Genomic DNA, 99,005 nt, shown 5'->3' with positions numbered 1-99,005 from the left:
TAGCCACGGAAGGGTTACTCCTCCCAAGCGCGAAAGCGTCGCCTCGGCAGTAGCGGCTCAGGAAAGGCGCACCTGAGCCGCTACCCCTTCTCTCAACACTGCAAGGCACCGCAATGACAATCGACCTGACTCCATACGATCTCTCTAAGAGAGAGCAACAAAAGCTTATAAAGCGCGAGAAAATCAATCGAGCACGTGAGGACTGGGGGATATGGCAGATCAAAGAGTTTTCCGAGGGGACCGTTGGGCACGGATGGGCGGCAGAGTTCACCAGAGCGCATAAGAATGATGTGTTTAGCGTTCTGGACCGCACACTATCCAACGGCATCCACCACCTTGCAATCACGTGCCTCTCTGAAGTCCGCCCATCATGGCCCGAAATGCAACGCATTAAAGATGAGCTTGCTGGACCAACCGCCACCGCCGTCGAAGTTTACCCTCCACAGGCAGAAATCGTTGACGGTGCCAACATGTATCACCTCTGGGTCGTGACTACCTCTCTCCCTTTTTCTCTCTTCGATAACCGTAGGAGTGAGTGATGCAGCTGGAGCCCGGCATGACCCCCATTCACATCGGCATCAAGCTAACGACCAAGCCTGAGGCCTTGGCAGAGATCCTGACTGCTGTTGCTGTAAATGCTCCTCCAGAGCTTGTAGAGCAGGTCAAAGAACACATGCCAGAAGCCCTCCATGACCACACATCCAACTTTCTTGAAAAACTACTGATCGCAATAACCATCTAAACCCACCAACCGCATGTTTATACTCAGGTCGCTAGCGACTGATTTGAAGGATGATAGAAATGCCGAATAGTCAGAGAGTTAACACTGCTTCTTCTACGTCAACACCAAAGAGGACTATTGAGATGGAAGGTAGGACGATGCTAACCCCTAAAGAGGTCGCCAAGCGCTGGGGCTTGTCAGATCAAGCCATTCGTAACATGATCAACCGAGGAGAACTTCACGGCACGCGATTTGGCACAGCGTACCGCATCCCGGTTTCGGAGGTAGAGCAATGGGAGCAGAGTATAAGCTCACTAGCCACAGAGGAAAGTGGGTCGTCGAGTTCAAAGACCCAAACACAGGCAAGCGCAGAAGAATTTCGACGGGCGCGACTGAGTACCATCTAGCTGAGCGCATACTCCCCAACATCATAAAAGCCGCAGAGGGTTACACAAAACACTCTGTGGCTGATTTGTATAAACTCTGCCAACAAGACAAGAAAGCTCAAGGGAAGCGGGCCCACGAAACAATGGGCCACTATTGGAAAGCTCTCGCTCCACATTTTGGGAACAAAGTCCCAGAAGACATCACGGTACAGCATTGCAGGGATTATGCGGTATTTCGAGCGAAGCAAGGAAGAAAGCAGTCCACGTTTGTTAGTGAACTAAAATATCTACGCCTCGCGCTCAGATGGGCGGTTAAACACAAGTACCTTGATGAGGCACCATTTATCGAAGTCCCCAGTGACCCGCCTCCACGGGACAGGCATCTCACAAAAGCTGAGTTCTCAAAGCTCGTAGCCGCCGCCAACAGCCCACATATCCGTCTCGCGATAATACTACTCCTCACCACAGCTGCTCGCGTAGAGGCAATATTACAATTGACCTGGGATCGAGTTGATTTCGACAGACGAAAAATCATCTTGAAAGACCCTCTGGCAAGTATGATGCAAAAGGGCCGTGCCGTTGTGCCTATCAACGATCTATTGTACGCCGAACTCAAATCAGCTCAGATCAATAGATCCTGCGATCACGTTATAGAGTGGCGCGGCGAGTCCCTCACGAGCATCAAACGAGGGTTCAAGCGTGCAGTGGAACGGGCGAACCTGAACGATGTTTCCCCCCATGTTTTACGGCATACTGCAGCAGTTTGGATGATCGAGGCAGGTGTACCAATGGACGAAGTAAGTCAGTTTTTGGGGCACGAGAGTATCAACATTACTCGCAAGGTCTACGCTCGCTTTAGTCCAGAGTATTTGGCCAGCGCTGCAGCCGCGCTGGACGTTGGTACACTCGTACCAAGCCCAGACTGGCCCTGTTAGATTCATTGGCTTTATTGAATTAGTAAAGTGGTGCCAATTGTTAAACATCAATGAGTTGAGGTAGATGCCCGTGACTGGGGGTGAAGGGGTCGTCGGTTCAAATCCGGCCTACCCGACCATTTTTCTCACAAAACCAATATTTTTGCGGGTTGGGTCAACCTAACCTGCCGCACCGGATAATGTGCAGTTGCTTGCACAAAAAAAGGGGACTGACCAAGCCAGTCCCCTCGTAAATGTAATTCTCAATAAGACCTATTGAACAACTTCACCTTTATCGATGACTGTTTTGCGGACAACCTCAGCAAATTCCTGCGCTTCCTTTCGGATTTGATCTTCATCCACGGTCAGCACGTCACGCTTGTCCATCAGGATACGGCCATCAACAATCGAGGTGCTGACATTGGTGGCGTAAGCAGAATAGACCAGCGCAGAGTATGGGTTAAAGATTGGCACCATGTTGGGCGCTTTGGTGTCGATGATGATCACATCAGCCAGTTTCCCAACTTCCAATGATCCGATCTTATCCTCCATATGCAGCGCACGAGCAGCACCAATGGTTGCCATTTCAACCACTTTGACCGGAGGCATCGCAGCCCGGTCTTTGTTGGCCAGTTTGTGAACCTTCGCCACCTGCCCCAACTCATCAATGATGGAAAGCGTGTTGCCAGACATCGGGCCATCTGTTCCAAGTCCGATACGAAGCCCCTGATCGAACATCTTCAAGGCAGGTGCAACACCCTTCGCTGATTTGATGTTGGCACTCATATTGTGAGAGACACCAACATCATGATCCTTCAAGATCTGGATATCATCATCATTTGCTGTGATGGCATGCGCTGCCACCCAATGTTTTGACAATGCTCCGATTTCCGCCATGTAACCGATTGGCGTTTTGCCGGGCATCCGCTTTTCAATCTTCTCACTTTCACGAGAAGATTCAGACAGATGGATCAGGACCGGAACATCCTTCTCTTGCGCCAGTTCATTTACCTTCACGAGCACTTCAGTTGTGTTTGTATACGGCGCATGAGGTGCAAATGCTGGTGTGATCCGCGGATGGTCTTTATATTCCTCAATGAAGTTCAAAGCATAGTTGATGCCCTCTTCTGCATTTTTAGCATCCGCCACCGGAAACTTGATCACAGTCTCACCAAGCACAGCGCGCATACCGATCTGGTCGACCGTCTTCGCAACTTCATCCTCAAAGTAATACATATCAGCATAGGTGGTGACGCCACCCTTCAGCATCTCCACATTACCAAGGTTTGCACCAATACGAACCATATCACGCGAGACGAGCGCCCCTTCCAACGGGAAGATATACCGATGCAGGCGATCAGGAACATCATCAGCCAGTGAGCGGAACACAGTCATAGAAACGTGGGTGTGCGCATTGATCATGCCGGGCATAACAATATCGCCATCCGCATCGATGGTTTTGTCGGCACTATAGTCAGCACTGTCAGACCCATCAGACACCGCAACAATCTTGTTGCCCTTGATTGCCACAAGCCCACGGTCATAAACGGTTTTTTGTGCATCCATGGTCAGAACGTGCGCGTTGGTGATCAGCAGATCAACCACCTCACCCGCATGCGCATGCGCATGTGTAAGAGCCGTAAAACCAAGAAGAAGAGAAATGAAGCTAAGTTTTTTCATGGAACCTGCAATGCCTTTCCAGCAGTTCAGAATTTGGATGCCCGGTTGTAATGGGAGAACCTGCAAGCACACTAAAACGTCCTTAGCAGAACGTCATTGGTAGTTCCCATTACAGATTGCCCGATGCTCCAAAATCGCTGGGGAGCTTTACGGCACCGCTGCGTAAGCTCCCTTCCAGTCGCAGTGCCGCTCAAATCTATGCCATTCGCTCTTTCTGGATCATCAGATAGCCACCAATGCCTGCTGCAACAACAAGCGCAAAAGCAAACGCCCACTGCAACGGCCCGGAACCAGCAAGCATGCCGGATATGCCGGAAATCAGAACCCCGGCCTTACTCACGCCCTCTGGCGTCAACCAGGTGCTCATTGCAGAGGTTTCTTCGCCCCGCGCTTTGGCAGCCCCATCCGGCACAACGCCATCACGGACACGCAATGTTTGAACCGCTGACGCTGGCGATTTGATCAACTCAAGTGACCGTTGCTGAACATCCCTCACCCGGCGCATCCATCCATTTTTGTTGTAGGGCCAGTTCTTAAGCCGCTTCATGAAACGCAAGCGCTCAGCAGAAAGTGTACCCACCAGATCACGGAGATTGTGCGTCTTGAGTGCCCCAAGCGTTTCAACACCAGCCAGACCATCAGCAGCAACGCCCAGAATACTCTGAAGCGTCTTGACCGCCCGCGCAGGTCCTGAGTTCACGGCGAAATCAAAAAGCGCATAGTCCAAGCCCGAAGGCATTTTGTCTCCCTTCACAGCATCCCAATACTGTGCCCGAAAGATATCGACAGCCTCAGCCTGCTCCATAGACCGCACCTCCTGAACGCTGACAGTTTCCCCCCGCCATGCACTCAAGGTCTTCTGTGTGATGCCAAAGTTTGTAGGACCACCCGGATCAGCCTTCCGGCTTCGATGGGTAAACCCTCCTTCACTCTCAAGCAAGTCCGAAACGATCAGTTGAAAGGTATCTTGCATCTCTCACTCTCCTAATAAAAAACGGGAGCCAAAGCCCCCGTGCAAACACAAAAAAGACCGCAGATGCGGCCTATGAAATTCAAAGATATCGCTCAGGTCTGCGGCACCACTGGCAGGAAGAAATGTAAGGACAATCGAACCTTGCCTCCGGTAAAGCTGCCAGTATTCGCAGTAATCCGGACTGGCGTGTCCGCATAATACGCAGTTGGTCCAATCACGCCTGCATTATTAGAACCAACGGCAATCCCCAAAGAGCCTCCAAACTTGCCAGCCTCACCAGCAGTTCCGCAATCGTAGGAGCTTGCACCCGTGACAGCCTCAACCACGCGGGTGGACACACAAAACACGATTGCACGGGAGGGAATAACCAAAGAGCTTTCAGTAAAACCGCCAGAAACGGTGATCAGCTCATCTGCGGTCACAAACTGGCTCTGCGCACCATGAGCGCTCTCGCTCAGCACAGTCTTTTCCTGCTGAAAGGCCGCACCGCCGGTAACGTCATCAACGCCCAGTCCAGCGACAGAAGAATACCCAATCCATTTACCATCTGAGTAAACCTGCATCGCGCCAAGGCTTTGCACCCAGGCCGCCCAACCTTCAACTGGAGCTAAAAATCGCCAGATATCACCATCAAAGGCCGCGATCTTACTCTCCTGTCCTGCAAAAGCACCTGTCGCAGCTGCAGGAACGATATAACGCTCCCCTTCTGCGGGGCCTGCAGGTGGTGCACTCACACTGTTGGAAACAACGCAAAGCTGCACAACCAGATCAACAAGTGCCAAAGCCTCGTTGTGCGTGACATGCTTTTGCGCTTGAGCAGCTGCCAGAAATGGCAGTTTAAGATGCGATGTCGTCTCACTCATCATGATCCCCATAGATCGCCTAGCCTACGCAAAAGCGTACCATCCAGCGCAACAAGGGGGATAAGTTGAGATCAGAGCCGCAGGCAGATCAGCCCGCAGCAGCAATCAAAAGCTTAGGCAACGTGGCGACCAGTACCATCACCAGCCAGAGACCAGATACGCGTGCGGTTGCGAGCCATTTTCTCGTCAACGGCAAATGAAAGCTCAGCACCATGCAAACCAACAAGACGATGCAGCAGGATCGCAATCTCCGCGGCATCAGCAGCGACATCACGTGAACTCTCGCCGCTTTCGACAGCCAGTTGCAGAGCGGCAAGCTCTTCTTTTGCCCGCGCAATCAACGCATTCAGGTCAGCCACTTGCCCAAAGGTTCGCTCACCCCAGGCCGTAATGCTTGCACTGCTTTCAATGGTTACCATGTTCGCCCACCTTCAAACTCTGGGGCCTGTTCTTTAAAGGATGGCAAGCCAACCTGTTCTAAAACAAACCCAAAACAACAAGCCGGAGCGCTCAGGACGTTGCGATCAAGAGCGACGCCTCCGGATTTTGAACATGAATTGAACTCACCCTTACCTTCATCCCGTTAGCCCTCAGGACAAAGAAAAAGCGGAGACAACTTCCTGTCCCCGCCTATTCTTCAGGTAAAAAAGGCCAGACTTTGGCCCTTTTTTGATAGTTTACATGGTTTCCAGAGCTGAAACAGACTCATTCATGGCCTGATCAAGGACATCCAGCAGGTAATCCGCATTTTCCTTAGAAAAAATCATCGGTGGCCGCATCTTCAACACATTGTCATAAGGCCCCTCGGTTCCCATCAGAATACCAAGGTCTTTTGCGCGGTTGGCAATACGTTTCGCCATATCTGTTGCAGGCTCTTTGGTACGCCGGTCTTTCACCAGCTCGATACCAAGGAATAGTCCCATCCCGCGCACATCGCCAACAAACTCATACTTTTCCATCATCTTTCGGAAGCCCGAAAGGATGTAATCACCAACAACACGCGCATTCTCACGCAATCCATCCCGCTCAATCACGTTCAGCACAGAAAGCCCGACAGCACAGGAGACCGGATTACCGCCAAAGGTGTTGAAGTATTCCATGCCATTGTTAAAGCTGGCAGCAACCTCGCGAGTGGTCACAAGCGCGGCCATAGGATGACCACTGCCAATCGGCTTGCCCATAGTAACCACATCCGGCGTCACACCTTGTGTTTCAAAAGCCCACCAATGCGATCCGACACGGCCAAACCCAACCTGCACTTCATCAGCAACGCACAGGCCACCCTCCGCACGGATCAGCTTGTAGACCTCCTCCAGATAGCCATCTGGCATGAACACCTGACCAGCCACACTTGGAATTGATTCAGCAATGAAGAATGCTGGGGCACGGCCTTGTTTTTTCATCAAGTCCAGCTGCTCAGCAACATTTTGCACATAACGTGCAGCGATCTCCTCAGGTGCCCAGTCAGCCGGAGCACGATAGGCGTCCGGAATAGCTGCCTCAAACACATGATCAGGCCGTCCTTTACCACCGTTGCGCTTGTATTTGTAAGGGCTCAGCGCAATCAGCTCAGGTGTCGTGCCATGATAAGCCCAATCCAGAACAACTGCATCACGACGCCCGGTATGCGCCTCTGCCATGCGAAGCATCAGGCTGTTCGCCTCACTGCCCGTACACACAAACGAAGCAACCGCCAGATCATCCGGCAGTGTCGCTGTCAGACGCTCAGAGTACTCAACGATGTTGTCGTGCAAATACCGTGTATTGGTGTTGAGCAAACCCGCCTGATGAGACAAGGCCTCAACCACATCTGGATGTGCATGACCCAGATGGCAGACATTGTTAAAACAGTCCAGATAAGCCCGCCCGCGATGGTCGATAAGGTAAGCCCCCTCGCCACGCACAAACTTGATCGGTTCGCTGTATGAGATGGAAAGGTTCGGCAGCAGATTTTGACGGCGCGATGAAACGATATCGCAGACTGATCGTCCAGCACTGCCCAGTGTTTCTTGCGGGAGCCCGGCAAAATCGATAGCGGACGGGAACAAATCTGCCCACACATCAAGATACTTCTCTTCACCAACACCAAGGATTTCTTCGGCACTCAAAGAAACATCTGCACATAGCTGTAGGTGAAGATGGGGAGCCCAGCCACCATTTTCATCTTCTGCACCCAGATACCCAACTGTCTCACCGGCCTTGATCACATCACCCACGCTCAATCGGCTCGCCGCCTCATGCGCCATGTGCCCCCAAAGGCTCACAAACGGCTGACCGCAATCCGTTTCATGATCCAGCGCAATCATGCAGCCATAACCAAGCGGATCCGTCTCAATCACCACAGACCGCACTTTTCCATCCATAGGCGCACAAACACGGGTTCCTGACGGCAGGAACAAATCAAACCCCAGATGGTTCCGGCGACGCTCTCCCTCAATGAAACGACTCTCAAAGAAGTCGGAGGAATAAACACTACGGCTTTCACCCCATGGCCCAATGCCAAGTTCAACGCCATGCGCCTCGCAGTACTCTTCCCACCATTCCTGTGCAGCTTCTGGCTGTCGATCACGAGACGTCACAGTCATCTCATTCTCAGGATCAGCATAAGGCACCAGCGCCTTGGACATGAGCTTGGGATGGCGCGCAAACAACGGGGCAAATGAGTTCCGGTTTTTTGCACAAAACGCCGCCACCTTCCGAGCACCCGGCACCGCATCAAAGCCACAGGCCTTGCGCAGGATTGCAGTCGCAAATGATGGTTTCATGCCATAAAGTTTGTAAAGCAGGTTCCAGGCTGGTGTTTCACTGACAGCAAGGTATGGATTGTCGTCGGTCTCCTCTTTCCGCAGAGCAGACAAACTCACGCTCGTCACCAACCGCATCGCAATCAGATCAAAGAGAAGATCAACCTCCCCTTCTTCCAACGGATACTCAGCATGGTAGGCAGCAGCCAAATCAGCAGCAGCTCCAATCGGATCAGGCACCTCCATAATCGTATAGGCCGCCGCAATTGCAACTTCCGCAATCACAGGCGTATGCAGGCTGTCACCAAAATCAATCAGACCACAGACGCGGGAATGATCTTCTGGATCAACCAGCACATTCCAGTCATTTGCATCATTGTGAATGACAGCAGCTCTCAAGTCGGCAAGCTGCGGAGCAACAATCCCGTCAAACCGATCAATAAAGTACTCAACCACGCGCCGCTGATCAGGATCACCAATGGCACTCAGGCGCGCACGCGCATCACCAGCCGCACGTAAATCCCACTCAAAACTACGTAAAGCACCTGGATGCACAAAACCACGCAGCGCCTTATCCATCTTGCCAAGCAGCGTCCCCAAACTGGCAACAACACCATCTTCACGCTGAGTTTCAGCCAACGGCACCCCTGGAACCCAGGAAACCACACGCATGGCATGAGATGCTCCATCCGGTCCGGCGACACTCTGCGTGGCTCCACCATCCTTTGTCAGGCGCAGGCGCGGCATAGGCAAATCCGGAGAGGACACAGCAAGATGCTGCAGCATGGCTGTCTGGAAGCCAGTCTCAGCGTCGGGCTCACTGGCATTAACAAGCTTAACCGTCCAGCGGGTGCCATCCTCTGCATCAAGGCGATGGTTCTGGTCGCGCTCGCTTTCCAATGGAGACAAGTCACCTTTCAGGTTCCAATGCTCCAGCAGAAGGGCTGCAATGGTATCGCGGTCAAAATTAGGGGCGGGATGGCTAATATCAGTCATAAGTCTCTCCGGTTGCCCGGAATATAACGCACACTGATATTTCAGAACACCGACTTTATGTCAGTTGCACCGCCACTATGTCGCGATTAATAAGTATTTTAACGGCACTCTTCCTGATAGCCCACGCAGAGGAATCTCAATGCTCGACACCACCGATCGCGAGATTATCGCGATCCTTTCCAAAGAAGCCCGTATCCCGATCAAAACACTGGCAGCCCGTATCAACCTGTCTCGCAGTGCCACCAGTGAACGCATCACACGGCTGGAGAACAACGGCACAATTCGAGGCTACAGGGCAGACATTGGTGGTCTCGATCCCACACACATCTCCGCCTTCCTGTTCATCCGCCTATCACGCACACCCATGCGCGAAATCCTGGACATATTGGCAGCGTTTCCAGAAATTAAACGCGTGAGTTCGGTAAGTGGAGAGCTCGACCTTGTGGTCGAAGTCGTTGCCTCCTCAATGGAGATGCTCAACAACGTCAGAGACGCCATCGCATCCACTGACGGTGTTAAGGACCTGACAACCACAGTCATTTTGCGGGATGAATTTCAGCGCACCTGAAACAGCAAAGGGCGCCGACTGCAATAAAGCAGTACCTGACGCCCTTAAACCAACGCTCAGGTCAGCGTTCCACCAACCCAAGACCCTATCATTTTTTGCAGATTATCGCGCCTGATCCAGCATACGCTTACACTCTAACAGCTCAAAAAGCGTGGATTGCAACCGGTCAACATTGTCCTTGGAAAGTCCAGCAGACCCAGCTGTCTCTTCCTTTTCAGAACCCATCAAGCGATCCATGAAGCCAAACGCCCCATGCCCGCCTTTGCCATGCTGATCCGGCTCGTCATCCGGCAACAGACCGGACGGCAATGGCATCTGCGGCTCAGGTTCGCTCTCAAGCGGAAGCACCGCCTGCTCTTCAACAGACCGCTCAGCAACCCAGTCTTCCTGCGGCTCATACATCTCTTCAGGAGACGACATGATAGCCTGTGCAACTGCAGCTTCCGCCGCACTGCGCACTGAACCCTCAGAAACTTGGGATGGATCAGGTGCTACGCCCACAGGCGTATTGGCGCTGGACGAGGTTGGGATGACAACGCCACCACCCTCTTTCCAAACGTCCATAACGACGCGCACGCCTTGCTCTCGCAAAATACGTTGCACGCCTTTAATCGTATAGCCTTCCCCATAGAGCAAATGGCGAATACCGCGCAAAAGCTCAAGGTCGTCAGGTCTGTAGTAGCGCCGTCCACCGCCTCTTTTCAGAGGCCTGATCTGGGTAAATCGTGTTTCCCAGAACCGCAGAACGTGCTGCGGTAGATCCAGTTCACTCGCTACTTCACTAATTGTTCGGAACGCGTCGGCGCTCTTCTCCACGATGCAGACCCTCTAAACCTTACTATTATCGGGGCAGCAAATTAGCTGGCGCCCTCAACCAGAGCATCATTAATGCGCTGCTTAAGAACATTGCTTGGCTTGAATACCATAACCCGGCGTGGAGAGATCGGAACTTCCTCACCTGTTTTTGGGTTACGGCCAATGCGTTCACCTTTTGAGCGAACAACAAAAGAGCCAAAGCTAGACAATTTGACAGACTCGCCGCCTTCCAGGCTGGCAGAAATTTCTGCAAGTACCTGCTCAACGAGTTCGGCAGATTCAGTCCGAGATAGGCCGACTTTCTGGTAAACCGCTTCACATAAATCAGCGCGGGTTACAGTGTGACTACCCATTCCACCCTCCTCCGGTAAAGCCATGATCCGTAAGAATAAAGCTTGCTTTCAACAAGTTACGGTATGGCCAACCGGCGTCAGGGTCAACAGCTCATTTGCTAAGAAATGCAACCCTCTGGGGTTTTTTGCCGCTTTTTACCACTTAAGGAGTACGGAACCCCAGGTAAAGCCGCCGCCCATTGCTTCCAGCATGATCAGATCTCCCTTTTTGACCTTGCCAGCTTTAACAATGCTGTCCAGCGCCAAAGGAATCGATGCGGCTGAAGTGTTGCCGTGCTCGGAAACTGTTTTCACTACCTTTTCAGGAGCGATGCCAAGTTTCTTAGCAGAAGCATCAATGATGCGCTGGTTCGCCTGGTGCGGCACAAACCAGTCCAGATCTTCCGCAGTTGTGCCAGTGGCATCAAAGGCAGCTTCAATCACATCAGTGACCATGCCAACCGCGTGTTTGAACACTTCACGGCCCTGCATGCGCAAATGACCAGCTGTCTGCGTGGTGGAAGGACCACCATCCACAAAGAGCTTTTCTTTGTGACGGCCATCAGAACGCAAATGACAGGTCAACACACCGCTGGTCTCAGCAGAAGCCTCACCTTCCTGCGCTTCCATGACAACAGCGCCAGCGCCATCACCAAACAGAACGCAAGTCGTACGGTCTTCCCAATCCAGAATGCGGGAGAATGTTTCAGCGCCAATTACAAGTGCGCGCTTAGCCAGACCACCGCGCAGGTATGCGTCGGCAGTGGTAACCGCATAAACAAAACCAGAGCAAACAGCCTGAACGTCAAACGCAAAACCGTGGTTGATACCAAGTTCGGCCTGCACAGCAACAGCCGTTGCTGGGAACGTATTGTCAGGTGTTGAAGTTGCCAGAATGATCAGATCAATGTCCTGCGCATCAACACCGGCATTTTCCAGCGCAGCCTTGGCAGCATTCACTGCAAGGTGAGACGTAAACTCACCTTCTGCCGCTATATGACGGTTCTTGATCCCGGTACGCTGAACGATCCACTCATCAGAAGTGTCAACAATCTCGGTAAGCTGCTGGTTAGTAAGTGCTTTTTCAGGCAGATAGCTGCCACAGCCCAAAAATACAGAGCGAAGTGCCTTCACTTTAAACCCTTCAGTTTTCTACAGCCTCTGAGAAACGACCACGATGGTAGTTTGCCAGATCCTCGGAGATCTTTTTAATCAATTCATTCTTGGCCATATCATAGGCAAGTTCAATGGCAGCACCAAAACCTTCAGCGTCTGTTCCGCCATGGCTTTTGATAACAATCCCATTGAGCCCAAGAAAGACCCCGCCATTGACTTTCCGCGGATCCATTTTCGCCCGAAGACGCTCGAAAGCACCTCGTGCAAAAAAGTAACCGATTTTCGCCATAAGCGTACGTTTCATAGCAGCCCGTAGGTAGCCAGCAAACTGTTTTGCGGTTCCCTCAGCTGTTTTGAGTGCAATATTGCCGGCAAACCCTTCGGTCACAACAACATCAACGGTGCCTTTACCAATGTCATCACCCTCGACAAAGCCGGAGTAAACAAGGTTTGGAGGAGACAGTTCGCGCAGCATTTTGCCTGCTGTACGCACTTCCTCAACACCCTTCACCTCTTCAACACCAATATTAAGGAGACCAACAGTCGGCTGTTTCACACCATGAACGGAACGACACATAGCGCCGCCCAAAATAGCAAAGTCGATCAGCTGCTGCGCATCCGCGCCAATTGTAGCACCCACATCAAGCACAATGGATTCACCGCGAAGTGTCGGCCACATTGCCGCAATCGCAGGACGCTCAATACCAGACATGGTGCGCAGGCAAAACTTGGACATCGCCATCAGCGCGCCCGTATTGCCTGCGGAAACAGCAACATCTGCTTCAGAATTTTTGACCGCAGCGATCGCATTCCACATGGAAGATTTACCGCGGCCCTTGCGCAAAGCCTGACTCGGTTTTTCGTCCATGCCAATCGACACATCGGTATGATGAACAACGGATGCCTGCTTCAGACGAGGGTATTCCTCGAGCATTGGCTCGATGACTTTACTGTCACCGAAAAGTAGGAATTCGATATTCGGGCAGCGTTGCAGCACCTGATCAGCACCAGGCAGCACCACCTCAACACCGTAATCCCCCCCCATAGCATCAAGAGAAATACGTATTTTTTCAGACATTTCCAATTTCTTGCCTTGTCCCAACAAAGTCTGCCCTTGTATCGGCAGACCTCGGAATAGTTAAGAGCATTTTCCCTAAGTTCAGTGGAAATGCGCGTCGCGAAGATACTCGATTATAAACGTCTCGCAACACCCACCTCTAAAAAACCTTTGCAGCAATCTAAGATTATTTTTTGCCTTTAAGGGCTTCTAGTGCAGCAAACGGAGAAGGCTTCTGCTCTTCATCCTGTTTCAGTTCTTCCTCCGGGTCCGGAGCATATTTGTCATCCATTTCAACCCCTTTAGCCCGAGGAAATGGATCCAGACCCAACGCAAAGTGTTCACAAACAACAGCTCCGAAGTCCACCTGCGGGCCTTCGAAATAATCCGGCGGATCACTCTCATCAATATCCAGATCTACTTCCAAGGTATCATCATCACTTCGACGACGCCCCCGGGAATCTTGATCCGGCAAAAATGTACGATCGAACTCTTCGTCCACCAGGCACTCAACTGGCTCAAGCGTAACAACACATTGTTGAATAGCTTTGGCGCGGATGTGACCGCGCACCGCCAGTCCATCACGGCGCCACGGACGCACTTCAAGGTTGGCTTCGAACTCAGGCAGCTCTATCAAATCATAGGCCTTGGCGATCTGCGTCCGCTCATTCTCATTGAGGACAAGCTTTAGCTGTTTGGTTTTCTTACCAAGACGCACCGCATCGAATAAATAGGCCCACGGGTATTCAGTTTCAGCCATCGCTGGCGCTTTCCCTTATAAGTTCGATCTTTGGAGCCACAAATTTGACGTCGCCCGCAAGAATTTCATGGGTTGGAAGAGCAGCAAGGCCTTCCACCGCTTCATGCATGTAATGAACCAGCGCTCTTATCGCAACAGCTTCACCGCTCTCGCCATAAATGTTTCTTACAAAGGCCTCAAATAGAGCGGAATTGTCCTTGTTTTCCAGAGCCTGCATATAGCTGGCTGTGCGTCCGTAAAACGATTCGACCATAATTCGAACCCGTTTACGCACACCTTCGTCGCCAATACCGATCTCTCGCATGCTCTGGTCCATATCCTGAAAAAAATAATCGAATACAGCCTGTGCAAATTTCCGGGACGCCTTATCTTCGCCTCCTAACCGGTGAAAGACACAAAAAGCGTGCAAAACAATCATCTCGAAGCGACCTTCGCTCGTATCAGGTATACCATAGTGCTGATAAAACACTGGTAGTCGTGCCTGCGCGACGATCCGCTCGTAAGTTGTTCTGACGGATGTGTCTTTACGTCGACGGAAAAAACCGAAGATCATGGCACCTCTCTTGCGCTTGTCGAGTTACTTGTGTGACTGCCACGAGGATGGCATAAGCACAAGTCTGAATCTAAACCGCTTGCTTGCTGCATTTTGCTGCAATTTGCAAGCCAACAGGATGTTTGGAATGATTGCATTCGCACGCCGTACTGTGTTCCTCGCTTTTTTGAGCCTGCCACTTGCCGGCTGCTTCACCCAGACACTGACACATGGCCAGGTTGTTTCACCTGATTCAATTCAAGATGTTCAAGTCGGTTCCAGCCGTGAGCAGGTAGAACTTCTCCTTGGTAGCCCGTCCACCACATCTAATCTGGACGGTGAAGCTTACTATTATATCTCGCAAAAGAGCGAAACAGTGGCATTCTGGTCTCCGTCAATCGTCGACCAACGTGTTGTCGCTGTTTACTTTGATAAAGATGGTTATGTGAAGTCCGTTGCTGATTACGGCATTGAAGACGGAAAAGTCTTTGATTACCTCGGCAGAAAAACACGCACCGGCGGTGCTGATTATGGTCTCCTGACGCAGATCCTGCGTGGAGCTGCAAATCCATCAATCGGTCTCTAAGACCCGCCCATCACGAGTTTAAAAAACGGCGCCTGTTTTTCAGGCGCCGTTTTTTTTTTGCGTTCAAAGCCAACAGGCCAGGCTGCTCTATCCCATTCATATCGCGAATGCTGCCAAATCCTAAGCTTCATGCTTAAAATCACGCCGGTGTTATTGGAGGTTTGCTACATGTGATCCTGTATTGAGGAGTTATACGCATTCTGGCCGTCTTCTTCCGTGGTTTCTTCAAGGCATTAGAGCGCGTTCCTTTTGATTGGAAACAATCAAACGACAAGAATTCGCTCCACCAAGGATGTTAGATCGCGATGCGTGAATGCAAATAAACGCGACGTGCTCTAACGACAAACGCGAAGTAAAATCATGACGCACTCCTCTACTGCCCTCAAAAAAATTACAGATCTGCGCCCCTCAGATCACGCTCTTTTTATCTATCTCACACTCGTCACAGCAACCTACCTGATCTGGGTTGGCCTGCTAAAGCTGACAGGTCCGGAACATCAGCAAATCGAGTTCTGGCTCGGCAACAGCCCCATATTCAGTGGAGTGGTTCAAGCACTCGGCGTGCCTCTCACCGGCGTTCTGATGGCTCTTTTTGAAGTCCCGGCAGGCATTCTGGTTCTGCTTGGCCTGAAAGATCGCCGCCTTGGCATTCTTGGCTGCCTGATGGCCATGCTGATCTTCGCCCTGAACTTCCTTTACCTGTTCACAAACCCTGTGTGGATGGATGCTCTCGGAGGTTTCCCGATTATAGGCTCCGGCCAAAACCTCCTGAAGTACCTCTCCATGTTTGCAATCCCGGCGTACATCCTCGGGCATCACATGCACACAGCTGGCAAGGAGCAGACCGCAGGCTCTCTCAAAAAGCTGGCCGTGTTCGCAAGCTTCGCTGGTATCGCACTGGTCATGGGCTGGATCGGCGCCATGAAGTTTTATGAGTTTGAGGCACAAGGCATTGTCCGCCTGATGCAGTCCAACATCCTCTTCAGCTGGACCTATCAGATCTGGGATGTTCAGGGCGCTTCCAACTTCATCGGTATCGTTGAGTGGGTCTTCCTGCTGCTGCTGCTCTGCCTGCCATTCAATCGCTTCCTCGGCGGTCTAGGTGTCCTCGGCATCGCTGCTACAGCACTCGGCACCCTCACCTTCATGTTCTCCGTACCGGGCTGGGATGCGGATTCATTCTTCCCTCTCCTCAACCGTACAGGCATCTTCGTGCTGAAAGACCAGTTCCTGCTCGCAGCAGCCATCATCCTTTGGCGCAATTACTAAGCAGCGCATAGACAGCAATGATAGGAAAGCCGGTGTTCCATAAGGAGCACCGGCTTTTTCACGTTCACCTGAAGGTATCCGACAGTCGTAATGACCTGCAGCACTCTTCCCAATAGGCTGGTCAGGATTGCGATTGTATTGGAAACAAAGATGTTTGAGACATATCGCGGGATTGTTTACCCGCAGCAGGAAGATCACATGGGCCATATGAATGTGGCCTGGTACACCTCCAAATTTGATGAAGCGACATGGCACATGCTCGCCCACATTGGCATCACCCCAGCCTATATCCGCGAGAGCAACAAAGGCATGGCTGCACTGGAGATCACATATAAGTATCTGGCGGAGGTCTCCGCAGGCGACCTACTTGTCGTACGCTCTGAAATTAAAGAAATGCGCGACAAGACCATCCTCTTCAAACACACCATGTTTGACTCAATCACCAACACACCCGTTGCCACCATGCAGGCCGTCGGTGTCCATATGGATCGCGAAGCCCGAAAGTCCTTCCCTTTCCCCGCGCATGCAAGAGAACGCTATGAGGCCCTGCTGCCAGAGCCAGCAGCCTGATCAGGTACCTCAAAATTACTTAGCAGGTTTCAGATAGGAGCCGCCGCAAGAACAACAGACTATAGTAATCCTGTAAGTGAATCTGAGTAGGACATGCAGCATTGCTGCATACCAGATTGATGCGGGCAAATTCTTGATTGAGTGCGGGCGTTTTTCGCAAAAGGATGGGTTCCATCAAAGTGTTGGAGCATGCGGCGTAAACAAGAGTGCACGCTGCATAATCCTGAGTTTCTCTGTTTGCCTGAGTCAGTCTAGGGGAACCAGCTTTTGCGAGCGCTTAAGGTACCTGCGATAAAAAAACGCATATCGCCAGTTCTACAGTTTCTAGCGGTTGTCGGCATAGCGCTGACAGCCAGCACGGAACTTCGCGCGCAAGTGGGCAACTGGCCATTAGCCTGGGCGCAATGGCACAACGAAACCCGCGATTGGGGCGGTATTCGCACCAACCTTTCTGACGAGGGTCTTGATCTAGGTGTGCTCTACACCCAGGACGTTGCCGCAAACCCCGTTGGCGGCCTGAACCAGAGCGCAACTTATGGCGCGCGGCTGGAAGGCATGGCCATGCTGGACTTTGAGAAGATCTTCGGCATCAAAGGCAGCAGCCTGCACTACATCATGTATCAAGGTCTGGGACAGGGCCTGTCACAGGAGGTCATTGGCAACGACTTTGGCGTCACCCAGATTTTCTCAAGCGACATCCTCGCCATCGCCAACTTCAGTCTGGAGCAAAACCTGCTCAATGATCAGCTGTACCTCTCCGCCGGTCGCCTCGCTGTAGGCGACATCTTCGCAAGAGACGATACCTTCGCGTACTATCTCAACGGCGCCCTCAACAGCACCCCTGGTCAGCTGCTCATCAACCAGCCCACTTTCACCACCTACCCCTTCAACATATGGGGTCTGGCAGGCAACTATACCTTCCCCGGCAATCAATACGTCAGCCTCGGCGTCTATGACGCGTCCGTGGATGATCTGAACAACGCCGAAAACGGCTTCAATTTCCGCTTTGCGCCCAAAGGCAGCGTGCTGATGGTTGGCCAAGTTGGCGTTAATCCGGGAAAAGACGACACAAGCAAGTATCTCCCCGGCCACTATCAGCTGGGCGCCTTCTACAACACTGGCAGAGTAGATGTTCTGGGCACCACCACGCAAACCCGTGAAGGCAACTGGGGCGCCTATGCCATCGCACGGCAGATGATCTATCAGGAAAAGGACCTGCAAGGTCTGAGTCTTTGGGGCCTTGTTACAATCGCGCCACAACAAGCCATCAACACCCAACCTCTCGGCATCAGCGGCGGCTTGTTCTACCAAGGCCTGATCCCCAACAGAGACAATGATGTTACCGCCGGAGCCTTCATTCTTGGTTATTTCAGTGATCACCTGCCCGGCCAGTCCTATGAGCTCGTATTCGAAGCCACCCATCGCTACCAGTTCGCCGACTGGTCCTATCTCTCACTGGATTTTCAATACGTGGTCAATCCTGCCGGAAACGACGACATCCCAGACGCCTGGGTCTTTGGCACCGAGTTCTCAGTGAAATTCTAACCTCCGCTAAAGCTCCCAACACCAGAACGGCAAAAAGCCCGGCCATCTCCCAGACCGGGCTTTTTAGTTTCAAATCAGATCAGAGCAAACTAGTGCGCCAGCACTGCCAGAAGCAGAAGAGCTACAATGTTTGTGATCTTGATCATTGGGTTCACAGCTGGACCAGCGGTGTCCTTGTAAGGATCACCAACAGTATCACCTGTCACAGCCGCTTTATGAGCTTCTGAGCCCTTACCGCCGTAATGACCGTCTTCAATGTACTTCTTGGCGTTGTCCCACGCACCGCCACCAGCGGTCATGGAAAGCGCAACAAACAGCCCTGTCACAATCACACCAAGCAGCATAGCGCCCAGGGATGCGAAGGCATTTGCTTTGCCAGCAATTGCTTCAATCAGGAAGTAAATGACGATTGGAGACAGCACAGGCAGCATGCTCGGAATGATCATTTCCTTGATTGCAGCCTTGGTCAGCATATCAACAGCACGGCCATAATCAGGGCGAACTTCACCCTTCATGATGCCTGGCTGTTCTTTAAACTGACGCCGAACTTCTTCAACCACAGCACCCGCAGCGCGGCCCACAGCAGTCATCGCCATACCGCCAAACAGGAATGGGAGCAGACCACCAAAGAACAGGCCGACAACCACATATGGGTTAGACAGTGAGAAGTCGATAGATGCCTCAGTCATCCCCTTGAAGTAAGGGAACTGCTCAGAGTTTGCCACGAAGAACTTCAGATCCTCTGTGTAAGCCGTAAACAGCACCAGAGCACCAAGACCGGCAGATCCAATCGCGTAGCCCTTGGTCACAGCCTTTGTGGTGTTACCCACTGCATCCAGCGCATCAGTCGTGTCGCGCACTTCCGCAGGCAGGTCTGCCATTTCAGCAATACCACCAGCGTTGTCCGTGACTGGACCAAACGCATCCAGCGCCACAACCATACCAGCCAGCGCCAGCATCGTTGTCACTGCAATGGCAATACCGAACAGACCAGCAAGCTGATACGTGACGATAATACCGGCAATGATCACCAATGCAGGAAGCGCGGTGGATTCCATGGAAACCGCAAGACCCTGAATAACGTTGGTACCGTGGCCCGTTTCAGAGGCACGGGCAATCGCCTGCACAGGACGGAAGTTGGTACCGGTGTAATATTCAGTGATCCAGATGATCAGACCTGTCACCACAAGACCGGAAACACCGCAGAAGAACAGATCCAGCGGCGTAAAGCTAACGCCATTGCTCTGCGTCAACACTGTATCCATACCGCCGAAGACCCAGTAGGTCAGCGGATACAGGATGATCAGTGAAACAATTGCAGTGGCGATGAAGCCCTTATAGAGCGCACCCATAATGGAGTTGGACGCACCAAGGCGCACGAAGAACGTACCGATGATGGATGCCACAGAGCAAACACCACAGATCAGCATCGGATACAGCATTGCAGACTGCAAATCAGCCGTACCTGCAAAGTAGATCGCTGCAAGAACCATCGTCGCAACAAGCGTCACGGCGTAGGTCTCAAACAAGTCAGCGGCCATACCTGCACAATCACCAACGTTGTCGCCAACGTTATCTGCGATTGTTGCCGGGTTACGTGGATCATCCTCAGGAATGCCAGCCTCAACCTTACCAACAAGGTCACCACCAACATCAGCACCTTTTGTAAAGATGCCGCCGCCAAGACGGGCGAAGATGGAAATCAGAGAAGCACCAAACCCAAGAGCCACAAGCGCATCAATCACAGTACGTGATGTTGGATCAATGCCCATAGGTCCGGTGAGGATCAGGTAGTAAACGGCAACGCCCAGAAGAGCGAGACCGGCAACGAACATCCCGGTAATAGCGCCGGAACGGAATGCAATAGAGAGCCCTGCCCCAAGGCTCTGGCTTGCAGCTTGTGCAGTGCGAACGTTTGCCCGTACGGAGACGAGCATTCCAATAAATCCTGCGGCACCGGAAAGAACGGCACCGATAACAAATCCAATAGCTACGGTGATAGACAGCAAGTAAGCGACGATGGCGAAGATAACCACGCCAACAATTGCAACACTGGTGTACTGACGAGTGAGGTATGCTTGCGCACCCTCTTGAATGGCACCAGCGATTTCCTGCATTTTCGCAGACCCGGTGTCAGCAGCCATCACGCTGCGAATTGCCCAGATGCCGTAAACGACAGAGAGCAAACCGCACGCGATGGTAACGATAAGTTCAGTCATATTTCCTCCCCTAAGGGTACCCTGCTACTTATGTGTGTGTTCGTAGCAAAATCCGCACTGCAATTGTGTAAATTAACGAACACAGTGACGGTATATACCTGTCACTATCCGTCAAGTTGCTTTTGCGTGGTAGTGGAAGGAAACACGTATGTTGAAAGGAGAGAAACTACTTGGAATTATTCAAACTTTAACTTCCCGTTTTTCAGTAAACATCAGTGAGACAACAAGAAATAGACATAAGATAACGAACGGGAACACCATTAGGTTGACAGTTTCCCAACCAAACACGTTTAACAATTTCCCTGAGGAAAACGAGGCAGTTGCGACTAAACCAAAGACGAAGAAGTCATTTACGGACTGGACTCTGTTTTGTTCTTCTGGTCGGTAAGTTTGTGTCAGCAACGCAGACGCTCCGACAAAAGAAAAGTTCCAGCCAAGACCAAGTAAAATCAGGGAACTCCAGAAAATCCAACGCTCTAGTCCCGTAAGGCCAACCAGCGCGCACACCGCATAAAGCAAGAATCCGGTGCCAATTACAGCTCCATGACCGAATCGGCTGATCAAACTACCCGTAATAAAACTAGGTGCAAACATGGCAATCACGTGCCACTGGATGCCAAGAGCTGCATCTGAGTTCGTCAACCCGCAAGCAACCATGGCGAGCGGAGCAGACGTCATGATCAGATTCATGATCGCGTAACTGATCATTCCACAACCAACAGCCACAAAGAACTTTTGTTGCTTCAAAATCTCTAAAAGCGGACGTCCACGTTCATGCTTTTCCATCTTCGGTGGCAAAGGTATTTCCAAAAACGCCACAAAAAACAAACCGATAAGCATCAAAACCGCTTGCGCAAGGTAGGTTCCGACAAAAAGGAAGGGCTCAAACATGCCCTGTGTCAGAATAACGGTCTGCGGACCAACCACACCAGCAAGAATACCACCGGTCAAAACCCAGGAAATGGCCTTAGGTTTGAAAGCAGGGCTGGCCGTATCAGCAGCAGCAAAACGCGCCTGCTGGGTAAAGGCCATCACAAAACCGCTGCCGAGTGTGGAAACGCAAAGCAGCGTAAAACTGCCAAGGTAGGCAGCGTAGGCGGCAACCAAGGCAAACAGCACACCAAACAACAGCGCACCAACAAGCCCGGCACGACGTCCAAAACTGCGCATGATCATGCCAGCAGGCAACGTCCCAATGGCTGTTCCAAGCACGAAAGCAGTAACGGGCAAAGTTGCCAGAGACTTGTCATCAACCAGCAATACAGAGGCGAGAATAGATGTGGTTGCAAAAATGATAGGAGGAACACCACCAGCAAACGACTGGGCAAGCGCCAAAAGCAGCGCATTGCGCTTTGCCAATCCGTCATCAATCAACGGAGCCGCCAGAGTATTTGCCATAATGTAAACTTTCAAAGAAATCAGGAAGGAACCGACAGCCTAATCAATTCCACGTAATGAGCAACCACAGAGCTCACCAGATCATCTGTAACTTCGGGAGATATACGCACAACTCGATGAGAATACGTCATGCAAGGCAGCTATTGTCGATTATAACGGCAAACCCAACACAATGCGTCTTGCAATCCCTGCAACGAACATCAGGCCCCACCACAAAAGCAGTGATTTTCCTATGTGGTAGGAAATCAAACGACTTCTGGTCCGTCTTTGGCGTTTTAACGTCGTTGCAGCGGGAACTTTCCGCAACTTAACAACCAAGTAAAGCAATGAGATAACGAATGTTATAAAATAGATAGCCGACTCCATCTGAGTACCTTAGCAAAAATAAGGCTCAGGTCGAGACCACTAATCAAAAATGCTTGAACCCGTCAGCCCCGTGAAGCGCATAGGTCTTGCCATTCAGGCTCAAAGCAATCTCTTTCTTGGAAACATCAGCAGCACCCAGCACACCAATCTGAGCACAGCACAAACCGGTTTCCCGAAGAGCCTTCTCAAAAGCCCCTGTATTCTCAGGCATCACGGCAGCAAGAATCTCATAATCATCCCCTCCCGTAATCACTGTTTCAAGGAAGGCAGCATCTTTCGCAATCATTGCAGAAGCAGCGTCAGATAGTGGAACACTTTCCAGCTTCACTGAGGCCTGCACCTGCGATGTCCGGCACATATGTCCCAGATCGGCAACCAACCCGTCAGACACATCCATCGCCGCAACCGCATAATCACGAAGCGCTTGAGCAGCACCAACACGAGGCTGCGGCAGCAAATAACGGTTTAGGAGGAAATCACGCTGCCCAGCAGAGAGCTCAAGCTTATCTGCGAGTTCTTCATCAAGACGCAACTTCAGGCCAAGTGCGGCATCACCAATTGTTCCGGTCACATAGAGCAGTGCACCAGCAACAGCCTCATTGCGCCGAACCACCTGCCCCGTTGGAACCTGACCAAACGCGGTGATGGAAAGCAGCGGGCCTTGCGGGCAGGAAATCGTATCACCGCCAAGAAGGTCAATCTGGAACTGATCCTGAACCAGCTTCAAACCGCGGCAAAACTCAGCAACCCACTCTTCACCGATGTCCTTGGAAAGACCAAGGCCCAGCAGATACCCCTTAGGCTCAGCCCCTTTTGCCGCCAGGTCCGAAAGGTTCACACCAAGCGCTTTTTGCGCGACTTCAAAGGGAGGGTCGTTTTCAAAAAAATGAACCCCTGCCATCAGCATGTCTTTGGTTACAACCAAATCACATCCGGTGTCAGGGGCAAATACAGCAGCATCATCTTGCAGATGCACAGCACCCGCGCTGGTGGCGAGCGGCGCAAAATAGCGCTCAATAAGCGAGAACTCTCCCGGTCTGGAACTGGCAGCTCTCTCGCTCATTTTTTAGTCTTCGAATTCAGACTGACGCAGTTCGCGAGCCAGACGGTTCATAATACCGTTGACCAGACGTGCCTCATCTCCATCATAGAAGGACTTCGTCACATCAATGTATTCATTGATGATAACGCGGGCCGGAACGTCTTTTTTACGCAAAAACTCAGCACAGCCAACACGAAGGATCGCCCGCAAAGTGGTGTCGATACGCTTCAGTGGCCAATCTTCAGAAAGCGCTGTGTGAATGCGAGGATCAATACGCAGCTGATCCTCAAACACCGCCTGCACCAGATCACGGAACCATGCCGGATCCGCATCACGGTATTGGTCGCCATCCACTTCCTGACCAAGCCGGTAAGCTTCATACTCGTTCAGCACATCATTCAAACGCGCACCAGTGATTTCCATCTGATACACAGCCTGAACAGCAGCCAATCGAGCAACCCCGCGCTTATTCGCGGGTTTCACTTCGGCGTTTTTCTTGTTGTTTTCCGTTGTCATCCTAAACCTTACACACCGAACCGGTCGCGCACGTCAATCATAGCAAGACAAGCTTCAGCAGCACCGCCGCCCTTGTTCTTTTTAGAAACGCTTGCGCGCGCCCATGCCTGATCATCATTCTCAACTGTCTGGATGCCGTTACCAACTGCAACGTTTGCATCCACAGAAAGATCCATGATCGCACGAGCCGACTCGTTAGAAACGATGTCGTAATGGGTTGTTTCACCGCGAATTACAACACCGAGCAATACAAAACCGTCATAATCTGCGTCGCCATTTTCCATTGCGGTTAACGCCATGGAAAGCGCAGCAGGAATTTCGAGCACACCTGGCACAGCCAGTCGAGAGATTTTCGCTCCTTCACGGTCCAGCACATCTGAAGCACCTTCATAAAGGGCATCAGCCAGATCTTCGTAAAACCGTGCTTCAATAACAAGAATGTGCGGAACGGCGCTCATTTAATTTCTCCTAATGCCAACCTCATCTTTTCGCTGAGAAATCAGCAAAGATGGGTTAAGGCCACGGGTACGGACAGTACCCACGTATGTGCGCTCAGGAACCACGCCCCAAGCGAAATGTCCAGTTATTTCCTGCGGAAGATTTTGGCTATAAGGCTATTTTGCAATTTCTGCAAGGCTTGGAAACTCAGCAAGACGCGCAACGTACCGTGCCATCATGTCAACTTCCAAGTTTACCTCATCCCCCTGCGCTCTGTCGGACCATGTGGTCACTTCCAGAGTGTGTGGAATAAGGAAGACAGAAAACGTATTTCCTTCAGCCTCGTTCACCGTCAAAGAGGTGCCATCCAGCCCCACGGATCCCTTCTTTGGGATGAACCGCGCGAACTCTGGCGCACATTCAAATTTCAGATAAACGCTCTCAGGGTGTTCGGTTCGCTCAACAATGGTCGCCTTGCCATCCACATGCCCCAGAACCAGGTGACCACCCAGCTCAGCGCCCATGGAAAGGGAACGCTCCAGATTGACCCGCTTGCCCACGCTCCACTCAGCAACAGTTGTCAGCGCCAGCGTTTCGGCAGCCGATTCAACCGTAAACCAGTTCTGCTCGCCATCACGACCTTTCGCGACAACAGTGTGGCAAACGCCGGAACATGCAATGGATGCACCAATATCGATCCCGTCAGGATCGTAAACAGTACCAATTTTCGTCCGCTGACCTGCAGCAATCTGCTCCAGTTCAAGGATTGTTCCAACGTCACTAACGATGCCCGTAAACACCTAGAACCTCTCTTTTGGCGTATACCGCCACAACAGATCTTCGCCCACAGGACGCAGCATCTGCTTGTTATAACCGTCTCGCAAACTCTCCAGCCCTTCAAATCCGAAAGGCTGAATACCATCGGACCCAATCAGATTGGCTCCCTGGAAAATCAATAGCTCATCCACCAGATCTTGCTGAAGCAGACCGTGCGCAAGCTCCGCACCGCCCTCAACCATAATCTGGGAGAGACCATGCATGTAAAGCGCATCCAAAGCCTTATCAAGACATACCTTGCCATTTCTGAGGCAGTCATTGACGATAACTGTCACGCCTTCCCGCTCAAGCGCACTGACGCGATGATCCGGCGCATGTTCACCAATCACCACCCACAGGGAATTAATCTCTGCGTTTTGCACCAGTTTGGAGGAAAGCGGAATCCGGGCCTGACTATCAAACACCACCGGCTGCGGTGAGCGATGCGCCATGCCAGGCAGGCGCACAGAGAGCTCAGGATCGTCTTCTAAAACCGTACCGATGCCAACAACAATGGCATCCATCTGCGCCCGCATCGCATGCACCAGCTGCCGCGACAACGGACTGGAGATCGCCACCTGTCCGGCTCCGCGCTTGCCGATATAACCATCTTTCGACACAGCCATCTTAAGCTGAACAAAAGGACGCTCATTAAGGATACGGGAGATATGGCCTCGAACAGCCTGTCGGCAGTCCTTCTCTAAAATACCGATTAGGACGTCAACACCGCCCTCTTCAAGGATCTTTTTACCGCGACCAGCCACAGCAGGGTTGGGATCAGCGGTGCCATAAACAACGCGCGCCACGCCAGCTGCCACAAGCGCCCGCGCACACGGACCAGTCCGGCCATAATGCGCACAAGGCTCAAGGGTCACGTAAGCTGTCGCACCTTGGGCATGTTCACCGGCATCTTTGATGGCCAGCACTTCAGCGTGAGAGCCACCGGGAGGCAGAGTTGCACCCTGCCCCACAATCACAGGCCCATCACCAAAATCTTTTGTCAGGATTGCTCCAACAGGAGGGTTGGGCCACGTCCGGCCCTTTGCACGAATGCCATAGCTGATCGCCGCCGCCATAAAGCGCTCGTGCTCAACTCGTTCCTTTGCATCTAATGCTTTGTAACCAGACAAAGCCATCCCCCTGCCAGCACTACAGCGTATTTCCTAAAAGAAAAGCCCGATCCTCGGAGAAATTACGCAACACAACACTGCAAAAAGCCAGAGATTACGTCCGTGGCGGCATCATCAGCGGATCAACATCCGCATCGGAAAGCTCATCCAGCAGAGCCTCGAAGTCTTTGGCCTCGCGGAAATTCTTATAAACAGAAGCGAACCGCACATAAGCCACATCGTCAAGGGTTTTCAGCCCTTCCATGACCAAATGACCAATATCTTCCGCCACAACGTCACTTTCACCAGAGCTTTCCAACTGCCGGACAAGTCCGCTCACCATACGCTCTATACGCTCAGGCTCAACAGGACGCTTGCGGGTTGCGATCAAAACAGAGCGCATCAGCTTTTCGCGATCAAAAGGTACTCGGCGCCCGTTACGCTTGATAACGGTCAGCTCGCGCAGCTGAACACGCTCAAAGGTGGTAAAACGACCACCACAAGTCTGGCAGACCCTGCGCCGACGGATAGCTGTATTATCCTCGGTCGGGCGCGAATCCTTCACCTGGGTGTCATCACCCCCGCAATATGGACAACGCATCTCGCCTGCCTCCTTACTTAAACACTAAAGAACCGCCGAAGGGTGTCCGGCGGTTCTTCTCGTTTAAATTAGTTTTTGTAGATTGGGAACCGGGCAGTAAGGGCCAGTACCTTCTCTTTGACCCGTGCTTCCACAGCTTCGTTGTCGTCAACGGAATTTGCTTTGCGCAGACCTTCCAGAACCTCGGTAATCAGCTTACCGATTTCACGGAATTCTTCCTTACCAAACCCACGGGAAGTCCCAGCAGGTGTACCAAGGCGGATACCGGAGGTGATGGTCGGTTTCTGAGGATCAAGCGGAACACCGTTCTTGTTACAGGTGATGTTCGCACGGCCCAGAGAAATCTCTGCGTTTTTGCCAGTCAGTTCCATTGGACGCAGGTCAACCAGCATAAGGTGTGTGTCGGTACCGCCAGAAACGATATCCAGACCACCTTCAACCAGTGTCGCAGCCAGAACCTGTGCGTTTTCGACAACGTCTTTCGCGTAGGTCTTGAACTCAGGACGCAGCGCTTCACCGAAGGCAACAGCCTTACCAGCAATCACATGCATCAAAGGACCACCCTGCAGACCTGGGAAGATCGCGGAGTTGATCTTTTTCGCAATGTCAGCGTCGTTGGTCACAACCAGACCACCACGAGGACCGCGCAGGGTCTTATGGGTGGTGGATGTTGCAACATGCGCATGCGGGAACGGGCTTGGATGCTGACCACCAGCAACAAGACCTGCAAAGTGCGCCATGTCGACCCAAAGGTAAGCGCCTACTTCGTCAGCGATTGCGCGGAACGCAGCAAAATCGATCTCACGGGAGTAAGCAGAACCGCCAGCAATGATGATCTTTGGCTGGTGTTCTTTAGCAAGCTCACGCACCTCATCCATGTTAATGTGGCCAGTTTCAGTGTTCAAACCGTACTGAACAGCGTTGAACCACTTGCCGGACAAGTTCGGGCGAGCGCCGTGTGTCAGGTGACCACCTGCATCAAGGCTCATGCCGAGCAGAGTGTCGCCTGGTTTCGCCAAAGCAAGCAAAACGGACTGGTTGGCCTGAGAGCCGGAATTCGCCTGCACGTTAGCAAAATCACAGCCGAACAGCTCTTTTACGCGGTCGATTGCAAGACGCTCAACGATATCGACGTATTCACAACCACCGTAGTAACGGCGACCAGGATAACCCTCGGCGTATTTGTTGGTCAGGACAGAACCCTGCGCCTCAAGCACAGCGCGAGATACAATATTTTCCGAAGCGATAAGCTCAATCTCGTTCTGCTGACGAGTAAGTTCTTTATTGATTGCCTCGAGAAGCTCTGGGTCACCAGAAGCCAGGCTACCTGTAAAAAACTCTGGGTAGAGCGGCGTCGTAATTGGATTATCCGATACGGACATAGGTGGACCTCATGACAAGGTTGGAGCAACAAACTGACGAAACGTCCCAATATCGTTTCGCATTCCCATCCCGACAAGTTGTAGCTTCGGGTCCTAGCCCATTAACATATAGGGGGTAACGAACCAAGCGTTGTTCATAGGAATTGCGCAATACTATTGCTGCCATCACCCAAAATTTATGAATTACGCATCTTGAGGTTGTAATTTACGTTCCAGCTTACGAAGTGCCAGCTGCTTCAGATGCGACTCGCTCGCATTACGAGGCCCCACAACAAACACCTCAACACCGCTCTGAGCACAAATTGCCGTCATGCGAACTGCATTTCCAACCACACGCGTCTCAAAATAGACCTGCCCCAACTTAGACATATGGCCCCTCGCCTTGCTTCTCTCAGATTCGTAAGTTGCCTGCCGTTTTAGCAGGTAAAGCAGCGCTGCACAGGCTTGCCTGCAGTCACATCCCCAAAAGAAAAGGGCCGCTCTGCATCTGGCAGAGACGGCCCTTCAAACTTGAAACTCTTGCAAAACCTTACTGAGCAGAGGCCTGGGCCATCGGATCAGCACTCGCGGCGTAAAGCCCATCCTTGTCGTAGATGTCATCCCGGAAGTGAACCATACCATCGCTCAGCGCCCACGCAGTCACGTAGGACATGTGGAGCGGAATACGGCTCTTCATCTTCACATCCGTACGCTCACCTGAGTTGATGGCTGCATCCACGCGGCTGCGGGTCCAGTCTGGTGTTGTCGACCCAAGCAACCATGTCACCAGCTCACGCACGTTCTGCACACGCACACAGCCGGAGGAATGGAAGCGATAGCCCTCACCGAACAAAGACTGCTCTGGCGTATCGTGCAGATACACTTGATGGGTGTTGTTGAAGTTGATCCGGATACTGCCCATGGAGTTGCCCTCACCTGGGTCCTGCGTAAAGCGATACTGGGTCGCTTCATCCGTATTCCAGTCAATCTCCTGCCACTGCTTTTCTTTGCCATACCAGTCATAGATATGAATGTTGTTCTTCGCCAGATACTGCGGATCCTTCTGCATCTTCGGAATCAGGTCTTTCCGGATAATGCTGACAGGAACTGTCCAGTACGGGTTGAAGTTCACTTCATAAATCGCAGAGCTGAGGATCGGAGACTGGCGATCCTGCTTGCCAACAACAGCGGTGTGGCGGGAGCGAACACGGCCATTCTCAACAACCTCAATGCGAGCTGCCGGAATGTTCACGTTCACATAGGTATCTGTCACGTTTTCAGCCAAAGCAGAAACGCGCTCCAGATTGGTCCGCAGCTGCTGCAAACGCACCTCAACAGGCACATTCATCGCAATCACGGTTGCCCGCCCCACAACACCATCCGGTGTCAGGCCATGGCGCAACTGAAAGCGGCGAACAGCTGAATCAACGTAACTGTCAAAAACCTCAGAAACACCCGCATGCTGCGCCATGTCGCCTGAAACAATCAGGCGCTGTCGCAAAGCTGCAATTGCCGGTGCGCGCATACCAATGCGCAAAACTTTCTTGGTGGAGACCTCAGGCCAACCGCCATTGAGAGCGATACGTTCATAATCGAGAATCGCATCAATCATGTACTGGCTGGTCTGCTTGGAGATAATCGGAGCCACAAAATCAATCTGCTCCAGAGAAGAGACGCCCTCATCAAAGGTGTCTTCCCATTCCGTGCCCTGACCAACGATAGGCTGTGTAGGAGCAACCGGCGCCGGCTGACTGACGGCTTGCTGAATGCTGCCATTATAGGAAAGCAGGTCTGGAACCTTAACCTGTGCCTGTGCAGACATCATACCTGCAGAAAGGCCCGTACTCACAACGAGAGCCAGAGCAAACTTGCTGCGGTTTAAAAGAGGTGCCAACACGAATAGTTTCTCCTAGCAATCAGTCATTCTGTAAGATTCCATGTAACTTGGTAAACAGAGACTTAACATGGCAAATCTACATGGCATTATCTTAGCAAACTCGCAAGACTTCAGCCAAAAATCGGGGAGGAACATCTGTTGGTGAATTAAAGAAAGTGATCGATCCCCTGAACAAATCAGAGTTGACAGCTTCTAAATTTACAATGCCAACAGCACTTTTTCAGCCCGAAAAGTGAGAGTGTGTATTCCCCACTCAATGTGACCGTTTAATGGCTAATTACTCCAAGTGGGAAAAAGGTGGTTACGCAGCGAGCGTTGGTTTGCACCTAGTGCAAGAAAGCAACAATCAGCCCAACTTACTCACAGATGCCTTATCTGGAGCTGGCCCACCACCCGCAGCAATCCCGTGCAAGCTTTGCCGCAAGTCGGCCCTCATAACATGCAAAAACACCGCCCCCGGTGCATGGAAGCGGTGTTTTTTGAAAGCCCTGATATCGCCGAAAATTAAAGACGATAGAGGATTTGATCTGTCCAGAAGCGTTCCAGACGACGCAGGGACCGGTTCAGCTCTTCAAAGTTCTCGGTTGAGAGCTCACCAACCTGCTCAACAGAAAGAATATGACGACTGTAAAGGTCATCAACAATCTGAGCAATCTCGCGCCCTTTTTCCGTCAGGCTCACCCGCACAGAGCGGCGATCCATCTGGGAACGTTCGTGATTGATGTATCCGGTTTCAACGAGTTTCTTCAGATTATAAGAAACGTTGGAACCAAGATAATAACCGCGAGTACGAAGCTCGCCTGCAGTCAGCTCGGCGTCGCCAATGTTGAAAAGAAGCAGCGCCTGAACGCTGTTCACATCGGAACGACCCATCCGGTCAAACTCATCTTTAATGACGTCAAGAAGACGACGATGCAGACGCTCGATGAGCGTCAGTGCCTCGAGGTATGCAGGCTTCAGCCCTACCGTTTCTTCTTCTTGCGCCAAGACCTCAACGGCCCTGTTTGTATTGATCATCTGGTTGCGCCTCATGTCCATATTTTTCGTGCGTTCGTATTTTTATCAGCACTTGAAGCAAATTTACGCGACCGCTTCTAAGAACCGCTTAAGAGACACGATGAATTATTTCTTAATCACTAGCAAGCGTGTAGACCTTTCCGTTAACCCTCTGTTTACCCTGACTTCCGAAGCAAGTGGATGATGCCGGAGAAGTCGACGTTTTCCCCGCCATTGTTACAGTATTCCTCATAGAGCCGAGCCGCCTTTTCACCCATTGGTGTGTTAGCTCCGCTCGAATCTGCTGCCTCTTCCGCCAGTAGCAAGTCTTTCAGCATCATTGGCGCTGCAAAGCCGGGCTTATATTCATTGTTGGCTGGCGACGTCGGAACCGGTCCGGGAAACGGGCAGTAGGAGGTCAAAGACCAACACTGACCGGAGGACTTGGAGGAGATGTCGTAAAGCTTCTGTGGGTCCAGACCCAACTTTTCAGCCAAAACAAACGCCTCACAGGTACCGATCATCGAAATACCAAGCAACATGTTGTTACAGATCTTTGCTGCCTGCCCAGCGCCAGCATCACCGGCATGAACAATCGAGGCTCCCATAATATCCAGGAGCGGCTTAGCCCGTTCAAATGCAGAATCAGGCCCACCAACCATAAAGGTCAATGTGCCGTTCGCAGCACCCACAATACCCCCGGAAACCGGAGCATCGACCATGCCCATGCCAGCTTCGCTTGCTGCTTTTGCAACATCGCGACTGCTGTCCACATCAATAGTCGAGCTATCGATAAACAGCGTGCCCTTTGGTGCATGCGCAAGAATTCCATCTTCGCCCGTATACACGGCACGAACATGCTTCCCTGCTGGCAGCATGGTAACAACAGCCTGAACGTCGCGAACCGCTTCAACTGCTGACGAAGCAACTTGCCCGCCCGCAGCCTGAAACGCAGTACGCGCCTCTTCAGAAAGATCTACACCGACGACTTCATGTCCGGCTTTGACAAGATTTGCAGCCATAGGGCCGCCCATATTGCCAAGACCAATAAAAGCAACGCGAAGAACAGTTTCTCCCATTGCATCCTCCCGAAAATCGCCGTCCGTCAGGATTTTGAACATTTAGAACTTGCCCCAAGCTGATCACTTAGGGTTCGCTCAGATCAATTTGACGTGAACGGCAGTTTGCAAAACAGTAAATTTCAATGAGTTACAGACCAAACTGAACTTTGGTCGATCAGGCCCGTTCCTCTCGCTCTGCAAGGTAAAGCAGAACGAGATAAAGGGCGATTGCACTGATGTAGAATACGACCTCAGTCGGACTACGACCAAAGACCATAGGAAACACGGAATACATCACCACCTGCGCCAGTGAGCGGAACAGCCACATCACTGTTCCCCAGCTGGAAAGCAGCCACAGACCGATGGCAGTCACCAGATCGAGAATAGCGAAAAAGATAATGGTAGATTGCACTTGTACACCGACGCTCTCAAACGGAGCACCATCAATCAGGCGCACACCAAGTATAGCGCCCCAGTAGCTCAGGCCCGCAAACAGCATGAAGACGGCAAGCAGCCTGACATACGCATGCAGCAAAAACTGAAAGGAGGGAACCCTCTTCATCAGCTCTACAAAAACGCCAGGCATACCTAAAGCTCCACCTTACAAATCTGCCCCAATCACAGGCAGTAAGCCCCTTGCCCCGTTAAAATACGAGGTCACCCCCCTTCGGTGACATAAAATGGGCCTCAACATCAACTGTTTTTATTTCATCAAGGCTTGAATGCTGCCATTTAGGGGAGTGATCCTTATCGATAATCACAGCTCGTACACCTTCATAGAAATCCTTGCCCAGCAGAATCTGCGAAACAATCCGATGCTCCATGACCATACACTCAGCCATGGAAAGCCCCGCACCGCGCCGCACCTGCTGAAAAGCAACTTCCATACTGAGCGGTGAGCGCTTGCCAATCGTTTCCAGAGCAGCAACTGCAAAGTCATCATGCTCCGAGCCCTGCAACTTGCGCAGACGGTCCACAACTTCCAGCGTGCTCTCAGCGCCAAAGCACTCATCCACCACATCCGCTTTGGCATGTAGCGGCGCAGGCCCCGGATCAAACGCATAACGCGCCAGCACAGGCTCTACGTCCTGCGCCTCACACAGCGCCTCTGCCAACGCAGCCATATCCTCAGACTTCACCGCATGGGTCAAAATACCGGTCCAGTAGCAATCCGCTTGCCTCAGCCGCTCGCCGGTCATGGCGCAATACATGCCCGTGTTCTGAGGCATCTTCGGCAGGAAGTGACTGCCGCCCACATCCGGGAAGAAACCAATCGCCGTCTCAGGCATGGCAAACATCGTCTTCTCACTGCCCACACGATACGCACCGTGCACAGAGATACCGACACCGCCGCCCATCACAATACCATCAAGCAGTGCGATCAAAGGCTTAGCGTAACTTTCCATGTAGGTGTTGAGACGATACTCATCCGCAAAGAACGGCAGGCTCACATCAATTTTCTCAGGACCGTTTTCGGCAACCTGACGAATATCCCCACCCGCGCAAAAGGCCTTTTCACTGTTGCTCTTAATGAGAACATGATGGACTGCATCATCAATCAACCAGCGCTCCAGCTGCCGGTGCATAGCAACGCACATCTCATGTGTCAGCGCATTCAGCGCCTTGGGGCGATTGAGAATGATAAGACCGGCATGGCCCTTCTCTTCAAAAAGAACATCAGTAGTTTCGGACAAGACTTCCCCCGCATATTCCTGTTGCACAGCGTACCTATTCATTTTGCTAAATTTGCTCAGCGTATCTCTGAAAAGTGGCTACCGATTTTCGGATAAAGAAACGCAACATAATAGCCAAAGCAGTTCCCTCCAAGCATCTTAAGAAGAACTGCTTCAGCAACTCAAGCTTTCATCAGCTCACGCGCCACGATGACGCGCATAATCTCGTTGGTTCCTTCCAGTATCTGGTGAACCCGCAAGTCGCGCAAATGACGCTCCAGCGGATAATCCTTCAGATACCCGTAACCACCATGGATCTGCAGCGCTTCATTGACCACCTTGAAGCCCGTATCCGTCGCAAGCCGCTTGGCCATCGCCGCCATCTTGGTCGCCTGAGGGTCTTTCCGGTCCAGCAGAAACGCCGCCTTATGCAGCAGCAAACGCGCCGCTTCAAGTTCCGTCGCCATATCCGCAATCTTGAACTGCAGCGCCTGAAACTGCGCCAGCGAACGCCCGAACTGCTTGCGTTCATCCATGTATTGCAAAGCCCGGTCCAGACAGAACTGCGCCCCACCAAGCGAACAGGCCCCAATGTTCAGGCGCCCACCATCAAGCCCGGCCATGGCAATCGAAAAGCCTTGCCCCTCTGCGCCAACCAGGTTCTCAACCGGAACACGGCAATCTTCAAAGATCACCTGCGCTGTTGGCTGGCTGCACCATCCGAGCTTATGCTCGTTGGCCCCAAAGGACAGACCCGGCGCATCCTTTTCAACCACGATGCACGAAATCCCCTTCGGCCCATCCTCACCGGTTCGCACCATGCAGACATATACATCCGACACACCGCCACCAGAAATGAAGGATTTTGAGCCGTTGATCACATAATGATCACCATCCCGCACCGCCTTCGTGCGCAGCGACGCTGCATCTGATCCAGCCCCCGGCTCGGTCAGACAATAACTCGCCACCTTCTCCATGCTGCAAAGACCGGGCAGAAATCTCTGCCGGACCTCATCAGACCCAAACCGGTCCAGCATGCCAGCGGCCATATTATGGATAGACAAAAACGCAGAGGTGGAAACACATCCCTTGGAGAGCTCTTCAAAGATCAATGCCCCATCAAGACGTCCCAGTTGCGAGCCGCCCACATCTTCACGTACATACAGCCCGCCCAGACCCAGCGTCGCTGCCTTACGAAGCACATCCAGTGGAAAATGAGATTTCGCATCCCACTCTGCTGCAAAAGGCGCCATCTCCTCCTGCGCAAATCCGGCTGCCATATCCACAAAGGCGCGTTGATCTTCGTTCAGTTCAAATTCCATGGAATCCGTCCTCCCGGCAAGCAGCCTCCCACAACCACCAGCCACAATATTAATGTAATTGCGTCAATCGGTAGACCCACACCAAAACTGCGTCAATTCTCGGAAAGACCAAGATAAGACCAATTGCTCAGTCAAAACAGCGGCCCGTACACAGCAACGTTCCAAAAACGCAAAGCTTTCAAACCAACGCAACAAATCGCGCAAAGCTATAATCTACGAGTGATTCCCCGCTTGTTCCCCTCACGCCTCCGATCAGCTGAGAGGATAACTCTGTCGTCCACCGTTTAATTGCGCTGAAAGCGAAAACCTTCCCGCGATTCTAAAGAACCTCTGGAACACAAAAAGAATTTGAGTTTCATCAAGCAAACTCCCCGTGCTATCTGACATCAAATGCCCTAGTAGTTTTGAGTAAACCGACGCTCTCAGAGCTAAAGACGCCACACAACAAGTCATTCAGGTGAGTTACCATGCCGTTTGCCAATGAATCGCATTCTTCCGTAGACATGAACCAGATTTTGAACGGCCGCCGAATGCGTCGCAATCGTCACAGCGATTGGTCCCGTCGTTTGATCCGCGAAAACACAATCACCACGGACGACCTGATCTGGCCAATCTTCCTGATTGATGGCGAGAAGAAAACCGAACCAGTCACGTCCATGCCAGGCGTTGAGCGCTATTCTGTCGATATGGCAGTGCGCGCCGCTGAGCAGGCTGCAGAACTTGGCATTCCGGTTATGGCACTGTTTCCAAACACCGACCCTGATTTGCGCGACGAAATGGGCACCGAAGCGCTGAACGACAGCAACCTGACCTGCCGCGCCCTGCAAGCGATCAAAGCAGAAGGTTTCCCTGTTGGTCTGATGACAGACGTTGCGCTGGATCCTTACACCTCTCACGGCCACGATGGCCTGATGGCGGGTGACAAGATCATCAATGATGAGACCGTAGATCAGCTGTGCCGTCAGGCTCTTATTCAGGCAGAAGCTGGCTCTGATATCATTGCACCTTCTGACATGATGGATGGCCGTATCGGTGCAATCCGCTATGCGCTGGACAATAATAACTTCGAAAACCTGCAGATCATGGCCTACTCTGCAAAGTATGCCTCCGCATTTTATGGCCCGTTCCGCGACGCTGTTGGCTCCAACACAAACCTGAAAGGTGACAAACGCACCTATCAGATGGACCCGGCCAACACGGACGAAGCGTTGAAAGAAGCAGAGCTGGATCTGGAAGAAGGTGCAGACATGATCATGGTGAAGCCGGGAATGCCTTACCTTGATATTCTCCGCCGCATCAAAGACGCCTTCCTTGCACCAACCTACGCCTATCAGGTCTCCGGCGAATACGCCATGATCTGTGCAGCAGCGCAAAACGGTTGGATGGACAAAGACAAAGCCATGCTGGAAAGCCTGATGGCGTTTAAACGCGCTGGCGCAGATGGTGTCTTAACCTACTTTGCACCTGAACTTGCGAAAAAGCTAAACGGCAAATAAAGCCTGTAAAACAAGACACCTGCGAGAACAAAACATGCCAAAGGTGGCCTCACCTCTTCTCACCCTTTCAAAGATTGAAGAGGCTGCAAACAACATCAAGGGCGCGGTGATATCAACACCGCTCCTGCCAGCTGCTCAACTGGATGCCATCACTGGCGCCACTGTTTTCGTCAAATACGAAAATATGCAGGCCACCAATGCCTTCAAAGAGCGCGGCGCCCTAAACAAGCTGCTTCACCTGACAGATGAAGAGAAGAGCCGCGGTGTAATCGCAATGTCCGCTGGCAATCACGCACAAGCTGTCGCTCTTCACGCACAGCGTCTTGGCATCCCGGCACTCATCGTCATGCCCAACGGCACGCCTTACGTGAAGGTGGAGGCAACCAAAGCCTTTGGCGCTAAAGTCGTTCTCGCTGGTGAAACCGTCGACGATGCCAAGAATGAAGCCGACCGCCTTTCTAAAAAACACGGCTATATCTGGGTGCATCCTTTTGATGATCTGGAAGTCATCGCAGGACAAGGCACAATCGCCCTTGAAATGCTGAAGGCCCAGCCAGATCTGGACACGCTGATCGTACCAATTGGCGGCGGCGGCATGATCTCCGGCATCGCAGTCGCGGCCAAAGCGATCAAGCCGGATATCGAGATCATCGGTGTTGAAAGCGAGCTCTACCCGTCCATGTATGCTGCCCTGCGCAACCAGTCTATGGAATGTGGTGGCAACTCTCTGGCGGAGGGGATCGCTGTCAAAGTGCCCGGCACTTATACCCGGCAACTGGTCAAGCAATATGTCGACGATATCCTGCTCGTCAGCGAAAGCCAGATCGAGGAAGCCATCAACATCTTCCTCACCCGCCTGAAAACGGTGGCCGAAGGGGCTGGCGCTGCAGGGCTTGCAGCCATCTGCGCTCATCCAAAACGATTTAAAGGCAAAAAGGTTGGTCTTGTCCTCTGCGGAGGCAACATCAATCCCCGCCTGCTAGCATCCATCGCACTTCGCCAGCTGGTGCGCCTAGGCAACATCATACACATTCGCTGCAACATCCCGGACCGTCCGGGCATCCTCGGCGAGATCTCAACAACGATCGGTCAGTTGGGTGGCAACATTTTGGAAGTCTCTCACCATCGCCTCTTCCTTGACGTCTCCGTAAAAGGCGCAACACTGGACGTGGCTATTGAGACCCGTGACAATCAGCACGCAAAAGAAATCGTTGCTGCGCTGGAAGAAGGAGATATCCACGTCTCCCACCTGTCTTCTGGCGAGATGCGATTCTAGGGTTATCCCCACTCGCAAACTGCAATTGAGATCAGCATCTGCGCCGAACGCCGCGTTCGCGCAGATGCCTGCATCGTAGGCCGCGCAAAATTATCCTCTCTTTGCCAGATTCTACAAAAATAGTTTGCTACCCCCGCTTGAAACTTGAAAATAGCACACCCAATTCTACTGAGAGACGCTGGGGAATACCCCGGCACAGTTAAACCTGACAGAGGCAGAAATGAGCCAAGAAGTGAGCGCGCACCCGAACACCTATTATGATCCCTATCTTAATCCTCAGCTGTTTGACGGCGTGCGGAAAAAACGGATCTTTGCGTGCGTCATCGATATTATCGCGATCACCGTTCTCTCTACCATCGCTTACTTTGTCGTCGGCTTTCTCGGCATCCTGACACTCGGCCTTGCATGGCTGTTATTCCCTGCAATCTGGCCACTTGTTGCCCTGGCCTACACTGCATTTTCACTGGGTGGGTTTAACTCCGCAACACCGGGCATGCGTGCGTTTGGCTTGGAAATGCGCCTGAGCAACGGCGGACGTCCATATCCGCTCTATGCAGCAATCCACGTCCTGCTCTTTTATTTCTCAGTAACAATACTCAGCCCTTTTGTCCTCATAGTCTCATTGTTTAGTGACCAAAAGCGCCTGCTCCATGATATCGTGCTTGGTGCCGTTATTATGAATTCCCCGGTGGATAGTCTGCATCGATAACAAACCAATGATGCAACGTGCAGTGACGAACCTGCCAGGACCCTCTAATAACGTGTGAAAGTGTAGCACGAGCGGGGACGCGCATGGAGAACCTGAACATACCGATGATCCTGACCTTTGTGATCATCGGATTCACGATCGTCCTGTATGCGCTGGAACGCGTTGCCATTGAGATCGTAGCACTGGGCTCCATTGTAGCTCTCATGCTGCTGTTCATGGCTTTTCCCCAAACATTGAATGGAACGCCAATCAGGCCGGAGGACTTTCTCTCCGGCTTTTCCAATCAAGCGCTGATCACGGTGATCTGCTTGCTGATTGTCGGCCAAGGCCTCTTCCAGACGGATGCCCTCGACAAACCCGCTCAGGCGATCCTGCGCATCTCAAAACAGCGCCGCTGGCTGGCAACTGGCCCTTTGCTGATTACTGTTGGCATTGTCAGCGCATTTTTGAACAACACACCCGTTGTTGTCATCACGCTTCCAATTCTGACCACCGTCGCCGCCGCGCATAACACCTCCTCCTCTCGTTTTCTCATGCCCCTTTCGTTCATTACGATCCTGGGCGGCATGACAACGATGATCGGCTCCTCCACCAACCTGCTCGTAGCCAATGTCGCCAACGCAACCGGTGAAGTCCGTATCAATTTCTTCACCTTCACCGCATTTGGCTCCATTCTCGCAGCCGTCGGTGCTGTTTATGTTTTGGTGATTTTGCCGCGTCTGCTCAAACCTCGCCAGACCATGGCAGAGGAGTTCACCGGCAAGGATGGTCGCCAGTTTATCGCACAGATTCCAATAGTTTACGGCCATCCTCTGGTGGGAGAAAAGGCTGTCGCAGGCATGTTCCCAGCGCTTAAGGAAATGACGGTTCGCCTGATCCAGCGCGGCGAACGCCCGCTCCTGCCGCCCTTTGAAGACGTTCAGCTGCAGCCCGGCGATACAGTAATTGTTGCCGCAACTCGTGACACCCTCACCCGCGCTATTAGCCAACGCCACCCACTCCTTCCGGCAGATGCAAACGAGAGCCCGACCAGCGAAGCAGAACACGCCTCTCCATCCGGCACGCTCACTCTTGCAGAAGCAGTTATTGCGAGTACGGTCTCGTGGGCTCGCCGCACGCTCTCCATGACAAGTTTCCACGCCGACACCGGCTGTGTTGTCACCGGATTACAGCGTCGCAGCCGCATGCCACGCATGCCAATGACCGATATCCGTATGGAATCTGGGGACGTTTTGCTGATTGCCGGTAACCGGGAAGAGATTAACCGCCTGCGCGGAAACCGCGATGTTCTGCTCATGGACTGGTCAGCAACCGAACTGCCACAACGACAATATGCCCGTCGCGCATTGGCAATCTTCGTCGCCATGATCACCTTAGCAGTGTCTGGTGTCGTGCCAATTGTGGTGGCATCAATCGCAGCAACCCTCGCCATGATCATGTGCGGTTGCCTCAACATCCGCCAGACACTCCGCACGATCGACAGCCGAATATTCATGCTGATCGGCGCCTCCATTGCCGCCTCCCTCGCTCTGGAAGCGACGGGGGGTGATAATGCCATTGCACAGACATTGCTCAACATTGCTGACGGCAGATCTCCAGCCTTTGTCCTCTCGCTTCTCTTTGCCGTTGTTGCGGTTTTAACCAACTTACTAAGCAACAACGCTACAGCGGTGCTCTTCACGCCCATCGCAATCGAGATGGCACACAGGACAGGCGTGCCCGTAGAACCCTTCATCGTCTGCCTGATTTTTGCAGCAAACTGTTCATTTGCAACACCAATCGGCTATCAGACAAACCTCATCGTAATGGGCCCAGGTCACTACCGTTTCTCAGATTTTCTCTTCGCCGGCACACCTCTTGCCATAATCATATGGTTGACCTTCTCAATTGTCGCTCCTTACTATTATAATCTGTAAGGCGAAAAGAGGATAAATAAGAGAAAGGGACACTCTAGGTGACACGGCAAGCCTATGATAACCCGCAGTTTTATCTGACTGCCCCTACGGATTGCCCCTACCTGCCAGATCGTAAAGAACGTAAAGTCTTCACGCATCTTGTCGGGCCCAATGCTCCTGCGCTCAATGACGTCCTCACACAAGGCGGCTTCCGTCGCTCGCAAAACATCGCCTATCGTCCAGCCTGCGAAGACTGCCGCGCCTGCGTTTCAATCCGCGTCTGCGCACAAGAGTTTCAATGGACGAAGTCTTTGAAGCGTGTCTGGAAAGACAATCAGGATCTGATAGGAACAGAACTTCCACCCGGCCCATCAACAGAGCAATACGATCTGTTCCATGAATACTTAAGTGCCCGCCACACCAACGGCGGCATGACAGAGATGTCCCCAACCGACTATTCCATGATGGTGGAAGATACACACGTAGAGACAGCCCTCATTGAATACCGGCGCAGAGGCCCAAACTCCTTCATATCCGGCGAAGGCGAAGGACCGCTGATTGGTGTCGCGCTAACAGATCGCCTTTGCGATGGCCTGTCCATGGTCTACTCGTTCTTCGACCATAACGAGACCACCAGAAGCCTCGGCACCTATATGATTCTGGAACACATTGCCCGTGCACAGCACCTTGGTCTGCCCTACGTATACTTGGGATACTGGGTTCAGGGGTCTCCAAAGATGACTTACAAAGAACGCTTCAAGCCACAAGAGCACCTTGGTGCACAAGGCTGGGAAAAGCAGAAATGATATCCCCCTCTCAAATCTGAAGAGATTTCAGATAGTCCTGAACGCGCAGGAATACCGACGTAAACTCTTCAGCAGTAATACGCCGCGTGTTTACGTTGTACTGCGAACAATGGAAGCTGGAAAACATTCTGAGAGAAGGCGTAAGCTGAATTTCACAAGCATGCGCAAAAGGGTAGTCACGAAGCCTCAGCTCAAAGGCTTTGAGCAGCTCTTCATGTGCCGTCCGCCCCACAGCCACAACAACCCTCGTCGTATCACTAACCAACAGAGAATCCAGAAAGAATTCGCGACACATCCGGATCTCAGCAGGCTTCGGCGCATTCTTCGGCGGCATGCACTTCACCACATTGGTAATGCGCACATCAATCGGCTCGATCCCGAGCTCAGGCTCCGCCTCATTCTTGTAAGCAGCAAAACCACTCGCCGTCAGCGCACCATTCAGCATCTCACCTGAAAAATCACCAAAGAATGGAATACCCGTACGGTTCCCCCCTTTGTGCCCAGGCGCCAACCCAACAACAATAAGAGAGGCATCAACTGGACCAAAATCCAGCACCGGCGCATTGTGCCAGTCAGGATGAAGCGCGCGCAACTCCTCCCTATACGCAACAAGCCGGGAACAGAGTGCACACTCTCTCCCCGGCTTCTGCAAACTTTCGATACCGTGACGAACCTTAGTAGTCGTCATCTCCGATCTCATCATCCTCTTCTTCAACACGAGGTGGACGTTCACTTGGGTCACGTCCAACACGCTGCATCAGCGTAGACAATTCAATGAAGTGATCAGCCTGACGGCGCAGGTCATCAGCAATCATTGGAGGTTGCGTCTGAAGTGTAGAAACAACAGAAACTTTACGGCCACGACGCTGCAGCGCCTCAACCAGAGAACGGAAGTCACCATCACCAGAGAACAGTACAATATGGTCAACATGGTCAATAAGCTGCATGGCGTCTACAGCCAGCTCGATGTCCATATTGCCCTTAATTTTGCGACGTCCTGCAGAATCCACGAATTCCTTTACAGGTTTGGTAACAACTTTATAGCCATTGTAGTCCAGCCAATCGATCAGAGGTCGAATGGAGGAATACTCCTGCTCTTCCACCAACGCTGTGTAATAGTAAGCGCGTAGCAGGTAGCCCTTTGATTGGAATTCTTTCAAGAGACGCTTGTAATCGATATCGAAGCCAATAGCTTTCGCTGTCGAATAAAGGTTCGCTCCATCAATGAATAAAGCAATCTTTTCGCGGGGATCAAACATATTATTTTTAGCCTTTCCGCTGCACAGACGCGTAAGTCAGTAACTTGTTATAAGCAATCACTTTCTGGGCATGCCTGTTTGCTGTCGTGACATGCCTAGAATGTATGCCATTCTAATTGACCCGGTTGCACTCTACGTTAAATCGAATACGCATTCGTTACGGACAAACATAAAACCTTGCCCCTCAGCATATATATTGCATTGGCCTAGTTAATATTGGACCAATGCGGTTCGATTCACCGGCCAGAAACTAAAACAAGATGAATGAAATTTACAGATGTCATCTTGCATAAATTAACAGGAACCCACTAAATATTCCCAGTTTATATTATAGATCCAAGTTAGCTTAGAAACAAACCACCGGATATAGATACTAAAGGTTCCAATAGAAACAAGGTTTCCTTGTTTTTTCGGATCTAGTGCATCCCAAGAAAATCTAGGTCCCTAAATGGGTTAATCTCTTATGTTATTTTTTTTCATCTATTCCAATTCCAGTGTACAATTCACATCTTGAATAGCATTCAGGAGTTGCAGATTTGAAAATTCATTCCCCCAGAAGAAGCTGTAATAAAAAACTAATCCGACGCAGCACTGCACACTAAAACATCTCTTCACAATAGTATTTAAACTAAAATCATGCGCGATAGACCTAAAGCCCCAATTTTTCTATGGCCTAATCTTAAGCAGCTGAAAGATGGAAAAACGCTCCCCACATAATAAGATGTAAAGGAGTTGCACAAAAAATGCAGAAACGGCTCTTGCCTTGCAACAAGAAGCATTCTATGAGTGGCCTCTGAATTCCCAGATATTATGGAGTGATCGAATGGCACGTGTGACCGTCGAAGATTGCGTCGACAAGGTTGAAAACCGGTTCGAGCTGGTTCTACTTGCCAGCCATCGCGCCCGGATGATTTCAAGTGGTTCTCCACTGACAATCGACCGCGACAATGATAAAAATCCGGTCTGCGCACTTCGCGAGATTGCTGAAGAAACAGTGAGCCCTGAAGATCTTAAAGAAGATCTCATTCACTCACTACAGAAGTTCGTTGAAGTTGATGAACCAGAAGCTGAAACAGCTCCAATGGTTCCAAGTGACCCACAGCAGCTTCAGATTAATGCCGTTGATGATTCAGAAGTAGAATTTGACAGTATTACTGAAGAAGACCTGCTTAAGGGGCTTGAAGGCTTGGTACCGCCGGAACGTTCCGACGACTACTAATCGCCCTTTGCAAGATGTCGGCGTCGGCCGGGCCGGCGCCTCGCATTTTCAGGTCCGGCCCTAGCTTATTTTTAAAGTGAAGCGGCCGCCCGAAAATGATGCGTCAATACGAACTTGTTGAGAAAGTAACCAGCTATAATCCCAATGCGGATGAAGCACTGCTCAACAAGGCATATGTTTATGCCATGCAAAAGCATGGTACCCAGACCCGCGCCTCTGGGGATCCTTATATTTCCCACCCTCTTGAAGTTGCTGCAATCCTCACGGATCTGAAGCTTGACGACGCAACCATTGCTGTCGCTCTTCTTCACGACACCATTGAGGACACCGATGCCACGCGTGCCGAGATTGATCGCATGTTTGGCGAAGAGATCGGCAAGCTCGTAGAGGGGCTTACTAAGATCCAGCGCCTGGATCTGGTTTCCAGAAAAGCAAAACAGGCCGAGAACTTCCGCAAGCTCCTGCTTGCGATTGCTGATGATGTCCGCGTCCTCCTCGTGAAGCTGGCTGATCGCCTGCACAACATGCGCACACTTCACCACATGCGCGAAGACAAACGCCTCCGCATAGCTGAAGAAACCATGGAAATCTATGCGCCTCTTGCTGGCCGCATGGGTATGCAGGACATTCGCGATGAGCTGGAAGACATCTCTTTCGAGACACTCTATCCCGATGCCCGCGATACCATTCGTGAACGCCTGGCAACTCTGCACGGCAAGAACGAAAGCCTGATCACGGACATTGAAGAGGACCTGACGCAGCGCCTCGCCGAACAAGGCATCACAGCCAAGATCAGTGGACGCGAAAAGCGCGCCTACTCCATCTTTCGTAAGATGGAAGAAAAGTCTCTCGGCTTCGAACAGCTCTCCGATATCTACGGCTTTCGCGCAATCGTGCCAACACCAGAAGACTGCTACCGTGTACTGGGCGTAATCCATACGGCTTGGCCATGTGTACCGGGCCGCTTCAAAGATTACATCTCGACGCCAAAGCAGAACGACTATCGCTCCATACACACAACCGTGGTTGGACCGAAGCGTCAGCGTGTAGAGCTGCAGATCCGCACCCAAGCCATGCACCGCATCGCTGAAAACGGCATCGCAGCACACGCGCTCTACAAAGACGGCGTCACCGGTGGCCGCAACATTCAGTCCATGACGGCTGAATCCCGCGCCTATGGCTGGCTGCGCGGCACCATTGACCTGCTAGCGCAAGGGGAATCCCCGGAAGAATTTCTCGAGCACACCAAGCTTGAACTCTTCCACGACCAGGTCTTCTGCTTCACACCAAAAGGCCGCTTGATCGCACTGCCACGCGGAGCAACCCCAATCGATTTCGCCTACGCCGTTCACACGGATATCGGCAACACCTGCGTGGGCTGTAAAATCAACGGACGCATCTCTTCGCTGGTCACTGAACTGACCAACGGCGATGAAGTTGACGTCGTCCGCTCACAAGCACAGACCCCTCCTCCGGCCTGGGAAAACATTGCTGTCACAGGCAAGGCACGCTCTGCAATTCGCAAGGCAACCAAAGCTTCCGCACGCCAGCAATATGGCGGACTTGGCAAGCACATCCTTGAACGTGCCTTCTCCCATGCAGGTAAGGACTTCGACGAAGCAGCTCTTGAAGCACACATCAAGAAGTTCACCATGGAAACCACGCTCGACTTGCTCGTCGCCGTGGGTCGCGGAGATGTACAAGCAAGCGCAATTTTGGAAGTTGCATATCCAGACTACGCACCAGCACAAACAGCTGACCGCAACCCAAGTGCACCACCCGCAGCAGGCTCAGCCTCAGAGGGCTGGTTCGATCTGGACAAAGGCAGCTCGGTCAAGTTCAAGATTCCGGAAGGATCTCAGGAGAGTTCCAAGAACGGCTCTCTGCCGATCCGCACCAGCGTCTCCGGCTCACTCCCTGTGCGCTTTGCCCCAAGTGGCGGCGCAGTACCAGGAGACCGCATCGTCGGCATCCTGACACCCGGCGTTGGTATCACCATCTACCCGATCCAGTCACCGGATCTGAAGGAATTCGACGATCAGCCTGAGCGTTGGCTCGACGTGCGCTGGGACATCGACCCCAATGCACCGGAGCGTTTCCCGGCACAGATCAGCGTATTCGCGGTCAACGAACCCGGCTCACTGGCAGCAATCACTAAGGTCATCGGCGATCACCGCGGTAACATTGATAATATCAAAATGATCCGCAAAGCCTCCGATTTTCACGAGATGCTAATTGATCTTGAGGTATGGGATTTGAAGCACCTGAATCTGATCCTGAACCAGCTGCGTGCCAAACCCAACGTTTCAGAAGCGCAAAGGGTGAACGGCTAGCTGCTGAAAACAAGAGGAAAACCCATGGGGCCCAATGCAGTCCTGGACGTTTTCAGAGAAACAAAAGCCCTGAAGGAAGGTCACTTCATCCTTCCTTCAGGCTGGCACGGCTCAGCTTACCTGCAACGACAAAAGCTGCTGGAATACCCGGATAAGGTTGAAACCCTCGCCTCCGAACTGGTGAAAAAAATTGCCGCTCACCAACTCCTCAACTTCTCCCATTTCGTTGCCCCCAGCTTAGGTGGCTTGATCGTCGCACTGCAAACTGCAAGAATCATGCAGAAGAGTGCCCTCTGGCTTCGCCGCGAAGGCGGCTACCTCACCACCGGACCGGCAACCATCCCTCCAAAGTCAAATGTATTTATAGTTCAGGATGTTGTAGGAACAGGTCACCTATGCCTTTCCACAATTGAAGCGCTGCAGTCACTGAGCATTAACACCGTAGGTATTGGTTGTTTTATCGACAGGAGTCTTGACGATACGGACTTAGGAGTACCGCTAATATCTCTTGCTCCTTTAAAACGACCGGTGTATGCAGCCGAGAATGTACCAAAAGAACTCGCTGAGATACCGGCTATAGAAACAACCCCAATCGAGCCGTTTAACTGGCGCGATTGAAAATAAGCAAAGTACTTGAACCGAAATGATTTTTAAACGGCGGGATAAACCAACAAGAATAGAACGTATCCGCGTGGCTGTTTGGCCGCGTCACAGTTGGTCTCGCTCTTTCAGGTACTTAACAAAACGGGTTCTCCGCCTTTCAGCCAGCCCAAGAAAGATTGCAGCAGGCTTTGCCGCAGGCGCCGCTGCTTCTTTCACGCCATTCCTCGGTTTTCATTTTATTCTCAGCTTTGTCTTGGCCTATATTCTGCGCGGCAACATGCTTGCCGCGGCATTAGGCACAGCCGTAGGCAATCCACTCACCTTCCCGTTTATCTGGGCCAGCACCTACAAGGTCGGTCTCTATATTATGGATCTGGAAGACAAGCCCCTTCCGGATTTAGGTGGCAAGCTGGATCATTCCATGCTGTCTCAATCGCTGGATTCAATCTGGCCAATCTTAAAACCTATGTTGATTGGCTCAATCCCGCTCGGTCTGGCCGCTGGTGTCTTTTTCTATTTTATTGTTCTGGGCTCGGTTTCTACTTACCAGAAAGCCAGAGCACATCGTTTTCGCTTAAAAAGAAAGCTGGCAAAAAAAAGCAAAAATGTCGCTCAGGAAAAATAAACGGGATCGCCGGACCGGCACTCCAACACTGAGCGGACCAGCAGGAAACACGAGTTGTTTCCTTGAAAAGATTTGCACCACAACAACTTATTCAGAAGGCTTGTGAGTTTCGCGCTCACGCGCCAATATATCCGTCACACAACGAGGCAGAGATGATTATTGGCATTGGCAGTGACCTGAGCGACATTCGAAGAATAGAGAAAACACTCTCCCGTTTTCCTGATCGCTTTACAAAACGCGTCTTCACAGATGTTGAGCGGGCAAAAGCAGAAAGTCGTGCCAACAAGGCTGCAACCTATGCGAAACGTTTTGCCGCCAAAGAAGCCTGTTCCAAGGCCTTGGGCACAGGTCTTTCAATGGGCGTTGCCTGGAAAGAGATGGGTGTCGTAAACCTGCCGAGCGGCAAACCGACCCTGCAACTGTCCGGCGGCGCGAAAGAAAGACTGGATAAACTTGTGCCAAAAGGCTTTGTGCCACGAATTGACCTTACAATTACGGATGATTACCCGCTGGCACAGGCATTTGTCGTTATTTCGGCATGGCCAGAGGACTGGCCGGGTCTAGAGCCGTGAAAACGTAAATGAACTGGATTGCAGAAGTGGCCTTGAACCGCTAAGAGATCCACCTATGTGAATATTATTGTCAGGAGACTGACTCGCACTAATTAAGTGATGGGCATCGGGCCAAGCGAGTATTCTCTTACCACGAAGGATGAACATGAGCCAATCCAAAGAAAAGGAGCAGGAAGGCGGCGTATATGAGACCATTAAGGTCATCGCTCAAGCTCTGCTACTCGCTCTGGTTGTTAGAACATTTCTTTTTCAGCCATTTTTTATTCCTTCGGGCTCCATGAAAGATACTTTGCTGATTGGCGACTACCTGTTTGTCTCTAAGTACAGCTATGGCTACTCAAAGTACTCCTTCCCATTTGGACTGGCACCATTTGACGGACGTGTCTGGAGTTCCCCTCCAGAGCGCGGCGACATTGCCGTTTTCAAACTGCCAAAAGACAATTCCACCGATTATATTAAGCGTGTGGTTGGCTTGCCTGGCGATGAAATTCAGATGATCAATGGCATTTTGCACATCAATGGCAATGCTGTTGAGCGCAAGCGCATTGACGATTACATCGAAAAAGACGCTTATGGGAACATTCACAAGATCCCGCGTTATATCGAAACACTGCCAAATGGCATAAGCTACCAGACCCTTGATATCACGACCAATGGCTCTCTGGACAACACACCCGTCTATCACGTACCAGCAGATCGCTATTTCATGATGGGCGACAACCGGGATAATTCGCAGGACAGCCGCGTTCTTTCCGAAGTGGGCTACGTCCCATTCGAGAACTTTATCGGACGCGCTGAAATCATCTTCTTCTCCATTGAAGACGACCAGCCTGCATGGATGTTCTGGAAATGGCCTTGGACCGTTCGCTGGGATCGCCTTGGCGACGTACTCTAAAGCGTAGCGCCTGCAACGGCCTCCGGTTTACGGAAAAAACTACGCCCAACCACACTTGAAGCAGTTTGAGTGATACAGTTAGTGACACAAACTGCTTCAGAAAGTCTGCAAAGCAGTCTTTGAAGGAATTAGCCGGAATTATGAGCAGAAGAAAAAGACCGGTATCAGACGCAGCTCTGGAAGAGCGCATCGGCTACAAGTTCACGAACAAGGAACTCCTTGTTCGTGCTTTGACACATGCCAGTGCCCTTCCGGTTGCAAAGGCTTCCCTGCAGAGCTACCAGCGCCTTGAGTTTTTGGGCGATCGAGTGCTCGGCCTTGCAATTGCGACGATGCTGGAAGAAAATTTCCCTAAAGCAGATGAAGGGGAACTTGCTCGGCGCCTGAACCAACTTGTAAAGCGCGAGACATGCGCTGAAGTTTCCAAGGTCATCGACATTGGCCAGCATATGCGCGTCGGCGAAGCTGAAGCACATACTGGTGGACGATCTAAAACAGCAATTCTTGCAGACATGTGCGAGAGCCTGATTGCAGCAATTTACCTTGATAGCGGATTTGACGAAGCCGAGAGCTTCATCAAACGCTATTTTGCTGTAAGAATGGTATCTTACACAGGTCCATTGCGAGACGCCAAAACAACTCTTCAGGAGTGGGCACAGTCCAAAGGACGCCCTACTCCGTTATACGAAACAGTCTCTCGCAGCGGCCCAGACCATGCCCCGATCTTCAAGATCCGCGTGAATGTGGAAGGCGTTGGTCCCGGCGAAGCCGTCGGAAGCTCAAAGCGCATTGCAGAACAGTCCGCTGCCGAGAACATCCTGCGCCGCGAAGGCGTGTGGAGCGAATAGGTCTTAAATGAACGACGAAAACAACAACAATGACCTGCCAGAGGGTATGAACTTCAACCTCGGCAAACTCAACGAAAACACACGCGCTGGCTTTGTCGCGTTGATTGGTGCGCCAAATGCGGGCAAGTCGACGCTGCTGAACCAGTTGGTTGGCACGAAGGTTTCAATCGTCACCCACAAGGTGCAGACAACACGCGCAATCGTTCGCGGTGTTGCGATTGAAGACGACAGCCAGGTTATCTTCGTTGACACACCGGGCATCTTCCGCCCGAAACGCCGTCTTGACCGTGCCATGGTCGACACTGCATGGGGCGGCGCGAAAGACGCTGATGTCGTTGCCGTTCTCATTGACGCCAAGAAAGGCATCAATGAATCTGTAGAGCGTATTTTGAACGAATTGGAGCACATCAAACTCCCGAAAGTTCTGATCCTCAACAAGATCGACATCACCAAGCGCGACCAGCTTCTGGCACTTGCGGCAAAAGCCAACGAGTACACTAAGTTTGATCAGACCTTCATGGTCTCTGCTATCAATGGTTCCGGTACAAAGGACATCCTGAAGTACTTCTCTGATCAGATGCCAAAAGGCCCATGGCTTTATCCGGAAGACCAGGCCTCTGACATCCCACTGCGTATGTTGGCCGCTGAGATCACCCGCGAGAAACTTTACCTGCGCCTTCATGAAGAGCTGCCTTACATCTCCACTGTCGAGACCGATAAGTGGGAAGATAAGAAAGATGGCTCCATCCGTATCGAGCAGACAATCTTCGTTGAACGCGACAGTCAAAAGTCAATTGTGCTGGGCAAGAACGGTCAGACCATCAAAGCGATCTCAAAAGCTGCACGTGAAGAGCTCACAGAAGCCTTTGAGACCACAATCCATCTCTTTGTGTTTGTGAAAGTGCGTGAAAACTGGTCCGATGATCCAGAACGCTATCGCAACATGGGATTGGACTTCCCACACTAGCGTATCCCCGAAAAGCGGATCCGGTTTTCGGACAAGGATACGCTGCGCTTAATGAGCACAATTATGCAGTGGCAGGCAGAAGGCATCGTCATTGGAACGCGCAAGCAGGGTGAGAACAACATCCTGCTTGAAGTTCTGACACCGGACAAAGGCCGCTGCCTGGGCTTGGTGCGCGGCGGCAGATCACGTCGCCAGCAACCTGCCCTGCAACTGGGCAATCATCTCAATCTCACTTGGCGCGCGAGGCTGGATGAACATCTGGGCTTTTTCACAGTTGAGCCCCTGCAATTACGCGCCGCCCACCTCATGCAAACTGCGAGAGCCATTCACGGCCTGCAAAGCCTGTGTGCGCAAGTCCGCCTTCTTCCCGAGCGCGATCCACATCCCAACCTGTTTCACGCGCTGGACGTCATTCTCGATCATCTGGAAGACCCTCGAATTGGTGCAGCCCTCGTGCTCCGCTTTGAGCTGGAACTGCTCAATGAGCTCGGCTTCGGTCTGGACCTCTCAGAATGCGCAGCCACTGGCGTCACTGACGAGTTGATCTGGGTTTCACCTAAATCAGGCCGAGCGGTTTGCAAAACAGCCGGACAACCTTACGCTACCAAGCTCCTCACACTGCCAGAGTTCCTTAAAGCGCCCGAGTCACGGCTCTCCCAAAACATTCAAATCTCGAAGGGGGATATGGAAGCAGGGTTCTCACTCACCGGCTATTTCCTGTTCAAATACATCTATGAGCCGCGCAGCATTGCATGGCCTCCTGCGCGAGACAATTATGTAACCGCGCTCAAAAAAGACTTCGCAGACCTGCCCGACTGAAACGAAGCCACACCAAGCCTATCAATCAGATTGCGGCCCATTCCCACCCGGCAAAACAATCACCGGACCAGTACTATCTCCTCCCAGCGGGATGTAACGTTTCTTGGGCGGCGGCACATAAGGGTGCTGATCCTCTGGTGGAGGCTGATACCAGCTGCGAAGCACACCGGGCGCTTCAATGACCGTGCCCTGCCCTGTGCCTTCCAAAGATGGCGCTTGCTGATCAGATGCACCCTGAGCTGTTCTCCCATGATCCGCAGCATGGCTACAAGCCGTGATTGCCACGACTCCAAACACCGCCATAAGACCTTTCAACGCCAAGCTTTGCTTCCTCACTATAACCTCCAGTCATTCAACATGTTATCTCCCAAACAGCGACAACATCCTGCCATGTGCACGCTCTAGGATAGCCGAGCAAAAATCAGGTCGGCTTAAACCACCGCTGCAAATCTGAGTAATAATCGAAACCACCTGTTGCCTCTGCTAGTTGCGGTCGATTGGCGAGAATTCGCTCCATCAAAAATGATCGAGCATGATGCGTGAATGCCAATGAACGTGACGTGCTCTAAGTAATCACCGCAGTGAGTCGCAAAACGCATGCCCACTACACAGGATTAAACCTTGAAAAAGCGCTGTTTTCTGAGGATTTCATAGGTAGAACGGTGCGTTAGCATGGACAGAACAAGCCAAGAACGATAACCAAGTGTCATGGGACAGGAAGTGATCGGCCATGATGGCCCGGAAACAATCAATCTTAAAGATGCACTGGAAGAGCGCTACCTCAGCTACGCTCTGACAACCATCATGCATCGCGCACTGCCAGATGTACGCGATGGCCTGAAGCCGGTGCACCGACGGATTTTGTATGGCATGCGCCTTTTAAAGCTCGATCCAAATCAGGGCTTTAAAAAGTGCGCGCGTGTTGTCGGTGACGTCATGGGTAAATATCACCCGCACGGTGACGCCGCCATCTACGACGCCCTTGTCCGTCTCGCACAGGATTTCTCCGTTCGCTACCCGATGGTGGATGGTCAAGGCAACTTCGGTAACATCGACGGCGATAGCGCTGCTGCGATGCGTTACACAGAAGCCCGCATGACCGACGTGGCCACCCGCATTCTGGATGGCCTCAACGAGAACGCTGTCGACTTCCGTGAAACTTACGACGGTCTGGATTCCGAACCAGTCGTTCTTCCCGGCAGCTTCCCGAACCTTCTGGCAAACGGCTCCACAGGCATCGCAGTGGGCATGGCAACATCCATACCCCCGCACAATGCCTATGAACTCTGCAACGCCTGCCAGCTTCTGATTTCCAAACCGGATGCGGAAATCGAAGAGCTTCTTGAGCACATCAAGGGCCCGGATTTCCCAACCGGCGGCACCATTGTCAACGATCAGGGCTCCATAGTGGAAGCCTACAAGACTGGCCGCGGCAGCTTCCGAACACGTGCGAAATGGCACAAAGAGGAAGGACAACGCGGCACCTACAACATCGTTGTTACAGAGATTCCATACGTCGTTCAGAAGTCCCGTCTGATCGAGAAAATCGCAGAACTCCTCATGGCACGCAAACTGCCATTGCTGGATGATGTTCGCGATGAGTCCGCTGAAGACGTGCGCGTGGTTCTGGTGCCACGCAACAAAAACGTTGACCCTGAACTCCTCATGGCCTCCCTGTTCAAGCTGACGGATCTGGAAAACAGATTCTCGCTGAACATGAACGTTCTGTCCAAAGGCGTTGTGCCAAAGGTCATGAACCTGAAGGAAGTCCTGCAGGAGTGGCTCGAGCACCAGAAAGAGGTCCTGGTCCGACGCTCCAATCACAGGCTTGACCAGATCAACCACCGTCTGGAAGTTCTGGAAGGCTACCTCATTGCCTACCTGAACATTGATGAAGTCATCCGCATCATCCGCGAAGAAGATGATGCCAAGGCGTCTCTCATTCGCGCGTTTGAGCTGACAGACGTTCAGGCAGAAGCCATCTTGAACATGCGCCTGCGCTCCTTGCGCAAGCTCGAAGAGTTCGAGATCAGGAAAGAACACGACAAACTCTCTAAAGAAAAATCAGGTCTGGAAGCTCTCCTCGCCTCCGACAAGAAACAGTGGAACCGCGTTTCCAAGCAAGTCGGCGAGATCGGCAAGGCCTATGGCCCTGAGACAGAAATCGGCAAGCGCAGAACAGACTTCAGCACCGCAACGGACCACGATCTGGAAGAGATCCACCAAGCCATGATTGAGAAAGAACCGATCACGGTTGTTATCTCAGAAAAAGGCTGGATCAGAACGCTTAAGGGCCATGTACAGGACGTGAGCACTCTCACCTTCAAGCAAGGCGATCAGCTACACCTGTCTATCCATGCAGAAACCACCAGCAAGATCCTGATCTTCACCAGCGGTGGTAAATTCTATACCCTCGGCGCAGATAAGCTGCCGGGCGGCCGCGGCCACGGTGAACCAATCCGCCTGATGCTGGATATGGATGAGACGCAAGAAATCATCAGCGCCTTCGTACATGACCCTGAGCGCAAACTCCTCATGTGCACCGATGGAGCATATGGTTTTGTAGTTCAGGAAAAGGATGTGATCGCCAACACCCGCAAAGGGAAACAGGTACTCAACGTGACAGCCCCGGCAAAGGCTGTCCTGTGCGTGCCGGCTATGGGAGACTATGTCGCGGTCATTGGCCACAACAGAAAACTCCTCACCTTCCCGCTTGCGCAAATCGCAGTCATGACGCGCGGTCGAGGTGTGCGCCTGCAGCGCTACAGAGATGGCGGCATCTCCGATATCAAAACCTTCAGCTCAGAAGAAGGCCTGACATGGACAGATGCATCTGGTCGCACCTTCAAGCGCACTCTGGAAGAAATGCAAGACTGGCGCGGCGACCGCGGTCAAGCCGGACGCCTACCACCAAACGGCTTCCCGAGAACCAACAAATTCGATGGAAGTTCAACATAAGAGGGCTGCGAAGCAATGCGCAAAGCCCTCTCAGCAGATGGAGAGGACTTTGCGAAATCCTGTGATTGTTATTGCCAGTCTGCTTCTTATTAGTGCCTGTGCTGAGACGCCTGAAAAGCCAAAATCAGAGGCCGTAATCGCGCCAGCGACAAAAAAGGCAGAACCAAGTTCCCAGGGTAATCGTTCAGAATTGTCCTTGCACCCCGACTTTAAAGAGTGGATGGCCAGTGGCCCCGGCTGCATCACAATTTCCAATACCTCCACAACTATCCCGCCTGGAAAGCTTATGAGTGGGGTTCTTTCCTGCCTTAATGAAGGGGAGGAAAAACACGCCGCTGAGCTAATGGCCTTTGCAATCACAAGAGCCCGCTTCGATGCAACACGTATCAGCCAGAAAGCTGATCTGCATCATGATCCAAGAGGCCTTACTTCTGCCCACTACTTAGAGCTGCCGCTTGCCATGTACTATGGTGAAGAAAAATACAAAGCCACCAAACTGAGCATGAAAAAAGTATGGGACGAGCATGGAACTGAGATGTGCCAAGCAATAGTCGCAGCAGGTCCCCCCACTTATGAACCAAACTACATTATGGGATACAACTCCAAAGATGCAGCGACAGTTAAACGAAAAGACCGCAACGCCACCGCCAGATGGGAAACCTACCTAAAACAATGGGATCGCTGCAAGGTGTAACCCAAACACCCTCTCAAAGTCATACAAGCGAACTTGAATCAGATTATGAAGCTCCAGATTCAAACTCTCAGCAACACCTGCTAAGCATCTCTAAATGCTGGAGATCTGAACGGCAGCAGCGCACAAAAGAGAGTATCTACATAGGTCGAAGTCCGCGTTAGACGACCACCGGTCAGCAACCCAACTGCACCAGCCTTTTGCTTGATGTTATCAGTGCCATAAATCTCATCAATAGCGTGCCCAAGCTCCATTCCTGAGCGCACCAACTGCATGACTTTCTCTGGTAGCGGCAGCAGCATGGAACGGCTGGCAGAAATCTGCCCTTCGCGCGAAATCACCACCATCCACGCAAACGTGTAGGCAATTCCGTGCAACTCACAGATACCGCCTTCCAGCCCCACACCAAAGTCCGCATCAGCTTGCGCTTCCAAAGCGTTCTCAGCACGCACCACAGCACCTTGACGCGTTTCCTCATCACTCATTGGCTGATCAGAAACACCAGAAGGAACACTTGCAGAAACCAGCTCAATGTCATCAGCCGGAAACTGAGCCCTGAACGCCTCAAGCGTCGCATTCACCTTGACCGGATTTTGAGAGGCAACAACGACTTTCATTCAAAACTCCTGATCAAACAACGTGTCTCTGGCTAGCCTTTTAAAGGCGCAATCGATTTTCAGGTTAAGATAAGCGTAAGGCAAAAAGCTGGAGCATCACCAGCGATGTGAGATGCTCTAGCCGTTCTTAAGCAAGCGTTGCTTTTCGCGGTTCCAGTCGCGTGTTTTTTCGGTCTGGCGCTTATCGTGAGCTTTTTTACCACGGCCCAAAGCGACTTCCATCTTTGCCCGCCCATCTTCATTAAAGTAGATCTTCAGGGGCACGATGGTCTTGCCTTCTTTTTGAACGGCAGCAAACAGCTTGTTCAACTCGCGGCGATGCATCAGCAGTTTTCGAGGACGGCGAGGTTCATGGTTAAAGCGGTTACCCTGCGTATATTCAGGGATGTAGACGTTGTAGACCATCATCTCCCCCCGATATTCAGCAGCATAGCTTTCAGCAATATTGCTTTTGCCTTGGCGAAGAGACTTTACTTCAGTGCCCCTCAGCTCAATACCAGCCTCAAACACATCTTCAATTTCGTAGTTAAAACGGGCCTTCCGGTTATCCGCAACAACCTTGCGCCCGGGAACGCCACCTTTTTTGGCAGCCATTTCTTTTCCTTATTTCATTCAATAAATGTCTCCGCGCACACTCATATTAGGTGCGCGGAGCAATAGTTTAATTGATCAGGCCTGCATGAACCATAGCCTTACGAATGCTTTCCTGAGTTTCTTCACTTACTGTGACCAAAGGCAGGCGCAACTCGTTTTCCATTTTGCCAAGCAGAGACAAAGCATACTTTGGCCCAGCTGGATTTGGCTCAATGAACAGGGCCTGGTGCAGCGGTGCAAGACGATCCTGAATGGAAAGCGCAGTTACAAAGTCGCCTGCAAGGCAAGCTTCCTGAAACTGAGAACACAGCGCAGGCGCAATGTTTGCTGTCACAGAAATACAGCCCTGACCACCATGAGCATTAAAGCCAAGTGCAGTGATATCTTCACCAGAAAGCTGAATGAAGTCATGACCACATAAATGGCGTTGCTCAGAAGCGCGCGCAAGGTTTGCCGTCGCATCTTTTACACCGACAATGTTGTCCACTTCATGAAACAGATCAGCCATCGTCTGGCTTTCCATATCAATGATGGAACGGCCCGGAATGTTGTAGATGTAGATCGGAAGATCTACAGAAGCAGCAATCGCCTTAAAGTGGCCCTTCAAACCAGCCTGATTAGGCTTGTTGTAATATGGCGTAACGGACAAAATCGCATCTGCCCCCACTTCCTGAGCGTGCTGCGCAAATTCGATTGCTTCAACCGGATTGTTGGAGCCAGCACCTGCCATAACAGGGACGCGGCCAGCAGAAACCTCAACTGCCATCTGCACGACACGCTTGTGCTCAGCAAAGGAAAGAGTTGGGCTTTCTCCGGTTGTTCCCACAGGCACAAGCCCGTGGGAGCCCTGTTTTATCTGCCAATCCACGAATTCCTGGAAGGCCTTCTCATCCACTTTGCCATCCTTGAAAGGTGTGACAAGTGCTGGAATTGATCCTCTAAACATCTCAGGTTCCTCGTTGGATTACATATATACAGAGCAAAATTTGCCAGTGCCCTCAAAGGGGTGGCATACAATAATGTGATCTAGCCTATCTCGGCAACATCACCAAGACCTTCTCTTATAAGATTCGGGAATTTTTTTGTGCTCATATTTAGGCCAGTTTCGACTGTAAGTATTATGGTCCCCTGAGTGAAACATTAAACAGATATTTACCCTGTTTGTGGCAAGCAGAATGAGGGACTTTTTGGGAATTAAACCGTCCGGTGCGTTTTTGCCGGATAAACAACACTCAGGTGAGACGGGCCGACGAGTACTATGCGTATCCGTGAGTTTCTTCTAGTATCGACACGTGTGAGTGCATTTGCCATTGCCACGACTGTTTCCGCATCGGCATTTTCCGCTGTATCCTCTTTAAATCACAGCGTTATTCCAGCTCCAAACCCTGCAAAGGTTGTGCGCACTATCGCCTTGAGCACGCAGCATGCTGCTGTTCAAAGCAGATCGCTTGCCGCCACGCCACGCTCCAAACCACCAGTGATTGGCAGGGGCAGCACAGGCGGAACACAGAACTCTCAGCTGTCCAGCTATGCACCCGCAGCACCTGTCAGCAATGGGCGAACTGCAATTTCGACCCGCCCTTCCAGCCCGCAAAATGCACTCGAAGCAACTGCTGCGCTGACAAGTTCTTATCCACAGGGATTGAGCACAGCTCAAGCAACAGGATCGGTTGAACCACTTAAAACCGTTCTCCAGCACGTTAAATCCGGACGGCTGAACGAAGCGCTGCGCGCTCGAAATGCTTTGCCAGATAACCTCGATCGTCGCGTCGCGGATTGGTTCATTATGCTTCGGGGCGGCCCAAAGACACCGGTCACCCATATCGCCCAGTTTGCAGCCAGCGCACCACACTGGCCAACAGCAAAAGTCGTACGTGCTCGTGGAGAAGCCGCCCTCGCCGCATCCAACCTGACACCCGCTCAGATCATTGTAGCATTCGGTTCCACCGTCCCGGAAACAAAGGACGGCAAACTTGTCCTTGCCAAAGCGCACTTAGCCAAAGGCAACAAGACAGAAGCTGCCAAACTCATTCGCCCACTCTGGCAAAAAACCGTCTTCGAAGCTCCCGAAGAAGCAGCAATTCGCTCTGCTTTTGGCAGTCTCCTACGACAAAAAGATCATCGTCTCAGAGCAGAAATGCTCCTGTATCGTGACAGAGCACGCGCAGCAGAACGCCTGCTTTCCGAACTGTCAAAAGACGAACAAACATACATCAAAGCCCGCATAGCGAGCATCCGTAAAAACGGCAATGCGCTCAGCAAGCTAAAGAGCGTTCCACGCTCTATGAAATCTGACAGCAATTACCAGTTCGCGCTCATCCAGCACTATCGCTTACAAGGGGATTACGACACCGCAGCAAAGCTGATGGAAGCAGCTCCAACTGATCCGGCCGCCTTGCTCAATGGTGACAGCTGGTGGAAGCAACGCCGTGACATTTCCCGCGAGATGATAGAGGCTGGCAAGCCGCGCCTCGCCTACAATATAGCAGCCCACCACGCAGCGGAATCTCCGGGCATGATCGTCGAGGCCGAGTTCCATGCCGGCTGGTTTGCCCTGCGCTATGTGGGTGACCCGCGCCTGGCTGAGCCCCATTTCAAACGTATTGCCAAACTCGGAAAAACAGCACAAACGCTGTCCCGCGCCTACTATTGGCTGGGCCGCACCCGCGAAGCTTTGAAAGATACAGACGGCGCCGTTGACTACTATAAACAGGCAGGCGCTTTCCAAACAGCATATTATGGACAACTGGCACTCGCCAAGCTCGGCATCAACCAAATGCCACTGGCATCCCTTCCGGATGTGACAACAGCAGACCGAACCGCCTTCAACCAGAACGAGCTTGTACAAGCAATAAAGCGAATGGATGAAGCCGGACTGCACAATGATACACTGTTGTTTTATACGCACCTGGCCCGGACACTGCCAACAAACGGTCAAATCAGACTTCTGACTGAGCTGGCAGAATCTCGCGGCGTCTATCAATGGGCGACAATGGTTGGTCGTCTGGCGCAGGCAGAACGTGTCGAAGCGGCACCGCTCGCTTACCCGACCAACGCAATTCCGCGCAAAACACGCATCACAAAAGGTGTAGAAAAACCAGTCGTTTACGCGATTGCTCGACAAGAGAGCTCATTTAACCCAAAAGCGCGCAGCAGCGCAGGTGCATTGGGATTACTCCAACTCATGCCGGGGACAGCTCGCGACACGGCTCGCAATCTGGGGGTCTCCTACAAGAAGTCCCGCCTGACATCTGACCCAGCCTACAACGCCACACTCGGCGCAGCCTTTTTGGGAGAGCTGGTGGACGAGTTCGGTGGCTCCTACATCCTCACCTTCGCCGCGTACAACGCTGGTGAAAACAAAGTGAAGGAGTGGATTGAGCGCTTTGGTGACCCGCGAGATCCAAAAATAGATCCAATAGATTGGGTTGAATCAATCCCTTACGGGGAAACGAGGAACTACGTGCAGCGCATCACGGAAAACCTTCAGGTCTACCGGTATAAGCTGGAAAACAAGCCTCTCACGATCACACAGGATCTCACGCGCGGCTACTAATCCCACTGCAATACAGTTCAAAACAGCCAAAGCCCGGCGATTTTGCTGGGCTTTTTTTGCCAGCAACAGAACATAAACCCTCTGGGCACCCTTGCATCTCACCCTCCAACTTTGACAAGACACGTGCATAAACCTGCCCTATGGTGAGGATAACTGATCCAGCGATTCATCAGGCAGTTTTCACAGTAGCAAACACACGCACTGAGAAAACCTGTCTAGCAGCGCCCTTCAGAAGCCGGAATTTAAACCGGACCGCATTGTAATCGCTGAAAACACCGAAGCATTTCGGGAGGAACTTATGCTTCAAGCCCCAGATTACATTGATGTCGACCTTCAAAACGTTGCGGGCGCAACCCGTTTCACTTGGAAAGCCAGCGATGGACTAACCTTATCTGCACACATCTGGGACCCGGATATTCCCCGCAACCCAACAGTCATTTGCCTTTCTGGCCTGACGAGAAACACAAGAGATTTCTATCACCTAGCAAACTTTTTAAGAGAAAATGGTCACCGCGTCATCGCAATGGATTACCGTGGCCGTGGCCTGTCAGATCACTCTGAGGATTTTGAGACCTACAGTCTTGATCAGGAAGCTGACGATATTGACAGAGGCATCAAAGCTCTCGGACTTGAAAAATTTGCACTCATCGGCACATCCCGAGGCGGCCTCCACTCTTTCTCCATGGCCCAACGCCACCCAGAGCGCCTGCTGTCAGTCATTATCAACGACATAGGCCCAGTCATCGAACCACCAGCCCTCGACGACATCATCGCCTCAGTCGGCACCGTCATGTCCCAACCAAATATGAAAGCCGCAGCAGAGCGCCTCGCTTCCATCCATGCAACAGCGTTCACAGCCATGTCAGAAACGGATTGGATAACATTCGCCAATCAATTATACGCTCCCAATTCCGACGGCGTATCATTACGCTATGACAAGCACTTAGGCGATACACTCCGTGGAGACAAGAAAGCAGCACCTGAAGACGATCTCTGGCAATCTTTTAGCGCGCTAAAACCGTTTCCTCACCTCTTACTCCATGGACAAAACTCACGTCTTCTCACAACAGAGACTGTCAAGAAAATGCAGCAGTTACACGAGAAAATGGAACTTTCCGTCATCCCCAACCAAGGACATGCGCCTCTACTCTGGGACCAGCCCACCCAAAGGGGCATCCTCAATTTTATAAGACAGCACGTTTAGCGAATGCAAAAAAGGAGGAGTTGGCTCATCAGACCCAACTCCCAAGTTCTTCAAAAAACTTAATGTCTTAGAAGGTTCTCTGAACTCTGAAGAGCGCACTAGCCTCATCAAAGTCTTTTTCATCCTCCGGCGATGTTCGTGCATAGCCAAGGTCAACACCCATTTCCATTCCGCTGACAGGTGACCAGACCAGATCCCAATCCAAAGCAAACCGATCGAAGTCAGGAAGCGCAGCGCCAGTTGGTGTGTCAACAACCGCGTAACTCGCATCAAAGTCTGTCCGCACTTCAGGCGTCACATAGTGCGTAAGTCCACCTGAAAACGATAGGGCCTCGGTCTTTCTGGTATCGCCGTTGATGTAGTAAGCGTCAAAAACTTCATCGTCATCAATACCCACATAGGAAACTGCACCGTTTCCATACTGGAACTGCAGAGCCATAGCATCCTGATTACCCATCTGAGGGAGGTTAATAATCGCCCCTGCCCCCAACGCCCATCCAACTTCACCAGGCACATAAGCTGCGTCTGGTCTGATGTTCGTCACAGCCGCCGCGAGCTTCGCACTGCCCCAGTCACCATCCATCCGGAAGGCCGCTACAGCATCAGGCGCCTTGTTCCCAGCCTTTCCGTTTTCGCTCGCAACACCCGTAAACACGCCATGCGCACGGTAAACAGGATCCTCAATAGAAACGGTAACGGAAACACCACCATCAAACACTTCCGTGTAAGCTGCGGCCCAGGAGTTGGTGTCCGACCAATCGCGATGCACAGAGCCAAAGGTAGCGCCCGTAAAGAAGTCAAACAGAGAACCAGTGCGCCCAATCGTAAAGCCACCAAACTGAATATAAGCTTTGTTCAGATCCATTTCCGGAGAGTCACCATATCGTTCAGTGTCTGAATCCACTGTCGCTCTAAGCTCAGAAAAAGTGCGAACAAACCCAAACTCGGTCTCTGATCGCGCATCCATGCGGATGTAGGAGCGAGCACGAAAGCGCATCGAGTTCAAATCACGCCCTTTAGGATCATCATCAACCACGCCGCCCCAGTTACTCGGCTTTTTGGGAAAGCGTCGATACTGCGCATCGGTACGTACCCGACCACTCAAGCGCAGGCACGTCTGCGTACCAGGGATAAAGAAAAACCCCTCACCATACGCATCACAAACCTGCACATAGTCTAAGGGTTCCACCAGATTGAGCGGCTCAGGCTCAGCCTCAAAAACAGGTTTAGGCAAGTCTGTAGCCTGTGCTGTAACTCCGAATGACAGCAAGACCGGCAGGAATATCAGCTTCTTCGTCATAGTATTGAACCTCCATCCGTCACTCGGAGTAGCCCAATGCCCACAAATGCAGTGATCAAAATCAGCTGCAATGACTACCCCTGTGCAACTAGACAATTACGCCAAGGTTCAATTTTCGCAATTACTATGGATTGGGCAGGATTATCTCACCCAATCGAAACGGGCAGGAAGTTCAACTGAGCAAAATTTCACAGCTTGGGAGGTCACCATGGCGTAATACTCATTGAAAACTTAAGTATCGCGCACAAATGGGAAAGCCCGGCGGGTTGGAACCGCCGGGCCTGAGAGACTGATTGAAAGATCAGGATATATGAACTTCAACCAGATATAGATTAGAAGGTTTTGAGCTAAACCAAAACTCATAAAATCTTGAAGTAGTACCTTCCTATACCGCCTACACATGCAAGTCTGTGGCAAGTATCACATCAAGGCTTTATGAAAGTAGTCCCGGCGACACCGCCGCCGAGACTCTCAATCTAAGAAATCTTAGAAGGAGTACTGTACGCGAGTGGAGATTTTTGCTTCTTCACCATCGTCTGAATCACGAGCTACGCCACCGTCAAGCACGAACTTCAGGCCAGCTACAGGTGAGTAAACCACAGAACCGTTTACAGTTGTCTTGCTGAAGTCCTCATCGTCTTGATCAAGAGCAGAGTAGGATACATCAAGAGCAGCTGTCACTTTGTCGGACAGGCCAGCTTCGAGACCAGCAACCAGATTGTAACCAGTTACACCATCTGCATCGCTAGCACCTGTTTTGTGAGTACCACCGATGTAAGAAGAAGCAGAGTCAGCATAAGCAGCACCGAAGCCAACTTTGACACTGTCAGATACGCTTGCTTCAACCTGGCCAGCAACAGCGAAACCGTAGTCATCATTTGAGTAAGCATGTGCCGCTGCAAATACAGATGCAGAGAACATGCCTTGCGTCATGGACAAACCAGCTTCAAAGTTAGCGTCTTTGGTTGCACCGCCGTATGCGTCAGAATCCAAGATGCCGAAAGAAGCAGTGATGCCATTACCAAGATCGGCTGTTGCAGAAATCTGCAGTACATCTTCACCGCCCGCTACTGGACCAACTGTTCCGATTTCAGAGTAACCGCCAAATGGATCGAATACACCTCCGGAACGACCAATGAGAACAGAAACGTTATCAAAGCCTAGCTGAAGGTATGCATTACCCAGACCAACAACGCCTTGGTCACCGTCATCATTCTTGTCATCGTTCCAAGTTGCAGTCAGTTCAGTGTAGGTTTTGATCGATGCGAACTCAGTGTCTGTCATAGACTCCAAGTAAATATAACCACGAGCATACGCGTCGTAAGCATTAGCAGCTGTAGAGTAATCTTTAGTCAGGTCATGAGTGGTGAAATTGGTGCGAATGCGACCATGTACACGGATGCAAGTGTCCTGACCTGGCAGCTGGAAGTAACCAGCACCGAATGCGTCACATGCCTGCACGTAGTTTACTGGCTCAGCAACTACTGGAAGGTCAGCAGCCATTGCTGGAGTTGCTGTTGCAGCAGCTGCTGCTGCGATAGCGATTTTCTTGAAGTTCATCACAAGCTTCCCATAGATTATGGATTTTAAACATTATTTAAAACAGATCATCAAACCGCAATTCAGGTGCGAACACCGTCATCAAACGTGTCTGAACTGTCCCCATGAACCCTCCGCTACAATTCAAGTGCCTACTTGAAGAGAAAGCCCCCTGAAGGTTCGTGAGGAGAAATTACAATGTTAGGAGTTTTAGGCAAGCCCAATCAGTTTTAATATTTGCCTATTTCTACTTGTCACTTTTAACGTGTGTGTTTTTTACAACAGGAGATTCAGGTAAGTCCAGCTAGTTCATCATGCTCAAACATTTTCAGCCAGTCTCTTAATGCAAGCGGGGCGACACCAAAATCCCTCAAGATACACCGAAAAACCATTGTATTTCAATTAGATACAAATAGAAAAGGATGCAAGTATCAATAAGCAACCAGTAAAAAGAAGACTCCTTGAGATTTTAGCACTTAGAAGCATCTGTATGTGAATAAACACCCTGTAGAAATAGGCAAACTCAAGAGTGTTCTATCTCCAAAATAAGATGTAGCAGAATCATGCAATGCAAATAAAATATTTAAAATCTCAAAAAAAAGGACAGGCATAGCACACGTTCCTGCAATTGCATTCAAAGCGTCGCCGAACCCATAACAACCAACAGTAGAGCCCTGCTGCGCGCGCCTTGAACTCCGACAGATCAAAATCAACAAAAACCCCGGCAGCTTAAGCTACCGGGGTCATCTGAAACTAGATAGCGATTACGCTACCAAATTTCCACACCAGATTAGAACGTGTACTGTACACGTGCACCGATCTGGGAAGTTTCTTTGTCGTCTTTTGCAATATCAGATTCTACATCTGCATAACCTGCTGCAACAGCGAAGGTCAGACCGGAAACTGGGCTATATGCCAAAGAACCGTTGATCGCTGCAGTGCTCTCATCTGCTTTGTTATCCAGATCCTGGTAGGAAACGTCCAGAGCAGCAGTCAGTTTTTCAGAAAGAGGAACTTCGATACCACCGGAAAGTGCGTAACCAGTTTCCTCAGCGTCAGCAGCGATGTACTTACCAGCTTCGTCTGCGTACTGTGCCTGGAAGGTGAACTCAGCACCCTCTGACAGCATATCCAGGTTAATCGCAAGAGTTGCACCAGCAGCGTAACCGTAACCTTCATGAGAAGCCTGGTCATGAGCAGCTGCGGCTACTTTAAAAGAACCCCAACCCTGAGAGATCTTCAATGCACCAACAACGTCTGCGCCGCTATCTTCACCGCCACGGTAAGTAGCGTCTTCAGCAGAGATAGTTGCAGTCACGCCGTTACCGAGGTCAGCAGTGAAAGAAGCCTGAAGCGTAGACTGATCAGAGTAGGCGTTGCCGACAGGACCAATCCAAGTGTAACCTGTGAATCCGTCAAATGCAGATGATTCACGACCAAACAGGAAAGAACCGTAGTCCATGCCGAGCTGTACGTAAACATCACCAGCTTCGATTTCTTCGTCAGTAGTATCGTCAGACCATTTCGCTGTCAGCTCTGTATAGGTCTTAATTGTACCAATTTCAGAGTTGGTCATGGATGTGAAGTATAGATAGCCTTTAGAGTAAGCCTCGTATTCATCACCTTCATCGTCAGAGATGTTACCAGATACAACCTGTGCACGAATACGACCGCCGAGCTTGATGCAAGTGTCTTTGCCTGGCAGCTTGAAGAAGCCTGCGCCAAATGCATCACATGCCTGTACGTAGTCAACCGGTTCAGCTGCTACTGGCAGATCTGCTGCCTGAGATGAAGTTGCAACGGCAGCAGCTGCTGCAGCGAGTGCAAGAGTTTTAACGTTCATAATCCTGACCTTCCAATGTCTCTCAATAGAAAGAAGAAACTGGCGTGACCTGTTTGGAGCAGCTCACATTTCCTCTTTTCCCTGCGACACGAGAACCAGAGAGGCTCGCCATAATTTGGCAAAGCATTCAATCGGCTCGACCGCGTCGATGGACATATTGATGCCCGACGAGATGGAAGATCGCAATATCAACCTAGTAGTTTGAAAGGGGAGAAACATCACCACGCTAAAGTAGTGTGTTTTTTTTGACACACCAGCTTGTGTGGATACCCGATACACTCAACTCAGACACCACAGATCATAGCCGTTCTAACTTCCTCTAAACCATTGAATAATATTATATAAATAACATCACAGCACTTCTAGATTGGTACATTTAACTGCTAGACAAACGTAATTCCCCTGAACGCGCGCAAAAAATTACGCACTGGGGATTAAAATGCCAACTAAAATTTAATATGCAAATTCAAAATAGAAATAGGCAAGAGTACCCACATGCACATGGCCTCAAACAGAGGAACCCGGTGGTTTTGGACACCACCGGGAATGAGAGTCATTGGAAAATCAGGATTATTGAAAGTCCAATGAAGGTCTAAGGCTTAAGTCAGCCTTAGAAAGAACGCTGTACGCGGAAGTTCAAGACAGCAGCGTCTTCCTTTGAAGAACGATCTTCGTCTTTCTGCTTCCAGCCAGCACCAGCAGAGAACAGCAGACCAGAAACAGGACGGTATTCCATAGTTCCGGCAACAACAACTTCGTTAAAGTCAGCCATGATTGTTTCTTCGCCGGACTCTACGTCCAAGTAAGAAGCTTCAACACCGGAAGACAACTCGCTTGTCCAGTTGTGCATGTAACCACCAGCAACAGACCAAGCTTTGTTGGTTTCAATATCACCATCAGTGTTAAGGACTGCGTCTGCAATATCGCCTTCAGCTCCAACATAAGCCATAGCACCGTCTGCATAAGCAGCCTGGAAGTTGATCACGTCGCCAGGAGCAATCATGTCAAGATTGAAACCAACAGCACCGGCAACAGCGTATCCAACTTCAGAGGAGTCACGACCAACTGATGTATCAACCTTGGTTACAGCACCAGAAAGACCAGCATAGCCCCAACCCTGATTCAACAGAACCTTCGCAACAAAGGAAGGAAGAGTGTTACCTGCTTTATTCAGATCATCAGCACCAACGTCTACGCCCTGCTCACGATCAGAATTGTCTTCAATAGAAGCAGCAATCGTCAGGCCATTACCCAATGCGTGGGTATAGGACGCCTGCCATACAGTGTCATCAGCCAGGTGACGATCAAACAGGTTGGAAGCCAGTTCGCCAGTCCAAAGATCGAATGCAGAAGTTGCAAGACCGAAAGTGAAGCCACCAATCTGAACATAACCCTTGTCCAGTTTAACACCTGCAGAATCACGTGAGTCGGAATTAGAAGTGTACTGGAAATCCATGTATGTACGGATCAGACCCAGCTCAGACTGTGTACGGGTATCAATACGCAAGTTCGCACGGGAACGGAAGTTGTGGTTGTTGTCTTCTCTGCTGTAATCTTCATCGTCCAGCAGGTCTGTAAAGCGTGCTTCAACACGAACACGGCCGCCGATTTTGATTGCAGTTTCAGTGCCTGGCAGTACGAAGAAACCTGCACCGTATGCATCGTTGATGCGAACGTAATCTACTGGTGCGATGTCAGCTGGAAGATCAGCAGCCTGAACGGAAGTTGCAGCGGCAGCAGCAGCTGCTGCGATTGCGATAGCCTTGAAATTCATAATTCTAACTTTCTTTAAAACCAGAGCAGCTCGACCACATGTCGATCCCTGACCACTCTGGCTCCCCACTTGCGCATTCTGATCAAAGCAATGTTTGAAACATCACTTTACTCAGCGGGCACCGGTAAGTGCGCCCCGCGCTGTTCACAACATCAATATTTGTGATCTTTGGCTTTTAATCAATAATTCAAATGAAGTTTGAAAGTCATCGAAATACGATGTGGCACAAATAACACAGGGAATTCAGGGAAGGTAAGCCAAACTAAGAACGGCAACACGTACTAGAAACAAACTATTTCAAAGCAAAAGTGAAGATTAAACCCATAAATTATTGTTATATTCAGAGTTGCTGGAGAGGTGTTGAGACGGGACCGGCATAACTTAAGAAAAACAAACAAAAATCATCACTTTTTCAGTCAAAAACCTATTATCTCAAAACCTTTTCCTTCCAAGTCAGCTGCAACTGACTGCAAGCATACATCAACAACAACAACAAATAATAATACATCAATAATTTTGATATTAAATACATAGACTCCACACAACCCATAAAAACACATGTAAATCAATAAGTTAACTAAACTCACATAGACCCACTGCGATTTATCGGCCTAAAACGCATTAACTTTTGCAGTCTATACGATGTGGACAAATCCACCTCAGCGAGCATTTTTCACGCAAAGGACAACTGACTGCCTACCAAAAACAAAGAGGGCAGCCACTTGAGTGACCGCCCTCCTCCATAAAACTGAGTGTTTTGTCCTAGGCTTGGCCTTCAATGAGTTTGCGACGTAACCATCCTGAGAGTTGATCCATCATCATCACCACCACAATGATCAGAAAGATCAGGTAGAGAGTGTTCTCCCAATCCTGTCTGGTTCGCATAGTCTCTATAAGCTTTAGGCCTATTCCCCCTGCTCCCAATGCCCCAATCACAGTGGCACTGCGTGTATTGCTCTCCAGATAATAAAGCATCTGAGATATAAAGAGAGGTAGGATTTGCGGAAACAGCCCGAACCGGTATTTCTGAACCGGAGAAGCTCCCGTTGCTTGCACGCCTTCCGCCTGTTTCTTATCTGCATTCTCAATCGCCTCAGAGAACAGCTTGCCGAAAGTACCCGTATCGGTAAAGAAGATCGCAAAAATCCCGGAGAGCGGCCCAAGCCCGAACGCCCGTATAAAGATGAGCGACCAGATAAGCATATCGACCCCGCGTAGGAAATCGAAGAACCGGCGCACGCCTGTTCGCGCCAACCTCACCGGATTAACATTCGCAGCAGCAGCAAACGCAAGCGGCAATGCTAGAATACCCGCAATCAAGGTACCGACCACGGCCATGATGAGAGTTTGCAGCAATGCGAAATAAACCTCCCCATGCTGCCACTCGCTGTTCATCCAAAACTCATTGAACATAAAGCGCAGGTTGGAAACATCAGGATCCAGTCTTTCCGAAGAGAACGCCAGCGACATCAGCTGACCAGCACTCAGTCCGTTCAGCTTGCTGTCAAAGTCAAACCAGAAGTTCTCCCACCCAACGAAATAGCGATGCACCTCAACTTTGCTCTTTGTCAGCCAGATACGTGTATATAAAGAGGGCCGCGCATTAACCTGGGTTTTCGAGACCTTGAGCCAGTCAGCTTCAGCTCCACCAATAAACTGCGGAACCCCATCTCCAACCTTGAATGTAAAAGGCTCACCAAACTCTGGATGAGTGTAAGTCACCACATCATCTGCAAAGTGAAGCACCCCATCTTCACCGAGCAGAATGGAGGATTGCCCACGTGATTGCTCAATCCAATCTGGCTGCTCTTTATATATAGCCCGTCTGTTGCCCTCCAGACTGACAACAAATCCCTGATCAGCCTTCTTGAACTGATACTTTGCATGCACCTTGTGGGCATAAGCATCCAGTGCAAACAGTTGAGCCATGTCCCCACGAGCCTTCTCCATCACGCCCGGAACATCAAACGCGAAAAAGCAGAGAGCCAAATAAACAACAACCAACAGCGACAGCACCGGCCCAAGCAAGCGCTTTTTCAAATCCAGCCCGAGAACACCGGGATACTGCTCGTCCAACCGTTGCTCTTCATGATGCGACGTCCCACGCAAGGCACTAATATCTGTCATAGAACGCTCCATCAAACTTGCCCCGTCTGACCAATAAGTTTTTGTCGCATCCAGCCGCTGAGGTAATCGATGGACGTGATTGAAAGAACCAGCATGAAAATGATGACAAGAATGTCAGCTCCATAGTTCCAATCGACAACCATCTTCAACTCAGCACCAAGACCACCAGCCCCGACAAACCCAAGGATCGCAGAGGCCCGTACGTTCACTTCCAACCGAAGCAGCGTGTAAGACAAAAAATTCGGAAGCACCTGAGGCAGAATGCCAAAGCGAATTTGCTCTAACCAGTTGCCACCTACACTGCGAATGCCTTCAGCAGCCTTCAGGTCACAGTTCTCATTCACCTCAGAAAACTGTTTGGCGAGTGCACCAATTGTATGCGTTGTCACCGCAATCACAGCTGCAACCGGACTTGGCCCAAAAATCAGAACCAGCAACAGCGCAATCACAATCTCTGGAAACGCGCGAAAAATATCCATCACCCGGCGCATCGCTGCAACGGCAAGCCGATTGCTCATCAAGTTACGGCTCGCAACAAAACTCAGCGCCCCGCCCAGAAAAAATGCCAGAAGAGTTGAGACCAAAGCGATGTTGACGGTCTCGATTAGGTACGGAAGATATTGAAGAACAAGTGCGAAGAGCCCAATCAGCCCTTCCTCATAAGCACCAATGAACAACTCAGCCGGATAATCAAAGAATTTACCCAAGCCTGTCCAAAAGCCACCAGAATTTGCTTGGTCCGCAACAAACAAGCCACCGAAGATGCTCAGGACACAAAGGCCGAGCAGAGAAAGAGTATATAGCGTTCGGCGCCGGGCAACACGCTCATAGGCCTGAGAAATCTCGGCCAGACGGGAAGCTTCGGCAAGCGCCAGATGAGCGGCCACTTCAACATCCTCCAAACAGGGAAATGATGAGAGCCACCACGGCCCCCATAAAGAAAGGGCGCAGTCAGATCCGCGCCCCTTTATTACTCTGAGAATTAGTTAGCTTTTTTTGCTTCAATCTTACGGCGACGCGCTTCAACAATGGTCTTGTAGAAGTCGTGGTTCACTTCCACGAAGTCAGCGTACTCACCACCCTGTGCGGAGTAGAAGCACTCGGTGTTATCAGTCACCATGGACTTCAACGAGGCAACAACCTTCTGCTTTACGTCAGATGGAAGCGACTTACGTACAACAAGCGGACCATTAGGGATCAGCGGAGACTGCCAGACCTGAACCAGATCAGACATATCAACCATGCCTTTATCTACCATCTTACGCAGATTACCAGAGGTGTAGCCCTCTTCCCATTCGCCAACGCCAGATGCCCAGGTGACGCCACCGTCAACATCGCCATTCAAAACAGCAAGAACGTTCTGCTCGTGTCCACCAGAGAACTGCGTAGAGGCAAAGTACTCTTTCAGGTTCAGGCCCATATCGTCAAACGCAACAGAAGGAACCAGATAACCGGAGGTGGAGTTAGGGTCAGCAAAGCCCATGCGCTTGCCCTTCATGTCTTCCAGCGTTTCAATGCCAGAATCCGCACGAGCAACCAAAACAGAATAATAGCCTGTTGCGCCATCTGTCTGCTTGGTGGTCAGCACTGGCTCAACAGCATCAGGAGCTGACAGATAAACAGCGGAGTAACCGGAAGCGCCAAGCTCGGCATAATCCAGGTTACCACCCTTCAGGCCTTCAATAGTGCCAGCATAATCAGCAGCTGGGAAAAGCTTAACCGGAACACCCAGCAGCTTTTCAAAGCGATCAACCAGACATTGATTGGAACGAAGGCGGTCCGCTTCGTTTTCACCACCAAGAATACCAATGCGGAATTCAGTGATTTTCTCTTCAGCCAGAGCCATAGGCGCAGCAAGAAGGGTCGTGCTAACAGCAAGAGCTGCAGCAACTTTACCAATGATTTTCATCAGAGCACTCCAATATCAGAATAAAAATCTAAAACCGCTGCTATTCAGCAGCAGAGACGACAGGCGAAGCATCACCTTTCGCCAGTTCCAGGGCAGCGATTTTTGCACCTTCGCTACCAAGAGAAGTTGAGGTCATCCCCTCCTCAAAACTGTCGTCAGCACCGTAGATCTCACGGGCCACTGCGGTCGATAGCTCATCCGGTTTCCCATCAAAAACAATCTCACCATCGCGCATACCAATCACGCGGTCGCAGTAGTTTCGAGCAGTATCAAGAGTATGGAGATTACAAATAACTGTCAGGCCATCTTCCGTGTTGATCGCCTTAAGAGCGTCCATCACCACCTGCGCATTCATCGGATCCAGCGAAGCAATCGGCTCATCGGCCAAAAGCATTTTCGGTTCCTGCATAAGAGCACGAGCAATCGCAACACGCTGTTGCTGACCACCAGAAAGATTTTCGGCCCTTTTCAAAGCCGTTTCAGCAATACCAAGTCTTTCAAGTTTCAACAGAGCCTGAACCCGCTCTTCACGAGTGAACAGCTTGAGCATGCTTGAAACTGTTCCGTGTGCATTCAAACGCCCCAACATAACGTTGGTTAAAACATCAAGGCGAGGAACCAGGTTGAACTGCTGAAAGATCATCGCGCAATCACGCTGCCAGCGGCGCTTATACGTCCCCTGTAAAGCAAGCACATCAACACCATCAACAAGGACACGCCCATCGGTTGCCGGGGTAAGTCTGTTGATCATCCGCAGCAACGTGGATTTACCCGCACCAGAACGACCAATAATGCCGATCATCTGAGGCTTCTCAACAATGAAACTCGCCCCTTTGACAGCAACATGCGCGCCAAATTCTTTTCTAACGCTTTCAAACTGGATCAAGAGTCCAACCCCGGTACCTGTTAAAATTTAACGTACTAGGCACACGCGATTGTTACAGCGAAATGACGCTCACTCACAAAGCAACCCCGTCAAAAAACCGTCACACCCCACCTCCCCCACATAGCTGGCAAAACGAGCATTACATTACGTTTCTATGACAGAAGGAAAAACCAACCGGCTTTCAAACCAAGGTATCGAAACTCTGCTTTTCAGGGAATCAAAAACCGTCGATTGAACGCTAAGCACTCTGAATGCTCAGTAGGGCTGAGCACCTAACTTCTGAAAGCATCGACATTAAAAAAGCAAATGGGCGGTACTGTTAGGTACCGCCCATTCGAATATAAATTAGTGCTGTTTGCCAGCTGCTAGGTCTAAGGCCGCTATCCTGCGATTAGACCCTAGAAGTGAACTGACTTCGCAGCAGCAGGTTTCTGGAGTGGTGGGGCGAACTTAGTGAGGTCGATGCCTTCCACTGCTGCCTTGTACTCATCCATGTTTGGAGTTCTGCCGAGGATTGCGGAAAGAACAACAACCGGAGTGGACGCCAGCAGGGATTCACCCTTTTTCTCAGAGGAATCTTCTACCACACGGCCCTGGAACAGGCGGGTAGAGGTTGCCAGAACGGTATCCCCCTTAGCAGCCTTCTCCTGGTTACCCATGCAAAGGTTACAGCCAGGACGCTCCAGGTACATAATGTTTTCGTATTCGGTACGTGCTGTTGCTTTTGGCAGTGCATCATCGAATTCGAAACCGGAGTACTTCTGCAAAATTTCCCAGTCACCTTCTGCCTTCAGCTCATCAATAATGTTGTAGGTTGGCGCTGCAACAACAAGCGGAGCATTGAACTCGACCTTACCGCCGTCTTTCTCAAGGTTCTTGAGCATCTGAGCAACAATCTTCATGTCGCCTTTGTGCACCATGCAGGAACCAACGAAGCCCAGATCAACCTTCTTGTCACCACCGTAGTAGGAAACAGGACGGATGGTGTCGTGGGTGTAACGCTTGGAAACGTCATCATTGTTCACGTCAGGATCAGCTATCATTGGTTCATCAATCTGATCCAGATCGACAACAACTTCAGCAAAGTACTTCGCGTTGTCATCAGGTGTCAGCGCAGCTTTCTCGCCAGACTTGATTTCTGCAATGCGCTTGTCTGCTTTATCGATCAGGCCTTGAAGAACTTTGGCATCATTTTCCATGCCTTTGTCGATCATAATCTGAATGCGGCTCTTCGCAATCTCAAGTGATTGAACCAGAGTGTCATCCTGAGAGATACAGATGGAAGCTTTTGCCTTCATCTCAGCAGTCCAGTCAGTGAACGTGAACGCCTGGTCAGCAAGCAAAGTTCCGATGTGAACCTCAATAATGCGGCCCTGGAACACGTTATCGCCAAACTGCTTCAGCATCTGAGACTGTGTTGCATGCACCACATCGCGGAAATCCATGTGGTTTTTCATGGTGCCTTTGAAAGTCACCTTCACAGATTCAGGGATCGGCATGGTGGCTTCACCAGTTGCCAGTGCCAGCGCCACGGTGCCAGAATCTGCACCAAACGCAACACCCTTAGACATACGGGTGTGGCTGTCGCCACCGATAATGATCGCCCAGTCGTCAATGGTGATGTCGTTCAGCACCTTATGGATCACGTCTGTCATGGCGTGGTAGACGCCTTTTGGATCGCGCGCGGTGATCAGGCCAAACTTGTTCATGAACTTCATGAGTTTTGGAATGTTAGCCTGCGCTTTCAAATCCCAAACAGATGCAGTGTGACAACCGGACTGGTAAGCACCATCAACAGTTGGAGAAATGACGGTTGCCGCCATGGACTCCAGTTCCTGTGAGGTCATCAGACCAGTGGTGTCCTGAGAACCAACGATATTCACTTTCACACGAACGTCAGAACCAGCATGCAGAGTTGCACCCGGAGTTGCGCCAACAGCATTGCGGTTGAAGATCTTCTCAACAGCAGTCAGGCCCTGACCTTCATGAGAGATCTCTTTGGCCGGAGCAAAAGCGGACTTCAGTTCAATGCCAAGTGTTTCAGATGCAAAAGTCTGCAGCTTTTTACCAAACACAACAGCATAGGAGCCGCCAGCTTTCATAAACTCAACTTTTTGAGGTGTGAACGCGGAAGAAACATCAACCAGCTCTTTATCACCGTCATAAAGCTTCTTGGTTTTAGTGTTGATGGTGAGCACCTTACCAGTCTCAACTGAGTAGGTCTGCTCAAGAACAGGATCACCATTTCCATCCAGAACGGTGTTGCCATCAGCGTCCTGTTTCTTAACCCAGTTTTTCAGGTCAAGCCCGATACCACCGGTCACGCCAACAGTGGTCAGGAAGATTGGAGAAATGCCGTTGGTGCCAGCAACAATCGGCGCAATGTTCACGAAAGGAACATATGGGCTTGCCTGTTTACCAGCCCACAGCGCAACGTTGTTTACGCCAGACATACGGGAGGAGCCAACGCCCATGGTGCCTTTTTCAGCAATCAGCATCACGCGCGCATCAGGATTTGCTTTCTGCAGTTCCTGAATTTCCGCCTGCGCTTCAGGTGAGATCATGCACTTGCCGTGCAGTTCACGGTCAGAACGGGAGTGTGCCTGATTGCCAGGAGAAAGAAGGTCGGTTGAGATATCGCCTTCACCTGCGATGAAGGTCACGACTTTGATTTCTTCGTCTACGTCAGGAAGCTTTGTGAAGAACTCAGCCTTTGCGTAGCTTTCCAGAATGTCTTTTGCAATCGCATTACCTGCTGCAAAAGCTGCCTTCAAACGCTCGGTGTCTGCCTCATACAGGAACACCTGGGTTTTAAGGACATCGGCAGCCTGTTGCGCAACAGACGCGTCATCGCTAAGCGCCAGGTCAAGAAGAACCTCAACAGAAGGGCCACCCTTCATGTGAGACAGCAGTTCAAAAGCGAAGGACTGAGAAATTTCCTCAACAACAGAGTCGCCAAGAATGATCTCTTTCAAAAACTTCGCCTTTTCGCCAGCTGCGCTGGTTGTGCCTGGCAAGGTGTTGTAGATAAAGAATTTAAGGGAACCGTCTCTGTGTTCGTTCTTGAGATCTTTAATCTGCGAAATGATCTCATTCACAAGTGCGCCATCTTCAATCGGCTTGGGGTTCAAACCCTCGGCTTTTCGAGTGTCAATCTCATTCAAGTAGTCAGTGTACAAGCTCATGATTATTCCGACGCATTTGTGTTAGACGATTTATGTTTGGTGTATCCTGAACTCTATGTCAAAACCATCTCTGGCAAACCGGTCCAAGTTTGTTGTATGCGGTCGTATACCAAATGACATTGGCATGCAAGATGTTTCCAGCAGTTGCAGAGCTCCAACCCCACCCGCATCACTAACAAGCTTATCTATCCACGCAGCCCCAGAACAATAAATTCTGCGAGAGGCTCATTCTGGCAGGCTTTGCCGCCACCCTACTCTTCATCGCCCTAGCCCTTGAACAGACAGTAATTGAGGCAAAACACAGCATCCCTGCGGACTTCATCACCGCACAATTTGCCGCGCTCAAAACCGGGTAAGGAGGCTAAAATGGACCTCGCCCCACGCCGCAAAAAAGCACCACCCATATTTAAAAAAGCCCAGAGCCCTTTTAAAGACCCTGAGCAGACTGAAATTCTTGATCTGGTATCGAATTCGACTACTTGGCAGCCTTGGAGGTCAGCTTCGCCAAAACACCGCGCATTTTTTCGATTACCGGAGACTTATCGACATTATCCAGATCCTTCATTGTTTCTTTCGGATCTTCATAAGCCAACCAGACCTGCCCCTCAGAATCCTCATAGACCTGCACTTTAAGTGGCAGATACAGGCCTGCCCGTGGGTCGATCTCCATCGCAGGTGTACCAAGTACCGGATTACCGAAAATCAGCAACTGGTTCGCCGGAATGGACATGCCAACTTTTTCAGCTCCCGCAGCATGGTCAACACGAGCAAATATTGTTGCACCTGCTTTCCTGGCAGTAGCCTCCAGAGCATCCATAGTCTCTTGCACTGCTTTATTGGTATCGACCTTGATAATATCTTGAGCCATGACGGGATACAAACTCCCAAGTATTAGCGCTGAAGCCAGAAACAAACTACGCAAATCACTATCCTTCTTGTGAAATTAATCCGGCTTCGAGGAACATATAGCCAAATACGCCAGAAGCCCGACTTAGATAACCAAGCCCTTCCCCTACCGGAGTTTGATTATTTAACTATGGAAATATTCTAGCTACATATAAATTATTTTCACATGATCGTGTCTGATAGACTGATGGGTGTGGGATGGAGCGTGCTGCAACTGCGGACTGAAGGTTAGCCGAGTAACAGTGTGATCGAAGCTTACAGCTTCTGCGCATTTGGCATGGCACATATGACCAAGAGCAGACATTCAACGACCATCATACTCTCAGTATCTCACTTTGCTAGTCAACCACTGCTTGCCTCACCGAGGTCAACGTTTTGCTTTGAAGGCAGCATCACCTATCCTTTGACCGCGCCATCACCTAGGCCTGCGACGAGGTATTTTTGGGCTATCATGAAGACGACAGTGATTGGGAGGCCTGATAAGATGGCGGCGGCGGCGAAGTCTCCCCAGAGGTATTTGAACTCATTAAGATAAAGGCGTGATCCCACAGCGAGTGTCAGGTTCTCTTCAGAGCGCAGCAGAATAGATGCCAAGGGGTAGTCGTTGATTATGCCAATGAACGACAGGACAAAGACGACAGCGATGATTGGGACTGCCAATGGCAGGAAGATGAAGCGGAAGGTTTGCCAGGGGGTAGCGCCGTCAACCTGCGCTGCCTTGTCCATGGCTGGGTCCAGATTATCGAAGTAACCCTTAATGGTCCAAACATGTAGTGTAATCCCTGACAGATAAACCAAACCCAACGACCAATGACTATCGATACCGAGCACGGGCGATACTTCTCCGAGGCCATCAAAGATTGCGAAGAGAGCTACCAATGCCAGTGTGGTTGGAAACATCTGAATGATCAGCATGGAATCCAGCATTACCCCCGCACCTCTAAACCGAATGCGGCTGAAAGCGTAAGCTGAAATCGTAGAAAGAGTGACTACGCCGATAGATGCGACTAACCCGATTTTGATTGAGTTCCACATCCATAGTAAAACTGGAAATGCAGGCTCAACCACTTTTCCATCTGTTCGCGTGTAATCCAACCCCAGCGCTAGTGCCCAGTGTTCCAGCGTCAAGCTTTCTGGAATGATCGAACCTGTTGTGAAGTTCCCTTCACGAAAGCTAATTGATATGACCATTAAGAAGGGAAAGAGGATAAGAGCCAGAAAACTCAAAAGAAATGCATGAGCAAAGACTTTCTGCAACTGAAGTCTTCTTGGGTGCTCTACGATCATGACGCTGCCCTCTTAGCTGCTTGGCGACGCATGGCAACGAAGTTGGCGTAGGCCAATGCGGCAACAATAACAAAGATGATAAGTGTAATTGCCCCTGCTAAGCCGTATTCCTGACCGGCATTTTGGAAAGCGATGCGGTAGGTAAACGATCCAAGAATGTCCGTCTGACCTGCAGGAATGATCGTGCCCGGAATGTCTGGCAGTCCGCGTGTCAGGAGAAGAACAAGCACGATATTGTTAAAGTTAAAGGCAAAGCTTGCGACTAAAAGCGGAAGGAAAGGCGGGAGAATTTGCGGGAATGTAATTTTGCGGAAAATTAGAAGGGCACTTGCTCCTTCAAGTGTTGCAGCCTTTTTGTGATCTTCTGGTACAGACTGCAAAAAGCCCATCGCGAGCAGCATCATATAAGGATAGCCAAGCCAGACATTCACGATCACGAGCATTGTTCTCGCCATGCCTCCATCTGTCATCCAACTTGGGCGGATACCAAAGAGCCCATTCAGGATCATGTTGATCTCACCAAAGTTTTGGTTGAACAGACCACGGAAAATCAGGATCGAAATGAAGGCTGGAACTGCATAGGGAAGTATTAAAAGAATGCGGTAAACTGCTTTGCCGCGAAGGTGGGGCCATTGCAAAGTAACGGCCAGCGCCAAGCCTAAAATAAACGTCAAACCCACTGAAAGCAGTGCGAACAGGCAGGTCCAGAGAAAGATAGAGAACATGGGGGCACGAATGCCCTCAGACTGAAAGATCCGCTTAAAGTTGGCAAGCCCGATATAAACTCGCCAGCCTGGAGAGACATGCTCCCCAGTCATCTCATTGGTGTAAAATCCAGTTTCAGAGTTTGGGAATAGTCGTGAGCCATCTAAATTTGAGATGAGCACTCCTTCAGGCGTCTCACGGAACTCCGGCATCTGGGCAGCGAACTTTCTTAGACCTGAGTTTTTGAGAATGACACCGTCTGGCAGTTGAACAGAAATCTCTCCAAGAGCTTTGCGGAGCTTGATAGTATCACGCATGCTCAATTTTTCGGTACTCGGTATGGGAGCCGTTTCTGCTATTATGGTGTGCTGCGTTACATTTTTCTCGAAGGGTTCACTCAGGTAGCCGTTTTCTTTACCGGTAATGTAAAGTCGGTAGGTATCGCCTTGCTGCCATACACTAAAACCACGTGAGGTTTCTTGATCGACTATTTTCTTGGCAAGGTGGATTTCACGGACCCGTTCATGGCTGAGCAAGTTGAACGAACTGAAGTTCGTGAACCCGAGGTAAACTGTGTATCCAACCGGAAAGGCGATAAAGATTAGCACCGCAGCAATTCCTGGAAGAATGAAACGATGCGCATAAAGCCGCTTGGTTGAGAACACTATCCCAAAACATACAGCAACAACCAAAACGAGAAGGCCGACGACTGGCTGGTTTCCAAGAAACAAAAGGAATGCCGAATAGAACAACGTTGTGAAAACAGCGATCAATAAACCAACAGTCAAAAGACGTTGAAATTTGAAGCCTGATATTTGGCCTGTGTTTTCGGAGCTAAGAGAGGTCATCAGAGGCAACTTTCTTTGCAGTCAAGCAATGTCGCACCAGAAGGATATCCTGGTGCGACACAGTCTTGCTTATTCTCCAAGAATGCGGGAAGCAGCGTCTTCAAGAGCTTCCTCTGGAGTTTGTTTGCCTGTTGTGATGTTACCAAGCGCCGGTGCCATAGCCGCCCAAAATGCACCCATTTCAGGGTTTGACGGCATCGGGACGCCGGTTGAAGCATTCTTCAAAGTGGCTGAGATTTTGTCGCTGTGCAATGCTTCACTCGCTGAGATATCCGCGAGAGCACCAAGAGCGCGGTTCTTGTTCCACTCAGCAAGGCCTTCGTCAGTCAGCATGTAGTTTTCAATAAACTCACTTGCCAGGTCAGCATTTGGAGAAGCGCTATCGAGAGCTACCGAATAGACGCCAATGAATGGAGGTGAAATCTTTCCGCTGACTTGCGGAATAGGTGCGACACCGATGTTCAAACCTGCTTCTTCATAAGCTTTCCAGCTCCACGGTCCATTGATGACCATTGCAACTTCGCCACGGGCCATGGCAGCATCCATCACACCGTAATCAACCCCATCCGGCATGATGCCATCAGTAAAGAGCTTCGCCAGTACTTCAGCGCCTGCAATCGCGCCCTGATTGTTCACACCTGTCTCTTTACCGTTATAAACCCCATCAACTTTTCTAAAGGAGTAGCCTCCATTTGCCATCAGCATTGGCATCGTGAAGTAGGTATTGGTGTAATCCCAGAGGATAGGTTTTACACCATCAGGCAGTTCCAAATGTGCAAACTCGGAAAAGTCTTTTGGAGGCTCAGAAATCAGGTCTTTATTGTAGACTAGGCCTATCGCTTCAATCGCAATCGGATATCCCCACACCTTACCGTTAAAGCTCACCGCATCCCACGCGGTTGGAAGAACACCTGCTTTAAACTCCGATGTTGGTTCAACTGGTTGCAGTAGACCACTGGCAGCCCATTCACCAAATCGATCATGGGCCCACATCACCAGATCTGGCCCATCACCAGTTGAAGCTGCCCGTTGGAACTTGTCTGGCAACTCGGGGTCAACCAGCTCTACCTTTGTAGGAACTCCCAATTCCTCGGTAAATCTGGCCGCAACTGCCTCCAACTGCTTTATATCCTTGTCAGCTCCGATCCAGATAAGCAGTTCGCCTTCAACAGCTGCCATGGCAGCCGAAGATGTTGTGGCAAGCATAGCTGCAACAAGTGTAGTTCTTAGTATTTTCATAGCGTCCTCCCAATTAGAAACGCATTGTCATGCCTTATGAAATCAGCTCGAGTCCTTCCAACTGATCGGAAATCAGGTAAGCAAATCCGTTTGGATTAAGGGTCAGTGTTTGATTGAGCAGGATGGCGCTGGATGGCCCGGATAAGCTCGCTGAGCCCTCTATTCTCAATTCTCTTGCGGTCTCGGACAGATTAAAGACACAAGTCAGCTTTTGATCCTTGCTCATTCTGTGAAAGGCCAAAATTGGTTCCGGCAGATCAAGAAACGCGGTAGAACCTGTCAAAAGCGCGTCGTTGTTTTTTCTAAATGCAATGGTGCTGCGATAGGAATGTAAGACGCTGTCATTGGAAGCCTCTTCAGCGTCAACAGCTCCTACAAGCTGAGGATCCTTCACGGGCAGCCAGGGTTTCGCGGAGGAGAACCCGCCATGTTGCTTATTGGCCTCCCAGACCATCGGCGTACGGCAACCATCGCGACCTTTTACTGCTGGCCAAAAGCGAATGGCCTGTGCATCTGTCAGCTCATCGTAGTTAAGTGCAGTATCCTGTTGCCCGAGTTCTTCGCCCTGATAAATACCGATGGAGCCCTCAAAGGACATGAGCATCGCAATGGTCTGCTTTGCCAGCTCTTTACTCGAGCTAGCCTTCTCTTCCCAGCGAGTAACATGGCGCGGAACATCGTGGTTGGAAAAGCTCCAGCATGCTGTTCCATCTGGCGCAGCCGACCGATAAGACTTAAGAGCATTTTTGAAGTGTGAGGCGGTATAGTTGGATGATAGCAACTCGAAGGAGTAACAAAGGTGCAAACGATCTGGCCCTTTGGTGTATTCAGCCATCAAGTTAGTTGCTGCATCACCGCCGTCGCCGATTTCTCCGACCATCATGCGCCCCTCAAACTCATCAGTGAGGGTGCGCAGCTTTTTCAAAAAGTCGATGTTCTCAGGGCGATTTTTTGAGAAAATGTGCTCTTGCCTACCATAAACATCAGGCAGGTTATCGCGATCTGCACGGATGCTCGCAGGATTACTCCGCAATTGCTGATCATGAAAATAGTAGTTGACTGTATCAAGTCGGAACCCATCAACGCCGCGCTCCAGCCAAAACCGTAAAACGTGGAGCAATGCTTCCTGCACTTCCTCGTTATGCAGATTCAGATCTGGTTGATCTGCAAGAAAGTTATGCAGGTAGTACTGCTTTCTGCGTGGTTCCCACTCCCATGCTGAACCTCCAAACACAGACAACCAATTGTTTGGCGGCATTCCATCTGGTTGAGCATCTGCCCAGACATACCAGTCGGCTTTTGAGTTCGTCCGGCTAGCTCTGCTTTCTTCAAACCATGGGTGTTTACTGGAACTGTGAGATAGAACCTGATCAATAATAACTTTCAGTCCCAGCCCATGACTGCGGGCCACAAAGTCATCAAAGTCTTGCAGTGTTCCAAACAGCGGGTCGATGTCGTAATAGTCGCTGACGTCATAACCCATATCCGCCATAGGGGAAGTGAAGATTGGACTAAGCCAGACAGCATCAACACCAAGCGATGCGATGTGATCTAACCGAGAAGTAATCCCCTTCAGATCGCCAATGCCATCCCCATTTGTATCCTGAAAAGAGCGTGGATACACTTGATAGATAATGGCATTCCGCCACCAATTCTCGTTCATGACTACTCCGCGTTGCATGCGTGTTAGCTGTTCACAGCATCAAAACCTAGCATATTTAAATACTATGCAAACGTTTTGAGTCAAGGAGGTAGGTAGTTTGCCTGCACATAAGCTGAGGCATTTTGTTCTCTCCTCATTTTCTATTTTACAAATGCAAGATTCAGTTTAAAACGTTTTGAAAAGGATTCGAGACATGGCAACGATCAAAGACATTGCAAAAGAACTGGGAATATCGCCTGCGACCGTCTCTCGCGCTTTAAACGGCTTCCCAGAGGTGCGCGCCGAAACGCGAAAGCTGGTTCAGGAAACCGCAGCTACTCTTGGTTACAAGCCAAACCAGATAGCTCAAAAACTAGTCTCAGGGCGCTCTGGCATGGTTGGGATGATATTATCTCTCGGACCAGCACAAACATCAGCGGCCGGATTTTACGAGATCATGGCAGGGCTATCCGATCATCTGGCCGATCGTGATGTCGATCTTGTTTTTCATGCAGCGACGGCGACTGATCCTGTAGCGCCTTACCGTAGGTTCGTTTCAAAGAACACACTCGATGGGTTTATCCTGAATGCTCCGGAGGAGAACGACCCGCGCATCGCATTTTTGGAAGAGCAAAAAATCCCATTTGTCGTTCATGGGGCAACTTCAGGTGCTTCCTACGCTTTCTTTGACATCGACAACAAATCTGTTGCCGTTGATGGGACTAATCTCTTAGCAGACTTGGGGCATCGGCGGATTGCATTTCTGAATGGGCCACAGAACCATGCTTATGCAAAAGCTCGTGCAGAAGGCTATTTGGAAGTAATGGAACAAAGGGGCATAACGCCACCGGAGTTTGCCTTACAATATGGCAGCGGCGACGAAAACTATGGCTACGCCGCAAGCCTGGCCTTGCTGACGGAGCGAAGTGACCCACGCCCAACTGCTATTTTATGTGCGACAACACCGATTGCAGTTGGAGTGTATCGAGCGGCAAAAGACATAGGCCTGTCAATCCCGCAGGATGTCTCTGTTCTTGCTCACGATGATGCCATCCCACAGTTTCGCTCAATCAACTTCAATCCAACATTGTCGGTAACACGGGCTCCATTTCGTGATGCATGCGGTCCTCTTGCGCGCATTCTCTGCGATCTTTTGGATGGAACGCCAATCAAAGACCTTCAAGTTAGACAAAGAGCAGAACTGATCGTTCGGGATTCAACCAAGATGTTGCAAGAGTCTGAGAGGATACCATGGCAACCAAAGCACTAAACATCAAAAACTTGAATAAGTCCTTTGGTGAAACCCATGTGCTGAAAGATGTAAGCGTCTCTATCAATAAGGGGGATTTTCTTGTCCTTGTCGGGCCGTCAGGCTGCGGAAAATCCACCCTGTTAAATTGTATTGCAGGTCTGGAAGAGATTTCTTCTGGTACCTTAGAAATTTCTGGCCGAGATGTTGTTGCATTGCCTCCGCGAGAGCGTGATATCGCAATGGTCTTTCAAAGCTATGCGCTTTACCCAACCATGAGTATTCGAGAGAATATCGAGTTTGGGATGAAGATCCGTTCAGTTCCAAAAGAAGAAATTAATACTCAGGTCCTGCGCGTCGCTTCTTTGCTTCAAATAGAACACCTTCTAGACCGTCGTCCTGGGCAGCTCTCCGGCGGGCAACGTCAACGTGTTGCGATGGGTCGTGCTTTGGTACGGGAGCCAGTACTCTTTTTGTTTGATGAGCCGCTGTCCAATTTAGATTCAAAACTAAGAATGGAGATGCGTGCGGAAATCAAGCAAATGCACGCAAAGACTGGCACAACAATTGTTTATGTCACTCATGATCAGATTGAGGCCATGACGATGGCAACCAAGATCGTCGTGATGAAGGATGGAGTAATTCAACAGGTCGGGACACCTGATGAGATCTATCGGCATCCAGTCAACACGTTTGTTGCAGACTTCATGGGTGCACCACCAATGAACCTGATCGATGTAAAGGTTGATGGCAACTCAATTCACTTTCCAGATGATCAAGTTGTTGAGGGAGTACATATTCCATTGGAGGTACAAAAAAATGGGAGAGCAAAAATTGGAATACGACCTGAAGTTTTCTCACTTGGCCAACAGCTAACTGTGAAACCTCGCATTGTTGAGCATACGGGTGCAGATCTTTTCCTGACCTTCGATATGGCAAATGAAGTTGTCACAGCTCGCTTGCCTTGGTCAACGATCGCGCAGGATGAAATCGGACTGAGTATCGACCTTAATCAGCTCAGGTTCTTCTCTACGGTCGACGGGACAGCAATCAACTAATTTAAAACAATAAAACAAGGAGTTACCAACCTGCGCGGTGCGCGGGACGGGAGAGGTGCGTCTGCATCACAAAAAAAGCGTTTTAAACAACGCTGGAATAACTGGAGGAAGTAATGAAAAATGCTCTGTTGGGGACTGTAGCTGCGCTCTCAGTTCTAGCCGCCACCGCTTCGCATGCGGAATTTGCATACAATCAAACCGGCTATTTGCGTATCGGAGTTGGTCAAACTGAAGGTGACAAATTCACTGCAATGCAACTAAACGGGGCTTGGAATAAGTACCGTCTTGGAAACGAGTCTGATTTTTATGGTGAGTATGGCGTAGGTGGTAAATACACCTTCGAAAATGGGAGTGCATTGGTTGGTGGTGTCCGCGCGCATGTCGCCGGTGACAACAACGACTTGATCGTTGATGGTGAGTTCGACGCCAACGTTGCAACTCGTGAGTTCTGGTTGGGATACAAAGGCCTTGGTGAAGGCGCTCTCAGTGACAGTACAGTCTGGGTTGGTCGCCGCTTCTATAAGCGGAAAGACATTCACATCACCGACAACTACTATGAAAATTACTCCAACTGGGACGGTTTTGGCGGTGGTCTGGAAGACGTAAGTCTCGGCTCCGGAAAGCTTTCCGTTGCTGCTTTTACAAATGGAGATCGCAATACCCATACTCTGGATGCTCGATTTGAAGGCATTCATCTTGGAGAAGATCTGGTAGGTGAAATCGGTGCGGCTTATTCCATGACGACTGGCGATGCAACCGGTGATGATGGCGCAGCGCTTCGTCTACATTTGCAAAAGAACAACATTTTTGGCGGCTACATGAAGGCCAGTCTGATGCACGGCTTCAACGCTGCCTCTGGTTTTTCTGCAGATGGTTGGAGTGATGCGGAAGATCGCTCAATTACGCGGGCGCAGATCCATGGTCTCGCATCCATTACCGACGAAATTGAACTCTTCTACACTGCTTGGCACCAACTCGATCGCAACAATGGGGACAACACGAACTGGTCTTCAATCGGCATTCGCCCGCAGTACAACATCAATGAAGACTTCAACCTTCAACTTGAGTTGGGATTGGACCACGTTCAAACCGAAGATGAGAGCCGCACTCTTGGTAAAACCACCTTTGCGGCGGCATACACCTTCGGTGAATCTGGTTTCTGGGCCCGCCCACAGCTACGCGCATTTGTAACATATGGCGCATGGAGCAAACCAGGCGCTGTAGGTAACACGGAAATCTTTGACGACAAGAAATCTGGTACAACCTACGGTCTTCAATTTGAAACTTGGTTCTGATGCATTGGGGCCTTAGAGGCCCCAATTACCTCTGTGACATGGCCTATAGTCTATCAGCTCCAGCGTATACCTCTGTGTCTCCACAAAACTAAGGAGTTTAGCGTTAAGTGACCATACCTGCCGCTCGATCTGACTAAGCAAACTCACCCGTCAGAGCAAGGCACAACTTCAAGTCGATCTCATTCAATTTATGCTGAAGAAAGTATATTTTCTCAGCAGAGCATATTCAAATTACACACTTATGTGCCCGTGACTAATTCGCCCTCTTGGTAAGTACTACATAAACATAGTTATTATTAATAATTCCATATTAGTGCAAAATTTATTGATGAATGACAGGCATCGAATGTGAAATTCGTGAGGAACGGGTTGATTTACGTCAAGTTATTCAAATTAATATAGTGCTTTATTTTCGTGGCAACTTCCCTTTATTAGCAGAAAAGTGAAAGAGAGGAATATAGTCATGGATATACGTGATCTCAATAAAACTAGCTTGACGCCTTTAAGTAACATGAGTGTTATTGAAAAGTACTTTGCCGCAGTGAAGGAAATGGATGCTCATGCAGTGAAGGGTGAAAAGTTTAATACTGACACCATTATGGAGCTGTGGCACTCAGGCGGAACGCTTTCCATTCACGGCAAAGAGTCGATCGGCGAAAAAAGCTATACGAAACATGATGAAATTGCAGGGTTCTACCAAAACCGCGCCAAGGGCGTGGATGGCATGTTGGCAACCAACTTGTCTAAGGTAAATGTAGCCAACGCCAAGAATGATGAGCACATCGTTGTAAGTGGCCTGCGCTACATCATCAACAAAAAGGGAGAAGGCCTTCAGGCGCCCTTTACCCATAACTTCCGCCTCCAGGATGGCCGTATCAGCTCCCTCGACATTCATGTGGGAACGCCAGGTAAAACTGAAGTAGCTCCTGTCGGTGCACTATCAATCGACGATCTTGGATCTCTCTCTGCCATGGCGTGGATGGTTGCCTAATCTGCCAAACCTATCTTTAAAAATTGGTTGAGGACAACGGCGTTTCGGCGCCGTTGCACCCCATAATTGAGGTGTCGCGATGAAGCTATCTTCCCCTCTTTATGTTGTTTGGGAAACAACACTGGATTGCAATGCCCGCTGCGTGCATTGCTATTCCGATGCTTTGTTTGGCAGAGGGCCGGACTACTGGCCTCTTGAGGATGCACTGGAGTTGATTGATCAGCTTGCAGAGGCCGGTGTCTTCATTCTTGCGCTTTCTGGTGGTGAGGTGCTGTTACGTTCGGATTGGGAGCAACTGATAGACCATGCTACCTCCCTAGGTATGCGGGTCACGTTTGCGACCAATGGAATATTGGTAACTCCGGAGGTCGCAAGACGACTGAAGGAGCTCGGGGTTTCTAATGTGAGCGTCAGTTTGGATGGTGCGACAGCCGAAACTCATGATGCAATCCGCGGGCTGTCGGGTATTTTTGACAAGGCCTGTGCAGCAGCACAATACCTGACTGAGGCTGGTGTGCGGGTAACCATAAATTACACCCCAATGAAACCCAACTTGGGCGAGGCTCAGGATATGATTGCGCTGGCGCATCGCCTTGGCGCGGAAAAAATCAACCTCACGGAGTATGTTTATACCACACGGGGTGGTGTTGACCTGATGCCCTCTCCTCAAGAGCTTGGTACGCTTTTGGAGGCTTGGATCAAGGCTGGTGAGACGTGGAAAGGTAAGCTGGAAATCGACTGGCACGATTGCCGGGTTGGCTTGCTGCTCCCAGAAGCTGAAGAAGACCCCTACAAGGGGTGTGGGGCTGGATATACTCACTGCCGCATAACCGTAGACCGAGATGTAACCCCTTGCGTTGTTCTGCCTGTTGCTGTTGGTAACCTCAAAGAACAGAGCTTTGCGGAAATCTGGCGCAGCGCGCCCGAGCTTCACAAGATCCGCTCCCGGGATAACATCAGCTCAGGCAACTGTTCTGTGTGTGAGCACAAGGCGAAATGTGGAGGGTGCCGCGCAGCCAGTTATGCTTGGTACGGTGATGTTTATGCTGGCGACCCAACCTGTTGGATCAAACCCGATATGCCAGAGTTCGGCTCCGGTACCAGTTGTAAAAGGGAGGCAAGAGGTTGAGCGAGCATTTTACAACAGTGCGCCACACCGAGGGCGTGCGCTGCCGAACCGAGGAGGAAGGCAACTTTCTGCTCTATCACCCCAAAACCGACCAGCTTCACATTGTCACCAGCAGCGGTAAGGCAATCTTTGATCAGTGTGATGGCAAGGAAATCGATGAAGTTGTTCATCTGGGCGGTAAACTGCTCTTGCAGGAAAGCGATATGGAGGAAGAAGTGCTGAGAGGCTCAGTCCTTTCCTTTTTACAAGAGCTGAACAAGCGTAATCTCATTGAGTTCGGGTGAGGCTATGGGGCAGCGTGATCGGGTTTTATTTATCCAGCCGCCAACCTCCTTTAATCAAACCTCGCCGTGTCTTGATGATAAGCAATTTGGGCTTGGCTTGCTGGCCAATGCCGCATGGTTGGAAGCGCACGAGTTCGAGGTGCGTGGCCTGCACGTGCCCTTAGCGCTGCATTATGGGTTTGAGGAGGAGGACGTGAAAGCATTCATCCTCAAAGAAGACCCAATAGTTATCGCTATTGGTCTCAACTGGGTTCATTTCAGCTCTGGCGCACTTGAGGTAGCCCGTCTTGTAAAGGCTTTGCTGCCTCATGTCCTGGTCTATATTGGCGGACAACACGCCACGATGTTTGCTGAAGACATTGCCAGTGCCAATGCACCTTATGTGGATGGGGTCATCAAGGGTGAGGCCGAACATGCGCTGCTTTCTATTTGCCAGCAGGTCGCTCGATCTGGAAGGGTCACTGAAGACGTGCCGGGACTGGTGACAAGCACAGGAGATAGCGGGCCACCACTGGTGCTGGAAGAAATGGACGATTTTCCGGTTTATCGCTACTCCGTGCTCAAACCCCGCTCACTTCGACCGGACGCGGGTGCAATCTCTACCACACGCGGCGCATGTCCATTCAAATGCGCTTGGTGTGTGGAACCCGTCATTGGCCGCCTTCAGGGTCGGCGTAAGCTGATGTTTCATTCCGCAAGACGTATCGTAGACCAGATTGCAGCGCTGATGAGCGAAGGCATTACGCGCTTTACCATTCAAGACAATTTTTTTGTAGGCGGGAATGTCAAACTCATTGAGCTGAGTGAGGAATTAGTCCGGCGCGATATTCGCCCCGCTCACCTCAATATCTTTGCCCATCCGGAAAGCTATGGATATGAGGGCTATGCTGCCCTTGCTGCATGTTGTGAACTGGCCAGCGTGGATTTTGGCGTCGAAACCGGATCTTACGACGTGGCGCGGATCAACAACCGCCATCTCGACCGCGAAGAAGTGGTGCTCAGTATTTCCGAGGCGGTGCAGGCGAATGTCGAGCCGTTTACATGGTGGATGGCTGGCCTTCCCGGTGAGGATGAAGCTGCGCTATGCGATACAGAGCAGCTGATCCTTGAAACCATGAAGGTCGGCGGCATTCCGCGCTGGGTAAGCCCGATGATCCTGTTTCCGCACACGCCTATTCATGAGGATCCCGCCCGCTTTGGCGTAGAGCCACGCTTTAGGGACTTTGAGGATTATTCGAAGTTCTCTCAGGCGACGCTGACAGAGGCTGTTTTATTTTCAGACACCATCACTCACAAAAGCACCGGCTCCAGTTATGAAGATATTTGCAATGCCTCGCAGCGGCTACGCAAGTTTATCGCTCAAAATCTGCATCTTGTTGAAGAGTTTTATGAAACCAGCGGCATGCAACCGGATTTGAAGTCTGTTGAAAGCCGTATCCTGCAATCCTTTTTCTGAGAGGTGGTCATGTTCAGACCCTCCTATCCTTTGCACGTGGTTTTCATTTTAAGCAACCATTGCAACCTGTCCTGCGTTCACTGTTCCTCCAATGCGGACAAAGCGGGCGATAAGGGCTATTCCACCAGCCGCGCAAAAGAGATTTTGCAGCAAATGAATGATGTTGGCGTTGTGGATGTTGCATTTTCCGGCGGAGAACCACTGCTGCGCCGGGACCTACCAGAACTGGTGACGTATGCCCGCAGCCTGAACATGACTGTAGGCACAAGTACCAACGGATATCCTTTGACGGAAAAAGCGGCCGAAAAATTGAAACAAGCCGATCTCTCAAGGTTACAGGTGAGCATTGACGGCACCCAAGAGGTACATAATGTCATCCGTGGACCCGGCTCTTTTCAAAAGGCGTTAGAGGCGGTTGAAATCTCGCTGGAGGTAGGGTTGAAAACCCACGTCTGCTTCACGGCCATGCGCCGCAACGCGCATCTATTGCCGGATATGCTAGAGCTTTGTGCGCAACTCGGGGTTGATGGGTTCAACCTCTCCCAGTTCATACCCACCGGACGCGGTGCATTGAGCGACGGGTTGGAACCTGATACAGCGCGCGCCTTATTGCAGACATGGTTGGTAGCCAAGGCCGATTACCCCGATATGTATCTGTCCGCTCATTCCTCAGGGTTGGCTTCACTCGCACCCGGTACTGATACGTGCCGGGGAGGTTGTCAGGCTGGGATCAGCATTGCATGCGTCACCGCTGAGGGTGATGTGACACCTTGCGTTATGTTCCCGTTGTCATTGGGAAACCTGAAGGATGCCCCCTTTGGCGAGATCTGGTCAAACTCCCCTCACATCAAGGCACTGCACCAACGCGATGTTAAGGGTGGATGCGCCTCTTGCTCTTTCAAATGGCAATGCGGCGGGTGCAGAGCCGCCGCCTGGGCGGTGGACCAAGATATGATGGCAGAGGACCCTTACTGCTGGCTCATACATGATAGACTGAGCGCCTGAGCTTCTTAATAAAATCAAACTCACGACAGAAAAGGAAAATGCCATGCCACACATCGTTGTTTATTCACCGCGCCTTCCCAGAGAGAAAAAGGTTGCTTGTGTCGCCGCACTGACAAAAGCTTTTGAAGAAAGTACTGGGCTGGACGCCAACCTCCTGACCATCCATATCGAAGAGCATTCCTACGACAACATCGGGGTCGGCGGTAAACTGCTGACAGATGCCTATCCGGAGATTGCCGAGCGTGAAAAACAGTTCCAGGAAACGGATCAGTAGCTTGATAATCCACCTTGAGGGTAAGGGAAGCTAAGGGCGTATGAAAATAACATAAAGCGCTTTACAAGGAATATGGGTGCCCAAAAGTAAAAAACTGGATTGTTTGGATATAGTCACGCTCTCATGGTCAGTTCCTGCGTAGTCTGACCAATTGCGGACATTCACCCTATTCCATAACAGCTACACTTGGGGCTATCTTGCCACTTAAAGTTACATCTCCTCCGGAATGGAGTTGATAAGGCGCAAGCGCATCTATAGCCAGGAGTTACCATTCAAAAGACTAGGCTTAGAATACCGCTCACACTTCAAAACGCCGGACTTGAATACTTCATCCATTGCCCGACGTTTTAGGTTATCAGTTTAGTTACCATCCAGCGAACGCATGATCATGCTTGGCACATGTGCAATACCACTAAAGCCACCATCAATGTCTAATGAGGTTCCTGTGATGTAAGAGGCTTGATCGCTACACAAAAAAAGTACGGCCTGCGCGATCTCTTCTGCTTTACCTAGACGTTCCATTGGATGGAAGTTAGCCATAAACTCCAGCATTTCTGTATTATTATGACCCGCCTCAAGGATAGGTGTGTCAACTGTTCCAGGGCAGATCGCGTTAACGCGAATGTTGTGAGGGATTAGATCAGCAGCAGCACCTTTCATAAAGCCAAGTTCTCCATGTTTGGTTGCTGCATAGGTAGCTTTAGTTGCCGCACCACGGTGCCCCATTGCTGAAGATGCTATCACAATCGAACCACCACCTGTTTTACTCATGGCTGCTGCTGTATACTTTGCACCCAAAAAAACACCGGTCAGATTGACTGCGACTGCATTGTTCCAGTCTTCTAGTGTTGCATCAAGCAATGAAGTAGTCGGAGAAATGCCTGCATTTAGATAAACTGCATTGATCTTGCCAAATTTTTCCATTGCGATGTTAACAGATCGGCTGTTATCTGCTTCACTTGCGACGTTCATTTGGATTGGAATAGCACATCCACCAAGGTCAAATATTTTCTCTGCAACCTTTTCGGCTCCTTCTAGGTCTAGGTCAGCACAGATGACAGAAGCACCCTCATTTGCAAATGCCATAGCCGTTGTCTGTCCCAGACCAGATGCTGCTCCTGTAATGTACGCTACTTTGTTTTCATAACGTCTGCTCGAAGTCATGGTTTGCTCCTTTTCTTGCTCTTATGACATGGAGAAGAGTTCAGATATCTGCTGTGAAAATGCCGTATGAGAAAGGGTATCTTTTTGAGTTTGCAGGCTCTCGGCATCTTTACCAACCACATTTCGAGTTGGTACGTTTTCTGTCGCACACTCAAAAATCTTTTCTGCTACATCTTGTGGATGTTGCTCTGGCACCAATAATGCTTTGCGAACACTTGCCATTTTTTCAAATACTATTTGAGCGTATTTCTGCAGATCATCATCACCATTTTGGGATGGGTTTTGAGTAGCTGCGCCAAAGTTGGTAGCAAATGCTCCAGGAGCCACAGACATCACACGAATATTCAAACCACTTAGTTCGTGAGCTAAAGCTTCAGTAAATCCTTCAATAGCGAACTTTGTCGATGAGTAGACCGACGTCGTAGGACCTCCAATAAGCCCTGCTAGGGATGTTACATTGATGATGGTTCCGGCCCGGTTTTTACGCATATGCGGCAATACTTCTCGGGTGGTGTTCATTAAACCGAACACATTGGTGGCATACATTGCCTGGATGTCATCATCAGCAAACTGCTCAAACAATGCATGACCACCATATCCGGCATTATTCACAAGCACATCTATCGACCCGAAACGGGAAATCCCTTTTGCAACAGAGGTAGTGATACTGTCTTGCTTGGTGACATCTAATTGGAAGACAACTGTATTTTCCAGTTTATCGAGCTCAGTTTCTAACTCTGGCTTCCTCATTGTTGCAATCACATTCCAACCTTCAGATTGGAACTTCTTTGCAGTTAATCGGCCAAATCCAGATGAGGCGCCGGTAATCATTATAGTTTTTGTCATTGCATCTTCATTTCTTGATAGCTGAAGAACCAGTTTGTTGTCGTTCCTCAGCGATGATTGATCAAATCCCACTCTCTATTGGTACAGAGCGTTCAAAAGGTGCCGCACTTAAGCGAACACGATCCCATTTGCCGTGAGAGGAAGCCTAGTCGCCCGCTGGCCCGTAGCGTTAAAAATTGCATTAGCCAAAGCAGGGGCAGCAGGAGGTGTACCTGGCTCGCCGATACCTGTGGGAGGTTCTTCTGATGGAGCAATGTGGATTTCAATGTTCCCAATGTCACCAATGCGCAGAGGTTCATAATCGGGGAAGTTGTTCTGCTCAACTTCTCCATTCTTCAAAGTGACTTGGTTGCGCATGGCTGCGCCAATGCCATATCCTATCGCTCCTTCCATTTGAGCAACGATGATATCTGGGTTTACTGCCAACCCACAATCGACTGCTGCAACCACACGTTCGATCTTGATTTGACCATTGTCTGTAGATACTTCAACAATCTCAGCCACAAAGGTTCCAAACGATTTATGGGCAGCAACTCCTCTCCCCCAACCTTTAGGAAGAGGTTTCTCCCAGTCAGCTTGCTTGGCGGCGAGTTTTATCACGTTTGCCAAGCGTTGCTGATCTAGGTTGGAGGTGTCCGTTAGGAGTGAAAGTCTGTAAGCTAGCGGATCTTGACCGGCTGTTTGCGCCATAACATCCACGATAATTTCGAGGGCGTGAGCCGTATAAGAGTGCGCAACAGAGCGCCATGCACCTGTTTTAAGCGAGCTATTCCAGTAACTTAGGCCAATCGCGGGTTTGGGGAACGCATAGGTGGTTTCTGCAAGTCCATAAAACGTACTTGCATCAATCCCACGTTCATTGACCATATATTTCTCAAAAGGAGATCCAATGAAGTTTGACTGAGTTGTCAATCGAAGATCCCAGGTATTTAAATCACCTGTATCATTGAAACCAAGTCTAACTGAGGTAGCTGCAATTGGGCGATAATCTGCGCCACTCAAGTCATCTTCGCGCGACCACACCACCTTAACAGGCGTCTGTCCGTCAAGTGCTATAAAAGCTAATACGGCCTCTACATGATAGTCTGCAGTAAGCGCTCCACGTCTTCCAAAAGAACCGCCAGCATAAACCGTACTAATCTCAATCTTTTCCTGGTCCAACTTTAGTGCTTTTGAGACAGCCATCTGCACTAATGAAGGTGATTGACAACCTTCATGAATACGAAGCCCACCGTTTGAGGTTGGCTCAATTGTGACGTTCAACGGCTCCATTGGTGCTTGAGCAAGGTATGGAGCAAAGAATTGCAGATCAACTATCTTGGATGCGTTACCTAGATCTGTAGAGGCATCTGATGTTGTATAATCCTCAAAGACCTGATGCTGAGGAATTTGCAGCATCTTGCGATGGAGAGCCTCGATTTCAGTGCTTGATCTTTGCTCCGCATTAGTAAAATCCCAAGTTGCTTGAATTTTTTGTCGGGCAGAAAATGCATCCCAGGTGGTTTGAGCATAAACGACAACACCTGAGCCATCTAAAAGTGGCTGAGCAGTTACGAAGCCAGCCATACCTTCAACATCAGAGGCATCAAAATCTTTTAACTTTCCACCTGCCTTGGGGCTTCGCAATACTGCAGCATAAAGCATTCCAGGTAACCGCACATCCATTCCAAATATTGCAGTTCCATCAACTTTTGTACTGCTATCCTTTCTTGCAACTTCTGGATTGCCAATATACCGAAATTCTTTGCGAGCTTTGAGCTTGGGAGGAGAGTGTGGATCAAGTTTTAAAGCGTCAGAGATGAATTCACCAAAATGACCCTGCTGATCGTTAGTTGATAATAAGCCATTTTGAACCTGAATATCTGCCTCCGAACAATTCCATCGACTGGCAGCTGACCGAACTAGGAGCTGTCTGACGGTTGCTGCCGCGTCTCTATACTGCAGAAATGAGTTGGACATTGATGTTGAGCCACCGGTTAGTTGCAAGCGGTGTACGGTGTGTCCATAAATGGTGGCATCAGCGGGAGCAAACTCAGCTTTGATTGCTTCCAAAGATACATCAAGCTCTTCTGCAACAAGCGTTGTAAGGCCAGTTACTGTACCTTGACCACATTCAAAATGCTTGACGACGACAGTGATATTCCCGTCAACTGAAACTTGAATAAAGGGGGTGAAGGCTTCAGTGCGCTTAGCTGCAACTGCAAAGCCTCCAGAAATGTCAAATCCAGCAACTAACATTGATGTTGCTGTACCTTTCAGAAACGAACGACGGGAGCTCTTTACAGTCATTGTTCAGTCTCCCAACTTAGAAGAAGCTAACTGAATTCCTTGCTGAATACGCGGATATGTAGCGCATCGGCAAACATTGCCACTCATGTAAGTCATTGTCTCCTCGTGAGTGGGGGATGGAGTTTCAGTCAGTAGCCCAATCGCGGACATAATTTGACCAGACTGGCAGTAACCACACTGCACCACATCCAGTTCTCGCCAGGCGGATTGGACTGCTTGCGCGACCTCTCCATGCACACCTTCAATCGTTGTGACCGTGCTACCTTCAACGTCTTCGATCAGTGTTTGACAGGATCTGACAGGTTGGCCATCAACATGAACTGTGCATGCGCCACATGAAGCAACCCCACACCCAAACTTTGTACCGGTAAGATTGAGGTGGTCCCGCAGAACCCAAAGCAATGGAGTATCTGCCTCAACGCTAACTGAAATGGGTTGGCCATTAACCGTCAAACTTAAAACCATCTAGCCGTCCTTACATTACTTAACTGGAATTAAATTACACTTATGAGTGCACTTTTACACTCGCCGCTAGATTTTGTAAACTGAAAAGTATAAAATGAGCTAAGGTAGGTATTTGAGAAAGTAATATGGCGACTAAAAAACCTAGGAAATACAATCAAGTAATTGAAGCAGCGCTTGCTGAGTTTTTGGCCTTTGGCTTTGAGGGGGCCAACATGGACCGAATTTCTCTGTCCGCGAATGTGTCCAAGCGAACGGTCTACAATTACTTTCCAAGTAAAGAAGCGTTGTTCCAGGAAATCGTCGAATTGGCAGGACAGTTCCTTCCCAAGGAGAACCCGCTGAGTTTTTCATCGCAAGATCCAATTTCAGAGCAACTCAGACTACTTGCTTTCCATTTGGCTAAGCCAAATGCAGAAGCCGAGTTTGTGCAATTGGGCCGTCTTGTGATGATTGAGAAAATGCGAAATCCAGAGATGATAAAAGGCCTGATCGCTAACATTGAAAAGGCAAACTACATCGATGACTTTTTTCAAGATGCGCATTTAGCTGGTTGCATTTCGAAAGATGGGGCCCAAAAATGCAAATCTGAGTTTCAAAGTTACGTTAAAGGCCGCTCTTTCTGGCCTGCAATGTCGAGTGGAGTTCCAATAACAGAAGAGCAAGTACAGCAAATTGCAGCCGATGCAGCAGATCTATTTAAGGTTCGTTTTGAGGTATAACTTAGAGATTAATTGTAGTATTCACCCTTGCTGAGAGAACTCGGCAAGGGTGAAACATTTATAGAAAGAGGACAATGAGCTATCGACGCAGAACACCTGCGCTGGCAGTCTACTGAGCCCTGCTAAAATACTAGCTTTAGAACGAGCATTTTCATCTTTTGAGCTCCTTCCTAAGTTACAAACTCCGGAATCCATAAAGATAATAGTTATTCAAGAAAATCAGATACTTTCGCAGGATTCAGTGAACCTTCAGTTTATCGAACCTATGTCGGCCAGTTGGCAGTTCGCCCAGCAGACACATCGATTGCTTCGCCAGAAACAAGGGCTGCATCTTCTGAACAAAGAAACTTAACAGTCTTACCAATGTCCCGCGGCTCAAGCACTCCTACCGGCAGAGGATGCTGCCTTCTGGTGAGCTCTTCTACCATATCCCAATTACCGTCCGCACCAAGCGCTAGTTCGTGCTTTACTGTTCTTTCGTTATTCATCATCACAGTATTTACAGTTGCTGGACATACTGCATTGCAAGTCACATCATACTTACCATAAATGAGGGCTGTACTCTTAGCCAATCCGATTACGCCCCATTTAGTAGTACAATATACTGGAGAACGCGGGTTTCCAGCTCTTGCGCCAACAGATGAAATAATAACAATACGACCACCCTTTTGTTCACGCATGATTGGCGCTCCGACCTGTACAGTCTTGATGGTTCCTGCAAGATTTACATCAATCACCAGCTGGATCTCATCTTCTGGAAGTTGATCTAAGAGGCCGATTTGATACACTGCGGCATTTGCAATTAGAAAATCCAGGCTTCCAAACTCATGTACTGTCTGTTGCATTGCAGTATTAAGTTGATCGCTATTACGAATATCGCCTTGAATGGCGAGGCATCTAACACCTTCAGCTTCAATGGTTGCCTTGGCGTTATTTAAATCATCTAATGTTGCCAGAGGATAATGTATTCCATTGATGTTTGAGGCTATGTCATACAAGACAATATTTGCCCCTACTTTGGCGAGTTCCTGAGCACAACCCAAACCAATTCCCCGAGCTCCGCCGGTTATAAAAGCTGTCCTTCCAGAGAGCTCACCTTTTGGTGCCTCTTGGGCCTGACTAGCTATAGGCATTGCAGCCATAGCAAGGCCAGTTGCAGCTGTTGCCGTCAATAACTTCCATCTTGCCGGATTTGCTACATCTAAGTTTCTAAGATCACTGTGAAATTCGCTCATAATTCACCTCCACAAATTGGGTGCTTTGCCAAAATGTAAACTTTAAAGTGTAATTATCACGATGAATACACAATGTAAACTTGTGAGTGTATTTATGATTAAATGACGCACTTACCCGCAAAGGTCATTAGTGGATCAACATTAGTGAACAAGCGCCGTGTTTAATGCTTGTGCCATCTCAGTTGTGCGCTCAATGAAAGCATTGGTTGAGAGTTTTCACCAAACGGGTACGAGTTTATGCGGTCATTCTTGTACCCCCTATGAGAGACTAGCCACTTATTAAATGAGAGGCTACTTACGTCGAGCTACACCAACCACATGAACAGGCAGATTCATGCCAGCTTGTTCCCCATAAAAAGGTTCTTGATTTGTGTCTTATTGGAAAAAGCTGCTGATCAAGTTAATCCGTGGCTTTCCCTGCAAGAGCGTGGTTTCAACTGCGGGTCAATCTCTTTAAGTTCGCGATGAAGTTCTCTTGCTGTTCTTCAAGGTGGCCAAGAATACAACCTTATGCCATTAGGCTTTCCCAGAGAATTGCCTCAACCTTTGGTGGAAACACTCGAATGGCGGCTAATGAGATGGACCGCCTGCTCCCCTAAGGGGCAGGCTCTATAGTGATCCTGTTCTCATGAAACCGGAGCAGTCCCATGATCACAGAACTTCTTTCCGTCGGCATCGACATTGGCAAAGATACATTACACATCGTTGGGTTCAATGACGATGGTAGCTACGCTTTTCGGAAAAAAATCAGACGTCTGTCCCTCGTGGCTACGTTCGAGAAGTTGCCGCGCTGTATTGTGGGCATGGAAGCGTGCATGAGTGCGCATTTTGTTAGCCGAACATTGCGCAAACTGGGGTTCGATCCCCGTATCATCGCCGCTAAATACACCAAGCCTTTCGTCAAAGGCCAGAAGAACGATTACAACGATGCTGAAGCTGTGGCCGAGGCCGTGCTGCGGCCCAATTTGAATTACGTGCAGGAAAAGAGCCAGGATCAGCTCGATCTGCAAGCCCTGCATCGAGTTCGATCCCGATTGGTCTCGCGTCGTACCGCCACCATCAACCAGATCCGGGCCTTCCTGTTAGAGCAAGGAATTGCGGTGCGCACAGGTAGTAGCAGTTTGAGAAACTCTCTGTTCGCCATTCTCGACAATCGCGCCAATGAGATTTC

The 99,005-nt window shown here is 50.5% G+C and carries 90 protein-coding genes; 38 read left to right on the top strand and 52 right to left on the bottom strand.

The genetic code is table 11. The features are described from left to right. The first annotated feature begins 113 nt into the window (after positions 1–113). The 4 genes from PsAD5_RS07460 to PsAD5_RS07450 are packed head-to-tail and all read left to right on the top strand — an operon-like array spanning position 114 to position 2,042. Positions 114–539 carry a DUF7694 domain-containing protein gene (locus PsAD5_RS07460; protein ID WP_063291626.1) on the top strand — a complete coding sequence of 142 codons (426 nt, stop codon included), beginning with the start codon at positions 114–116 and terminating at the stop codon, positions 537–539. Then, a complete protein-coding gene (locus PsAD5_RS07455; RefSeq protein WP_063291625.1) occupies positions 539–742 on the top strand; it encodes a hypothetical protein in 204 nt (67 codons plus the stop codon). The genes PsAD5_RS07460 and PsAD5_RS07455 overlap by 1 nt, the downstream gene beginning before the upstream one ends. 50 nt (positions 743–792) lie before the next feature. After that, positions 793–1,128: a helix-turn-helix domain-containing protein gene (locus PsAD5_RS28795; RefSeq protein ID WP_084405923.1), complete on the top strand. Its 336-nt coding sequence runs from the start codon at positions 793–795 to the stop codon at positions 1,126–1,128. Further along, positions 1,014–2,042 (top strand): tyrosine-type recombinase/integrase, encoded by a 1,029-nt coding sequence (locus tag PsAD5_RS07450; RefSeq protein ID WP_063291624.1) that lies wholly within the window; start codon positions 1,014–1,016, stop codon positions 2,040–2,042. The genes PsAD5_RS28795 and PsAD5_RS07450 overlap by 115 nt, the downstream gene beginning before the upstream one ends. A gap of 252 nt (positions 2,043–2,294) precedes the next feature. Here the strand turns inward: PsAD5_RS07450 and PsAD5_RS07445 are convergent, their stop codons facing one another. The 5 genes from PsAD5_RS07445 to PsAD5_RS07425 form a co-directional block, all read right to left on the bottom strand. Next, complete coding sequence (locus tag PsAD5_RS07445) at positions 2,295–3,701, bottom strand: amidohydrolase (protein WP_063291632.1); 1,407 nt, start codon at positions 3,699–3,701, stop codon at positions 2,295–2,297. A 196-nt stretch (positions 3,702–3,897) separates the two neighbouring features. Further along, positions 3,898–4,674, bottom strand: a complete 777-nt coding sequence (locus PsAD5_RS07440) for a glycoside hydrolase family 108 protein (RefSeq protein ID WP_063291623.1) — start codon at positions 4,672–4,674, stop codon at positions 3,898–3,900. Positions 4,675–4,766: 92 nt separating this feature from the next. Further along, on the bottom strand, positions 4,767–5,537 hold the full coding sequence (locus PsAD5_RS07435) for a DUF2793 domain-containing protein (RefSeq protein WP_063291622.1): 771 nt from the start codon (positions 5,535–5,537) through the stop codon (positions 4,767–4,769). 113 nt (positions 5,538–5,650) lie between these two features. Further along, the gene (locus tag PsAD5_RS07430; protein WP_063289197.1) at positions 5,651–5,956 is read right to left on the bottom strand and encodes a hypothetical protein; all 306 of its coding nucleotides are present in this window, start codon (positions 5,954–5,956) and stop codon (positions 5,651–5,653) included. A gap of 258 nt (positions 5,957–6,214) precedes the next feature. Beyond that, on the bottom strand, positions 6,215–9,277 hold the full coding sequence (locus PsAD5_RS07425) for an aminotransferase class III-fold pyridoxal phosphate-dependent enzyme (RefSeq protein WP_063291621.1): 3,063 nt from the start codon (positions 9,275–9,277) through the stop codon (positions 6,215–6,217). A 139-nt stretch (positions 9,278–9,416) separates the two neighbouring features. Between PsAD5_RS07425 and PsAD5_RS07420 the strand changes: the two genes are divergently transcribed. Further along, entirely contained in the window at positions 9,417–9,845 is a 429-nt protein-coding gene (locus PsAD5_RS07420) for an Lrp/AsnC family transcriptional regulator (RefSeq protein ID WP_063289199.1), read from the top strand. A gap of 102 nt (positions 9,846–9,947) precedes the next feature. On the opposite strand, the gene PsAD5_RS07415 is transcribed toward PsAD5_RS07420, so the two are convergent. The 6 genes from PsAD5_RS07415 to PsAD5_RS07390 form a co-directional block, all read right to left on the bottom strand. Further along, positions 9,948–10,661: a MerR family transcriptional regulator gene (locus PsAD5_RS07415; protein WP_063291620.1), complete on the bottom strand. Its 714-nt coding sequence runs from the start codon at positions 10,659–10,661 to the stop codon at positions 9,948–9,950. A 41-nt stretch (positions 10,662–10,702) separates the two neighbouring features. Further along, on the bottom strand, positions 10,703–11,014 hold the full coding sequence (locus PsAD5_RS07410; protein WP_057464306.1) for an integration host factor subunit alpha: 312 nt from the start codon (positions 11,012–11,014) through the stop codon (positions 10,703–10,705). A 135-nt stretch (positions 11,015–11,149) separates the two neighbouring features. Then, entirely contained in the window at positions 11,150–12,127 is a 978-nt protein-coding gene (locus PsAD5_RS07405) for a beta-ketoacyl-ACP synthase III (protein ID WP_057464305.1), read from the bottom strand. 10 nt (positions 12,128–12,137) lie between these two features. Then, positions 12,138–13,187 (bottom strand): phosphate acyltransferase PlsX, encoded by a 1,050-nt coding sequence (gene plsX / locus PsAD5_RS07400; protein WP_063291619.1) that lies wholly within the window; start codon positions 13,185–13,187, stop codon positions 12,138–12,140. A 166-nt stretch (positions 13,188–13,353) separates the two neighbouring features. After that, on the bottom strand, positions 13,354–13,926 hold the full coding sequence (locus PsAD5_RS07395) for a DUF177 domain-containing protein (protein ID WP_063291618.1): 573 nt from the start codon (positions 13,924–13,926) through the stop codon (positions 13,354–13,356). Then, positions 13,919–14,479 carry a ubiquinol-cytochrome C chaperone family protein gene (locus PsAD5_RS07390; RefSeq protein WP_208987852.1) on the bottom strand — a complete coding sequence of 187 codons (561 nt, stop codon included), beginning with the start codon at positions 14,477–14,479 and terminating at the stop codon, positions 13,919–13,921. Before PsAD5_RS07390 ends, PsAD5_RS07395 begins: the two co-directional genes overlap by 8 nt. A gap of 127 nt (positions 14,480–14,606) precedes the next feature. Between PsAD5_RS07390 and PsAD5_RS07385 the strand changes: the two genes are divergently transcribed. From PsAD5_RS07385 to PsAD5_RS07370, 4 genes are all read left to right on the top strand, one after another. Then, positions 14,607–15,044 carry an outer membrane protein assembly factor BamE gene (locus tag PsAD5_RS07385; protein WP_057464446.1) on the top strand — a complete coding sequence of 146 codons (438 nt, stop codon included), beginning with the start codon at positions 14,607–14,609 and terminating at the stop codon, positions 15,042–15,044. 360 nt (positions 15,045–15,404) lie between these two features. Beyond that, entirely contained in the window at positions 15,405–16,313 is a 909-nt protein-coding gene (locus PsAD5_RS07380) for a DUF417 family protein (RefSeq protein WP_063289202.1), read from the top strand. A gap of 150 nt (positions 16,314–16,463) precedes the next feature. Beyond that, the gene (locus PsAD5_RS07375) at positions 16,464–16,883 is read left to right on the top strand and encodes an acyl-CoA thioesterase (RefSeq protein ID WP_063291617.1); all 420 of its coding nucleotides are present in this window, start codon (positions 16,464–16,466) and stop codon (positions 16,881–16,883) included. A gap of 267 nt (positions 16,884–17,150) precedes the next feature. Continuing rightward, positions 17,151–18,428 (top strand): carbohydrate porin, encoded by a 1,278-nt coding sequence (locus tag PsAD5_RS07370; protein ID WP_208981943.1) that lies wholly within the window; start codon positions 17,151–17,153, stop codon positions 18,426–18,428. A gap of 89 nt (positions 18,429–18,517) precedes the next feature. Here PsAD5_RS07370 and PsAD5_RS07365 read toward each other — a convergent pair whose 3' ends face one another. The 16 genes from PsAD5_RS07365 to PsAD5_RS07290 all read right to left on the bottom strand — a co-directional run bounded on the left by PsAD5_RS07365 (position 18,518) and on the right by PsAD5_RS07290 (position 35,243). Next, complete coding sequence (locus tag PsAD5_RS07365) at positions 18,518–20,647, bottom strand: sodium-translocating pyrophosphatase (RefSeq protein WP_063291616.1); 2,130 nt, start codon at positions 20,645–20,647, stop codon at positions 18,518–18,520. Between the two features lie 180 nt (positions 20,648–20,827). Then, entirely contained in the window at positions 20,828–22,045 is a 1,218-nt protein-coding gene (locus PsAD5_RS07360) for an MFS transporter (protein ID WP_063291615.1), read from the bottom strand. A gap of 409 nt (positions 22,046–22,454) precedes the next feature. Continuing rightward, entirely contained in the window at positions 22,455–23,474 is a 1,020-nt protein-coding gene (thiL, locus tag PsAD5_RS07355; protein ID WP_063291614.1) for a thiamine-phosphate kinase, read from the bottom strand. Positions 23,475–23,477: 3 nt separating this feature from the next. Next, complete coding sequence (gene nusB / locus PsAD5_RS07350) at positions 23,478–23,969, bottom strand: transcription antitermination factor NusB (protein WP_057464298.1); 492 nt, start codon at positions 23,967–23,969, stop codon at positions 23,478–23,480. 8 nt (positions 23,970–23,977) lie between these two features. After that, entirely contained in the window at positions 23,978–24,427 is a 450-nt protein-coding gene (gene ribH, locus PsAD5_RS07345) for a 6,7-dimethyl-8-ribityllumazine synthase (RefSeq protein WP_057464297.1), read from the bottom strand. Positions 24,428–24,583: 156 nt separating this feature from the next. Beyond that, positions 24,584–25,207, bottom strand: a complete 624-nt coding sequence (locus tag PsAD5_RS07340) for a riboflavin synthase (RefSeq protein WP_063289206.1) — start codon at positions 25,205–25,207, stop codon at positions 24,584–24,586. After that, positions 25,208–26,359 carry a bifunctional diaminohydroxyphosphoribosylaminopyrimidine deaminase/5-amino-6-(5-phosphoribosylamino)uracil reductase RibD gene (gene ribD / locus PsAD5_RS07335; RefSeq protein WP_244272071.1) on the bottom strand — a complete coding sequence of 384 codons (1,152 nt, stop codon included), beginning with the start codon at positions 26,357–26,359 and terminating at the stop codon, positions 25,208–25,210. An 88-nt stretch (positions 26,360–26,447) separates the two neighbouring features. Continuing rightward, positions 26,448–26,933 carry a transcriptional regulator NrdR gene (gene nrdR, locus PsAD5_RS07330; RefSeq protein WP_057464295.1) on the bottom strand — a complete coding sequence of 162 codons (486 nt, stop codon included), beginning with the start codon at positions 26,931–26,933 and terminating at the stop codon, positions 26,448–26,450. Positions 26,934–27,001: 68 nt separating this feature from the next. Beyond that, positions 27,002–28,315 carry a serine hydroxymethyltransferase gene (gene glyA / locus PsAD5_RS07325; RefSeq protein WP_057464294.1) on the bottom strand — a complete coding sequence of 438 codons (1,314 nt, stop codon included), beginning with the start codon at positions 28,313–28,315 and terminating at the stop codon, positions 27,002–27,004. Between the two features lie 183 nt (positions 28,316–28,498). Next, complete coding sequence (locus tag PsAD5_RS07320; RefSeq protein WP_057464293.1) at positions 28,499–28,684, bottom strand: DUF6898 family protein; 186 nt, start codon at positions 28,682–28,684, stop codon at positions 28,499–28,501. 160 nt (positions 28,685–28,844) lie between these two features. Beyond that, positions 28,845–30,191 (bottom strand): L,D-transpeptidase family protein, encoded by a 1,347-nt coding sequence (locus PsAD5_RS07315; RefSeq protein WP_057464292.1) that lies wholly within the window; start codon positions 30,189–30,191, stop codon positions 28,845–28,847. 504 nt (positions 30,192–30,695) lie between these two features. Continuing rightward, a complete protein-coding gene (ldtR, locus tag PsAD5_RS07310; RefSeq protein WP_057464291.1) occupies positions 30,696–31,208 on the bottom strand; it encodes a transcriptional regulator LdtR in 513 nt (170 codons plus the stop codon). Positions 31,209–31,363: 155 nt separating this feature from the next. After that, positions 31,364–32,266: a 3-hydroxyisobutyrate dehydrogenase gene (gene mmsB / locus PsAD5_RS07305; protein ID WP_063291630.1), complete on the bottom strand. Its 903-nt coding sequence runs from the start codon at positions 32,264–32,266 to the stop codon at positions 31,364–31,366. A 157-nt stretch (positions 32,267–32,423) separates the two neighbouring features. Beyond that, the gene (locus PsAD5_RS07300; RefSeq protein ID WP_057464290.1) at positions 32,424–32,834 is read right to left on the bottom strand and encodes a DUF6163 family protein; all 411 of its coding nucleotides are present in this window, start codon (positions 32,832–32,834) and stop codon (positions 32,424–32,426) included. A gap of 58 nt (positions 32,835–32,892) precedes the next feature. Further along, positions 32,893–33,942 carry an enoyl-CoA hydratase/isomerase family protein gene (locus PsAD5_RS07295; RefSeq protein WP_244272070.1) on the bottom strand — a complete coding sequence of 350 codons (1,050 nt, stop codon included), beginning with the start codon at positions 33,940–33,942 and terminating at the stop codon, positions 32,893–32,895. Positions 33,943–34,103: 161 nt separating this feature from the next. After that, positions 34,104–35,243 (bottom strand): isobutyryl-CoA dehydrogenase, encoded by a 1,140-nt coding sequence (locus PsAD5_RS07290; RefSeq protein ID WP_063291613.1) that lies wholly within the window; start codon positions 35,241–35,243, stop codon positions 34,104–34,106. Between the two features lie 467 nt (positions 35,244–35,710). On the opposite strand from PsAD5_RS07290, the gene hemB reads away from it, so the two are divergent. From hemB to PsAD5_RS07265, 5 genes are all read left to right on the top strand, one after another. Beyond that, entirely contained in the window at positions 35,711–36,739 is a 1,029-nt protein-coding gene (gene hemB / locus PsAD5_RS07285) for a porphobilinogen synthase (protein ID WP_063291612.1), read from the top strand. A gap of 34 nt (positions 36,740–36,773) precedes the next feature. Beyond that, the gene (locus PsAD5_RS07280) at positions 36,774–38,015 is read left to right on the top strand and encodes a threonine ammonia-lyase (RefSeq protein WP_063291611.1); all 1,242 of its coding nucleotides are present in this window, start codon (positions 36,774–36,776) and stop codon (positions 38,013–38,015) included. A 220-nt stretch (positions 38,016–38,235) separates the two neighbouring features. After that, positions 38,236–38,724, top strand: a complete 489-nt coding sequence (locus PsAD5_RS07275) for an RDD family protein (RefSeq protein ID WP_063291610.1) — start codon at positions 38,236–38,238, stop codon at positions 38,722–38,724. 83 nt (positions 38,725–38,807) lie between these two features. Then, entirely contained in the window at positions 38,808–40,640 is a 1,833-nt protein-coding gene (locus PsAD5_RS07270; RefSeq protein ID WP_063291609.1) for an SLC13 family permease, read from the top strand. 38 nt (positions 40,641–40,678) lie between these two features. Continuing rightward, positions 40,679–41,425 carry an arginyltransferase gene (locus PsAD5_RS07265; RefSeq protein WP_063289211.1) on the top strand — a complete coding sequence of 249 codons (747 nt, stop codon included), beginning with the start codon at positions 40,679–40,681 and terminating at the stop codon, positions 41,423–41,425. A gap of 10 nt (positions 41,426–41,435) precedes the next feature. Here the strand turns inward: PsAD5_RS07265 and PsAD5_RS07260 are convergent, their stop codons facing one another. Beyond that, on the bottom strand, positions 41,436–42,113 hold the full coding sequence (locus tag PsAD5_RS07260) for a uracil-DNA glycosylase (RefSeq protein WP_208988531.1): 678 nt from the start codon (positions 42,111–42,113) through the stop codon (positions 41,436–41,438). Beyond that, a complete protein-coding gene (locus tag PsAD5_RS07255; protein ID WP_057464284.1) occupies positions 42,100–42,684 on the bottom strand; it encodes a LabA-like NYN domain-containing protein in 585 nt (194 codons plus the stop codon). The genes PsAD5_RS07260 and PsAD5_RS07255 overlap by 14 nt, the downstream gene beginning before the upstream one ends. Before the next feature lie 823 nt (positions 42,685–43,507). Between PsAD5_RS07255 and rpoZ the strand changes: the two genes are divergently transcribed. The 9 genes from rpoZ to recO all read left to right on the top strand — a co-directional run bounded on the left by rpoZ (position 43,508) and on the right by recO (position 51,565). Next, positions 43,508–43,903: a DNA-directed RNA polymerase subunit omega gene (rpoZ, locus tag PsAD5_RS07250; protein ID WP_057464283.1), complete on the top strand. Its 396-nt coding sequence runs from the start codon at positions 43,508–43,510 to the stop codon at positions 43,901–43,903. A gap of 95 nt (positions 43,904–43,998) precedes the next feature. After that, complete coding sequence (locus PsAD5_RS07245) at positions 43,999–46,236, top strand: RelA/SpoT family protein (protein WP_063291607.1); 2,238 nt, start codon at positions 43,999–44,001, stop codon at positions 46,234–46,236. Positions 46,237–46,260: 24 nt separating this feature from the next. After that, positions 46,261–46,854: a hypothetical protein gene (locus tag PsAD5_RS07240; RefSeq protein WP_057464282.1), complete on the top strand. Its 594-nt coding sequence runs from the start codon at positions 46,261–46,263 to the stop codon at positions 46,852–46,854. Between the two features lie 25 nt (positions 46,855–46,879). Then, positions 46,880–47,464, top strand: a complete 585-nt coding sequence (locus PsAD5_RS07235) for a DUF2062 domain-containing protein (protein ID WP_057464281.1) — start codon at positions 46,880–46,882, stop codon at positions 47,462–47,464. A gap of 152 nt (positions 47,465–47,616) precedes the next feature. After that, positions 47,617–48,036: a holo-ACP synthase gene (acpS, locus tag PsAD5_RS07230; RefSeq protein ID WP_057464280.1), complete on the top strand. Its 420-nt coding sequence runs from the start codon at positions 47,617–47,619 to the stop codon at positions 48,034–48,036. Positions 48,037–48,181: 145 nt separating this feature from the next. Next, positions 48,182–48,931: a signal peptidase I gene (gene lepB, locus PsAD5_RS07225; protein ID WP_084404500.1), complete on the top strand. Its 750-nt coding sequence runs from the start codon at positions 48,182–48,184 to the stop codon at positions 48,929–48,931. Positions 48,932–49,071: 140 nt separating this feature from the next. Further along, a complete protein-coding gene (gene rnc, locus PsAD5_RS07220; protein ID WP_057464278.1) occupies positions 49,072–49,779 on the top strand; it encodes a ribonuclease III in 708 nt (235 codons plus the stop codon). A 46-nt stretch (positions 49,780–49,825) separates the two neighbouring features. Beyond that, positions 49,826–50,746 carry a GTPase Era gene (gene era, locus PsAD5_RS07215; RefSeq protein ID WP_063289384.1) on the top strand — a complete coding sequence of 307 codons (921 nt, stop codon included), beginning with the start codon at positions 49,826–49,828 and terminating at the stop codon, positions 50,744–50,746. 63 nt (positions 50,747–50,809) lie between these two features. Next, positions 50,810–51,565, top strand: coding sequence for a DNA repair protein RecO (gene recO, locus PsAD5_RS07210; protein WP_063291605.1), 756 nt, complete (start codon positions 50,810–50,812; stop codon positions 51,563–51,565). Positions 51,566–51,586: 21 nt separating this feature from the next. On the opposite strand, the gene PsAD5_RS07205 is transcribed toward recO, so the two are convergent. Further along, positions 51,587–51,901, bottom strand: coding sequence for a hypothetical protein (locus PsAD5_RS07205; protein WP_208981947.1), 315 nt, complete (start codon positions 51,899–51,901; stop codon positions 51,587–51,589). A gap of 372 nt (positions 51,902–52,273) precedes the next feature. On the opposite strand from PsAD5_RS07205, the gene parC reads away from it, so the two are divergent. Next, positions 52,274–54,523, top strand: a complete 2,250-nt coding sequence (parC, locus tag PsAD5_RS07200; RefSeq protein WP_057464275.1) for a DNA topoisomerase IV subunit A — start codon at positions 52,274–52,276, stop codon at positions 54,521–54,523. A gap of 49 nt (positions 54,524–54,572) precedes the next feature. Beyond that, on the top strand, positions 54,573–55,217 hold the full coding sequence (locus PsAD5_RS07195; protein WP_153040797.1) for a hypothetical protein: 645 nt from the start codon (positions 54,573–54,575) through the stop codon (positions 55,215–55,217). Between the two features lie 80 nt (positions 55,218–55,297). On the opposite strand, the gene yjjX is transcribed toward PsAD5_RS07195, so the two are convergent. The 3 genes from yjjX to dapA form a co-directional block, all read right to left on the bottom strand. Next, on the bottom strand, positions 55,298–55,831 hold the full coding sequence (gene yjjX / locus PsAD5_RS07190) for an inosine/xanthosine triphosphatase (RefSeq protein ID WP_063291603.1): 534 nt from the start codon (positions 55,829–55,831) through the stop codon (positions 55,298–55,300). A 117-nt stretch (positions 55,832–55,948) separates the two neighbouring features. Further along, positions 55,949–56,425, bottom strand: coding sequence for an SsrA-binding protein SmpB (gene smpB / locus PsAD5_RS07185; RefSeq protein WP_057464271.1), 477 nt, complete (start codon positions 56,423–56,425; stop codon positions 55,949–55,951). Positions 56,426–56,492: 67 nt separating this feature from the next. Next, positions 56,493–57,371, bottom strand: a complete 879-nt coding sequence (gene dapA / locus PsAD5_RS07180) for a 4-hydroxy-tetrahydrodipicolinate synthase (RefSeq protein ID WP_057464270.1) — start codon at positions 57,369–57,371, stop codon at positions 56,493–56,495. Positions 57,372–57,683: 312 nt separating this feature from the next. Here dapA and PsAD5_RS07175 point away from each other — a divergent pair, with 312 nt between their 5' ends. After that, positions 57,684–59,981 carry a lytic transglycosylase domain-containing protein gene (locus PsAD5_RS07175; RefSeq protein WP_063291602.1) on the top strand — a complete coding sequence of 766 codons (2,298 nt, stop codon included), beginning with the start codon at positions 57,684–57,686 and terminating at the stop codon, positions 59,979–59,981. 298 nt (positions 59,982–60,279) lie between these two features. After that, the gene (locus PsAD5_RS07170; RefSeq protein ID WP_063291601.1) at positions 60,280–61,185 is read left to right on the top strand and encodes an alpha/beta fold hydrolase; all 906 of its coding nucleotides are present in this window, start codon (positions 60,280–60,282) and stop codon (positions 61,183–61,185) included. 67 nt (positions 61,186–61,252) lie between these two features. Here the strand turns inward: PsAD5_RS07170 and PsAD5_RS07165 are convergent, their stop codons facing one another. The 14 genes from PsAD5_RS07165 to PsAD5_RS07100 form a co-directional block, all read right to left on the bottom strand. Next, positions 61,253–62,485, bottom strand: coding sequence for a porin (locus PsAD5_RS07165; RefSeq protein ID WP_063291600.1), 1,233 nt, complete (start codon positions 62,483–62,485; stop codon positions 61,253–61,255). Between the two features lie 486 nt (positions 62,486–62,971). Then, positions 62,972–64,045, bottom strand: a complete 1,074-nt coding sequence (locus PsAD5_RS07160) for a porin (protein WP_063291599.1) — start codon at positions 64,043–64,045, stop codon at positions 62,972–62,974. Positions 64,046–64,814: 769 nt separating this feature from the next. Then, on the bottom strand, positions 64,815–65,867 hold the full coding sequence (locus PsAD5_RS07155) for a porin (protein ID WP_063291598.1): 1,053 nt from the start codon (positions 65,865–65,867) through the stop codon (positions 64,815–64,817). Between the two features lie 610 nt (positions 65,868–66,477). Next, positions 66,478–67,641 carry a porin gene (locus PsAD5_RS07150; RefSeq protein WP_063291597.1) on the bottom strand — a complete coding sequence of 388 codons (1,164 nt, stop codon included), beginning with the start codon at positions 67,639–67,641 and terminating at the stop codon, positions 66,478–66,480. A gap of 762 nt (positions 67,642–68,403) precedes the next feature. Next, positions 68,404–69,768: a phosphonate ABC transporter, permease protein PhnE gene (gene phnE, locus PsAD5_RS07145; protein WP_063291628.1), complete on the bottom strand. Its 1,365-nt coding sequence runs from the start codon at positions 69,766–69,768 to the stop codon at positions 68,404–68,406. A gap of 11 nt (positions 69,769–69,779) precedes the next feature. Then, positions 69,780–70,655: a phosphonate ABC transporter, permease protein PhnE gene (gene phnE / locus PsAD5_RS07140; protein ID WP_063291627.1), complete on the bottom strand. Its 876-nt coding sequence runs from the start codon at positions 70,653–70,655 to the stop codon at positions 69,780–69,782. Positions 70,656–70,750: 95 nt separating this feature from the next. Further along, on the bottom strand, positions 70,751–71,677 hold the full coding sequence (phnD, locus tag PsAD5_RS07135) for a phosphonate ABC transporter substrate-binding protein (RefSeq protein ID WP_063289228.1): 927 nt from the start codon (positions 71,675–71,677) through the stop codon (positions 70,751–70,753). A 40-nt stretch (positions 71,678–71,717) separates the two neighbouring features. Then, positions 71,718–72,563 (bottom strand): phosphonate ABC transporter ATP-binding protein, encoded by an 846-nt coding sequence (gene phnC / locus PsAD5_RS07130; RefSeq protein ID WP_063291596.1) that lies wholly within the window; start codon positions 72,561–72,563, stop codon positions 71,718–71,720. A gap of 398 nt (positions 72,564–72,961) precedes the next feature. Further along, complete coding sequence (locus tag PsAD5_RS07125; protein ID WP_063291595.1) at positions 72,962–75,748, bottom strand: bifunctional aconitate hydratase 2/2-methylisocitrate dehydratase; 2,787 nt, start codon at positions 75,746–75,748, stop codon at positions 72,962–72,964. 475 nt (positions 75,749–76,223) lie between these two features. After that, the gene (locus tag PsAD5_RS07120; RefSeq protein WP_063291594.1) at positions 76,224–76,616 is read right to left on the bottom strand and encodes a DUF302 domain-containing protein; all 393 of its coding nucleotides are present in this window, start codon (positions 76,614–76,616) and stop codon (positions 76,224–76,226) included. 434 nt (positions 76,617–77,050) lie between these two features. Continuing rightward, positions 77,051–77,941, bottom strand: coding sequence for a maltose ABC transporter permease MalG (gene malG / locus PsAD5_RS07115; RefSeq protein ID WP_063291593.1), 891 nt, complete (start codon positions 77,939–77,941; stop codon positions 77,051–77,053). After that, positions 77,938–79,494 (bottom strand): maltose ABC transporter permease MalF, encoded by a 1,557-nt coding sequence (malF, locus tag PsAD5_RS07110; RefSeq protein ID WP_063291592.1) that lies wholly within the window; start codon positions 79,492–79,494, stop codon positions 77,938–77,940. The genes malG and malF overlap by 4 nt, the downstream gene beginning before the upstream one ends. Positions 79,495–79,563: 69 nt before the next feature. Next, the gene (gene malE, locus PsAD5_RS07105; RefSeq protein ID WP_063291591.1) at positions 79,564–80,733 is read right to left on the bottom strand and encodes a maltose/maltodextrin ABC transporter substrate-binding protein MalE; all 1,170 of its coding nucleotides are present in this window, start codon (positions 80,731–80,733) and stop codon (positions 79,564–79,566) included. 34 nt (positions 80,734–80,767) lie between these two features. Further along, positions 80,768–82,396 (bottom strand): alpha-glucosidase, encoded by a 1,629-nt coding sequence (locus PsAD5_RS07100; protein ID WP_063291590.1) that lies wholly within the window; start codon positions 82,394–82,396, stop codon positions 80,768–80,770. Positions 82,397–82,589: 193 nt separating this feature from the next. On the opposite strand from PsAD5_RS07100, the gene PsAD5_RS07095 reads away from it, so the two are divergent. From PsAD5_RS07095 to PsAD5_RS07055, 9 genes are all read left to right on the top strand, one after another. After that, positions 82,590–83,645 carry a substrate-binding domain-containing protein gene (locus tag PsAD5_RS07095; RefSeq protein WP_063291589.1) on the top strand — a complete coding sequence of 352 codons (1,056 nt, stop codon included), beginning with the start codon at positions 82,590–82,592 and terminating at the stop codon, positions 83,643–83,645. Further along, positions 83,627–84,682: an ABC transporter ATP-binding protein gene (locus PsAD5_RS07090; protein WP_063291588.1), complete on the top strand. Its 1,056-nt coding sequence runs from the start codon at positions 83,627–83,629 to the stop codon at positions 84,680–84,682. The genes PsAD5_RS07095 and PsAD5_RS07090 overlap by 19 nt, the downstream gene beginning before the upstream one ends. 113 nt (positions 84,683–84,795) lie before the next feature. Beyond that, the gene (locus PsAD5_RS07085) at positions 84,796–85,977 is read left to right on the top strand and encodes a carbohydrate porin (protein WP_063291587.1); all 1,182 of its coding nucleotides are present in this window, start codon (positions 84,796–84,798) and stop codon (positions 85,975–85,977) included. 463 nt (positions 85,978–86,440) lie between these two features. Next, positions 86,441–86,968 (top strand): nuclear transport factor 2 family protein, encoded by a 528-nt coding sequence (locus PsAD5_RS07080; RefSeq protein WP_063291586.1) that lies wholly within the window; start codon positions 86,441–86,443, stop codon positions 86,966–86,968. Between the two features lie 79 nt (positions 86,969–87,047). After that, complete coding sequence (locus tag PsAD5_RS07075; RefSeq protein ID WP_063291585.1) at positions 87,048–88,097, top strand: radical SAM/SPASM domain-containing protein; 1,050 nt, start codon at positions 87,048–87,050, stop codon at positions 88,095–88,097. Continuing rightward, entirely contained in the window at positions 88,094–88,381 is a 288-nt protein-coding gene (locus tag PsAD5_RS07070; protein ID WP_063291584.1) for a PqqD family protein, read from the top strand. The genes PsAD5_RS07075 and PsAD5_RS07070 overlap by 4 nt, the downstream gene beginning before the upstream one ends. Before the next feature lie 4 nt (positions 88,382–88,385). Beyond that, entirely contained in the window at positions 88,386–89,837 is a 1,452-nt protein-coding gene (locus PsAD5_RS07065; protein WP_063291583.1) for a B12-binding domain-containing radical SAM protein, read from the top strand. Between the two features lie 9 nt (positions 89,838–89,846). After that, entirely contained in the window at positions 89,847–90,842 is a 996-nt protein-coding gene (locus PsAD5_RS07060; RefSeq protein WP_063291582.1) for a radical SAM/SPASM domain-containing protein, read from the top strand. A 43-nt stretch (positions 90,843–90,885) separates the two neighbouring features. Continuing rightward, positions 90,886–91,116, top strand: a complete 231-nt coding sequence (locus PsAD5_RS07055) for a tautomerase family protein (RefSeq protein ID WP_063291581.1) — start codon at positions 90,886–90,888, stop codon at positions 91,114–91,116. A gap of 360 nt (positions 91,117–91,476) precedes the next feature. Here the strand turns inward: PsAD5_RS07055 and PsAD5_RS07050 are convergent, their stop codons facing one another. From PsAD5_RS07050 to PsAD5_RS07035, 4 genes are all read right to left on the bottom strand, one after another. Beyond that, the gene (locus PsAD5_RS07050; protein WP_063291580.1) at positions 91,477–92,280 is read right to left on the bottom strand and encodes an SDR family NAD(P)-dependent oxidoreductase; all 804 of its coding nucleotides are present in this window, start codon (positions 92,278–92,280) and stop codon (positions 91,477–91,479) included. Between the two features lie 21 nt (positions 92,281–92,301). Then, the gene (locus PsAD5_RS07045) at positions 92,302–93,126 is read right to left on the bottom strand and encodes an SDR family oxidoreductase (protein WP_063291579.1); all 825 of its coding nucleotides are present in this window, start codon (positions 93,124–93,126) and stop codon (positions 92,302–92,304) included. Between the two features lie 108 nt (positions 93,127–93,234). After that, entirely contained in the window at positions 93,235–95,415 is a 2,181-nt protein-coding gene (locus PsAD5_RS07040; RefSeq protein WP_063291578.1) for a xanthine dehydrogenase family protein molybdopterin-binding subunit, read from the bottom strand. A 3-nt stretch (positions 95,416–95,418) separates the two neighbouring features. Beyond that, the gene (locus tag PsAD5_RS07035; RefSeq protein ID WP_063291577.1) at positions 95,419–95,880 is read right to left on the bottom strand and encodes a (2Fe-2S)-binding protein; all 462 of its coding nucleotides are present in this window, start codon (positions 95,878–95,880) and stop codon (positions 95,419–95,421) included. A gap of 125 nt (positions 95,881–96,005) precedes the next feature. On the opposite strand from PsAD5_RS07035, the gene PsAD5_RS07030 reads away from it, so the two are divergent. Beyond that, entirely contained in the window at positions 96,006–96,599 is a 594-nt protein-coding gene (locus PsAD5_RS07030; RefSeq protein WP_063288423.1) for a TetR/AcrR family transcriptional regulator, read from the top strand. Positions 96,600–96,862: 263 nt separating this feature from the next. On the opposite strand, the gene PsAD5_RS07025 is transcribed toward PsAD5_RS07030, so the two are convergent. After that, a complete protein-coding gene (locus PsAD5_RS07025; RefSeq protein WP_063291576.1) occupies positions 96,863–97,834 on the bottom strand; it encodes an SDR family NAD(P)-dependent oxidoreductase in 972 nt (323 codons plus the stop codon). A gap of 647 nt (positions 97,835–98,481) precedes the next feature. Between PsAD5_RS07025 and PsAD5_RS07020 the strand changes: the two genes are divergently transcribed. Further along, positions 98,482–99,005, top strand: a 524-nt coding sequence (locus PsAD5_RS07020) for an IS110 family transposase (RefSeq protein ID WP_153041345.1), incomplete at its 3' end; no start/stop codon positions are given.

Source organism: Pseudovibrio sp. Ad5 (genome assembly GCF_001623095.1).
Taxonomy (GTDB): domain Bacteria; phylum Pseudomonadota; class Alphaproteobacteria; order Rhizobiales; family Stappiaceae; genus Pseudovibrio.
Note: the sequence above shows the minus strand (reverse complement) of the source record. Positions and strands in the feature narration are given on the sequence as shown.

Excerpts from the sequence above, each read along its gene's own strand:
- PsAD5_RS07460 (WP_063291626.1), top strand. The coding sequence starts at position 114 with ATGACAATCGACCTGACTCCATACGATCTCTCTAAGAGAGAGCAACAA.
- PsAD5_RS07455 (WP_063291625.1), top strand. The coding sequence starts at position 539 with ATGCAGCTGGAGCCCGGCATGACCCCCATTCACATCGGCATCAAGCTA.
- PsAD5_RS28795 (WP_084405923.1), top strand. The coding sequence starts at position 793 with ATGATAGAAATGCCGAATAGTCAGAGAGTTAACACTGCTTCTTCTACG.
- PsAD5_RS07450 (WP_063291624.1), top strand. The coding sequence starts at position 1,014 with ATGGGAGCAGAGTATAAGCTCACTAGCCACAGAGGAAAGTGGGTCGTC.
- PsAD5_RS07445 (WP_063291632.1), bottom strand. The coding sequence starts at position 3,701 with ATGAAAAAACTTAGCTTCATTTCTCTTCTTCTTGGTTTTACGGCTCTT.
- PsAD5_RS07440 (WP_063291623.1), bottom strand. The coding sequence starts at position 4,674 with ATGCAAGATACCTTTCAACTGATCGTTTCGGACTTGCTTGAGAGTGAA.
- PsAD5_RS07435 (WP_063291622.1), bottom strand. The coding sequence starts at position 5,537 with ATGAGTGAGACGACATCGCATCTTAAACTGCCATTTCTGGCAGCTGCT.
- PsAD5_RS07430 (WP_063289197.1), bottom strand. The coding sequence starts at position 5,956 with ATGGTAACCATTGAAAGCAGTGCAAGCATTACGGCCTGGGGTGAGCGA.
- PsAD5_RS07425 (WP_063291621.1), bottom strand. The coding sequence starts at position 9,277 with ATGACTGATATTAGCCATCCCGCCCCTAATTTTGACCGCGATACCATT.
- PsAD5_RS07420 (WP_063289199.1), top strand. The coding sequence starts at position 9,417 with ATGCTCGACACCACCGATCGCGAGATTATCGCGATCCTTTCCAAAGAA.
- PsAD5_RS07410 (WP_057464306.1), bottom strand. The coding sequence starts at position 11,014 with ATGGGTAGTCACACTGTAACCCGCGCTGATTTATGTGAAGCGGTTTAC.
- plsX (WP_063291619.1), bottom strand. The coding sequence starts at position 13,187 with ATGTCTGAAAAAATACGTATTTCTCTTGATGCTATGGGGGGGGATTAC.
- PsAD5_RS07395 (WP_063291618.1), bottom strand. The coding sequence starts at position 13,926 with ATGGCTGAAACTGAATACCCGTGGGCCTATTTATTCGATGCGGTGCGT.
- PsAD5_RS07390 (WP_208987852.1), bottom strand. The coding sequence starts at position 14,479 with ATGATCTTCGGTTTTTTCCGTCGACGTAAAGACACATCCGTCAGAACA.
- PsAD5_RS07385 (WP_057464446.1), top strand. The coding sequence starts at position 14,607 with ATGATTGCATTCGCACGCCGTACTGTGTTCCTCGCTTTTTTGAGCCTG.
- PsAD5_RS07380 (WP_063289202.1), top strand. The coding sequence starts at position 15,405 with ATGACGCACTCCTCTACTGCCCTCAAAAAAATTACAGATCTGCGCCCC.
- PsAD5_RS07375 (WP_063291617.1), top strand. The coding sequence starts at position 16,464 with ATGTTTGAGACATATCGCGGGATTGTTTACCCGCAGCAGGAAGATCAC.
- PsAD5_RS07365 (WP_063291616.1), bottom strand. The coding sequence starts at position 20,647 with ATGACTGAACTTATCGTTACCATCGCGTGCGGTTTGCTCTCTGTCGTT.
- PsAD5_RS07360 (WP_063291615.1), bottom strand. The coding sequence starts at position 22,045 with ATGGCAAATACTCTGGCGGCTCCGTTGATTGATGACGGATTGGCAAAG.
- thiL (WP_063291614.1), bottom strand. The coding sequence starts at position 23,474 with ATGAGCGAGAGAGCTGCCAGTTCCAGACCGGGAGAGTTCTCGCTTATT.
- nusB (WP_057464298.1), bottom strand. The coding sequence starts at position 23,969 with ATGACAACGGAAAACAACAAGAAAAACGCCGAAGTGAAACCCGCGAAT.
- ribH (WP_057464297.1), bottom strand. The coding sequence starts at position 24,427 with ATGAGCGCCGTTCCGCACATTCTTGTTATTGAAGCACGGTTTTACGAA.
- ribD (WP_244272071.1), bottom strand. The coding sequence starts at position 26,359 with ATGGCTTTGTCTGGTTACAAAGCATTAGATGCAAAGGAACGAGTTGAG.
- nrdR (WP_057464295.1), bottom strand. The coding sequence starts at position 26,933 with ATGCGTTGTCCATATTGCGGGGGTGATGACACCCAGGTGAAGGATTCG.
- glyA (WP_057464294.1), bottom strand. The coding sequence starts at position 28,315 with ATGTCCGTATCGGATAATCCAATTACGACGCCGCTCTACCCAGAGTTT.
- PsAD5_RS07320 (WP_057464293.1), bottom strand. The coding sequence starts at position 28,684 with ATGTCTAAGTTGGGGCAGGTCTATTTTGAGACGCGTGTGGTTGGAAAT.
- ldtR (WP_057464291.1), bottom strand. The coding sequence starts at position 31,208 with ATGATCAATACAAACAGGGCCGTTGAGGTCTTGGCGCAAGAAGAAGAA.
- mmsB (WP_063291630.1), bottom strand. The coding sequence starts at position 32,266 with ATGGGAGAAACTGTTCTTCGCGTTGCTTTTATTGGTCTTGGCAATATG.
- PsAD5_RS07300 (WP_057464290.1), bottom strand. The coding sequence starts at position 32,834 with ATGCCTGGCGTTTTTGTAGAGCTGATGAAGAGGGTTCCCTCCTTTCAG.
- PsAD5_RS07290 (WP_063291613.1), bottom strand. The coding sequence starts at position 35,243 with ATGGAATTTGAACTGAACGAAGATCAACGCGCCTTTGTGGATATGGCA.
- hemB (WP_063291612.1), top strand. The coding sequence starts at position 35,711 with ATGCCGTTTGCCAATGAATCGCATTCTTCCGTAGACATGAACCAGATT.
- PsAD5_RS07280 (WP_063291611.1), top strand. The coding sequence starts at position 36,774 with ATGCCAAAGGTGGCCTCACCTCTTCTCACCCTTTCAAAGATTGAAGAG.
- PsAD5_RS07275 (WP_063291610.1), top strand. The coding sequence starts at position 38,236 with ATGAGCCAAGAAGTGAGCGCGCACCCGAACACCTATTATGATCCCTAT.
- PsAD5_RS07270 (WP_063291609.1), top strand. The coding sequence starts at position 38,808 with ATGGAGAACCTGAACATACCGATGATCCTGACCTTTGTGATCATCGGA.
- PsAD5_RS07260 (WP_208988531.1), bottom strand. The coding sequence starts at position 42,113 with ATGACGACTACTAAGGTTCGTCACGGTATCGAAAGTTTGCAGAAGCCG.
- PsAD5_RS07255 (WP_057464284.1), bottom strand. The coding sequence starts at position 42,684 with ATGTTTGATCCCCGCGAAAAGATTGCTTTATTCATTGATGGAGCGAAC.
- rpoZ (WP_057464283.1), top strand. The coding sequence starts at position 43,508 with ATGGCACGTGTGACCGTCGAAGATTGCGTCGACAAGGTTGAAAACCGG.
- PsAD5_RS07245 (WP_063291607.1), top strand. The coding sequence starts at position 43,999 with ATGATGCGTCAATACGAACTTGTTGAGAAAGTAACCAGCTATAATCCC.
- PsAD5_RS07240 (WP_057464282.1), top strand. The coding sequence starts at position 46,261 with ATGGGGCCCAATGCAGTCCTGGACGTTTTCAGAGAAACAAAAGCCCTG.
- PsAD5_RS07235 (WP_057464281.1), top strand. The coding sequence starts at position 46,880 with ATGATTTTTAAACGGCGGGATAAACCAACAAGAATAGAACGTATCCGC.
- acpS (WP_057464280.1), top strand. The coding sequence starts at position 47,617 with ATGATTATTGGCATTGGCAGTGACCTGAGCGACATTCGAAGAATAGAG.
- lepB (WP_084404500.1), top strand. The coding sequence starts at position 48,182 with ATGAGCCAATCCAAAGAAAAGGAGCAGGAAGGCGGCGTATATGAGACC.
- rnc (WP_057464278.1), top strand. The coding sequence starts at position 49,072 with ATGAGCAGAAGAAAAAGACCGGTATCAGACGCAGCTCTGGAAGAGCGC.
- era (WP_063289384.1), top strand. The coding sequence starts at position 49,826 with ATGAACTTCAACCTCGGCAAACTCAACGAAAACACACGCGCTGGCTTT.
- recO (WP_063291605.1), top strand. The coding sequence starts at position 50,810 with ATGCAGTGGCAGGCAGAAGGCATCGTCATTGGAACGCGCAAGCAGGGT.
- parC (WP_057464275.1), top strand. The coding sequence starts at position 52,274 with ATGGGACAGGAAGTGATCGGCCATGATGGCCCGGAAACAATCAATCTT.
- yjjX (WP_063291603.1), bottom strand. The coding sequence starts at position 55,831 with ATGAAAGTCGTTGTTGCCTCTCAAAATCCGGTCAAGGTGAATGCGACG.
- smpB (WP_057464271.1), bottom strand. The coding sequence starts at position 56,425 with ATGGCTGCCAAAAAAGGTGGCGTTCCCGGGCGCAAGGTTGTTGCGGAT.
- dapA (WP_057464270.1), bottom strand. The coding sequence starts at position 57,371 with ATGTTTAGAGGATCAATTCCAGCACTTGTCACACCTTTCAAGGATGGC.
- PsAD5_RS07175 (WP_063291602.1), top strand. The coding sequence starts at position 57,684 with ATGCGTATCCGTGAGTTTCTTCTAGTATCGACACGTGTGAGTGCATTT.
- PsAD5_RS07170 (WP_063291601.1), top strand. The coding sequence starts at position 60,280 with ATGCTTCAAGCCCCAGATTACATTGATGTCGACCTTCAAAACGTTGCG.
- PsAD5_RS07165 (WP_063291600.1), bottom strand. The coding sequence starts at position 62,485 with ATGACGAAGAAGCTGATATTCCTGCCGGTCTTGCTGTCATTCGGAGTT.
- PsAD5_RS07160 (WP_063291599.1), bottom strand. The coding sequence starts at position 64,045 with ATGAACTTCAAGAAAATCGCTATCGCAGCAGCAGCTGCTGCAACAGCA.
- PsAD5_RS07155 (WP_063291598.1), bottom strand. The coding sequence starts at position 65,867 with ATGAACGTTAAAACTCTTGCACTCGCTGCAGCAGCTGCTGCCGTTGCA.
- PsAD5_RS07150 (WP_063291597.1), bottom strand. The coding sequence starts at position 67,641 with ATGAATTTCAAGGCTATCGCAATCGCAGCAGCTGCTGCTGCCGCTGCA.
- phnE (WP_063291628.1), bottom strand. The coding sequence starts at position 69,768 with ATGACAGATATTAGTGCCTTGCGTGGGACGTCGCATCATGAAGAGCAA.
- phnD (WP_063289228.1), bottom strand. The coding sequence starts at position 71,677 with ATGAAAATCATTGGTAAAGTTGCTGCAGCTCTTGCTGTTAGCACGACC.
- PsAD5_RS07125 (WP_063291595.1), bottom strand. The coding sequence starts at position 75,748 with ATGAGCTTGTACACTGACTACTTGAATGAGATTGACACTCGAAAAGCC.
- PsAD5_RS07120 (WP_063291594.1), bottom strand. The coding sequence starts at position 76,616 with ATGGCTCAAGATATTATCAAGGTCGATACCAATAAAGCAGTGCAAGAG.
- malG (WP_063291593.1), bottom strand. The coding sequence starts at position 77,941 with ATGATCGTAGAGCACCCAAGAAGACTTCAGTTGCAGAAAGTCTTTGCT.
- malF (WP_063291592.1), bottom strand. The coding sequence starts at position 79,494 with ATGACCTCTCTTAGCTCCGAAAACACAGGCCAAATATCAGGCTTCAAA.
- malE (WP_063291591.1), bottom strand. The coding sequence starts at position 80,733 with ATGAAAATACTAAGAACTACACTTGTTGCAGCTATGCTTGCCACAACA.
- PsAD5_RS07100 (WP_063291590.1), bottom strand. The coding sequence starts at position 82,396 with ATGAACGAGAATTGGTGGCGGAATGCCATTATCTATCAAGTGTATCCA.
- PsAD5_RS07095 (WP_063291589.1), top strand. The coding sequence starts at position 82,590 with ATGGCAACGATCAAAGACATTGCAAAAGAACTGGGAATATCGCCTGCG.
- PsAD5_RS07090 (WP_063291588.1), top strand. The coding sequence starts at position 83,627 with ATGGCAACCAAAGCACTAAACATCAAAAACTTGAATAAGTCCTTTGGT.
- PsAD5_RS07085 (WP_063291587.1), top strand. The coding sequence starts at position 84,796 with ATGAAAAATGCTCTGTTGGGGACTGTAGCTGCGCTCTCAGTTCTAGCC.
- PsAD5_RS07080 (WP_063291586.1), top strand. The coding sequence starts at position 86,441 with ATGGATATACGTGATCTCAATAAAACTAGCTTGACGCCTTTAAGTAAC.
- PsAD5_RS07075 (WP_063291585.1), top strand. The coding sequence starts at position 87,048 with ATGAAGCTATCTTCCCCTCTTTATGTTGTTTGGGAAACAACACTGGAT.
- PsAD5_RS07065 (WP_063291583.1), top strand. The coding sequence starts at position 88,386 with ATGGGGCAGCGTGATCGGGTTTTATTTATCCAGCCGCCAACCTCCTTT.
- PsAD5_RS07060 (WP_063291582.1), top strand. The coding sequence starts at position 89,847 with ATGTTCAGACCCTCCTATCCTTTGCACGTGGTTTTCATTTTAAGCAAC.
- PsAD5_RS07055 (WP_063291581.1), top strand. The coding sequence starts at position 90,886 with ATGCCACACATCGTTGTTTATTCACCGCGCCTTCCCAGAGAGAAAAAG.
- PsAD5_RS07050 (WP_063291580.1), bottom strand. The coding sequence starts at position 92,280 with ATGACTTCGAGCAGACGTTATGAAAACAAAGTAGCGTACATTACAGGA.
- PsAD5_RS07045 (WP_063291579.1), bottom strand. The coding sequence starts at position 93,126 with ATGACAAAAACTATAATGATTACCGGCGCCTCATCTGGATTTGGCCGA.
- PsAD5_RS07040 (WP_063291578.1), bottom strand. The coding sequence starts at position 95,415 with ATGACTGTAAAGAGCTCCCGTCGTTCGTTTCTGAAAGGTACAGCAACA.
- PsAD5_RS07035 (WP_063291577.1), bottom strand. The coding sequence starts at position 95,880 with ATGGTTTTAAGTTTGACGGTTAATGGCCAACCCATTTCAGTTAGCGTT.
- PsAD5_RS07030 (WP_063288423.1), top strand. The coding sequence starts at position 96,006 with ATGGCGACTAAAAAACCTAGGAAATACAATCAAGTAATTGAAGCAGCG.
- PsAD5_RS07025 (WP_063291576.1), bottom strand. The coding sequence starts at position 97,834 with ATGAGCGAATTTCACAGTGATCTTAGAAACTTAGATGTAGCAAATCCG.